92 protein-coding genes, 2 tRNA genes and 1 pseudogene (1 of these 95 running past the window's edge) are annotated in these 115,343 nt (G+C 55.2%); 68 read left to right on the top strand and 27 right to left on the bottom strand.

The annotated features are described in order from the left end of the window. On the top strand, nt 1–447 hold the 3' portion of the coding sequence (locus HMPREF2958_RS00475) for a bifunctional methylenetetrahydrofolate dehydrogenase/methenyltetrahydrofolate cyclohydrolase (RefSeq protein WP_004006051.1). It extends 438 nt beyond the left edge of the window; only the last 447 of its 885 coding nucleotides appear in the window; its start codon lies beyond the left edge, outside the window; it ends in the stop codon at nt 445–447. Between the two features lie 160 nt (nt 448–607). Here HMPREF2958_RS00475 and HMPREF2958_RS00470 read toward each other — a convergent pair whose 3' ends face one another. Continuing rightward, the gene (locus tag HMPREF2958_RS00470; protein WP_239662000.1) at nt 608–1,444 is read right to left on the bottom strand and encodes a GntR family transcriptional regulator; all 837 of its coding nucleotides are present in this window, start codon (nt 1,442–1,444) and stop codon (nt 608–610) included. A 106-nt stretch (nt 1,445–1,550) separates the two neighbouring features. Here HMPREF2958_RS00470 and HMPREF2958_RS00465 point away from each other — a divergent pair, with 106 nt between their 5' ends. From HMPREF2958_RS00465 to HMPREF2958_RS00450, 4 genes are all read left to right on the top strand, one after another. Continuing rightward, nucleotides 1,551–1,985 carry a hypothetical protein gene (locus HMPREF2958_RS00465; RefSeq protein ID WP_246827961.1) on the top strand — a complete coding sequence of 145 codons (435 nt, stop codon included), beginning with the start codon at nt 1,551–1,553 and terminating at the stop codon, nt 1,983–1,985. After that, on the top strand, nt 1,982–2,830 hold the full coding sequence (locus HMPREF2958_RS00460; protein WP_048754443.1) for an exodeoxyribonuclease III: 849 nt from the start codon (nt 1,982–1,984) through the stop codon (nt 2,828–2,830). Before HMPREF2958_RS00465 ends, HMPREF2958_RS00460 begins: the two co-directional genes overlap by 4 nt. An 80-nt stretch (nt 2,831–2,910) precedes the next feature. Further along, on the top strand, nt 2,911–3,975 hold the full coding sequence (gene trpS / locus HMPREF2958_RS00455; RefSeq protein WP_070695804.1) for a tryptophan--tRNA ligase: 1,065 nt from the start codon (nt 2,911–2,913) through the stop codon (nt 3,973–3,975). Between the two features lie 17 nt (nt 3,976–3,992). Next, entirely contained in the window at nt 3,993–4,577 is a 585-nt protein-coding gene (locus tag HMPREF2958_RS00450; RefSeq protein WP_070695803.1) for a 2'-5' RNA ligase family protein, read from the top strand. 88 nt (nt 4,578–4,665) lie between these two features. Here HMPREF2958_RS00450 and HMPREF2958_RS00445 read toward each other — a convergent pair whose 3' ends face one another. Together HMPREF2958_RS00445 and HMPREF2958_RS00440 are read right to left on the bottom strand one after the other, a co-directional pair. Beyond that, a complete protein-coding gene (locus HMPREF2958_RS00445) occupies nt 4,666–5,982 on the bottom strand; it encodes a hypothetical protein (RefSeq protein WP_070695802.1) in 1,317 nt (438 codons plus the stop codon). 185 nt (nt 5,983–6,167) lie between these two features. Continuing rightward, nucleotides 6,168–7,277 carry a mannose-1-phosphate guanylyltransferase gene (locus tag HMPREF2958_RS00440; RefSeq protein ID WP_070695801.1) on the bottom strand — a complete coding sequence of 370 codons (1,110 nt, stop codon included), beginning with the start codon at nt 7,275–7,277 and terminating at the stop codon, nt 6,168–6,170. Between the two features lie 333 nt (nt 7,278–7,610). Here HMPREF2958_RS00440 and sdhC point away from each other — a divergent pair, with 333 nt between their 5' ends. The 14 genes from sdhC (at nt 7,611) to HMPREF2958_RS00370 (ending at nt 26,675) form a co-directional block, all read left to right on the top strand. Next, entirely contained in the window at nt 7,611–8,069 is a 459-nt protein-coding gene (gene sdhC, locus HMPREF2958_RS00435; RefSeq protein ID WP_037231971.1) for a succinate dehydrogenase, cytochrome b556 subunit, read from the top strand. A 3-nt stretch (nt 8,070–8,072) separates the two neighbouring features. Continuing rightward, nucleotides 8,073–8,558 carry a succinate dehydrogenase hydrophobic membrane anchor subunit gene (locus HMPREF2958_RS00430; protein WP_013398562.1) on the top strand — a complete coding sequence of 162 codons (486 nt, stop codon included), beginning with the start codon at nt 8,073–8,075 and terminating at the stop codon, nt 8,556–8,558. Nucleotides 8,559–8,600: 42 nt separating this feature from the next. Further along, nucleotides 8,601–10,364: a succinate dehydrogenase flavoprotein subunit gene (gene sdhA / locus HMPREF2958_RS00425; RefSeq protein ID WP_013398563.1), complete on the top strand. Its 1,764-nt coding sequence runs from the start codon at nt 8,601–8,603 to the stop codon at nt 10,362–10,364. A 1-nt stretch (nt 10,365) separates the two neighbouring features. After that, nucleotides 10,366–11,154: a succinate dehydrogenase iron-sulfur subunit gene (locus HMPREF2958_RS00420; RefSeq protein ID WP_013398564.1), complete on the top strand. Its 789-nt coding sequence runs from the start codon at nt 10,366–10,368 to the stop codon at nt 11,152–11,154. Nucleotides 11,155–11,438: 284 nt separating this feature from the next. Beyond that, a complete protein-coding gene (locus tag HMPREF2958_RS00415) occupies nt 11,439–12,689 on the top strand; it encodes an amidohydrolase (RefSeq protein WP_041321697.1) in 1,251 nt (416 codons plus the stop codon). A 313-nt stretch (nt 12,690–13,002) separates the two neighbouring features. Beyond that, complete coding sequence (locus HMPREF2958_RS00410; protein WP_070695800.1) at nt 13,003–16,578, top strand: hypothetical protein; 3,576 nt, start codon at nt 13,003–13,005, stop codon at nt 16,576–16,578. Nucleotides 16,579–16,591: 13 nt separating this feature from the next. Then, a complete protein-coding gene (locus HMPREF2958_RS00405; RefSeq protein ID WP_070450782.1) occupies nt 16,592–17,296 on the top strand; it encodes a nucleoside triphosphate pyrophosphohydrolase in 705 nt (234 codons plus the stop codon). A gap of 463 nt (nt 17,297–17,759) precedes the next feature. Then, nucleotides 17,760–19,043, top strand: coding sequence for a phosphopyruvate hydratase (eno, locus tag HMPREF2958_RS00400; RefSeq protein ID WP_070695799.1), 1,284 nt, complete (start codon nt 17,760–17,762; stop codon nt 19,041–19,043). 325 nt (nt 19,044–19,368) lie between these two features. Further along, nucleotides 19,369–20,295, top strand: coding sequence for an FtsB family cell division protein (locus tag HMPREF2958_RS11090; RefSeq protein ID WP_246827960.1), 927 nt, complete (start codon nt 19,369–19,371; stop codon nt 20,293–20,295). Between the two features lie 72 nt (nt 20,296–20,367). Then, nucleotides 20,368–20,955 (top strand): DUF501 domain-containing protein, encoded by a 588-nt coding sequence (locus HMPREF2958_RS00390; RefSeq protein ID WP_070695798.1) that lies wholly within the window; start codon nt 20,368–20,370, stop codon nt 20,953–20,955. A gap of 142 nt (nt 20,956–21,097) precedes the next feature. Then, nucleotides 21,098–22,054 carry a Ppx/GppA phosphatase family protein gene (locus HMPREF2958_RS00385; RefSeq protein ID WP_070695797.1) on the top strand — a complete coding sequence of 319 codons (957 nt, stop codon included), beginning with the start codon at nt 21,098–21,100 and terminating at the stop codon, nt 22,052–22,054. A gap of 40 nt (nt 22,055–22,094) precedes the next feature. Beyond that, nucleotides 22,095–24,695, top strand: coding sequence for a S8 family serine peptidase (locus HMPREF2958_RS00380; RefSeq protein ID WP_070695796.1), 2,601 nt, complete (start codon nt 22,095–22,097; stop codon nt 24,693–24,695). Between the two features lie 453 nt (nt 24,696–25,148). Further along, nucleotides 25,149–26,531, top strand: a complete 1,383-nt coding sequence (locus HMPREF2958_RS00375; protein WP_048751316.1) for an NAD(P)/FAD-dependent oxidoreductase — start codon at nt 25,149–25,151, stop codon at nt 26,529–26,531. Nucleotides 26,532–26,601: 70 nt separating this feature from the next. After that, nucleotides 26,602–26,675 (top strand) — tRNA-Leu (locus tag HMPREF2958_RS00370). A gap of 213 nt (nt 26,676–26,888) precedes the next feature. Here HMPREF2958_RS00370 and HMPREF2958_RS00365 read toward each other — a convergent pair. Together HMPREF2958_RS00365 and HMPREF2958_RS00360 are read right to left on the bottom strand one after the other, a co-directional pair. Beyond that, nucleotides 26,889–27,311 carry a DoxX family protein gene (locus tag HMPREF2958_RS00365; RefSeq protein WP_070695857.1) on the bottom strand — a complete coding sequence of 141 codons (423 nt, stop codon included), beginning with the start codon at nt 27,309–27,311 and terminating at the stop codon, nt 26,889–26,891. A gap of 233 nt (nt 27,312–27,544) precedes the next feature. Further along, a complete protein-coding gene (locus tag HMPREF2958_RS00360; protein WP_371441423.1) occupies nt 27,545–28,681 on the bottom strand; it encodes a GmrSD restriction endonuclease domain-containing protein in 1,137 nt (378 codons plus the stop codon). Between the two features lie 299 nt (nt 28,682–28,980). On the opposite strand from HMPREF2958_RS00360, the gene HMPREF2958_RS00355 reads away from it, so the two are divergent. Then, nucleotides 28,981–29,883: a Cof-type HAD-IIB family hydrolase gene (locus tag HMPREF2958_RS00355; RefSeq protein ID WP_070695795.1), complete on the top strand. Its 903-nt coding sequence runs from the start codon at nt 28,981–28,983 to the stop codon at nt 29,881–29,883. Between the two features lie 22 nt (nt 29,884–29,905). Here HMPREF2958_RS00355 and HMPREF2958_RS00350 read toward each other — a convergent pair whose 3' ends face one another. Then, on the bottom strand, nt 29,906–30,514 hold the full coding sequence (locus HMPREF2958_RS00350) for a TetR/AcrR family transcriptional regulator (protein ID WP_070695794.1): 609 nt from the start codon (nt 30,512–30,514) through the stop codon (nt 29,906–29,908). A 101-nt stretch (nt 30,515–30,615) separates the two neighbouring features. Between HMPREF2958_RS00350 and HMPREF2958_RS00345 the strand changes: the two genes are divergently transcribed. The 4 genes from HMPREF2958_RS00345 (at nt 30,616) to ilvA (ending at nt 35,872) form a co-directional block, all read left to right on the top strand. Then, nucleotides 30,616–31,833 (top strand): MFS transporter, encoded by a 1,218-nt coding sequence (locus HMPREF2958_RS00345; protein ID WP_070695793.1) that lies wholly within the window; start codon nt 30,616–30,618, stop codon nt 31,831–31,833. A 193-nt stretch (nt 31,834–32,026) separates the two neighbouring features. Further along, nucleotides 32,027–32,995 (top strand): Bax inhibitor-1/YccA family protein, encoded by a 969-nt coding sequence (locus HMPREF2958_RS00340; protein ID WP_070695792.1) that lies wholly within the window; start codon nt 32,027–32,029, stop codon nt 32,993–32,995. 148 nt (nt 32,996–33,143) lie between these two features. Next, the gene (locus tag HMPREF2958_RS00335; protein ID WP_070695791.1) at nt 33,144–34,490 is read left to right on the top strand and encodes an AI-2E family transporter; all 1,347 of its coding nucleotides are present in this window, start codon (nt 33,144–33,146) and stop codon (nt 34,488–34,490) included. A gap of 128 nt (nt 34,491–34,618) precedes the next feature. Then, nucleotides 34,619–35,872 (top strand): threonine ammonia-lyase, encoded by a 1,254-nt coding sequence (gene ilvA, locus HMPREF2958_RS00330; RefSeq protein ID WP_013398582.1) that lies wholly within the window; start codon nt 34,619–34,621, stop codon nt 35,870–35,872. 94 nt (nt 35,873–35,966) lie between these two features. On the opposite strand, the gene greA is transcribed toward ilvA, so the two are convergent. Both greA and HMPREF2958_RS00320 read right to left on the bottom strand, forming a co-directional pair. Further along, nucleotides 35,967–36,464: a transcription elongation factor GreA gene (gene greA, locus HMPREF2958_RS00325; RefSeq protein ID WP_004006080.1), complete on the bottom strand. Its 498-nt coding sequence runs from the start codon at nt 36,462–36,464 to the stop codon at nt 35,967–35,969. A 169-nt stretch (nt 36,465–36,633) separates the two neighbouring features. Beyond that, nucleotides 36,634–37,095: a DUF4307 domain-containing protein gene (locus HMPREF2958_RS00320; RefSeq protein ID WP_070695790.1), complete on the bottom strand. Its 462-nt coding sequence runs from the start codon at nt 37,093–37,095 to the stop codon at nt 36,634–36,636. 197 nt (nt 37,096–37,292) lie between these two features. Between HMPREF2958_RS00320 and mca the strand changes: the two genes are divergently transcribed. The 6 genes from mca to HMPREF2958_RS00290 all read left to right on the top strand — a co-directional run bounded on the left by mca (nt 37,293) and on the right by HMPREF2958_RS00290 (nt 43,217). Further along, complete coding sequence (mca, locus tag HMPREF2958_RS00315) at nt 37,293–38,255, top strand: mycothiol conjugate amidase Mca (protein ID WP_037231844.1); 963 nt, start codon at nt 37,293–37,295, stop codon at nt 38,253–38,255. Between the two features lie 216 nt (nt 38,256–38,471). Further along, on the top strand, nt 38,472–38,777 hold the full coding sequence (locus HMPREF2958_RS00310; RefSeq protein ID WP_246827959.1) for a hypothetical protein: 306 nt from the start codon (nt 38,472–38,474) through the stop codon (nt 38,775–38,777). Then, nucleotides 38,764–39,582 (top strand): polyprenyl diphosphate synthase, encoded by an 819-nt coding sequence (uppS, locus tag HMPREF2958_RS00305; RefSeq protein ID WP_070695788.1) that lies wholly within the window; start codon nt 38,764–38,766, stop codon nt 39,580–39,582. The genes HMPREF2958_RS00310 and uppS overlap by 14 nt, the downstream gene beginning before the upstream one ends. A gap of 6 nt (nt 39,583–39,588) precedes the next feature. Beyond that, on the top strand, nt 39,589–40,122 hold the full coding sequence (locus HMPREF2958_RS00300; RefSeq protein WP_048778521.1) for a prepilin peptidase: 534 nt from the start codon (nt 39,589–39,591) through the stop codon (nt 40,120–40,122). Between the two features lie 41 nt (nt 40,123–40,163). After that, complete coding sequence (locus HMPREF2958_RS00295) at nt 40,164–40,685, top strand: NUDIX hydrolase (RefSeq protein ID WP_070695787.1); 522 nt, start codon at nt 40,164–40,166, stop codon at nt 40,683–40,685. A 552-nt stretch (nt 40,686–41,237) separates the two neighbouring features. Continuing rightward, the gene (locus HMPREF2958_RS00290; RefSeq protein WP_070695786.1) at nt 41,238–43,217 is read left to right on the top strand and encodes an S-layer homology domain-containing protein; all 1,980 of its coding nucleotides are present in this window, start codon (nt 41,238–41,240) and stop codon (nt 43,215–43,217) included. Between the two features lie 145 nt (nt 43,218–43,362). On the opposite strand, the gene HMPREF2958_RS00285 is transcribed toward HMPREF2958_RS00290, so the two are convergent. The 3 genes from HMPREF2958_RS00285 to HMPREF2958_RS00275 all read right to left on the bottom strand — a co-directional run bounded on the left by HMPREF2958_RS00285 (nt 43,363) and on the right by HMPREF2958_RS00275 (nt 46,444). Next, complete coding sequence (locus HMPREF2958_RS00285) at nt 43,363–44,769, bottom strand: class II fumarate hydratase (RefSeq protein WP_070695785.1); 1,407 nt, start codon at nt 44,767–44,769, stop codon at nt 43,363–43,365. A gap of 232 nt (nt 44,770–45,001) precedes the next feature. Beyond that, complete coding sequence (locus tag HMPREF2958_RS00280) at nt 45,002–45,640, bottom strand: carbonic anhydrase (protein WP_070695784.1); 639 nt, start codon at nt 45,638–45,640, stop codon at nt 45,002–45,004. Between the two features lie 75 nt (nt 45,641–45,715). Next, complete coding sequence (locus tag HMPREF2958_RS00275) at nt 45,716–46,444, bottom strand: DUF4245 domain-containing protein (protein ID WP_070695783.1); 729 nt, start codon at nt 46,442–46,444, stop codon at nt 45,716–45,718. A gap of 206 nt (nt 46,445–46,650) precedes the next feature. Here HMPREF2958_RS00275 and glpX point away from each other — a divergent pair, with 206 nt between their 5' ends. Then, complete coding sequence (gene glpX, locus HMPREF2958_RS00270; protein ID WP_004006091.1) at nt 46,651–47,643, top strand: class II fructose-bisphosphatase; 993 nt, start codon at nt 46,651–46,653, stop codon at nt 47,641–47,643. A gap of 105 nt (nt 47,644–47,748) precedes the next feature. Here glpX and HMPREF2958_RS00265 read toward each other — a convergent pair whose 3' ends face one another. The 3 genes from HMPREF2958_RS00265 to HMPREF2958_RS00255 form a co-directional block, all read right to left on the bottom strand. Next, nucleotides 47,749–48,771 (bottom strand): lipid II:glycine glycyltransferase FemX, encoded by a 1,023-nt coding sequence (locus HMPREF2958_RS00265; RefSeq protein ID WP_070695782.1) that lies wholly within the window; start codon nt 48,769–48,771, stop codon nt 47,749–47,751. Between the two features lie 121 nt (nt 48,772–48,892). Next, nucleotides 48,893–49,537 carry a 5-(carboxyamino)imidazole ribonucleotide mutase gene (purE, locus tag HMPREF2958_RS00260; protein ID WP_070695781.1) on the bottom strand — a complete coding sequence of 215 codons (645 nt, stop codon included), beginning with the start codon at nt 49,535–49,537 and terminating at the stop codon, nt 48,893–48,895. A 59-nt stretch (nt 49,538–49,596) separates the two neighbouring features. Beyond that, nucleotides 49,597–50,787 carry a 5-(carboxyamino)imidazole ribonucleotide synthase gene (locus HMPREF2958_RS00255; protein ID WP_070695855.1) on the bottom strand — a complete coding sequence of 397 codons (1,191 nt, stop codon included), beginning with the start codon at nt 50,785–50,787 and terminating at the stop codon, nt 49,597–49,599. 198 nt (nt 50,788–50,985) lie between these two features. Here HMPREF2958_RS00255 and HMPREF2958_RS00250 point away from each other — a divergent pair, with 198 nt between their 5' ends. After that, nucleotides 50,986–51,621 (top strand): GtrA family protein, encoded by a 636-nt coding sequence (locus tag HMPREF2958_RS00250; protein ID WP_048751380.1) that lies wholly within the window; start codon nt 50,986–50,988, stop codon nt 51,619–51,621. 87 nt (nt 51,622–51,708) lie between these two features. On the opposite strand, the gene HMPREF2958_RS00245 is transcribed toward HMPREF2958_RS00250, so the two are convergent. After that, nucleotides 51,709–52,518, bottom strand: a complete 810-nt coding sequence (locus HMPREF2958_RS00245; RefSeq protein WP_070695780.1) for a TIGR03089 family protein — start codon at nt 52,516–52,518, stop codon at nt 51,709–51,711. Nucleotides 52,519–53,173: 655 nt separating this feature from the next. On the opposite strand from HMPREF2958_RS00245, the gene HMPREF2958_RS11085 reads away from it, so the two are divergent. From HMPREF2958_RS11085 to HMPREF2958_RS00235, 3 genes are all read left to right on the top strand, one after another. Then, nucleotides 53,174–53,659, top strand: coding sequence for a WhiB family transcriptional regulator (locus HMPREF2958_RS11085; RefSeq protein ID WP_013398598.1), 486 nt, complete (start codon nt 53,174–53,176; stop codon nt 53,657–53,659). A gap of 26 nt (nt 53,660–53,685) precedes the next feature. Then, a complete protein-coding gene (locus HMPREF2958_RS10615; protein ID WP_080513867.1) occupies nt 53,686–53,904 on the top strand; it encodes a DUF3499 family protein in 219 nt (72 codons plus the stop codon). Between the two features lie 118 nt (nt 53,905–54,022). Beyond that, entirely contained in the window at nt 54,023–55,396 is a 1,374-nt protein-coding gene (locus HMPREF2958_RS00235; RefSeq protein WP_070695779.1) for a TIGR01906 family membrane protein, read from the top strand. A 138-nt stretch (nt 55,397–55,534) separates the two neighbouring features. Here the strand turns inward: HMPREF2958_RS00235 and HMPREF2958_RS00230 are convergent, their stop codons facing one another. Next, nucleotides 55,535–57,139, bottom strand: coding sequence for a dolichyl-phosphate-mannose--protein mannosyltransferase (locus HMPREF2958_RS00230; protein ID WP_070695778.1), 1,605 nt, complete (start codon nt 57,137–57,139; stop codon nt 55,535–55,537). A gap of 239 nt (nt 57,140–57,378) precedes the next feature. On the opposite strand from HMPREF2958_RS00230, the gene rsmI reads away from it, so the two are divergent. The 6 genes from rsmI (at nt 57,379) to HMPREF2958_RS00200 (ending at nt 63,368) form a co-directional block, all read left to right on the top strand. Continuing rightward, nucleotides 57,379–58,251: a 16S rRNA (cytidine(1402)-2'-O)-methyltransferase gene (gene rsmI / locus HMPREF2958_RS00225; RefSeq protein ID WP_070695854.1), complete on the top strand. Its 873-nt coding sequence runs from the start codon at nt 57,379–57,381 to the stop codon at nt 58,249–58,251. A 110-nt stretch (nt 58,252–58,361) separates the two neighbouring features. Continuing rightward, the gene (locus HMPREF2958_RS00220) at nt 58,362–59,390 is read left to right on the top strand and encodes a TatD family hydrolase (RefSeq protein ID WP_371441424.1); all 1,029 of its coding nucleotides are present in this window, start codon (nt 58,362–58,364) and stop codon (nt 59,388–59,390) included. Between the two features lie 236 nt (nt 59,391–59,626). Further along, nucleotides 59,627–60,529 (top strand): capsular polysaccharide synthesis protein, encoded by a 903-nt coding sequence (locus HMPREF2958_RS00215; RefSeq protein ID WP_048754412.1) that lies wholly within the window; start codon nt 59,627–59,629, stop codon nt 60,527–60,529. A gap of 31 nt (nt 60,530–60,560) precedes the next feature. Further along, on the top strand, nt 60,561–61,385 hold the full coding sequence (locus HMPREF2958_RS00210; protein ID WP_004006103.1) for a glycosyltransferase family 25 protein: 825 nt from the start codon (nt 60,561–60,563) through the stop codon (nt 61,383–61,385). A 63-nt stretch (nt 61,386–61,448) separates the two neighbouring features. Next, nucleotides 61,449–62,336, top strand: a complete 888-nt coding sequence (gene rsmA / locus HMPREF2958_RS00205) for a 16S rRNA (adenine(1518)-N(6)/adenine(1519)-N(6))-dimethyltransferase RsmA (RefSeq protein WP_239661929.1) — start codon at nt 61,449–61,451, stop codon at nt 62,334–62,336. Between the two features lie 27 nt (nt 62,337–62,363). Further along, nucleotides 62,364–63,368 carry a GHMP family kinase ATP-binding protein gene (locus tag HMPREF2958_RS00200; protein WP_048751343.1) on the top strand — a complete coding sequence of 335 codons (1,005 nt, stop codon included), beginning with the start codon at nt 62,364–62,366 and terminating at the stop codon, nt 63,366–63,368. 4 nt (nt 63,369–63,372) lie between these two features. Here HMPREF2958_RS00200 and HMPREF2958_RS00195 read toward each other — a convergent pair whose 3' ends face one another. Both HMPREF2958_RS00195 and HMPREF2958_RS00190 read right to left on the bottom strand, forming a co-directional pair. Then, the gene (locus tag HMPREF2958_RS00195; protein ID WP_070695776.1) at nt 63,373–64,344 is read right to left on the bottom strand and encodes a glycosyltransferase family 2 protein; all 972 of its coding nucleotides are present in this window, start codon (nt 64,342–64,344) and stop codon (nt 63,373–63,375) included. Then, nucleotides 64,341–64,871, bottom strand: coding sequence for an acyltransferase (locus tag HMPREF2958_RS00190; protein WP_070695775.1), 531 nt, complete (start codon nt 64,869–64,871; stop codon nt 64,341–64,343). Before HMPREF2958_RS00190 ends, HMPREF2958_RS00195 begins: the two co-directional genes overlap by 4 nt. Nucleotides 64,872–65,266: 395 nt before the next feature. Between HMPREF2958_RS00190 and HMPREF2958_RS00185 the strand changes: the two genes are divergently transcribed. Further along, the gene (locus tag HMPREF2958_RS00185) at nt 65,267–66,304 is read left to right on the top strand and encodes a glycosyltransferase (RefSeq protein ID WP_070695774.1); all 1,038 of its coding nucleotides are present in this window, start codon (nt 65,267–65,269) and stop codon (nt 66,302–66,304) included. Nucleotides 66,305–66,380: 76 nt separating this feature from the next. Here the strand turns inward: HMPREF2958_RS00185 and HMPREF2958_RS00180 are convergent, their stop codons facing one another. Then, nucleotides 66,381–68,249 carry an ABC-F family ATP-binding cassette domain-containing protein gene (locus HMPREF2958_RS00180; protein ID WP_070695773.1) on the bottom strand — a complete coding sequence of 623 codons (1,869 nt, stop codon included), beginning with the start codon at nt 68,247–68,249 and terminating at the stop codon, nt 66,381–66,383. Nucleotides 68,250–68,586: 337 nt separating this feature from the next. Here HMPREF2958_RS00180 and HMPREF2958_RS00175 point away from each other — a divergent pair, with 337 nt between their 5' ends. The 4 genes from HMPREF2958_RS00175 (at nt 68,587) to HMPREF2958_RS00160 (ending at nt 72,604) form a co-directional block, all read left to right on the top strand. Continuing rightward, on the top strand, nt 68,587–69,864 hold the full coding sequence (locus HMPREF2958_RS00175) for an MFS transporter (protein ID WP_070695772.1): 1,278 nt from the start codon (nt 68,587–68,589) through the stop codon (nt 69,862–69,864). 142 nt (nt 69,865–70,006) lie between these two features. Beyond that, nucleotides 70,007–70,077: transfer RNA gene (locus HMPREF2958_RS00170), tRNA-Gln, on the top strand. A gap of 58 nt (nt 70,078–70,135) precedes the next feature. Next, nucleotides 70,136–71,578 carry a bifunctional UDP-N-acetylglucosamine diphosphorylase/glucosamine-1-phosphate N-acetyltransferase GlmU gene (gene glmU / locus HMPREF2958_RS00165; RefSeq protein ID WP_070695771.1) on the top strand — a complete coding sequence of 481 codons (1,443 nt, stop codon included), beginning with the start codon at nt 70,136–70,138 and terminating at the stop codon, nt 71,576–71,578. 39 nt (nt 71,579–71,617) lie between these two features. Beyond that, nucleotides 71,618–72,604, top strand: a complete 987-nt coding sequence (locus tag HMPREF2958_RS00160) for a ribose-phosphate diphosphokinase (RefSeq protein WP_048778555.1) — start codon at nt 71,618–71,620, stop codon at nt 72,602–72,604. Between the two features lie 156 nt (nt 72,605–72,760). Here HMPREF2958_RS00160 and HMPREF2958_RS00155 read toward each other — a convergent pair whose 3' ends face one another. Further along, nucleotides 72,761–75,508 carry an arsenate reductase/protein-tyrosine-phosphatase family protein gene (locus tag HMPREF2958_RS00155; protein ID WP_070695770.1) on the bottom strand — a complete coding sequence of 916 codons (2,748 nt, stop codon included), beginning with the start codon at nt 75,506–75,508 and terminating at the stop codon, nt 72,761–72,763. Between the two features lie 344 nt (nt 75,509–75,852). Between HMPREF2958_RS00155 and HMPREF2958_RS11040 the strand changes: the two genes are divergently transcribed. Continuing rightward, nucleotides 75,853–76,356, top strand: coding sequence for a hypothetical protein (locus tag HMPREF2958_RS11040; RefSeq protein WP_048754404.1), 504 nt, complete (start codon nt 75,853–75,855; stop codon nt 76,354–76,356). A 7-nt stretch (nt 76,357–76,363) separates the two neighbouring features. Next, nucleotides 76,364–78,181 (top strand): ABC transporter ATP-binding protein, encoded by a 1,818-nt coding sequence (locus tag HMPREF2958_RS00145; protein ID WP_048751351.1) that lies wholly within the window; start codon nt 76,364–76,366, stop codon nt 78,179–78,181. A gap of 81 nt (nt 78,182–78,262) precedes the next feature. Here HMPREF2958_RS00145 and HMPREF2958_RS00140 read toward each other — a convergent pair whose 3' ends face one another. Beyond that, nucleotides 78,263–79,342, bottom strand: coding sequence for a glycosyltransferase family 2 protein (locus HMPREF2958_RS00140; RefSeq protein ID WP_070695769.1), 1,080 nt, complete (start codon nt 79,340–79,342; stop codon nt 78,263–78,265). A 56-nt stretch (nt 79,343–79,398) separates the two neighbouring features. Further along, the gene (locus tag HMPREF2958_RS00135; protein ID WP_070695768.1) at nt 79,399–80,379 is read right to left on the bottom strand and encodes an alpha-1,2-fucosyltransferase; all 981 of its coding nucleotides are present in this window, start codon (nt 80,377–80,379) and stop codon (nt 79,399–79,401) included. A gap of 236 nt (nt 80,380–80,615) precedes the next feature. Here HMPREF2958_RS00135 and HMPREF2958_RS00130 point away from each other — a divergent pair, with 236 nt between their 5' ends. From HMPREF2958_RS00130 to HMPREF2958_RS00080, 11 genes are all read left to right on the top strand, one after another. Beyond that, a complete protein-coding gene (locus HMPREF2958_RS00130; protein WP_070695767.1) occupies nt 80,616–81,539 on the top strand; it encodes a glycosyltransferase family 2 protein in 924 nt (307 codons plus the stop codon). 77 nt (nt 81,540–81,616) lie between these two features. Continuing rightward, the gene (locus HMPREF2958_RS00125) at nt 81,617–82,615 is read left to right on the top strand and encodes a CgeB family protein (protein ID WP_070695766.1); all 999 of its coding nucleotides are present in this window, start codon (nt 81,617–81,619) and stop codon (nt 82,613–82,615) included. Continuing rightward, nucleotides 82,606–83,694, top strand: coding sequence for an RNA-binding protein (locus HMPREF2958_RS00120; RefSeq protein WP_070695765.1), 1,089 nt, complete (start codon nt 82,606–82,608; stop codon nt 83,692–83,694). Before HMPREF2958_RS00125 ends, HMPREF2958_RS00120 begins: the two co-directional genes overlap by 10 nt. Then, entirely contained in the window at nt 83,694–84,434 is a 741-nt protein-coding gene (locus tag HMPREF2958_RS00115) for an acylneuraminate cytidylyltransferase family protein (protein ID WP_070695764.1), read from the top strand. The genes HMPREF2958_RS00120 and HMPREF2958_RS00115 overlap by 1 nt, the downstream gene beginning before the upstream one ends. A gap of 71 nt (nt 84,435–84,505) precedes the next feature. Then, the gene (locus HMPREF2958_RS00110; RefSeq protein ID WP_070695763.1) at nt 84,506–86,749 is read left to right on the top strand and encodes an N-acetylneuraminate synthase family protein; all 2,244 of its coding nucleotides are present in this window, start codon (nt 84,506–84,508) and stop codon (nt 86,747–86,749) included. A gap of 9 nt (nt 86,750–86,758) precedes the next feature. Further along, the gene (locus HMPREF2958_RS00105) at nt 86,759–87,850 is read left to right on the top strand and encodes an acyltransferase family protein (RefSeq protein ID WP_070695762.1); all 1,092 of its coding nucleotides are present in this window, start codon (nt 86,759–86,761) and stop codon (nt 87,848–87,850) included. Beyond that, nucleotides 87,847–88,980 (top strand): glycosyltransferase, encoded by a 1,134-nt coding sequence (locus HMPREF2958_RS00100; protein WP_070695761.1) that lies wholly within the window; start codon nt 87,847–87,849, stop codon nt 88,978–88,980. Before HMPREF2958_RS00105 ends, HMPREF2958_RS00100 begins: the two co-directional genes overlap by 4 nt. Then, nucleotides 88,977–90,302: an O-antigen ligase family protein gene (locus tag HMPREF2958_RS00095; RefSeq protein WP_070695760.1), complete on the top strand. Its 1,326-nt coding sequence runs from the start codon at nt 88,977–88,979 to the stop codon at nt 90,300–90,302. Before HMPREF2958_RS00100 ends, HMPREF2958_RS00095 begins: the two co-directional genes overlap by 4 nt. Before the next feature lie 78 nt (nt 90,303–90,380). Then, on the top strand, nt 90,381–91,424 hold the full coding sequence (locus HMPREF2958_RS00090; RefSeq protein WP_070695759.1) for a glycosyltransferase family 4 protein: 1,044 nt from the start codon (nt 90,381–90,383) through the stop codon (nt 91,422–91,424). A 63-nt stretch (nt 91,425–91,487) separates the two neighbouring features. Then, entirely contained in the window at nt 91,488–92,426 is a 939-nt protein-coding gene (locus HMPREF2958_RS00085) for a glycosyltransferase family 2 protein (RefSeq protein WP_070695758.1), read from the top strand. Next, nucleotides 92,426–93,673: a glycosyltransferase gene (locus HMPREF2958_RS00080; RefSeq protein WP_070695757.1), complete on the top strand. Its 1,248-nt coding sequence runs from the start codon at nt 92,426–92,428 to the stop codon at nt 93,671–93,673. The genes HMPREF2958_RS00085 and HMPREF2958_RS00080 overlap by 1 nt, the downstream gene beginning before the upstream one ends. 86 nt (nt 93,674–93,759) lie before the next feature. On the opposite strand, the gene HMPREF2958_RS00075 is transcribed toward HMPREF2958_RS00080, so the two are convergent. From HMPREF2958_RS00075 to rfbA, 4 genes are all read right to left on the bottom strand, one after another. Beyond that, nucleotides 93,760–94,062, bottom strand: a complete 303-nt coding sequence (locus tag HMPREF2958_RS00075; protein ID WP_070695756.1) for a PqqD family protein — start codon at nt 94,060–94,062, stop codon at nt 93,760–93,762. Continuing rightward, nucleotides 94,059–94,904 (bottom strand): nucleotidyltransferase family protein, encoded by an 846-nt coding sequence (locus tag HMPREF2958_RS00070; protein ID WP_246827957.1) that lies wholly within the window; start codon nt 94,902–94,904, stop codon nt 94,059–94,061. Before HMPREF2958_RS00070 ends, HMPREF2958_RS00075 begins: the two co-directional genes overlap by 4 nt. 101 nt (nt 94,905–95,005) lie before the next feature. Then, nucleotides 95,006–96,514 carry a tyrosine-protein kinase domain-containing protein gene (locus HMPREF2958_RS00065; RefSeq protein WP_004006130.1) on the bottom strand — a complete coding sequence of 503 codons (1,509 nt, stop codon included), beginning with the start codon at nt 96,512–96,514 and terminating at the stop codon, nt 95,006–95,008. A 68-nt stretch (nt 96,515–96,582) separates the two neighbouring features. Then, a complete protein-coding gene (rfbA, locus tag HMPREF2958_RS00060; protein ID WP_070695755.1) occupies nt 96,583–97,443 on the bottom strand; it encodes a glucose-1-phosphate thymidylyltransferase RfbA in 861 nt (286 codons plus the stop codon). A gap of 73 nt (nt 97,444–97,516) precedes the next feature. On the opposite strand from rfbA, the gene rfbB reads away from it, so the two are divergent. The 4 genes and pseudogenes from rfbB to HMPREF2958_RS11225 all read left to right on the top strand — a co-directional run. Beyond that, nucleotides 97,517–98,515, top strand: a complete 999-nt coding sequence (gene rfbB / locus HMPREF2958_RS00055) for a dTDP-glucose 4,6-dehydratase (RefSeq protein WP_070695754.1) — start codon at nt 97,517–97,519, stop codon at nt 98,513–98,515. Further along, nucleotides 98,516–99,952, top strand: coding sequence for a dTDP-4-dehydrorhamnose reductase (gene rfbD / locus HMPREF2958_RS00050; protein ID WP_070695753.1), 1,437 nt, complete (start codon nt 98,516–98,518; stop codon nt 99,950–99,952). Next, a complete protein-coding gene (locus HMPREF2958_RS00045; protein WP_070695752.1) occupies nt 99,942–102,095 on the top strand; it encodes a Tat (twin-arginine translocation) pathway signal sequence in 2,154 nt (717 codons plus the stop codon). Before rfbD ends, HMPREF2958_RS00045 begins: the two co-directional genes overlap by 11 nt. A 19-nt stretch (nt 102,096–102,114) precedes the next feature. Continuing rightward, nucleotides 102,115–102,285, top strand: a pseudogene (locus HMPREF2958_RS11225) (DDE-type integrase/transposase/recombinase); the annotation flags it as partial. 229 nt (nt 102,286–102,514) lie between these two features. On the opposite strand, the gene HMPREF2958_RS00040 reads toward HMPREF2958_RS11225, so the two are convergent. Further along, on the bottom strand, nt 102,515–103,990 hold the full coding sequence (locus HMPREF2958_RS00040; RefSeq protein ID WP_070695751.1) for an aldehyde dehydrogenase family protein: 1,476 nt from the start codon (nt 103,988–103,990) through the stop codon (nt 102,515–102,517). Between the two features lie 488 nt (nt 103,991–104,478). Between HMPREF2958_RS00040 and HMPREF2958_RS00030 the strand changes: the two genes are divergently transcribed. From HMPREF2958_RS00030 to HMPREF2958_RS00010, 5 genes are all read left to right on the top strand, one after another. Further along, the gene (locus HMPREF2958_RS00030; protein WP_041321708.1) at nt 104,479–104,763 is read left to right on the top strand and encodes a 50S ribosomal protein L25; all 285 of its coding nucleotides are present in this window, start codon (nt 104,479–104,481) and stop codon (nt 104,761–104,763) included. Nucleotides 104,764–105,050: 287 nt separating this feature from the next. Then, on the top strand, nt 105,051–105,635 hold the full coding sequence (pth, locus tag HMPREF2958_RS00025) for an aminoacyl-tRNA hydrolase (protein ID WP_070695749.1): 585 nt from the start codon (nt 105,051–105,053) through the stop codon (nt 105,633–105,635). Between the two features lie 300 nt (nt 105,636–105,935). Further along, nucleotides 105,936–107,234, top strand: a complete 1,299-nt coding sequence (locus tag HMPREF2958_RS00020; RefSeq protein WP_070695748.1) for an aminotransferase class V-fold PLP-dependent enzyme — start codon at nt 105,936–105,938, stop codon at nt 107,232–107,234. 37 nt (nt 107,235–107,271) lie between these two features. Beyond that, nucleotides 107,272–107,739 carry a Fe-S cluster assembly sulfur transfer protein SufU gene (gene sufU / locus HMPREF2958_RS00015; protein WP_048754381.1) on the top strand — a complete coding sequence of 156 codons (468 nt, stop codon included), beginning with the start codon at nt 107,272–107,274 and terminating at the stop codon, nt 107,737–107,739. 930 nt (nt 107,740–108,669) lie between these two features. Continuing rightward, a partial coding sequence (locus tag HMPREF2958_RS00010) for a DUF6531 domain-containing protein (RefSeq protein ID WP_210400866.1) occupies nt 108,670–115,343 on the top strand: 6,674 nt, incomplete at its 3' end.

Raw genomic sequence — 115,343 nt, 5'->3', positions numbered from 1 at the left:
GGCGTGATTGAGCTGGTGAAACGCCACGGTATCGACTGGAACGGTAAGAATGTGGTGGTGCTCGGTCGCGGTATTACCGTGGGTCGTCCTCTGGGGCTGCTGCTGACCCGCCGTGAGATCAATGCAACCGCGACCTTGGCGCATACCGGTACCCAGAACCTTGACGAGGTTCTGCGCCAGGCGGATGTTATTGTCGCCGCCGTGGGTGTGCCGCATGTGCTCAAAGCGGATCAGGTGAAGGACGGCGCAATTCTGCTGGATGTGGGTGTCTCCCGTGCCGAAGACCCTGAAACCGGTAAGAAGAAACTCTTCGGCGATGTTTCCCCCGAGGCGGCCGCGAAGGCATCTTGGGTGTCGCCGAACCCCGGCGGTGTGGGCCCCATGACCCGCGCGGAGCTGCTGGTGAATGTCGTAGAGACTGCAGAACGTCAGGCAGCGAAGAACTAGCCTGGCCGTCAGCTCAACATTCCATGCCGCAGCACGTGAGAGGGCTCTGAGGATAACCGCGCGCCATTGTGAAACACGCTAGGTACGACAATGCCCGGGTGCATACTGTTGTCGCACTCGGGCACTGTTATCGCACGTCTTATGCCTGCTGTGGAGTTTTTTACAGCAGCATCTCGTAAAAATAGGCATCCCCTTTATAGAGCGTCACGCTGTGCTCAACGGGTGAACCCTGCGAGGTATAGCTGGTGGTGGTCACCTTGAACGCGGCGGCGCCCACGGTTGGCAGATGATTGAAGGCTTCCGCATCCGCCTCGGTCATCAGGGTTGCTTCCATGCGCATCATGCCGTGTTCGATTGTGTACTCGCAATGGTCGTGAGGATCTTTGCGTGAACCGCCGGAAGCCATCGTTTCAAGCAGGCATGTTGCAACCTCAGGCGCCAAATAGGCGAGCTCAAAACCGATAGGCTCACCCTCAGCCAAGCGCAGACGCTTAACCAAAAGCACCGAAGAATCTATGGTGACACTCAAATAACGTGAAATTTCTTCTGTCACCTCAACCCACTGGGTCGAAAGCATTCTGGTCGAAGCCTGCAGCCCGCGCCGCTCCATATCTTCAGCGAACGAACATACCCGCGGAATATAGCTTCCCTGAGAACGATCGGCAACGTACGTTCCAGAACCCTGAACGTTATAGATAAGACCGCGCTCCAGCAGAGCCTTGATAGCGTTGCGCACCGTCTGACGGCTTACCTTGAACTTCTCCTGAATAGCGCGCTCAGTCGGGAGTTTATCGCCGGGAGAACCCGGAATCACGTATTTTTGTTCCAGGTAGCGAATAACCTGCTCATATTTAGGGCCAGGAACCGGCGGAAGCATGGTGGGATCGTCGTGAAGGTCCTCAGCGTTCTCCATCATAGAACCACGTGCAGAAGCCTCGGGTGCCTCGTGGGAACCCGAGTTAGAGACAGAACCTGAAAAGTTGAGTGAATGAGTCATCACAGATAGTTTACGCCTATCCGGCCCTAAAAGCGTTGCACCACGTGTATGTCGAGGCATTTATCCTGGCATAATTGATGTTATGCACACACGCGAGCAAAATTCTGTGACCACCGCCGAGCCCGGTAAAGCCCCTGTGCGTAAAGCCATTATTGGGTCCTGCATCGGCGTTGGGCTCCTAGTACTTCTTCTCGTTCTGGCAATTTTCAACGCCAACAGCGTGCTCGGTTGGATCTTGGCCGGGCTTATTCTCGGATGGTTGGCGCTCGCCGTCTACTTAGTGCGTATCGTGCTGGTATCCATCAAACAGGATCGTGCCGAATTTAGCCGCATCCACCGCGAAGAATTGGATGCGATGCTCGCCGATAAACTTGCCCATAGCTTTCAGATCGTGCTTGTGCAGTCCCGCGAAATCGCCAACTACCTCACGGACGACAGCGAAGAATCTCGCGCCATGATCGAGCGGGCTTTAGATACTATTAACACCACAGCGTCCAATGGGATGGGAATGGTCAACGACGAAATGAGGGGTGAAGAATGAGCCGCGCCGCTAAAACTCTGCGCGTCGCCAGCGTGAACGTCAACGGTATTCGTGCCGCCTACAGGAAAGATATGGCCACGTGGCTCGCTGGCCGCGACGTTGATATTCTCTGTCTGCAGGAGGTTCGTGCCCCCGATAAGATCGTGCGCGAACTTCTCAACGAAGACGACTGGAATATTCTGCACGCCGAAGCCGCCGCCAAAGGACGCGCCGGGGTATTGGTGGCAACCCGCAAGCACCCCAATGTGAACGGTGAGCTTCTGAAAAACCAGCCTGTCGCCACCCGCTCCACGATCGGCGAAGACTATTTCGCGGACGCTGGCCGCTGGGTTGAGGCGGACTACACCCTGCCCACCGGCGAAACCCTGACCGTCGTAAGCGCCTACGTGCACTCCGGGGAGGTTGGTACGCCCCGCCAGGATGACAAGTACCGCTTTCTCGACCGCATGCTCGTGCGCCTGCCCGAACTCGCTCAGCACTCAGATCACGTGCTCATTGTGGGAGACCTCAACGTGGGGCACACCGAGCTCGACATTAAAAACTGGAAGGCAAACCAGAAACGCGCCGGTTTCCTGCCTGAAGAACGCGCATACTTCGATAAATTCTTTGGCGAAATCGGCTATGAAGACGTGGCGCGTAAACTCGCGGGTGAGGTGCCCGGGCCCTATACCTGGTGGTCCTACCGCGGCAAAGCTTTCGATAACGACGCTGGGTGGCGCATCGACTACCATATGGCTACCCCAGCGCTCGCCGCGAAAGCCGTGGAAGCAACGGTCGATCGTGCCGCCTCCTATGATGAACGGTTCAGCGATCACGCGCCGCTTGTCGTCGATTACCAGTTCTAGAATTCACCCGCCGATAAGATGCCGGATGCGCTGGCTAACCGGCCGCCCGCATCGTGCGCCCCTTGAAGAAAGTATCTATCATGTCTGACGAAAAGAAACAGGATAAATCACTCATTCCCAATGCGTCTTTGGATCGTGTGCGTGTCTACTCCGGCGCGCAGCCTTCCGCGGATTCGATGCATTTGGGCAACTATATTGGCGCGGTGAACAACTGGGTTGCCCTGCAGGAAGACCCCGCCAACGAGTGCCTGTTCTTTATTCCCGATATGCACGCCATTACCGTGCCCCAAGACCCACAGTCCCTGCGCGAACGCACCCGCCTGACCGCCGCCCAGTATATTGCCGCTGGTATTGACCCCGCGCGCTCCCCGTTCTTCGTGCAGTCGCAGGTGCCTGAGCACGCGCAGCTTGCCTGGGTACTGAACTGCTTCACGGGTTTTGGTGAGGCATCACGCATGACCCAGTTCAAGGACAAATCGCAGAAGCAGGGTGCCGATAACGCCTCGGTGGGGTTATTCACCTACCCGGTGCTGATGGCAGCGGATATTCTGCTGTACCAGGTCGATGGCGTACCGGTGGGAGAGGATCAGCGCCAGCACCTAGAGCTTACCCGCAACTTGGCGCAACGGTTTAACTCGCGCTTTGGCGAAACCTTCGTGGTGCCCGAACCCATTATTTTGAAGGAAACCGCCAAGATTTATGATTTGCAGGACCCGACCTCGAAGATGTCGAAATCTGCCGCCTCCGATAAAGGCCTTATCAAACTTTTGGATGAGCCGAAGGCGACCGTGAAGAAGATTAAGTCTGCCGTGACCGACGACGGCTCCGTTATTGCTTATGATCGTGAGGCGAAACCTGGCGTCTCTAATCTGCTCTCGATCTATTCCGCGATGACTGGCGAGAGCATCGACTCTCTTGTCAAACGTTATGAGGGTAAAATGTACGGTCATCTTAAGGTTGATTTGGCGGATGTTGTGGTCGAGAAACTTTCGCCCCTGCGTGAGCGTACCCTAGAGCTTATGGCGGACCCCGCCGAGCTTGACCGCTTGCTGGCACTGGGCGCTCAGAAAGCTCGTGAAATAGCGACTGTTACTATCGAGAATGTCTACGATAAAGTGGGTTTTTTGCCCGCCCAGCGCGGCTAGACCGAAGGAGGTACGCTGTGACTGTTAAGAACACCTGCGAGAATCTATCACACACTGAGGAATCGCCCACTCTTCACCCCGGACAGCGTTATTTGAGTCTGATCGCCCACGTGAACGGACCGTTGGGGCAGCGTCTTGTGGACTGGAAGAAGAGAACCGGCATGACTCTTCCCACTGATTTGAGTAATCATGTGACTGTGTACGTTAGTGAGCTGACCGAGCAGAATGAGAACGATTGGCGTTCGGATGCACTGGCGCATTCACTCGCCGCAATTGGTACGGTGCAGGCTTGTGCTGGGGGAGTGTGCACCTTCCGCCCAAACTCTGAGATCGAGTATCTGGACGTTATCTTAGGCGCCGATACTTTTGCCGAACTTCATGGTGCGTGCGTGCAGGAGTTAGGGCAGTGGGCATCGCCTTTCCCTTACGTTCCGCATATCACCTTGGGGCGTTCTTTGATGCCGGATCAGGTGCGGCAGGCGCATCGGATTTTCGACGATTTACCAGAACAAGAACGTTCGTTCACGGTAGATACTCTGCACGTATATGCCTATGATGGCGCGGATTGGGAACCTCTGGGAGCACTATCTCTTCAGTCTTAGCTGCGCCCCACAATCTTAAATATATATACCTACAGAGCAAGCCCCGATACCTAAACCGGTATCGGGGCTTGCGCTCTCTAACTTCTTCCTAGTGGGAGTCCGCAGTTACGGGTGCCGCATTCGCTGAAGAGACACCGCTGAGTTCATTAGGAACCTGCGGCAGATCGATGCTCATGAGGGTCTTTGGATGAGAAGCATCCGAGAGTGATACCGCGTGAAGCTTCTTCGTCTCAGGGTCGGTCACATAGGCGGTTTTACCGTCTACCCACAATGCCGGGCGAGGATCCTGCCAAGTTTCTGACTCGGTCCACGTATTCATTAGTTGTACAGACCCAAGTTCGGTGCCGTTTGCCGGGTCGTAGATACGCAGCTTACCGTCCGTGGTCAGCAGCAGAGCCTCGCCGTTAGGCCCGCGGCCCATGGAACGGAAGGTGTAGCTGACTCCTTTGGGGAGCGAGTATACCTCTCGCGTGCGGTTGACCGTATCAATGATGGCAAACTTCTCAGGGCGCTCAAGTTTGGCATCCTTATCCGTCTTATAATCCGCCAGAACATAAGGGGAATCCGCCGTTCCTGCCTGGTTGCCCGAGCGTGAGTAGGGATCTTGAGGGTTTGTCACCTTCGTGAAAGTGCCGTCCCGGTAGATGAGTACGCCGTCGGTGCATCCGATCGTGAAGGTATTATCCCGCGCGATAGCTTCGCCGTGTACACCGGGGCATTCCTTGTTCTCCGTTATGGTCTTACCGTTAGCGTCTACCACGGCTGCGCCCGTGCGGGTTTTGGAATCCCCGACTGCTACGAGGTACTGGTCATTCGGCAGGGGGATAGCGAATCCGTGGTGAGGATTGGGGAGCTTAACCTGCTTGGTTTCAAGGTTAGTTGCCGTGCGTTTATTGGATACCAGGTTTGCGGGGTCGTATACGTCGAAGGTGCCGGTACCGTCTGCGAATGCCGCAACCTTACCGTTATCGGCAATAACATGCCCGGTGTGGTCGGCCTGAAGCGACAGTGTCGAGAGGCTGGGAGCGGTGGTGTAGTAGTGTGAGTGGTCACCATGTGCTACCGACCATACGCCGGTGTCGAGGAAGGCGTAGCTGGATCCGTCGGCTACGATCAGATGGCGGTTATCACCCGCATCGTTCAGGCGCAGGAAACCATCTTTGTGAATATCCTGCAGAAGCTTCATATCTTTACCGTCGTACACCATCACGCCGCCGTCATAAGTGATGGCTAGGCGGGTTGACGCGCCTTTGGCTTCAACGATGGGAGACTGCGAGGCGCTTGCGTTTGAATCCCCTGAGGATGCTCCTGCAGAAGGCTCTGAGGAGCCTGCAGAGGATGTGCCGCCCGCGCATCCTGCAAGGAGTAGGGAGGATACGAGACCGAGCGAACTTAGTGACGTCAAAAATGATTTTCGTGTGTTGAACATACACAGAGACTATCACACATGAGAATCATTATTGAATAAGTAAGAGCCGGGATATAAATAATGGGTGGATCAGCACGAATATCATGCCGATCCACCCGATGAGTGAGTGTTGAGAATGTTATAAACGCCATACGGCGTGGTTATTTAAGCGATGGCCGCTTTTAGAGAAGATCAGCCAAGCCGCGATCTTTGAGCTCGGCAACTGTGTCTTTCACGGCCTGAGCCTGCTCACGCGGTGCGACGAGGAGCGCATCGGGGGTATCAACCACCACGATATCTTCAAGGCCAATCACCGAGATCTTGCGGTTGCTGTTCGCGACAACAATACCGCTGCAGCCTTGATTGATCACATTGTCTTCGTCACCGAGAATTGTGAGGCCTTCACCATGCTTCTCTTGGTTAAGACGGGCGACGGCATCAAAGTCTCCCACGTCGTCCCAGCTGAAGGAGCCGGGGACCATCGCAACATCGCCAGCAGCAGCGGCAGGCTCAGCAACGGCGTAGTCGATTGCGGTCTTGGGGAGAGTGCCCCAAATCTGTTCCATAATGCTCTCACGCTCGGGAGTATCCCAAGCCTTGGCGATCTTCATAACCCCGGCGTAAAGCTCGGGCTCGTTCTTTTCAAGATGCTGCAGCATCAGGGATACGGGTGCCACAAACATACCTGCGTTCCAGGTGTAGTCCCCGGAATCTAGGTATTTTTGTGCGGTTTCGCTATCGGGTTTTTCAACAAAAGACTCGACCGCAAGGGCGTTCGGTGCGTGAGCAAGCCCCAGTGGAGTGCATGCTCTAATGTATCCGAACGCGCTCGACGGCTCGGTGGGGGTAATGCCGATAGTGACAATCTTGCCTGAAGCTGCCGTGATAACCGCCTCGGTCACCACGCGTTGAAATTCATCAACGGGGTTGATGACGTGATCAGCGGCAAAGGAGCCAATAATCGCATCCGGTTCACGCTCGTGAATAATAGCGCACGCTAAACCAATAGCGGCTGCAGAATCCTTCGGGGAGGGCTCCAAGACGAGGTCGGAGGCTCGTAATTCGGGAATCTGCTGGGTTACAGCGTTGGCATGAGAAGTGCCGGTCACGACCATGACGGAGCCGTTGCTCAAATCAATGAGACGATCGTAAGTATCACGCAAGAGCGATTTACCTGAGTCTGTGAGGTCGAGAAGGAACTTCGGCGCCTGAGCACGCGAAAGCGGCCACAAACGCGAACCAACACCGCCAGCTGGAATAAGCGGGCGGAAACGGGTTAATGCAGTATTCATCAGTTCCAGAATACCGGGGGCTTTTGTAATATGCCGAATTCTTAGAGTGATTTCCAGGAAAGTCTCAGATAAAAAATATCAAGAGATGCATCACATTAGGTAAAGGTTAGTTCCGCATGAACTCAGCTCACGGAGGGGTATCGCAAAATAACTATTTCGTAATTAACCTTGTAGTTTCTTGTGAAATAAGGAGACGAGGTGTCAATAAGCCTGTGAATTACCTGGTATCTTGAAACTAACAATATGAAATCACAGGAGTTGCTGAGCGCGCTTCCCGCCGAGGTTAAACACACAGACCCCGACGTCGTCTCAGCGGCGACAGGAGGTTATTCAGTGCTGAATAGTTCAAAGGGGACCCTGTACCGCGGCCGATGGGGCATGTGGTCTTGGGTCGCTCATCGTGTGACAGGTATCGCTATATTCTTCTTCCTACTGGTTCACGTACTTGATACCGCCGTTGTCCGTATCTCTCCCGAGGCATACAACAGCGTTCTCGGTCTCTACAAAAACCCCGTGATGGGTCTGGGAGAGACTGCGCTTGTGGCAGCCATCGTGTACCATGCCTTCAACGGTATTCGCATTATTCTTATCGACTTTTGGGGAACAGCTACTAACGCCAAAGTCGAGCATGTGATGAGCAAAGGCAAAGACGGTTCCCCCGAGATCAATCAAAAGGCTACCTACCCGCACATTAAGATTCTGTGGGTTGTTCTGTTCCTGTGGGCAATTACCGTTGCAGGATTCGCGGCTCGCCACCTGCCGATCGTCTTCTCACACCTTGGAGGTCACTAAGCTATGTCTACTCCACTCAAATCACGCGTTTCGGTTCCTCGCCTGCGCGATAACAAGATTGATGGTGTGAAATACAACCGCTCTTCCAGCAAGCGCAACAACTTTGAAATGTTCGCCTGGCTGGGGATGCGTTTGTCTGGCGTCGTGTTGGTGGTCCTGATTTTCGGGCACCTCTTCGTGAACCTCATGGTGGGGGACGGCATTCACGCGATCGACTTCGGTTTCGTGGGCGGTAAATGGGCAAACCCCTTCTGGCAAATCTGGGATCTGCTGCTGCTGTGGCTGGCTATGCTCCACGGCACCAACGGCATCCGCGTGGTCATTGACGATTACGCCGAAAAGGATCGTGTGCGTGTGTGGCTGAAGATTATTCTCTTCGCAGCATCCGCTTTTGTGCTGCTGGTTGGAACCCTCACGATCTTTGCTTTTGATCCCTGCCCCTCGGGCGCGGCGGCTAATCTGCTGCCTAGCTTCTGCCCGGCCCACTAAGGGTAAAACACTAAAGATTTTTGACATACGAGAGAGAGCATCATGCAGGTACATAAGTACGATGTAGTGATTGTTGGCGCTGGCGGCGCAGGTATGCGTGCCGCTATTGAGGCGGGGCAGCGCGTACGAACCGCGGTGCTGACGAAGCTATACCCCACCCGCTCGCACACCGGTGCGGCACAGGGCGGTATGTGCGCCGCTTTAGCTAACGTTGAGGAGGACAACTGGGAGTGGCATACCTTTGACACCGTCAAGGGCGGCGACTACCTTGTCGATCAGGATGCGGCAGAGATTATGGCGAAAGAAGCCATTGACGCCGTGCTCGACCTTGAAAAAATGGGTCTTCCCTTCAACCGTACCCCCGAGGGGCGCATCGATCAGCGTCGTTTTGGCGGGCATACCCGCGATCACGGTAAAGCCGCCGTGCGTCGCGCATGCTACGCTGCCGACCGCACGGGCCACATGATCCTGCAGACCCTCTACCAGAACTGCGTGCGTCACAACGTCGAGTTCTACAACGAGTTCTACGTGCTCGACCTCATTATGTCAGAAGACGAAAACGGCAACCCCCGACCTGCAGGTGTTGTCTCCTACGACCTGGCAACCGGCGAAGTACACGTTTTCCAATCGAAATCCGTGATTTTCGCATCTGGCGGATGCGGCAAGATCTTCAAGACCACCTCAAACGCGCACACCCTCACCGGCGATGGCATGGCAATCGCCCTGCGCGCAGGTCTTCCCCTAGAGGATATGGAATTTGTACAGTTCCACCCGACCGGCCTTGCGGGCCTGGGTATTCTTGTGACCGAGGGTGCTCGCGGTGAAGGCGGTATTCTGCGTAACTCCGAGGGTGAGCGTTTCATGGAACGATACGCACCGACCATTAAGGACCTAGCTCCCCGCGATATCGTGGCTCGTGCAATGGCGAACGAGGTGCGTGAAGGTCGCGGCTGTGGACCGCATAAAGACTATGTGCTTCTAGACCTCACTCACCTAGAACCAGCGCATATCGACGAGAAACTGCCGGATATTACCGAATTCGCGCGTACCTATCTGGCAGTTGAGCCGCACCACCAGCCTATTCCGGTGTTCCCCACTGCGCACTATGCGATGGGCGGTATTCCAACGAACAACGATACCGAGGTGTACCGCAACAGCGAAGAGACTATTCCAGGACTATACGCAGCCGGTGAGGTTGCCTGCGTGTCGGTGCACGGTGCAAACCGTTTAGGAACCAACTCGCTGCTGGATATTAACGTGTTCGGTAAGCGTGCTGGCCGCCGCGCCGCAGAATACGCCGCATCCGCAGAATTCGTGCCCGTTCCGGACGATGCTGCCGATCGCACTCTCGCGATGCTCAACGGTATTCGTGACGGGCAGGGCACTGAAAAGGTTGGCGCTATCCGCACCGAGCTGCAGCGTGTGATGGAAGCCGATATGCAGGTTTTCCGTACCGAAGAAACCATTCGTAAGGCACTCGCCGCCATTGACGAACTCGAAAAGCGCTACGCAAATATCTCGATTCAGGATAAAGGCAAGCGCTTCAACCTTGACCTGTTGGAGGCCGTTGAGCTCGGCTTCCTGCTACAGCTCGCCAAGGTGATGTCGGTGGGCGCACTGCACCGCCAGGAATCCCGAGGCGGTCACTACCGTGAGGACTTCCCGAAGCGCGACGACGTGAACTTCATGAAGCACTCGATGGTTTATCTAGATCCCGAGTCTGAGTTTGAGGGTGTGCAGGGTCTGCGTTTTGATACCAAGCCCGTTGTCTACACTCGTTACGAGCCCAAGGAGCGTAAGTACTAAAATGGCTGAACACGAAACTCCCGAACCGGAATCGGTCAAGCTCTTTGAAGGTATGTCCGGTTCAGACTCCGGGAACATCCCCACCTATGACGTGACGATTCGCGTGCGCCGTTACAACCCTGAAGTATCGGATAAAGCATACTGGGATGACTTCAATCTGACCATGTACCGCACCGACCGCGTGCTGGATGCATTGCACAAGATCAAGTGGGAACTCGACGGCTCGGTCTCATTCCGTCGTTCCTGCGCGCACGGTATTTGCGGGTCGGATGCGATGCGCATCAACGGACGTAACCGCCTAGCGTGCAAGACCCTGCTCAAGGATTTGGACATTACCAAGCCCATTATCGTTGAGCCGATTAAGGGTCTTCCCTGCGAAAAGGACCTGATTGTCGATATGGAGCCTTTCTTCCAGGCGTACCGCGAGATCATGCCCTTCTTCATCAATGACTCGAATGAACCGGAACGTGAGCGTCTGCAGTCTGCGGAAGAACGCGCCCGATTCGACGACACCACAAAGTGTATTCTGTGCGCGGCTTGTACCTCCTCTTGCCCCGTTTTCTGGACGGACGGTCAGTACTTCGGTCCTTCTGCCATCGTGAATGCGCATCGTTTTATCTTCGATTCGCGTGATGACGCTGGGGATCTGCGCTTGGAAATCCTCAACGATAAAGAGGGTGTGTGGCGCTGCCGCACAACCTTCAACTGCACCGAGGCTTGCCCGCGTGGCATTCAGATCACTAAGGCTATTGCCGAGGTCAAGCAGGCTATTTTGGCGCGAGCCCTCTAAGCCTGGCGGTTGGAGAACTCGTAGAGACACAAAATATGCGGTGTGGGTGCAAGGTTGGTGACGCCCACACCGCATTTTTGTTTGCGATATTAGTGCGAACTGGTACCCGCTAGTTAATTTCCGCGTCTGTAGGCAGCGGTTTCAGCCTCGTAACAATCAGTCACAATGTCATAAACCGGCCACACAACGCGATGATTCGTCACGTCGCGTACAAAAACTTCAACGAACGTAAGAGGGCAGCCGGAATGTGTGTACTGGCTGCGGATTCGCGCTATTCTCGAACTATGGTTTTTGCAAACTCACGTTACGATCTTTCGACCCCTGTCTTCGACGACTGGGTGGCTCGCATGATGCCTACCCTTGTGGAATTCCGCCGCGAGGTGCACCGTACCCCGGAGCTCTCATTCCGCGAGGTGAAAACGACTGAACGCATTATGACGACGCTGCGTGAGGCAGGGCTGAACCCTATCGCCTGCGAAGGCACCGGCTGCTACGTCGATATCGGAAACGGACCGTTTGCTTTAGCTCTTCGCGCCGATATTGATGCGCTTCCCATCGTCGAACAGACGGATCTGCCTTATTCATCGACCATACCCGGGGTGATGCACGCCTGCGGGCACGATATTCACCAGACCGTCATGCTTGGGGTTGCTCTGGCGCTTCACGAGCTGAACGAAAAGACTCCGCTGGGGCGCAGCGTGCGCATCCTGTTCCAGCCCGCCGAGGAACAGTTGCCGGGCGGGGCTGTGCAGATGATTGAGCAAGGTCTTTTACGCAATATCCCACGTGCTTTTGCCCTGCATTGCGATCCGAAGGTTGAACTGGGGAAAATTGGCACGCGCATCGGGGCGATTACGAGTGCTTCAGACACGATTAAGATTCACCTGAGTGGTCACGGTGGTCATACCTCTCGACCGCATCTGACTGAGGACCTTATCTACGCGATGAGTCAGATTGCCGTGCAGGTTCCTTCCGTGCTCACACGCCGTACCGATGTGCGTTCCGGCGTGCTGGTCGCGTGGGGGCAGGTGAGCGCCGGGGTTGCCCCGAACGCTATTCCCGCTGAAGGCTATTTGGCGGGCACCATGAGATGTCTGGATGTTGAGGTGTGGCGTCAGGCGGGCAACCTGCTGGACGAGGTAATCGAGCAGGTCGCGGTTCCCTTCGGTGTACAGGCAAGGGTCGAACATATCCGCGGCGTGCCCCCGGTCGTCAATACCGACGCGGAAACCACCATGTTGGAAAACGCGGCGCGCGCCGAATTAGGCGAAGAGTCCATCGTGTTGGTTGAGCAATCAATGGGTGGAGAAGACTTCGCGTGGATTCTGCAGGAGGTTCCAGGTTCGATGTTCCGTCTAGGAACTCGCGCCCCGGAAGATCCTGTCTATGACTTACATCAGGGGGACTACGCTCCTAATGAGCAGGCGATTGGTGTGGGTGTGCGCGTGATGGCGGCGACCGCGTTGCGTGCCGTGCGTTTTGAGCTCGCGAAGGCTGCGAAGGCCGCGAACCCGGTGCGGGATGAGGCGCGTTAATATTACGGACAACCTGTAATAGAGGATATTCCAGGCACTGGCGCCGAAGCACGCAGCACCGAGAAATATTTATGGGGCTCTCCGCCAAATCTTTACGAAAACTTTATGAAAGAACGGGTTTCGTCGCAGGAGGAATACGGCAAGTGCGGGTGCATCGCCGAAATAGCGGGCATCTGCCGGGGGAGTGGGATTGCGCCTGAAAAACCAAAATAGTGATGTCTACCCTAGAAAAAACGGTGTTAAGCCGCGCATGAACGTCAAAACCTGCGTCATACCCACTCATGAATAACATTTGCAGGATAAACTATAGGGGATGACCGAACCGCGCCGCGTCATTGCGGGGCGCCGAACAGCTGACGAGTGGGAGAACTCTGTGGGATTCTTTGGAATCGGTAAGAAGAAGTGGGAAGAGCAGGCGAAAGCCGCCCAGGCTGAGGCAGAAGCACAGGCTGACGACGTAAAATCCGCCCTCCCTAACTCCGATGCAGAGGCATCGGATCGTACCCTCGCGGAACGTGTGAATGAACAGCAGCGTTGGGAGAATTCCCTGCGCCGGTTTGTGCAGGCTGAGAGCACTCGCATGCAACAGGAAGAGCAGAAGAGCAAAGATACTTCTGACCTTAACGTCGATGCTTTGAAACAGTCCGCGCAGCACAGCGGCTCTTCTGCTGAGCCTTCGGCATCCACAGCAGGCGAAGCTAGGACTTCCGGGTCAGCAGAAAGCAAGAAAACCGTGGGTGCCTCCTTACAGGCTGCGAACGCAGATGCCGCTCAGACGGGTTATTTCACACAGGAAGCAGCCCATACATCCGACGCTTCTGCCCCGAAACGTGCACCCCAGATTTCTGAGTACCGCGCAACAAGTATGCCTGCGGACGCCTTTGAGACTAACTCTTCCGCCACTGCGGTTCCCTCATCGAACGCAGCGTCGGTTTCGGGTACCGCGTCGGCACAGACCGAAGAGGGCTCCCAGAAGCAAAACGTGCAGGACGCACTTAAAGAATTTAACGAGACGAAATACAGCACCGAGCACGAGGGGAATACCTCCTCAGTATCCTCACACGCCGATGCGGCTGCCTCCCCGTCTTCTTCTGCAGAGAAAGAATCTGCGGACATCAAGACCCCGAACGTTGAGGATCGTGAGCGGGAGAAACTTGCCGCAGGAGTCGTGTCTACCGATGCCGAAGAGAAGCCTGCTTTCGTTCCCGCGCCCGGTGTTGAGTCTAAGAACTCAAACGATAAGAAGACAGCGAACGCCGACTCGAAGTCTACGCTTGAGTCCACACCCCAAGAATCCGAATCTGCTTCGGATGTAAAAGCCTCTGCACACGAGAAAAAGTCACCTAGCCCTGAGGCTCAGGCGACGAGCGGGTTGGAGTCTTCGGGCACCCCGTCAGCCTCGAAGAAGTCCGACAAGATCGAGTTTGTCGGCTCGGGAGCCACGGGTTCTGCCAAACATCTTGATGACCGTAACGACCCTGAAACCTTGGCTCCCGGGAAGAATCGCAGCGTCGAAACTTCGGCTGAGAAGACCTCTGCCGAGAAGATGGCTGTACAGCACGAGAAGACCGTGGCAGATGAGGTCTCAGCCCACTCTTCCACAGATAAAGACTCCAAGAAACAGGACGTTGAAAAAACTGCGCGCGATGAAAAAGCCTCTCAGAACGGCGCCGCAGTCGCATCATCACATGCAGCAGCATCCGTTGAAGGGAACGAAAAGGCGGAGGTTCTCACCCCCGAGAATCCGCTGCACGACCTCGTAACTGCGATGCGCGGATACGGCTCCGGGAAGGTGTCATACGAACTGCGTCAGCTGGGCGACGATATGCACTACCGGATTTTCCATCGCGGCAGCGAAGTCGAACAGGGTGTTGTGGTTCCGACCGATGCGTGGTTCTCGTCGATTGCCTCGCTCTACGTGCGAGCCCAGGACGCGGGCAGGGTGTGGAACCGTGCCCTCGTGGTAGCAAACCCCAGCGAGAACGGGCTAGTAGCGGTACAGGCTTCGTACACGAACACCGCCGATGCATCGAGCTACACCACGGATTACGTTCTCGAAACGAGCGAGAAAGAGTCGGCTTCACAGAAAGACTCATCAGCGAAAAGCGCAGAGTCGGTGAAGGCCTCCGCCGACCAGAGCACCGCATCCACCGATGCTGCAGATCAGAAAACGTCGACCGCGAAGACCTCAGCGCTGGCTGATTCCTCCGATGATACCTCTTCGCAGAAGGAATCTGAGGCAAAGCTCGCTCAGGATAAGAGCGATGAACAGGCTAATGCTGCTGAGCCTCAGAAGGCGAAAGATTTTGAAAACCACACCCAGGACGTCAAGTCTGCTGATGCCGACAAAGCCAATACTCAAGATTCACAGAAGTCTGAGAAATCCGAACATACCGTAGATTCCGAGAAGAAGTCCTCTGGCGCTCACGAAAAGGAGCAGGAAGTTTCTGCGAAGGCTAAAGCAGATACTGCAAAGTCTGATTCTGCTACAGCAGAATCGACCAAGAGCGGTTCGAGTACACTCGCTGCAGGTACCCTTGGCACCGCAGGCGTGACAGCCGCCGGGATCGCGTCATCGTCGAAGAGTGACCGCGAGGATTCGCGCTACGAATACGATTACGATGCGGATCCGCAGAATGTCACCGGTCGTCACGATGCTCAAGCTGCTGAGCAGAGCAAGACCGAGACTGACAGTGCTAAAGCCGGTGCTGTCTCCGAGAAATCCGAGAAATCGGCGGTGTCTGGCGTATCCGCAGCCAAGGACTCTTCCGGCCTCTCCACCCCCGAAGCTGAGGTAGAGAAAACCAAGGTTGAGAAATCTTCTGAAGACGAAGAAGAACTCAACAGCATGCAGGCGGCTTTGGCGACTATCGTGGCATCCTCCGAAGCAAAGAAGACTGCATCGAACGCGAAGGAAGACGTTGCGGATACTTCCGCTGCGGTGAAGACCTCGGGTACCGGCTCGAAGTCCGCTACTGATAAGACGAGCGAGGACTCACAGAAGGCGGCTGGCTCCGAAAGCACCGTCAAGGCTGAGAGTGATGCCAAGACTGCTGAGGGTTACACCTCGGAGAATCAGAGCGCGAATGTAACTCAGGCTGCGGTGAAGGAATCCCAGGCTGGCACCACCAGTACCGACAGTTCCTCTGCACTGCCCAAGCATGTGGATGACCTCGCTCTCGTCCCCGAAGTCGAGAAGGACTCGCTGACAGGCTCGACCGACACGAAGCCTCAGGAATCGGCGTCGAATAAGCAGGATGCGCCTGCCGCGCAGACCGCATACGCTGTTGCTGCTCAGTCCGGAGAATCAACTGCAAACGGTAAGACCGCGCAGCATGAATCCGCAGATCTGCCTCCTGCAGAAGCCGAGCCGGATACCCCCGCGCATCAGGCACATTCCTCCGTGCTCGCTGGCGATGCGCTTGCCGAGGGTAACCTAGTACTTACCGACGCCAAGGTGATCGAGCATCTAGCACCGGTGACCGAAGCTCTCTTCGGCGAGAATGGCAGCGCCAAGGATGCAACGACCGTGTTGATCCGGGTGCGCTCGGTGGGCTCTTACTACGATGTGCTCACCCATGTGCGCCGCAACGGATTCTGGGAGCAAGTACGAACCTTCGAGTTAGTTTCGGAAGAAGATTTGGGTATTCCCACGCTCAAGGCCGATTCCTACAGCGAAGGTGAAGGGTCGCCACTCGCCATGAGCCTGACATTCACCCCGGGCGTGCCCGTGCAGTCTGCATTCGATTACTCGAATGAGCAGGCTTTCGTACGGTACCCCCGCCAGCTTGAGGCCGATCGCTACGTAGAGGAACTGCGCATGTTCCCGCGTCTGGGGGCTAAGATTCCGGCGCATATGGCGAATGCTCTGACTCACTGGAGCATGTAGGAGAAGCCCGCCCGTGAATGAAGATAGAGTTTCTGAGAAAACGGTAGCTGAGGTTGCCGCACGCGCTGGGAAAGCCTTTGAGCGTCTGGTGCAGACGATGGCAACCCTGCGCGCCCCCGGCGGGTGCCCCTGGGATGCCGAACAGACTCATCAGTCCCTCATTCGATACCTCATTGAGGAATCCTATGAGGTCGTGGAAGCTGTCGAGGCACCCGAGGGTACAAACCTGCAGCTTCTACGCGAAGAGTTGGGCGATGTTCTGCTTCAGGTTCTCTTCCACGCCGATATTGCGGCGGCAGAACCGGGCGGCTTTACGATCGAGCAGGTGATCGAGGGTCTGGACGCAAAGCTTCACGATCGGCACCCGAATGTTTTCAGTGATTCTTCGGACGAGTCTCGGATGACCGCCGCCGAACAGCAGGTTTTCTGGGATGAGCTTAAGAAGACGGAGAAATCCGATCGAGGTCCGCTTGACGGCATTCCGCCTCATCTTCCTGCACTGGCCCTAGCGGAGAAGACGATTGCTAAGGCTCGCAAGGCCGACATTGTGCTTCCGCCGGAGCCTACCTCCTTGGATGATGATCTTCCTTTTACCTATAGTGAGGAAGAATTCGGTGAGCTACTTTTTTCGCTTGTGTGCCGCGCGCGTCAGAATGGGCTGGATGCGGAACGTGCCCTGCGTACTTACACCCGTAAGTTTATTGAGTACAACCAATAGCCTCGTGGCCGCGTAGGCTGAAGAGTATTTATCAGGCACCTTTAGATGCGACAGTCTTTTTGCATCTAAAGGTGCCTGTTTTATGCCCTGAAGTAGAGCTCCACTGGTTACATTCGTGGGTGGGGCATAAAGCACTACACATCTATCTGTGTTGCGCGATGTAGAAACTGGCTCTAAAGATGTTCAATCGTTTTAGTAGAGTGTGATAAGGAACTTTGTCGTTATCGGTTGGGGTTCGAATTGGTGCCTGCGGTGCGAGGATATGCCGCGCCCACAGGGGGAATGATTTTTGAGAGGCGAGTTTACAAGGGACTAAAGGTGTTGGATACCCTCAGGAATCGCAAAAAATCCCGTGGTAACTAGTGTGTTTGTGTGGGAGTTTTGGTAAAATTTAGGGCAACGGGACTCGCCCAACATCACAGGAGCGAGCCGTCATATCCTGTACTCTCTAAGGAGCAATTTCATGGCTGTTATTACCGCAGTTCACGCCCGTCAGATTTTGGATTCCCGCGGCAACCCGACCGTTGAGGTTGAGGTTCTGCTCGAAGATGGTGCTTTCGCACGTGCCGCTGTGCCTTCGGGCGCATCCACCGGCGAGTGGGAGGCAGTCGAGCGTCGCGATGGCGACAAGTCCGTATACCTAGGCAAAGGCGTTCTGGGCGCCGTCAAATCTGTTATTGAAGAGATTTCGGAAGAAATTATCGGTATCGACGCCGCTGATCAGCGTACTGTTGATGCAACCATGATTGCTCTGGACGGCACCAACAACAAGGGTAAACTCGGCGCTAACGCAATTCTGGGTGTTTCTCTCGCCGTTGCTAAGGCTGCCGCAGAGTCCGCAGACCTTCCCCTCTACAAGTATCTGGGTGGTCCCAACGCCCACGTGCTTCCCGTTCCCATGATGAACATCCTCAACGGTGGTTCTCACGCAGACTCCAACGTTGATATTCAGGAGTTCATGATTGCTCCCATCGGTTTCGAGAACTACTCGGATGCTCTGCGCGCTGGTGTTGAGGTTTACCACTCGCTCAAGTCCGTGCTGCACGACCGTGGCCTTTCCACCGGTCTGGGCGATGAGGGCGGCTTCGCACCGAACCTTGAATCCAACGCTGCGGCTCTCGACCTCATTATTGAGGCAATCGAGAAGGCTGGTTACAAGCCCGGCGAGCAGGTTGCTCTCGCACTGGATGTGGCATCATCCGAGTTCTATAACGACGGTGCCTACGACTTCGAGGGTCAGAAGAAGTCCGCCGAAGAGATGAGCGCATACTACGCTGATCTTGTGGCGAAGTACCCGCTGGTTTCCATTGAGGATCCGCTAGACGAGAACGACTGGGCAGGCTACAAGACCCTGACCGAGCAGATTGGTGACAAGGTTCAGATTGTCGGTGACGACCTATTCGTGACCAACCCCGATCGCCTTGAGAAGGGCATTAACGAGGGTGCGGCAAACGCTCTGTTGGTGAAGGTCAACCAGATCGGTTCGCTCACCGAGACCCTGGATGCTATGGAACTGGCACAGCGCAACGAATACCGCTGCATGGTTTCTCACCGTTCCGGCGAAACCGAGGACGTCACCATTGCCGACCTCGCTGTGGCGACTAACGCGGGTCAGATCAAGACCGGTGCACCCGCACGTTCCGAGCGCGTGGCAAAGTACAACCAGCTGCTGCGCATTGAGGAAGAACTGGGCGATGCCGCTGTTTACGCCGGCAAGTCAGCATTCCCCCGCTTCAAGAAGGCGTAACGCGGTAGTATACGGACAGCTAGAACCGTATACATCATAATCTGGTGCTCTCGACTGGTACATGACCTGCGAGAGCACCAGATTTTTTTATCTCCTACTTTTCTTCGTAGACTCTCTCTATAAGGGTGCATACGACGATGGCGCGCTTTATGGTTCTTGAACATGTATCCCTCCGAATCTAACAGCTCAGTTTTCCCTGGGGGTTAGGGGAATGCACCCGCAAGAGTTCGGGTATATCACTTTTTCGGGGGATAACTCCGTCTGAACGTTTACGGTAGCTTAGAATGGTAACCAGAGATTTAGGGGCAGGGAAGGAAAGCACTACATGATGGCTCAGCGCGACGGACGTGAACGACGCAAAAGCCCGGCGGGGCAGGAACTACGTCGAGGTCGCACATCACGTGGCAGCCAGTCCGCCGCCGCGCGCGAAAGTCTTTCCGATGTTCCAGCATCCGCCCGTAAATCCCGTGCCCGCAAGCAGAAGGCGCATAAACCCGGTTCATCCCGCACGACCAACACCGCGGATAAGCAGGCTCAGCAGAAGCCAACTGCGCGGCGCTCGAAGGCCACCCTGCCGCCCCCGCAGCCAGCGCATCGTGAATCGCACAATCAACAGGTTAAGTCCGCGAGCGTCAAATCTTCTGCATCTGCGGCGAAGGAACCCCACATCACCGCAACCCATCGAACCGTTGAAGACCGCTCGTATTTGCAGCGCCCCGCCTGGATGCGCGCCGCTAACAGCTTCTTCGGTGCCCGTACCCGGGCACATCGCACCGATAGGGAACGCGATGCACGTGAACGCCGCATCCACCGCGAACACGACGACGATGAGAATTATGAGACTCCCGTCGCGGCGCATCGCTTTAGCGGAAAATTTTTGGGAATTCTTATTATGATAGCGGTGCTCCTGCTGGGTACCGCATACCCGCTGACTAACTATGTTGATCAGCAGCGGGAAATTAACACTACCCGCGCCCGCATTGCTGAGCTCAAACAGGAAAACGTGCAGCTTCAAGCCGAGAAAACCTGGTGGCAAGACGACGACTATGTGCGCCAGCAGGCGCGCAGCCGTCTATTCTATGTGGCGCCAGGCGATACCCCGTATACAGTCACCGGTATAGATTCGGATGACGGCCGGGCTGACAGCACCTCTGCCTCCGGGAAAAATGCTCCCGAAGATTCGTGGACGAACAAACTTTGGGGGTCCCTGAACGATGGTAAGACTCCTTCGCCTAAACCTGCTGATAAGTAACGCCGGTACGGCTGTACACGTGAACTGTGCTGTACGATAAAACCTGACGTACCGATTCTTCAAGAAAGATCTATGAGCACTGTAGAAGACCTCAAAAACCGCACCCCGCAGGGTTTCGGCGTTACCGTAGAAACCTTGACGCCCACCGACCAAGATATCCGAGTGCTCTCAGCACAGTTGGGCCGTACCGTGCGGGATGTTATTGAGATTCCCGCACGCTGCGTATGCGGTAACCCGCTCGTTGCCGCTACAGCGCCGAGGCTATCGAACGGGAGTCCGTTCCCAACCGTGTTTTACCTGGCGCATCCGGCGATTACTGCGGCCGCATCCCGCCTGGAAGCGGGGGGCCTCATGTACGAGATGACCGATGCGCTCGCGGACGATACCGAACTTGCGAGCCGGTACACTCTAGCACATGAGAATTACCTAGCCGAGCGTGAGCGTATTCGTCTGATCAGCGGAACCGATGAGGTGCCCGAAATTGAGAATATTTCGGCGGGCGGGATGCCCACGCGCGTCAAATGCCTGCATGCCGTGATTGGTCACACCCTGGCGGTGGGCCGCGGCATTAACCCTATGGGGGATTGGGGTCTGGATGAGATCGCCGATTGGTGGACCCCGCAGGTTTGCGCATGTGCACCGTCATGGCGGGATGCCTAATTTCAGCCATTTTTAAGAACTTTGCCCGTGCCGTTCCCTGTAACCGGTACGGGCACCTAATATGTAAGTAGCTCGACGCATTAATCTGCGGCAGGCTAGATAACCTTAAGAACCTCACGCCTTGCGTGGATTGGAGCCCATTATGCGTGTTGGCGCAATTGACTGCGGTACCAACTCTATCCGTCTTCTGATCGCTGACGCCAGCACCGACACCGTTAACGGTCGCACGGTAACCCGTCTCAACGACGTGGTGCGGCAGATGCGTATCGTCCGCCTGGGGCAGGGGGTTGATGCCACTGGATGGCTTGCTCAAGAGGCCTTGGACCGCACTTTTGAGGCAACGCGGGAATACGCAAAACTTTTGCGTAAACACAAGGTCAAGAAGCTTCGTTTCGTGGCGACGAGTGCCACCCGCGATGCCGGAAACCGTCAGGTTTTTATGGATGGTATTCGTGACATTCTGGGCATTGAGCCCGAGGTGATTACCGGCGACGAAGAGGCGGAACTGTCGTTTGCGGGCGCGGTTCTGGCGGTCGGTGCTGATGAGTCTAAGACTGTAGTTTTTGACCTGGGCGGTGGGTCTACCGAATTCGTGCTTGGGACCGAAGACGGTGTGCAGGCGGCAAGAAGCGTGAATATTGGATGTGTGCGCCTGACCGAACGGCATATGGCATCTGCTCCCGCAACCTCGGATCAGATTCAACGTGTTGAAGCTGACACCGATGCGGCAATCGACACCGTATTGCAGAGCGTTCCCCTTGAAAAGGCTACCCGAGCCGTTGCCGTTGCCGGTACTGCAACCACGATCGCCGCCGCTGCATTGGGGCTAAAGACCTATGATTCCGAGGCTATTAACGGTTCTTCCATCTCTGTAGATACGGTGCAGAAAACGGCAGAGATGCTGCGCTCTATGACCCGCGAGGAGCGCGCCGCACTGGGGTATATGCACCCCGGTCGAGTTGATGTTATTGGCGCCGGCGCTACCATTTACGCCCGTATCATGACTCGTCTGCGTGAGATCACCGAAGGAAACATCGATTCTGTGACGGTGAGCGAACATGACATTCTGGACGGCATAGCACTATCCCAGGTACGTTAAGCATGTACAACTAACACCCAACGACGGTAGGTACACAGGTATGACGCGTTCCAACCACATCGCCATGATGACGCGCACAAGCATACGTCGGGTCGTAGCGCTTCTCGGATGCGGGGCGCTTGCGACTGGCTTAGCCCTGTCCGGAGCTCCTGCATCTGCCGCTCCGACGGCCTCACCAACCCCTATAACGCTCACTCCCGCTGAAGCTGCCGTTCTAGGTAAGGACGACGTTCGTCAGCACGAATATTGGCTTACCGACTACAGGATTGTGGATGCGTGGAAACAATCGACGGGATCGGGCGTGACGGTTGCCGTCATTGACACCGGCGTCGACGGCACCCACCCGGATCTTGTAGATAACGTGCTGGAGGGTTATGACGCTTCTGGCGAGGGATCTCCTAACGGCTGGCAGGGCTTGGGTGTAGAACCCATGCACGGCACCGAAGTAGCATCCCTGATTGCCGGTCACGGTCATAATGTTTCCGGTATTCCTAAGATTGCCGGTCAGCCCGGTAAACCTGCGGGCGTTATCGGTGTGGCACCGGATGCCAAGATCCTGCCTATTTCTCTTAATATGGTTTCGAATGCTGAGAAAAGTATTGATGAGCAGATTCCCGCCGCCGTGCGTTATGCGGTAGATCATGGCGCGCAGGTCATCAATCTTTCTATTGGCTCGAATAAGACGACCTGGCCCAAGAGCTGGGACGATGCTTTTGCCTACGCCGAAGAGAAGGGCGTGGTCGTCGTAGCATCCGCCGGTAACCGTGGCAGCGGTATTACCCAGGTGGGTGCCCCGGCGACTATTCCGGGGGTTCTGACGGTTGGCGGCGTGGACCGTCAGCGTGAGGCTTCCAAGGGCTCTTCGACTCAGGGCATTTCTATTGGTGTGACGGCACCGAGCAACGATATGATTGCTGCCGCGCCGGGGAATAAGTACATGATATGGTCGGGGTCTTCGGCATCTGCTCCGTTGGTTTCTGGCCTTGCGGCGTTGATTAAGTCTAAGTACCCCAATCTGAGTGCGGCTCAGATTATTCAGCGTATTACTGAAAGCGCCGACGACACCGGTGCTGCCGGGCGTGACCCGGTGTACGGGTTTGGCATCATAAATCCGCTGATGGCCTTGGATTCTTCGACTCCGCAGGATGCTACGGAGAATCCGCTAGGGTCACTGAAGGCATGGATTGCAGTGCACCGCCGTCAAGAGGTGCCTGCGCCAACTCCTGCCGATGCTTCGGCCACTCCGGTGCATGAAGAAGGCGAGACTATCGTTAAGGCGAAGATTCCAGAGCCCAGCCGCCCGGTTGAGGATCGCGGATTTTTGCCGTTTATCATTGTGGGGGCTCTCTTTGTCATTTTGGGGCTGCTCACGGTACGCAGCGTTCGTCGTCTGCATCGCCTGCACGTTAATGTGCGCGATGTAGTGCCGCATCCTCATCTGCACGGGCACGGTGAGCGAGAGCAAGCTTCACATTCCAAGCCTTCTGCGGCTTCGGTTGCTGTTCCGGATGCTCCTGCTCCGGTCGCTCCTGCCATTCAGCCGCCCGTTGCCAGCGCGCCCCAGAGCCCCGAACCTGAGACTGCTGTGCCTGATGCGCAGGCACAAACACAGGTTGCACCTGCCTCTGTTCCCTCCCCGGCACCAGATGCCGCAGCCGCAGTGCCGTCAGCACCCTCCGCTTCCGGTCTCCAACCTGGGGCGGATCAGAACTTAGACAAACAGCAGGATGCGGCTGCAACCCAGAAGAGCGCAGCTGCAGCGGGTACCGAGCAGAGCGCCGTGCCCACGCAGCCTCCTGCCATCGTGCAGAACGTTGGCACAACGGAGCACAATGTTGACTCGGCACAGAACGTCGGCGCAGTACAACCTGCGGCATCAGCATCAAGCGTGGCTGAACAGTCAACGGTGGCTACAGGACAGCCATTACCTCAGACGCAGAAACCTGCAGAGTCTCAGCAGACCGACCAGCACAATACGATAACGCAGGTTCCTGCTGTCCCCATGAAGGCGAAGCAACCGACAGATCAGGGGAGTACACCCGAACAAAAACCCGTCGTATCTGAACCTCAGGAATCAGAAGAACCTGCTTTGACTCAGACTGTAGCTCAGAGCGAGGGCGTATCTCGCACCCCGCAGAGTCCCGCCGCCGAGCCGGTTAAGGACTCGACCGTAGGGCAGGAATCCTCCGATCCTGAAGCGTTACAGGTATCGGCAGATACGATCGGGAAAGCTTCGTACCGGCCCGCTCAGAAGAACGGTATGGCAAAGTATCGAACCCATCACTTCGGCAGGGGCTCGTTACCCCCGCATCGGAAACCTCGTCTGCCTCATATTTCCGGGATTAAGCGCCAAGTTCCGGAAACAGGTGTTCCAGATGTTCCTGACGAGGCAGCGAGTTCAGCATCCGTACAGAAGCCTACGGGTCAGGGCGGTCGCCCGGCCTCAGCACCGCGAAAGGTCGCTTCTGCCCAGAAGAAACATAATACTCGCACGCCGCGCAAGAAGACGGCTAACTCGTCGCGCCTTCGTCCGCAGGGTGCCGCTTCGGGGCGTTCCTCAATACCCGCCGCGCCGGAATCTGGTATTCCAGAGCCTTCATCGGCTCACGAACCTGAGCCACGGAATCCTAGCTCCTCCTAGTGATGGTGAAAAGCACGCAGTTAATAAACATTTCCAATAAAAATGTGGAAGAAAACTTCGTGACTCCTAACACCCGGTCTGTGGGTAGAGCAAAGGTTTAAAACACCCTAAGGACGCGCTACATGATGCGGAACGCAACCCTACTGGCGGGGCAAAACCTCGGCGTATAAACGCGAAACGTTATCATCCAAGGGCGGTTTTCCTTACTTCGTATGCCTACATAAATGTGTTTTCTTCGGGATAAACGCGTAAAATAGTGGTATACAACATGCAGGAAAAATAGTGTTTTCGCGTTTGCGGCACCGAACATCGGGGCTTACGGAGAAAGCTTAAGAGTTTCTGTTCGTTCACATGTCCATGTATCCTGCACCCTGGGAAGCGCATGTGGACGTATCATTGAGTGCTCGCGCGCTAAAGCGCAGCGGGTAAACAAAATCTAGGAAGTAGCAATATATGTCGTTTCATAAGGCACAGGATCGTCCCCGTATTCTTATTGTCGGTGGTGGCTACGTAGGCTTTACCGTCGCCAAGAAAATTCAGAAGGCTATCAAACAGACCGGTGGCGTGGTAACCATCGTAGAGCCCAACCCCTATATGACTTACCAGCCGTTCCTGCCCGAAGTCGCTGCGGGTTCGATGGAAGGCCGTAACGCTACCGTTCCGCTCCGCCAGCACCTGCGCGATACCGAGTTGATTCCTGGGCATGTTGTCTCCGTTAACCATGCAGAGCGTACCGCTACGGTTGAACCCATCGACAATGGTGAACCCTTCGAGCTGAAATATGATGAGATCATTCTCGGTGCTGGTGCCGTGACCCGTGCGTTCCCAATCCCCGGTCTTGCCGAAGTTGCTATCGGCATGAAGACTGTCGAAGAAGCCGTCTCCGTGCGTAACTGGGTGCTGGAACGTATTGAGGTTGCATCCGTACTGGATGACCCTGATGCTCGCCGTCGCGCTCTGACCGTCGTCGTCGTAGGCGGCGGTTTCGCCGGTGTTGAGACCATCTCCGAACTGGAAGACATGGCTCGCGAAGCTGTTAATCGTAACGACCGTTTGAGCGTATCCGACCTGCGCTTCGTGATGATCGAAGCTGCACCGCGCATCATGCCGGAGGTTCCAGAAGACCGTGCAGAGAAGGTTGTGGCTGAGCTTCGCGCTCGCGGCATTGAGGTTCTGCTCAATACCTCCCTCTCGGACGCTACCGACGGTCACCTGCAGCTCATCAACATGACAGATAAGTCGCCTGCCGGTGAGATGGATACCGATACTCTCATCTGGACTGCTGGTGTTGCTGCATCGCCGATGCTCAAGAACACTGACTTCCCGATCGACGAGCGCGGTCGCGTTCGCGTGAACGCAGATTTGCGTGTGGCTGGCGATAATGGTGTGGTCGAGGGCGCTTGGGCGGCTGGCGATAATGCTGCCGTTCCCGATCTTTCCGGAGGTGGCGTGGGCGGCTTCTGCGTACCAAACGCACAGCACGCATCTCGCCAGGCTTTGGTTCTCGCCAAGAACATTCTGGCATCACGCCGCGGCGAGCCTCTGACCGACTACTACCACGAAACCATCGGTGTGGTTGCCGGCCTAGGTCTGTGGAAGGGCGTTGCAAACTTCAAGGGCAAGACCCTTGCAGGTCCGCTCGCATGGATTATGCACCGCGGCTACCACGGTTCTGCAATCCCCACGACCGAGCGTACCGTGCGCGTTATGACGACCTGGGCGCTCAACCAGCTCTTTGGCCGTGACACCACGACAATTCGCCACCAACGTTCCCCGCGTCTTGCTTTCCAAGAGGCTACCGGAACAGCACCGGCGAAGACCAAAGCAAAGCTCTAAGCGAGCCTAATAGCGTCGAAACCCGCAAACTAATGCTATTCTTAGTAGTGGTCTTGCGGGTTTAGACTTTGCCCCTATAGCCCAATTGGCAGAGGCAGCGGACTTAAAATCCGTCCAGTGTGGGTTCGAGTCCCACTGGGGGCACACTACACTAGCCCGTCGCATCCAATGTGTATTCGATGCGACGGGCTATTTGTATGCCTTGGGAGACGAATGTGTCTCTATCATGAGAAGCATAGGATTGCCGGGTAGGGGAGAGGCCACAGCATATAAAGAAGGCACCGCCGGCGATGACGGTGCCTTCCGGGTGGGTAGATGAATGAGTGATAGATACGTTCTGGAAGAACGCTCAGGCGGTTAAGCCTTATTGCGACTGAAGAACGAATCTAGTGAGTACTTGCCTCCACCGGTCAGAATGAACATGATGGCTGCCATGCCCAAGACGAAAACGTACTCGAAGCCTGCGCCGGTCTTCTGATTGGTGATGAAGGGATCGTTGATGTGAACAAAAATAAAAGCACCTGCCATAGCGATTGCGATGGCGGCGGCCGCAAAACGGGTTCCTAAACCAAGGATTAAGAGAGCTCCGCCAATAAGCTCGGCGCCAATGGTAAAGTACGCCGAAAGCTCGGGCGCAGGAATACCCATTTTGGCGAACGCTGCACCTTCTGCTGCGGGACCGATCAGGAATGCCTTCTGGAAACCGTGCATGACAAAGGTGAAGCCTAGCGCTACGCGGAAAATTAGGGTGCCAACAGATTTAGTTATTTCATTCTTCATGACTACAAGGTTGTCAGGTAAAGTTTTATCAAGCAAAGGTAAACATCTATAAATCTTTTTTACATAGGTTCTACACAGCTTAAACACAGGTTCGGCGTGATGCTGCACTCTTAAAGAGTCTATATGGGCCTCAAGATGAAGAATTGTGACAGTAAACCCCCGCCCTTACTGCTTGTCAGGGCGGGGGTATGTTTATCTGTAGGGGAGTGCAGACGGAGGTAAGGCTCAGAGACTTAGCGTGACTCGCATGCTATACCGTCACCGTCACGATCAAGATGCTCGGAATATCCCGGTGCACCGCGGTGCATATTACGATACCCCGCAGCACGGGCATCAGCGCAGGTTTGAAATGCCAAAGCCGGGGCGGGGTTCTGTGCGGGAGGTGCATCCACCTGGGGCACAGGAGCGGGGGTATCAGGCGCAGGCTTCGGAGCTGGTGGTGCTTCTGCGGCTCCTGCGCAGGGTGTAAGAACGTTGATCATAGCCTCTTTTTCGGCTGGTTTGACCCACAGGTGGTACTTAGCTTTCACCCGAATCTGACGTGCCACATAAGAGCAGCGGAATGATGCGTTTGCTGGCAGCCAGGTGGCGGCATCCGAATCGCTTTTCTGCTGATTCGCAGGACCATCAACTGCCAGAAGGTTTTCGGGATCATTGGCGAGTTGTAAGCGTTCTTGAGCTGAAATCTCCTGAGCACCCGACTGCCAGGCGTCGGAAAGCGCCACAACGTGGTCGATCTGAACCTGCTCCGAGGTATCTTTCCCACGCATGAAATTAATGACCTTCCCGGTGTAAGGATCGTTAAGAATGCCCGAGATCACCACGCATCCGCGAGAGTTTTTATGCTGTTTTGCAGTGAGATCCCGGTTGAGAATGTCATTGCGGGTATCGCATCCGTTATGGTCGATATCGCTCCAGGCATCTCCGAACTGGGCACGGGAGTACCCGGTCTTAGGGGCGCGGCCTTTAACGGGAAGGGTATTGAGGATGCGCAGGGCCTCACTAGCCTCGTCAGATCCTATAGGCGCCGTTCCTTGAGGCTCAACGGAGCTGGTATCAGGATTGACGATAGTGACGGTTCCGGGGCGAATTTGGGAACCCGGATGAGCCGTCGAAGTATCGGCATTATTCTCTTCGGGTGATTCACCTACCTCGGTCACGGTGGGTGTTTGTTCCGAATCCTGCGCGGAAACCGTGGGTTGCTGTGAGGCCTCCGTGCTTTGTGAAGAAGTAGAAGAGTGTTCGTTCGCTGAGGGGGTGCTGGACGCAGAGACGGTAGACTCAGAAATTGTGATAGTTTCAGAGGAGCATCCGCTCAGCGCAAGTCCTAGGGCTAGAAAAGCGGCGGAAAATCTTGTGCCGAGTTTCAAGGAACGCCCTTGATCTGATGCAGATGACCAAAAAACATGCGCGTCAGAGCGCGATGGCAGTGTTTTTAACATCAATGATTCCTAGAGATTGTATGTGTGCATAGAGTGAATGCTTTTCACAGTATAGAAAGAAAACGCCCGTAAAGGGGGAATTTTGGTGATGTCACACGATTTGTGTATATAAAGAAACTAAAATTAATGGAGAAATGTGCGGAGCAGAACGATATTCTCTCCCGCGTACAGTCAGCTTGTGTTTATAAACGTAGCCTTTGTACATGCCGATTATTAGAGGAACCCCGATGCCCACACAGCAGGAAAACCGCAGCAACAAGCCCGTGCGTATGGTTGCCGTAGACATGGATGGTACTTTCCTGAATGATGATAAGACGTTCGATGTTGAGCGTTTTGAGAGAATCCTAACCCGCTTGTCTCGGCATGGAATTTATTTTGTGGTGGCAAGCGGAAATACCTACACGAAATTATGCCAGTATATGCATGGTTTTGAACATCGAGACATTATTTATATCGCAGAAAATGGTGCCTATGTAGCGGATGATTCCGGGGAACTTGCGGTGCATCATTTTGCTGCCGAGGATCTGCCGCGTGTGTACGAGATACTGAACGGTATGCCTCAGCTTGGGATTGTTGTGTGTACGGCAGAGAGCAGCTTTATACTGGAAAACCGCGAAAAAACGGTTATGAACATTATCCGGGACTATTTTGAGGTGCAGGGTAAGCCATTGCCGCAGAATATCGATCCCTTTGCTTTTGCCAGTATGTTTTATCCCGGAACCGAGCGTATTAACTCCTACGAGCAGGTGCGTGGTGTTCCCATCAAATTTTCTCTGCAAATAACGCATCGGGATCTGCCGGATGCTGCAGCACAGTTACGGCGCACCCTGCCGAAGACGGTAACCCCGCTCGTTAGTGGTTTTGGTGCCATCGACCTGGTGCGTGCTGGTGTGAATAAGGCAACGGGGCTGAAAGATCTGTGTGAGCGTTTGCGGATAACCCCTGCTCAGATAGTGGCCTTCGGTGATAGCGATAACGACCTTGAGATGCTCTCTCTAGCCGGTACTGGTGTGGCAATGGCCCACGCTTCAGACGAGCTCAAGACCGTGTCTCAGCGGGTGATTGGCTCGAATAATGACGGTGCGGTGCTCGACTATTTAGAGAGCATGCTTGACGAATTAGACGGGTAAGCCCCCATACCAATAAAGGAGTTTAGCTCTTATCTGACTTGCAATGTGGGTGCCCTAGCCTCCGTGCTGCCTCCACCACGGCGGCGCGACGTTTGCGGTGCTCCTCTTCGGTGGGCTCGCCGCAGAGCATGCGAGATACCTGCGGCATGGCCGACCACCACCCCACGATAGCGAGAATAAAAAGTACAAGATAGGTGGCGTCTATATCGTCCGTGACGGAACCTGCCTCTTGCCCAGCGCGCACCGCATCCGCTTTGAAGGTGTAGTGGTCGCGCCGGTATTCCTCGTGGGGAACTTCGCCGTCAATCGTAAGGGATTCCCAGCGCAGCAGACGCAATAGATCGGGATGGTCTCGGTGATAGTCGTACATGCGTCCAGCGTAATCGCCAATGTCTTCGGTGGCAAGCGACGTAAGACCGACGACTTCGGCAACTTGGTCTAGTTCTTCGTGCAAAATAGCCTTGAAGAGTTCTTGTTTGTTCCCAAAATAGTTGTAGATACGCTCCTTATTGACCTTTGCCCTCTTAGCGATGCGCTCAACGGTCGTCCCATCGGGGCCGTACGCGGTAAATTCGGTCAGAGCAGCCCCTTTGATCTTTTGTTTCGTACTTTCGGTATCCCAGGCCATCATCTGTAATACTCGCTTTCGACACTTCCAACGTTATGGTTGCAATTTACGTCTTAATGGTACTAGGGTTAATTCCAACGCTTTCGTTGGATTGGAGTTTACTCATGTATCACCATGCAGAGAACACGACAACAAGCACCACTACATCGGCCTCTTCAACCTCCGAAGAATATCCTGCTACACGAACTGCAGTGGTAATTCTGGTATCCACTGCACTGTTCGTCTTAGCACAGTTATACGCTTCCATACCGCTGCTCGCCCCGGTCTCGTCTGCCTTTCGAGCTAACGCAACGTTCGCCCTGTCGCTGTGCTTCAGCCTTGCTTACGCCGTGGGATTTCTTATATGGGGACCGGTTTCGGATCGTTACGGACGAAAAAAGGTTGTGGTTCTCTCCCTGAGCGTGCTTACCCTCACTACCCTTGGATGCGCCTTCGCTCCTACGCTCGGCGTGCTCGCTATTCTTCGGACTTGCCAAGGTATGACTGCCGCTGGATTCGCACCTGTCGCCCTGGCGTATCTCACGGAATCTGTACTGCCTGCCGGGCGAGCACGAGCTATCGGTGCAATGTCCACTGCGTTCTTGGCGGCTGGAATTTTTGGGCAAGTATTCGCCTCTATTATTGCCCTGAGCCTTGGCTGGCGATGGTTCTTCGGGTTGTGCGGTCTTATCTTTATCGGAACCGTTTCTCTGGTTCTGTGTACGATGCTTGAGCGCCCCGGCACTGGACAAACGACATCGTTGTGGAAACAATATGTGACTCTCGGTTCCCTCTGTATCAAGCCTATTTTCCTCTTGTACGGTCTTGCCCACATTACCCTTCTTCTCGTCTTCGTAGCCTTGTATACGGGGCTGGGGCGGCATCTTGAGACCCTAGGCGTTGCGGCATCCGGCATTGTTTGGGTGCGTCTTGCTGCCTTTCCGGCAATGCTGATAAGCCTTTATGCGGGTTCTTATGCGAAAAAATATGGGGTTCTTCGCGTGGCGCAGCTTGGATACGTTTTATCTATTCTTGGGCTGCTGGGTGGGGTACTGTGCGCGCAGGTACTTGCTGGCATCGTCATATGCAGCCTCATCTATGTTGCGGGTGTTGCTTTAGCGATCCCCTCGATGATTACTCTCTACGGCGATGCGGCGGCACCGCATCGTGCCAGCGGCATGGCGCTTAACGGCTTTGTTCTGTTTGTGGGAGCAAGCCTGGGGCCTGTTATCGGCGCGTTACCCTTAGCGTTCACCACTCTCATACTTTTGCTGGTGGGCTTCCTAATTCTGGCTCTGCTTTCACTCGCGGCCGCTTCGCGAATAAACAACCGGCTAGTTTGAGTGAGGTCCGTAATTTTGAGCGCCTGCAGAAGTCTTAAACTGTGGGGGAGTACAGCTTAGGGTGAAAAAGACATGATGGCACCTCAAAATTACCCTGGAATATGAGCTTTTATGGAGGAATAATCCCCGGAATTTCTCAGAATTCGATAGAATATTGAGAAACTCTTTGTAAATCTCACCGAAGGAGAGAATGATGGCGGGTAACCCGTTTATTAATTCAATCGCCAAGCAAAATAGGCAAGGCGATCCCCGTTTCGGGCGTTTTGGTGCGGGTGGTTCCTCGTCGCAGGGTCAGTATCAGGCACAGCCGAACTACTCCAGTGAACCGCAGCAGTACGGTCAGCAGACCTACGGGTATGGTCAGCCGCAGCCGAACCAGTATGCTCAGTACGAGCAGCCTTATGCTCAGCCGCAGCAAGTGAACTATGACCAGTACCAGCAGGCGCAGTACGATCCGTATGCACAGCCCGGCTATGCTCCCGTTGCCGAGGGCGACCGCCTCACCATGAACGATGTGATCATGAAGACCGGTCTGAACCTGGCTCTTGTGGTGCTCGGTGCCGCAGTTTCCTGGTATCTGCCCTACCTCATGTTCGTGGGACTTATCGCAGGTCTGATCCTGGGTATCGTTAACGCCGTCAAACGTAAGGTTTCTCCGGCTCTGGTTATGCTGTACTCCGTGTCCGAAGGCCTGCTTTTGGGCGGTATATCCGGTCTGCTCAATAAGAGCTACCCGGGCATCGCTATTCAGGCTTTGCTGGCAAGCGTGATTGTCGCCGGTCTTACCTTGGCTCTCTTTGCAAACGGTAAGATCCGTGCCACCCCGAAGATGACCAAGATCTTCATGATCGGTATGTTTGCTTACCTGATCTACGGCATTGTTTCCTGGCTTGGTGCGGGTCTGTTTGGTTCGCCCCTGGGCAGCCTGAGCATCCCTGGTACCAGCATTCCGCTGGGTCTGATTGTGGGGCTATTCACCGTTGCTATGGCAACCTACTCACTTCTGCTGGATTTCACCAACACCGCCGAGGCGGTAGAGGCAGGTCTTCCCGAGCGCGAGTCATGGCGTTTGGCATTCGGCCTGACCGCATCGCTGGTCTGGCTATACATTGAGATTCTGCGTATTCTCATGTACATCAACGAAATGGTCAACAGGGACTAACAGCATTGAGGATACGGCGGTACTCACAACCGGTGGGTGCCGCCGATTCTTTGTTTTGAGCCTGCTAGACTTGCGGAATAACTATATGCCGCAGCAACGGCATGGGCGAGAGACGATTTCTATAGCACCGACTTTTCAGGAGATTTGAGTGAGCGAATCCGTAGCCGGACAGAACACCGGCAGTACGCATCAAAACCTAACGGCAGGGGAGAGTGAACAGGATACGCGGGCACAGAAATTGGCCCGTACCGGCGTACCCTACGCTCTTAATACTGCGGCGGCCTGGTCGTGGCGTCTGATCGTAGTGGTCGGTGCCGTGTGGCTTGTATGGCAGGGGCTTTCAAAGGTATCTCTGCTGATTATTTCGGCGATGGTGGCTGCGCTTTTGGCTGCGCTTCTAAGCCCCGCCGTGTACGCTATGCGTAAGCACGGTATTCGTGCTGGTGGCGCGACCGCTATTGCCGAACTCGGCATGATTTTAGGAATTGCCGCTTTACTGGCCCTTACCGGGCAGCAGCTTGTGCGGGGGTTTGTCTCGCTTACCAACAACGCCATTCAAGGGTATCAGCAGCTCGTGGACTGGCTTAAGGGCATGGGGTATGAGCTGGGCGCTGATCAGCTTAACCAGATTCTTAATCAGATAGAACAGGCGGTGAGCAATAACCCCTCAACCGTTTTGCGGAGCGTATCAGAGGTTGGTTCTACCGCTGCAGAGTTTGCCACCGGCGTGCTTATTACTCTTTTTACCCTCGTCTTCTTCCTGATGGAGGGAGAGCGCATCTGGCTGTTTATCGTCAAGCTCTTCCCGAAGCAGGCACGTGATGCGGTGAACGGTGCTGGTCGTGCAGGGTGGAAGTCCTTGGGCGCTTATGTGCGGGTACAGATCTTGGTAGCCGCTATTGACGCTGTGGGCATTGGTGTTGGCGCCGCCATTTTGGGGGTTCCGCTGGCGATTCCGCTGGGCGTTCTGGTTTTCTTAGGGTCTTTTATCCCGGTTATTGGCGCCCTTATTTCTGGGGCGGTCGCTGTCCTGCTGGCACTGGTAGCTTTGGGGCCGGTTCAGGCGCTCATTATGATCGGCATTGTGCTGTTGGTACAGCAGCTCGAATCGCATATTCTGCAGCCGCTCATCATGGGTAAAGCGGTCTCGCTGCATCCGCTCGCCGTGATTTTTGCGGTGGCAGGCGGATCCATGATTTTCGGTGCAGCGGGTGCACTATTTGCGGTTCCCGTGCTCGCCGTCGTGAACTCGGTTGTGCGCTACTTGGCTGCACGGCAGTGGGAGGATGATCCGGAGCTGCGCCGTGAAGAGTTCCTCTTCCCGCATGAGGTTGAGCGCCGTAAGAAATCAAAAAAGCGTGAAGAAAAAGCACAGAAGGTTGTTGCGCAGGCGCGGGAAGCGATTCGTGGTGAAGACGATTCCGAAGGCACCGCACCTGAGCCTAGCTCTGCACAGGCGACTAAAACCGTCTCGCCTTCCAAGGACGATACGTAATTGTGCAGTTCCCCTCCAGAAAAGCCCGCGTGAGATGAACAACGTGGGCTTTTCTGTTCTGTATTAGGCTTCTTCATCGCCTAAAATAGAGGGCAGAAGCTGATGAGAGCGTACAGAACGGATCCGATGTGAACGCACCCCTAACCGATCTACCCGTAACCCTGGAGAATATCGAGACAGCAGCGTCGCTCCTCGACGGGGTTATCGAGCGAACCCCTGTGGCGCATTCTCGTGCCCTGAGCCTCAAACTGGGGTCGGAAGTTTTCTTCAAATGTGAGAATTTGCAGCGTGCGGGCTCCTTCAAAGTGCGTGGCGCCTATGTGCGCATGGCAAAACTCAGCGATGCAGAAAAGAAGCGCGGCGTGGTGGCCGCATCTGCGGGTAACCATGCACAGGGGGTTGCTCTCGCAGCGGCGAAACTGGGTATCAAGGCGCGTATTTACATGCCCCTAGGTGCAGCCCTTCCGAAGGTGACCGCAACCCGCGACCACGGCGCCGAGGTCGAACTGCACGGTACGACCGTGGACGAGGCGCTGGCTGAAGCAAAACGCTATGCCGAAGAGACCGGCGCGGTGTTTGTGCATCCCTTCGATAACGAAGATATTATTGCGGGTCAGGGAACGATCGGATTAGAAATCCTGGAACAGGTGCCTGAGGTCGATACCATCATTGTGGGCGTTGGCGGAGGTGGCCTGCTTGCTGGTCTTTCGGCGGCGGTCCGTGCGAAGGAAGAACAGCTGGGTAAAAAGATCCGCATCATTGGTGTGCAGGCTGAGCATGCGGCGGCATATCCGCTTTCCTTGGCTGCGGATGCGCTTGTCCCGTTGAAGAAGGTCTCGACGATTGCAGATGGCATTGCGGTGGGACGCCCCGGTCAGCTGCCGTTTTCCATTATCAAGAAGCTTGTCGACGATGTAGCGACGGTGAGTGAAGACGATATCGCCAGGGCCCTTATCTTCTTGATGGAACGCAATAAGCTGGTGGTTGAACCCGCCGGATCGGTTCCGGTGGCGGCGCTCATGAACGGCAAACTCAAGGAAACATACGGCGATCTGGGAACTGTCGTATGTGTGCTCTCGGGCGGCAATATTGACCCGATGCTCATGCTGAAGGTGATTCAGCGTGGTCTTTCGGCAGCGGGTCGGTATATGACGATTAAGATGATGCTCTCAGACCGTCCGGGTGAGCTGGCGACGATCTCGCGCATCATTTCGGAGAATGACGCGAATGTTACCGGCGTGGATCACACGCGCGTAGGCGGTTCCCTGTCGATGGGCGATGTCTCCATTACGATTGATATGGAAACCAAAGGCGTGGAACACTGCCGTCAGGTTATCTCGGCCTTGGAGGAAGAAGGCTTCAAACCCATCGTGGTGTACTAATTTTTGAGAGGTCATCTGGCATAAAACCACAGGATATAAAGGTGGGGTTCGGTCATATAACCGAACCCCACCGTGCGTTTAAAGCTTCGTGATTCTAGCCTTGGAAAGGCTTGACTGAAACAATCTTCGCGGTCAATTCCTTGCCGTTGGGAGCAAGATAGGTGACTTCATCGCCTTCTTTGGCCCCCAGAATCGCCGCACCCATCGGAGACTTTTCCGAGAAGACCTTCAAATCAGAGTTGGCGGGCAGAGTCTCCTCAATTTCGCGAGAGCCCAGCAGGAACTTCATGGAACGGGAAGCTACTTCGGCCTCAATAACCATGCCGAGGGCAACCACACCGTCATCGCTGGGGGCGTCTCCGACCTGGGCGTTTTCCAGAAGATGCTTGAGCTGGTTGATGCGAGCTTCGTTTTTACCCTGCTCATCGCGTGCCGCATGGTATCCGCCGTTCTCACGCAAGTCTCCCTCGTCGCGAGCGGCGGCGATGCGGTCAACGATTTCTTGACGATACGGACCTGAGAGATATTCAAGCTCCTGAGTCAGCCGATCGTATGCGTCCTGAGTGAGCCATGCGCCGTTGCTTTCAGCCATGCTTCTCCTTTGGTTATGCTCCGGTATAAAACCGGCGCGTTGGTCTGGGGGTTCTCCCCTGGAAAGTATCACCCTATTCTAGGGCAGAAAGTACACATGCCCTAAATATCTGAGTGTTAGGGCGTGTATCATTTCGCTGAGCGCTCACCGAATCGTGGGTGTGATACGGCTATTTAAGCCGACAGGAATCCACGGTAACCGTGGTTGCCTCCGAAAGTATGCGCAGGTTCGCGCTGTGTTGTGTGACTCGGGTGTTGCCCTGCTCTGCGCTGTTAGGACCAATTTCGACGTCGGCCCATCCCACCGCAACACGGGAAGAATTAAGCGCCTTAAGCGAACAAACCGCGGTGTCTTGTGGGTTTTTAGAGAGTTCGAAACGTCCCTGCGCCTCGTCATTGCTGATGAGGGTAAACCCGGTATCGCGTGCACTCGGGCGGGATTGAGAATCCATCTGTATCCACACCACAAAAGCGCCCGCCACAACCGTAACACAGGCAGCAAGAAGCACCCACATTCGCGTGGAGAGGGCACGCTGCCGAACAGGTTTAGCGCCGTAGCGCTGCGCTAGGGTATCGGCATGAGAACCGGTAGCTGCCGTTTCGCTCGCCTGTGCGTGTGAAGGATCTGTCATAGTTCTCTTCTCATGGTGTCTAGTGGACGATGCGGTACAGAAGATGGTCTGCACCACGATACTTTACACCGTCATAATGCTTCATTTAGGGTGGTTTTCTTGCGCTATTTCTGTATGATTACACTTTTAGGAGATGGTCTTAATCTCTACCATTTTAAACCCCACAGTATAAGCCCTTTGTCATCATAAGGATTAACGTGAGCGACGCGCTAGAAAAAATCAAAGCAATTCTGCCTGAACATCCCGCAGTGCAGGATCTTAAACCTCTTGATGAGGAATACGCAGGGCTGCGTATCCTAGCCGTTCACGCTCACCCGGACGACGAATCCTCTAAAGGTTCCGCGACCGCTGCCGCTTATACCTCCCGCGGCGCCCGCTATATGGTTGCCACCATGACAGGCGGTGAACGCGGGGACATCCTTAACGAAGAAATTCGTAACGCTCCCAGAGCACACCGTGACCTGCCCGGATTACGCCGCACCGAAATGGCCCGTGCTGCTGAGATTTTAGGCATCGAACATCGGTGGATAGGGTTCATGGACTCCGGTCTGCCCGAAGGCGACCCTCTTCCCCCACTTTCTTTCGGCAGCTTCGGTACACTGCCTCTCGAACAGGCCGCCGCACCGTTGGTAAGACTCGTACGCGAGTACAGGCCTCATATTATTCTCAGCTATGACGAGGTGGGAGGATACCCGCACCCCGACCACATCATGACTCATAAGGTTGCCGTCGAGGCCTACGAAAAGGCTGGTGACCCTGAAGCATACGTGGGGGAAGGCGAGCCCTGGAAACCCCTAAAGCTTTACTATGATCGTGCCTTCAACCCCGAACGCACCGTCGCCCTGCACGAGTACCTGCTCGATCAGCGGGGCGAGAGCGTCTTTGAAGGTTTCATCGAACATATGGCGCACCGTTTCAATGATGCCCAAGACGGCACCAGGCACGAAACCACCACGCGAATTCTCTGCAGTGACTACTTCATCCATCGCGATCAGGCGCTTTTATCGCACTCCTCACAGGTGGATCCGCAAGGTATTTTCTTTGCGATCTCTACCGATGAGCAGAAGCATATTTGGCCTTGGGAAGACTATACACTTATCGACTCGCGGGTGCCGGTAACCCTGCCGGAACATTCCCTAAGTGACGGTATATTTTTCTAGCCTATAGCCTCCGTAAGCGATCATGCGGTGCCCCTTGGCGATGCAGAGGCTTGTGGGCCTTGAGTACTGTGAACATAGCTAAACTCTTGGCGCATTCCCAGCTGAAACATGAACCTCAGGCGGGAATATACAAGATGTCACGCGGTAGAATGAAGACTTAGACAATCACACATGACCGGCTTACCGCTAGAAACCGGAATGTTCAGAAGGATAGTCATGAGCCACCTCATTCTTGATACGCTCGCCACAGTCCCCGACCTTGTGGCATTTGCCGCTCACGGTGTTGCGCTCGCAGCAGATAACACCCCAGCCGCCAACCCCGATGGGTCTGTTGCAGGTTCGCCCGGTATTGGCGGTTTCTTTGCAACTGCGGCGCTATCCCTCCTCGTCATTATTCTTGGCATCGACATGACCCGGCGTACTCGCCGTCTGCGGTACCGTGCACAATATGCAGCCGCTCAAGAGGCCGAGCAAGCCCAGCAGGATACAGAGTCCGAGGACGATCAGCATGACGCCCGCTGATACTCTGGCGCTGCCCGTTATTACCGTGCATGGGGTTCCCTCTGAACCGGGAACCTCCCCGGAGCCGAGCGTCTATGAACGCTCTATGGCAACTTCTTTAACCCCGCAGATGCTTCCTACACACATCGGTGTGCTGGTGGACGGCAACCGGCGTTGGGCCGCACAGCGGGGGCTGAGCACCCGTGAGGGGCACGCGGCAGGAGCCGAGCGCATCATTGACTTTCTGGGCTGGTGCGCCGATTTGGGCATACCTCAGGTCACGTTATATATGCTCTCAACCGAAAATCTCAAGCGACCCGCCGATGAACTTACCGGGCTTATTGCCGTTATCGACGAATTTCTGCAGCGGCTGCATACCGCGCAACAGGGGCCCGTGCACGCGGTTGGTAATGTTTCCCTTATTCCCCACGAGCTTCGCAACACCCTGGAGCGGGTTATAGCAGAGACCGCGCCCCTGCCGGGGGTGCGCGTGAATATCGCGGTTGGCTATGGCGGACGCCAAGAAATTGTGGATGCGGTGCGTGAACTTATTCTTGACGCCGAGGTTCAGGGCCGCTCGATGCGTGATTTGGCAGATACCCTGAACATCGAGGATATTTCGCGTCGCTTGTACACCCGCGATATGCCCGATCCTGACTTGCTGATTCGTACCTCTGGTGAGCAGCGCCTTTCGGGTTTTCTGACCTGGCAAAGCGCCTACTCGGAATTCTATTTCTGCCAGGCTCTCTGGCCTGATTTTACGCGGGTAGATTTCTTGCGTGCCCTGCGGGATTATGCGGGTCGCACCCGCCGCTTTGGATCTTAGCCACTCATGCTTCAAGAACTCTCGAAACTCTTTACACAGGGAGTATCCGGCTGGATCGCCGGTATTCTGCTGATTCTTTACCTGCTGTACGCAGCCGGGTGCACGGTAAAACTGTGGGGCTGGGATCTGCGGAAACACAGGCTACCGAACCGCATCGTATTCCCCTTCGTGTTTGCCACCCACACCGCTTTGCCGGTCGTTGCTGCTCTGAGCGGACAGTGGGGAACTATCCTGCGTGTATGGGGGAGTGGTCTTGTACTTTGGGCCTTCTACGTCCTGATGAGAATGCTCTCCTTCGGGGCGCTGGGCCGAGGGGACGTGAAACTTGCTCTCGCGCTGGGTGGACTCATCGGCTACTTCTCGTGGGCTAACCTGTTATGGGCGACGTTGGTGACCTTTGTTGTGGGCGGATTATGCGCCGTGGTTTTGGTACTGAGCAGGTCCGTTACACGGCGCACCCGCATAGCCTTCGGACCGTTTATGCTGATAGGAATGATGGCGGCGGTTCTGGTGCCAAGCTACTCATTCCTATCGTTCTAAGGGTCTCTGACCAAAACCACTGATCGACGAAAGGAGCTTTGATGCCTACCCCCGAGTACATCGTGAATTTACGCAAGAAAATTGGTCACGAGTATTTATGGCTTTCAGGCGCTACCGCAGTGATCCGTCGCGATGAGGATGGCAAGGTACTGCTGGTTAAACGCAGCGATAACGGTCGGTGGACTCCCGTGACGGGTATTGTCGATCCTGGCGAGAACCCGGCGCTTACCTGCATACGTGAAGCCTATGAGGAGGCTGGCGTGCGTATTGAGGTTCTAGAGCTTGCTCAGGTCAAGGCTGACCCCGCGATGCGCTTTAGCAATGGGGACCGTTGCCAGTTTTTAGATCACACGTTTTTGTGCCGGTGGATATCCGGGCAGGCACGGGTGAATGACGAAGAATCTTCACAGGTGCGATGGGTGGATGTGACGGATCCTCAGGAGCGTTCTATGCTCTCTGAGCGAATGTTCGACCGCATTGATGCGGCGCTGAACTATGACGGACATTGCCGTTTTGACTATGTATTTCACGCTCCCAAAGATGGACCTGAATCCTCTCGGTAACCCTCAATACTCCCTCTAATACACCCTTAAGCCGATAGCCGCGCGCCCGCATAATATCTGTTTGCTATGCGTTGGAGACCGTTTGTACTCCCAAGATCGTATCTGAGTATTTTTCTCGTACTTACCGTTGTTCATATCTGAGAAAAATAAAAATGGGGGTTTTGTGCATTAATTTCGGATTCTTGTAAAAATCTAAAATCTGTAAATTATAGAAGATTACCACCGAAAATATCTATGTATTTTTCAGATGTAACACACCGTTAAAAAATAAACCTGTGCATAATATTGTGACAATAAACATGTGGCGTATTTATGAAAAGTATATGTTGCTTCATGGGTATTTAGCGTTGATATATCAGCGAAGTAGATTGTGTGAGGGGGTAATATTTATAGCGTATACATTGCTGGGATAAGAATTAAATTATGTTCCAAAAGAAATTTTTAAATGGGAAAACCCTGTATTTTGAGTTAAAGGTTTGATAAGGTGAATATGAGTGTTGAGAGATTTAACTCGCTCACTCCCAACCACATCTATACAAATGGAGAATAATAATGTCTCTTATCTACCCTACAAACAATTCACCTAACGAATCGCCCGGAAGAGCCAGAAATGCTCTCGGACGTAGCGCCTGTGCCCTCGTGGTGGCAGGCGCTTTAGTGCTTCCGCTGACCCCAGCGGGAGCTGTCACCGATCCTGGTGCTTCAACCCCTGCATCCACCGCTACGGTGACCCCGCAGGTTGTGGCCGATCAGGAACCTCAAGCAACTCCGCAGCTCGTGGTCGAAACCCCCGATGAAGTCAACCCCTACTACGGGAAGACGCTCAAAATCAAAGGAACCGGTTTCTACGGTGTGGCGGCAGATCAGCAGGTCAGCCTCAAAGTTACCCCTTCAGATACACCAGCTAATTCCCCATATTTCACTACGGAATACGGCGTATACAACCTGGGGTATGTGAATGTTCCCGCATCGCAGATTCATGACGGAACCTTTGAGGTCTATTTGAATACCCAGCCGCTGCCGCTGAATGATTTCCATCCGGAACTCGATTATGTCGTCACCAGTACCCTGACCTCGACAACGCAGCAGGCGCAAGGATATGAAATCTTGCCCACCACAGCATACAACACCCAGGCACCGGTGCTGGTCGCACGCCAGAACACCAATCTGGAAGTCGAGGGTAAGCCTAACTCGTTGGTGGAAGACTCCGTGAAGGTGCGCGGTACCGGCTATGACCCAAAGTTTATTCCTCAAGGCGGATACTTGCAGGTTTCTCTTATTGAGGGTGATTGGCCCAGAGGTCAGGTTGTTACTCAGGAAAGAACCGTGTCATCGGTGAAAGTTTCTGCCGAGCAGCTCTCGCAGAGCGGCCTCTTTGAAACTGCGCTTCCCTATCCGGCGGGTCTGGATGCACGCCGTAGCTACCGCATCGGAACCCAGGTCATTAATCCCGACGGAACGTTGGCAAACAACGCTTTGACTGAATACCTGGATGTTGAGTTTTCCTCGGAGAGTAAAGCACCGCAGCTGAACGTGAGCGTTCCCGCTGTGAACCCGACCGCCGATACCGAGATTACTGTGACCGGTACTGGATATTATGGCTCTGGGAACGCCGAGATACAGGGGCAAAGTATGAATCTCGTTATTAACGAGATAGACCCGAAGACCGGCAAATCGACGGGCGCGGTTCTCACTCATCCAGTGGATTATACCTACCGGGTGGAAGAGAAAGACCTCTACGATGGCTTTACCGACGGTACCTTCCAGACAACCTTCACCATTCCCGCGAATACCCTCAAAACCGGGCACGTATATGAGCTTAGTACGGGGGTATATCCAAAGGATCCGAAGGACGATGTTATCTTCGAAGCCCACCAAAAGCTCCCGTTAACGACTGCGGATCAACCGGTTCCAAATCCCAAACCGGCAGAGCCCCAGCCGGGCCCCGAACCCGCGCCAAACCCCAAGCCCGCACCCGGTGAGAAACCTACACCCGAATCGGATTTCAAGGATGTGCGCGATCGTACCGCACACCGCGATGCGATTCTTTGGGCTTCGCAGCGACAGCTCGTCGATAGCGCGGACGGCTATTACCGCCCCTACGATGCTATAACCCGCGAACAGGCAGTTGTGACCCTCTACCGCCTGGCAGGAAGCCCTCAGGTTACTCTTCCGCAGGAGTCTCCCTATGTGGATGTTACCCCAGACCACCCACACTACCGGGAGATTATTTGGGCACGCGAACGTGGTATTAGCTTCGGTTGGAGTGATGGTCATTTCCACCCCGAGGCGGCTGCATCTCACGCCAGTATGGCCGCGTTTTTGTACCGTTACGCTGGGGAACCTGGCGTGAACCTACCGGAACAATCCCTATATGCCGATATGACGGCTGACTCTCCGTTCTACCGAGAGAGTACCTGGCTGAAGAAGAAGGGGCTTGTTTTCTGGTCTGAAAGCTGGTTCCAGCCCGATGGTGCCGTTACTCGCGCCGACTTTGCGGAACTCATCTATCAGTACGAACAAGGCAAATAGACCGAGCAAAATTCTGAGATAGAGATTTATCTATCCGCCCGCACCGCGGGTCTTAGCTCAAACGTTGAGGGGCTTCTACATATCGTGTAGAGGCCCCTCAACTATGTTCTAGGAGTGTTTGTTCGTGTGAAAACGTATGCTCGGACTAGAAGTTTCCCAGCATTTTGGTGACGTCTAGGGCTTCATCGAGCTGAGCCTCAGTGACTTCGCCGCGTTCAACGTAGCCTAAAGCCACAACGGCGTCGCGCACGGTGACCTTGTTTGCCACGGAATACTTGGCGATCTTCGCGGCGGCTTCGTATCCGATGAGCTTATTCAGCGGGGTTACGGTCGAGGGCGATGCCTCCGCCAGGAAGCGGCAACGCTCTACGTTGGCGTTCAGGCCGTCGATCATCTTCTCTGCCGCCACACGAGAAACGTTGGCGAGCAGACGGATGGACTGGAGCAGGTTAGCCGCCATCACCGGAATGCCTACGTTCAGCTCGAAGGCTCCGTTGGTGGAGGAAAGCGCGATGGTCGCATCATTACCAATTACCTGTGCCGCAACCTGAATAGTAGCCTCACAAATCACCGGGTTTACCTTGCCGGGCATGATGGACGAGCCAGGCTGCAGATCGGGGATGTGCAGCTCGCCTAAACCGGTGTTCGGGCCTGAACCCATCCAACGGATATCGTTGCTGATCTTCATCAGACCGTATGCGAGGGTGCGCAGCTGACCGGAAACCTCAACCAGACCGTCGCGGTTTGCCTGCGCCTCGAAGTGGTTACGTGCCTCAGTCAGGGGCAGACCGGTTTCTTCGGCAAGCAGTTCGATCACACGTGCCGAAAAGCCTGCCGGGGTATTGATACCGGTACCCACAGCGGTGCCGCCCAGGGGAACTTCAGCCACGCGGGGCAGGGAAGCGTTCACACGTTCGATGCCGTAACGCACGGTAGCGGCGTAGCCAGAGAATTCTTGGCCTAAGGTAATGGGGGTTGCATCCATCAGGTGGGTGCGTCCGGACTTGACGACGTCCTTGAACTCTGCGGACTTCTTTTCCAACGATGCAGCGAGAACCTCAAGGGAAGGGATCAGCTCTTTGACCAGTGCCTCGGTCACGGCAACGTGCACGGAGGTGGGAAAAACATCGTTGGAAGATTGGGAGGCGTTCACATGGTCATTGGGGTGAACTTCAATGCCCCGTGATTCCAGGGAACGGGTTGCCAGCGTTGCCAGAACCTCGTTGGTGTTCATATTCGACGAGGTGCCCGAACCGGTCTGGAAGACGTCAATGGGGAAATGCTCGTCGTACTCACCGGTTGCTACCAGATCCGCCGCCTCGCGGATAGCCTGGGCGCGCTCAGCATCGAGCACCTGAAGTTCCTCATTGGCGGTCGCGGCTGCCTTCTTAACGAGGGCAAGAGCGCGAATATGGGCTGATTCGAGGGTCTGCCCCGAAATCGGGAAGTTATCGACCGCGCGCTGAGTCTGTGCACGGTAGAGTGCGTTGGCGGGCACGCGAACTTCGCCCATGGTGTCATGTTCAATGCGGTATTCAATATTTTCAGCCATAACTCTAGTTTAGGGCTCAAAATGGCGGGTTTTCATACCCTTCGTGTAAAAATCGGAACATTTGGAAAATACCGTGCATGATGATACTCACCACGCTGTGGGGTTGTGTGGCGGTACCGTATGAACTCAAGTAAAGCCTGTTGGAGCTTCTGGGGTTATGTTGGTTTTCTCGGGTGGATAACACGAAAGAGGCGGTGGCTACCGCCTCCTTCGTATATAAAACGCGTGGGAACTACTTCACCTCGCGCGAGTCAAAGACAATATCGACCGCGCCGGAATCCAAATGGTAGAAGCAACCCACCACAATGGTCTCGCCGCGAGCAACTGCATCGGCAATAATGCGCGATTCCTGAAGCAGACGGGAAGCCGTCGCAGACGTATGAGCCCGTACCATCTCGTTCACATACTGGCTTGGCTTCTCGCCGTGGGGAAGTTCTTGGGCCAGCACCGTAGGCTGAATAGTCTCAACTATTCGCGTAATAAATCCGCCCGGAAGCTGCCCCGATTCCACCGACGAGCAGGTAGCCTGAACAGCCCCGCAAGATTGATGTCCCATAATGATCAGCACCGGCGCCTTGAACTGGGTGATGGAATATTCCAACGAACCAAGGGCACCGTCATCAAGAACCTGCCCCGCGGTGCGTACCACAAAAGCATCGCCAAGACCCAGGTCAAAGATATGTTCCGGTGGTGTACGCGAATCCGCACACCCAAAAATCGTAATAAAAGGAAACTGTCCGCCCGTGAGTTCGTCGCGACGTGCTACATCCTGGTGCGGATGCGAAAGCTCGCCCCGTACAAAGCGTGCGTTACCCTCCTGCAGGCGTTCCAAAACGTACTCAGCGGTGGGTTGAACCGGACGAGAACCCATGAGCAGGCTCCTTAAAGTGAGAGGTATCTTCCCTCTATTTTACCGAAAACAGACCGTACATTTTGCTAGAGAAAATCACGAAATATTAGAAGTATTGGATGCACTGGGGGAGGTCGTCATCGTCGGCGCTTTCATATAGGCGACCGTCGCATCCGCCAGCTGAGCAAACTCCGCCGGGTCTGCCGTGCCGGTGAGAATCACAGTTGTCGTCTTGCCGTCACCGTAAGGCACCTGCGCCACGTAAGAGTACACTTTTTCACTGTTCTTCTTCGAGGTGGCTGAACGTACTTCCCAGTCCACGCCGCCGATAGATTCGGTGCCCTGTTTCGCGGCGTTATCGACCTGTTGAGCTACCCAGGTAGGGTTTGTATCCTTCGCTTGGATCAACTCAATAAAATGATTTTTACTGGTCACCTGTCCGCTCTTAAAGTACGGGATATTATCGGGAGTATTACCCGTCCACCGCGCGTAGTTATAGTGCCAACCCTCAAGCTGCGGTACCGCCACCGGAAAACCCGCCTGCTGGGTAGATTCAGCCGCTACTTGTGATAAATTCACCTGCGGGCGGTACGGATTCTTATCCGGCTGCGGCATGAGCCAGAGCACCGGAATGAGGATAGCCACCATCGCCAGCATCGAAATAATCATATTGCGCGCCGGAGCATTAATGCGTTTCGCCTGTTTTTGTGTAATTTGTGGCACAACAGATGAATCGGTAGAAGCATCTGCGTGAGCCTTCGGCGCATGAGCGTTCTGACCATCGCTCTCAGCCGGTGTATGCGCGTGATTCTGAGAGTTTTCCACTCACACATTCTCTCATACGCTCTAAGACATACCGTTTCCCACACCCACCTGGGCGGATGTTCACCACGGTACATGCGCCCACGCAAACCCGTTCAATACACGCGAACATTCCGCCGGGCGCGTTATGCTAGTAAACAGGAGGTGCCGGTTCAAAGCGCTGGAACGAACCAGCCAACCGGCCATGACAACGACCTCGAAGGTGAGCAATGACTGAAAACAATAACCACGCCGACCGCAACCTAGCTATGGAATTGGTGCGCGCCACCGAAGCCGCAGCCATCGCATCCGGTCCCTGGGTGGGCGCAGGCGATAAGAACCGCGCGGACGGTGCCGCCGTGGACGCGATGCGCTACCGTCTCTCGACCGTGCACTTCAACGGAACCGTTGTGATCGGCGAGGGCGAAAAAGATAAGGCTCCCATGCTATTCAACGGCGAAGTTGTTGGCGATGGTATCGGCCCTAACCTCGATATTGCGGTAGATCCCATCGACGGAACTCGTCTGACCGCATTGGGCATGGACAACGCACTCTCCGTCATCGCGGTAGCAGACGGAGGTTCTATGTTCGACCCCTCCGCCGTGTTCTACATGGAAAAACTGGTGACTGGGCCCGAAGCCGCAGAGTTCGTAGATCTTCGCCTGCCCGTCAAACAGAACCTTCACTTGGTCGCTAAGGCACAGGGTAAGAACGTAAGCGAACTGACCGTGTGCGTTCTGGATCGTCCGCGTCACGCTAAGCTCATTGAAGAGATTCGTAATGCCGGTGCACGTACCCGCATTATCCTTGACGGCGATGTTGCGGGAGCTATTGCGGCCTGCCGTGAAGGAACCGGTGTTGACGTGATGCTCGGTACCGGCGGAACCCCCGAAGGCATCGTCGCCGCGTGCGCTATCAAGGCCACCGGAGGCGTAATTCAGGGCCGCTTAGCACCCACCGACGATGCTGAGCGTGAAAAGGCGCTCGCTGCGGGGCACGATCTTGACCGCATCCTCACAACTGACGATCTGGTCACCAGCGATAACTGCTTCTTCGCCGCAACCGGTATTACCGACGGCAAGCTGCTGCGCGGGGTGCGCTACGGCAAGAATATTGTGACCACCCAGTCGCTCGTCATGCGTTCCTCCTCGGGAACCGTGCGCATTGTGGAGGCTGAGCATCGCCTTTCTCGCCTGCGCGAGATTCTGTCGCATACAAAGTAACGTTTTGATATAAAGCCTGTGCCGCACTCTCAATCATAGAGAGTGCGGCACAAGCTTTATTGTATGAGCGTGGTCTGCCTGGGAACCTAGGCTGCCGAAGTAGCGTTATTTTTTCAGGCGTGCGCGAACCTTAGCTACTGTAGATTTCGCGGTTTCCTGAGCGGTTCCCAGTGCTTTCTTGAGGGCGGGACGCGCGCGGTATGCGTAGCCGTAGGCGCGGTAGCCTAGCGTGTTCACCGGAACGTCCCAGGTGCCGGGGTACTCAACCGAACGCCCTCCGAAAGACTTCTTAAATTTGGTGAACCCCGCCCATTCGTGCTCAGGCTGATCTTCGGGTGCGATGCCGAAAAGATCCACATATTTCAGTCCCTTTGCTTTAGCGTCCAAGATGAAATTGGTCACTACCGGAATGCCTGCCGAGAGCTTACGATGCGCAAAAGAGGCCGCCGCGTGGGCGTAGGTGCGCGTATCGTCTGAATCGTAGACAAATGCCGCCGCGATAGGCTCCTTGGAACCATCCTCGCCGGTCAGCTGAGCAATATAGAGGGATGCGGCATCAGCAGGCATGAGGGTCTTTGCCACCTGCATCAGATAGTCGTCCTGCTGACGGTTGAACCCGTTGCGGTCGGCGGTCTCAGAGAGGAACGTGAAGAGCACCTTCATATCCTCGGGGTTCTGAGACACCTCAATGCTGACACCTTTTTTGTGGATATTACGGTGCAGATTGCGGTTATTGGACTTCATATCCTTCAAAATTGCGGCTTCGTCGCCGGAAAGATCAATAATCTGCGTGTGTGAAGGCTGAACCTGGCGCGGTGCCAACGCAGCGCCGCGTGCCTTCAGGAAATCTGCCGCATCCTGGGAACCCCAGATAGCGGAGTCAATTGGTTCGATGCGCACAAATAGGCACCCGTGAGCCTTTGCTTCTTCTTTCAGCGAGTCGAGTGCGGCATCGAAAGCCTGCGCACTCTGTGCCACCGGGCCGTAGGGGCTGTAAAGGTACTTGCCGGTGCGCCCGCCCTCAACGGTAGCGAGATAGGACCAGCCTTCGCCTTCGTGGCGAATGACGGTGTGACCAAGAGACTGCTGAAAACGTGCCCAAATATCGGACTGAAGAATATTGCTCATTCAACTATTTTAGCCTCAACCGCAGGTTACGCTGAGCGAAGGCGACCTTGGGAGCAGATAAAATACGAGCCGTTCCGTGAAGATACGGAACGGCTCGATAACACCGAGAAACGACCATACATTAGGGCACGTAAGCCTGCGGTTCGTCCCCTTCGTCACGTGTGGGGTCGGCAGTTGGGGCAGGCTTGGGAACCGCTGGTGCCTGTACTTTTTCTTCTTCGGCAACCTGGGCGCGATGCTCGGCGAGCTTAGCGCGCAGAGCCGTTCCCTTATCTACCGCGCTCTGGCGCAGATCCTTCGAGAAATCGAGAAGATCGGAGTGCACCTGCTGCGCGAAATCGTCGGTGGCGCATCCTAGGATGCGCAACGCCAGAAGTCCCGCATTACGTGCGCCGTTGATAGACACGGTTGCCACCGGAACCCCCGCGGGCATCTGCACGATAGAAAGCAGGGAATCCATGCCTTCGAGATTCTTCAGCCGCACCGGGACGCCAATAACGGGCAACGCGGTAACCGAGGCGAGCATGCCGGGAAGGTGCGCTGCCCCGCCGGCACCGGCGATGATTACGCGAATACCGCGCTGATGAGCCTGCTGGCCGTAGGCGATCATATCTTCAGGCATGCGGTGTGCTGAGACGACATCCGCTTCATAGGGGATACCGAATTCTTCAAGAACCGTAGCGGCTTCTTCCATGATGGACCAGTCGGAATCTGACCCCATCACAACGCCAACAACGGGCTTATCTGAATCGTACGGGGAGCTCATGAACAATCCTTCCTGTGAGCTAATAAGACACTACGGACACGAAATATACCGGCAAACTCTTAGAGCGGGCGACCGTCGCGCAAAATAGATGCCACATTCGCGGCGGCATCGCGTAGCGCCCGAGTCTCAGCTGCCCGACCGGTAATATTCACATGACCAATTTTACGTCCTGGGCGGGTTTCTTTACCGTAAAAATGAATTTTGGCGCGTGGCTCGGCGCTGAGCGCAAGCGGGTACACACCGAAAATATCTTCATTCTCGCCGCCTAGGTAATTCTTCATAATGGCAACTTCGTCGCGCATAGTAGTTGCGCCCAGCGGCATATCGAGTACCGCACGCAGATGCTGCTCAAACTGACTGGTTACTGAACCTTCCTGGGTCCAGTGTCCGGTATTGTGCGGGCGCATCGCGAGTTCATTAATGTAGAAGCCTGCTGAAGAGCCCGGAACCTCGAAGAGTTCCGCCGCCATTACGCCGGTAACCCCAAGTTCGGTGGCTAGGGTAACGGCTGCATCGGATGCCGCCTGGGCAATTGCGGGGGAGAGGTTCGGTGCGGGTGCAATCACTTCATCACAGACCGAATTCACCTGAATTGTCTCTACGACAGGCCAGGGGAGAACCTGCCCACTCTCCCGGCGTGCCACGAGAGCGGAAAGCTCGCGGGTGAACGGAACCTTTTCCTCTGCCAAAAGCGCCGAAAAATCGGTGCGGTGAGGAAGCTCATCAAACCAGGCAGCGGCCTGCTCACGGGCGTGCTGAGGAGAATCCAGCACCATCACGCCCTTGCCGTCATAGCCGCCGCGCGGGGTCTTCAAAACCACGGGCCAGCCGATCTCATCGCCAAAGGCGAGAAGCTCATCCAAAGTTTCAACGCGTGCCCAGCGCGGGTTCGGTAGTCCAAGATCTTCTACAGCCTTGCGCATCATGAGCTTATCCTGGGCATATTGCAGCGCATCCGGATGCGGCTGTACATTTACCCCCTCAGCAATAAGCGTGTGCAAAAATTCGGTGGGAACATGCTCGTGATCGAAGGTAATAACATCTTTGCCACGAGCGAACTCCCGCAAAGTCTCTAAATCCTTATAATCTCCCACGGGCGCGCTGCGCACCGCTGCCACGGCGCCCACCGTAGGGCTTTCAGCGAGAATATGAAGGTCAAATCCAAGGTTCGTTGCTGCGGGCGCCATCATGCGTGCCAGCTGGCCGCCTCCGATAACACCAAGTACAGGTCCAGTTACAGGGTAAGTCACATCACTCAAGTGTACTCTTATGCCCCCAAATACCGGTAGTATTCCGCGCCGCAGACTTGAAAATAACCTGGGAAGTGCATGATAAAACTCAATAAAATAAGGTAAAACGGGATCGGCTGTACTAGTATTTTAGGGATGCTATCAAAATTTAACTCACAGACGCCCAGGTCATCTTAACGGGCAGAAAAGATGGAGAATATGGCTTCAGACTCTCGCTCTACACTGGGTGATCGTCTTAAATCACTGTGGAATACCTACGGTCTAGAGGTACTTAAATTCGGTACCGTTGGCGGTGCCGCATTCTTGGTAAACGCTGCCGTGGTGTGGGCGCTGATGCTTGGTCCTTTCGAGAACGCACATACCAAGGCAAAAGTAATTGCCAGCGTTGTGGCTACCATCTTTGCATGGATTATGAACCGCCTGTGGACCTTCCGCGAAGACCGATCCGAGAACTGGAAACGTGAGGGCATCGAATTTGCCTTTGTGAATATTCTTGGCATTTTGGTTGAGGCCGGATGCGTGTTCTTCACTAACTACGTATTGGGGCTGCGTTCGCCGGAAGCATCGTTTATCTCCGGTACGATCATCGGCACCGCGCTGGGAACAATTCTGCGGTACTTCCTCTACCGTTTCTGGGTTTACGGCAAGCACCGTAAACAGGTGGATGAAGGGGACGCTACCGAGCACGAAGAATTGGGGTACATTCTGAACCAGGCGACGGGTGTGCTGACCGGCTCGGTTCCCGTGGTAGACCCTGCGGCACAGGCCCAGCGTTCGCAACAGAATGTTGAAATTACCGATGTTGATAAGCCCTCTACCGGTAAACGTTCATAAATAAATAGACTGTATACAGCGGCGGATTCTTTTTATGAGAATCCGCCGCAGTGTTTTTACCCTCTGAGCGAACTACGCTGCCGTTTTCTAGGAGTGGCTCAAGGTTAGATCTAGAGCTCGCTCAGAACGCAGGAGCGGGTCTAACTCGGTAGCGGTAAAATCAGCCAGCGGATCGGGTAGGAATACGGCATAACCCGCGATGAGGCAGGCAAGCGCCTCTGTCACGATCGTGAGGGCTGAGGGTGCCCAGTCGAACTCTGAGGGAAGGTGAAGACGAAGCGCTAATGCTCGTTCCCCTGAAGGAAGACGGTAATCGTGACCAGCATGTTCATGTGCCCGAGAGAGCACTCGTGCCGTTAGCTCTGCCGATGTTAAGTTATTGCCCACGGGCGCTGAGGTCGAAGCTGGCAAGCCGATGAACTGGTCAGCCTCGCTGCGCACGAGCGCGCAGAAGTCGAGAACTTCGGCATCAGTCATTGAGTCGACCTCGTGAAGGTCTCCAAGGTAGCGCATCGAGAGAGGCCCGCGATCAACAAGAAGAAGATAGTCGGGGTTATTGAGGTTCTGAGCATGATCGGTGGTATCTGAGGCGCCTACAAGCGGTTCTTCATCGTCGAAGTAGCCGCCAGCGTAGAGAGTCGCGCAGGCGAGAACCAGAAAACGCCAGTGCAGGGGACCCGTAATCTGCACCCCAGATTCCTCGGTAACTTCGCACTCATTCACCAGAAGATTTGCGCTCTTTGCTACCCAATTCATGAAGACGCGACCGGAGAGCTCGATGCGTTCACCCCCGCGAGCATGCCAGATAAGGGCGGGAGTCTGCACACGCGCGAGAGCATCGAAAATACGCGTGAATGAGCGGGCATTTGCCACGGTCGAGAGTAAATTTTCAGCCATAGAATAACTTTACCGTGTGTAAACTCCCAAAAATTTCGATGCATGATATTACTTTCGGCAGTACACGCGACCACATCATGAGATATTTTTCCTGACGTCATAACAGTTGAAGAAGAAAGTATTTGTAGTCATAAATTTGCGTATGATGCAAATATACTCTTAAGGACGTTGAAGTTATATTACGGGTGCATTACGGGTGTGAAGTTCATAAAATATCTTGCAGACGGGTTATTAAAATGTAATAAGTGACACGATTAGGTTTTGAATAGGATATAAAAAACCTGTTTTGACTAGGTGCTTAGGAGTTTGAAAGAGCTTCGTTCGAGGCGTAATCTCGGGGGTTTTGGAGGGGGTGTGGAGGAACATATATATACAGAAGATAACGCCCAAAACTTTCATGATGAAGTAATTATTTTGTGGTCTAACACCGTATAAACATTGAAATATTTGACGTTGATCTGCACATACACGGATAAAAGTTGTAAGTCCAGTTTGACGAATGGGCGTGTCGCCCTTCTAATAGTTATGTAGGTTTATTTGCAGAAACATCTTTCATGCCCAAAAACTATAAATCTACAGAGCCAAAAAGATTCGTTTGCACACCAACGAATCACCGCAGACTCATCTAGCCAATGAGAACACGGAAGGAAAAACTATGGGTTCATACACCTGTGCTGGGTATTCACGCCTGAGCACCGGTATTGCCGGTGAACGCACAGGCGGAACCCGCCAACATACTATGCAAACCGCGCAATCCCTAGAAGAACAAGCAAATATGTTCCTGAGCGTTGCTGACGCAACCACTGAGGAAGGCAGCTTTGCGGCTTCCACAGTTGAGGTAGGCAACATGTTTACCTGCGTCGAAGGCCTCGATATGTGGGCCGCCGCTGCAGGCATGTACGGAACTGAAGGTGATGACGGAGAGCTCGCCTGGCAAACTGATGCGCTGTGTGCCCAAACCGACCCAGAAGCCTTTTTCCCTGAAAAAGGAGGGTCTACTCGTGACGCTAAACGCGTCTGCGAATCGTGCCCCGTTCGTGAAGAGTGTCTAAAATATGCAATGGACAATGATGAGCGCTTCGGAATATGGGGCGGTCTCTCAGAACGCGAGCGTCGCCGGCTACGTAAGCAGGCAAGCTAAGGCGCTAGGAAGGCACAACAGTACCCATGCAGAAAGTTAGACACTGCTCCCGGCAGACCTGTCAACATGAAGCCACGGTGACCCTCAGCTACTCATACGCTGACTCTACGGCGACGATTGGCCCGCTGTCCGAGTACCGCGAGCCACACGCTTACGATCTTTGCGATTACCATGCGGCACGATTAACCGCACCGCAAGGATGGCGAGTCGTCTACACGGTGGAGCTTAAAGCTGAACGATCCTGAGGTACTGCCAGCCTCTCACAACCTTCATAGGAACCTTCCGCCGCTCAGCGGAAGGTTCTTCTCCTATGAAAATAGGACAAACACCCTATCTATACCACTCTATTCAGAAAAGACACCTATGGCACAGGAAAGTCACAGCGGTACCGCATCCTCAGGGCAGAGAGCCTGGGATGCGCTACGCTCCGCGATCGGCACCGAAACCGTTGAAGAAGCGGCGGCGCGTGCTTCCGCCCCCGCAACACAAAGAACACCCGAATCACTGCTGGGAGCATCGGCACAGATGTACACCGAAGCTCCGGATTTTGCAGACAACCCCGATATTCCCAGCGATCGAGCATCCGGCGCACATGACACGAGTCAGCAGGAAGGGGAAAGCGTAGGGCAGCGGGTACGTACCTATACCAGCGTCTCAACCGGGTTTGTTCCTCTTATCCGTGAGGCAAAGGGATCTCCGAAACACCCCACGCTCAGTACTTTAGTGCAGAAGTTTGACGAGAAAAAGAACGAAGAAGCGGCTCCGGCTGAAAAGGCAGCTGCGCCGGATACACCCGCCTCAGAACCCAGTCAAGATGCCGATAACAAACCCCAAAAATCCACCCTAGTGACCGTGGAGAAGGGAACAAAAATCTCAACCGGCTCGCTGAGTTCACGCCCTAAATACCGCACGCAAACAACTCGTACCGTTGAAACCTCAAATACGTGGGAAGAAGATGCGGCACAAGAAGCCGCCGCCGAACGCCCACGCCTGCTCAAGCTCCGTGCCGCCCTCATCACGGCAGCGGTACCGCTCCTCTCGTTTATGATCGCTATTCGGGCTGTCGCATCCGCACCATTCCTCTGGCTGGAATACCGCAGGCCCGGATTCCCCGAAGACAGCTACGGATTCGACCTCGCCGAACGTATGCGGTTAGGCTCCTACGGGCTGGACTACGTGACTAACCTAGCCCCCGAAGACTACCTGGCAAAAGCCACCACCGGACCGGCAAACACCCCGGCATTCCTCCAGAGTGAAATTCAGCATATGCACGACGTCAAACGAGTCTTGCTCTTCGCAACCATCGCCGTGGCGGTATTCTGCGTGCTGGCCTTAATTGGCAGTATTTCGCTGAAGGAACGCGCCCCCGGCACTATTCGCCGCAGCCTGTACACTGGCGCTTGGGCTACCGTTATTATGCTCGTGGTGCTAGGTATCATAGGCGCCACCAGCTGGGAATGGCTCTTTACCGCCTTCCACACGACCTTCTTCCCGCAGGGCAACTGGCAGTTCCGCATGAGTGATACGCTCATTCGCCTATACCCGCCGCAATTCTGGATCGATGCGGCGCTCGCCATCGTGGTGATAACCCTGCTGATAATCGGTGTGCTGCTGGCGTTCACCTGGCCCACGCGCTACCGCCTCGTGAAGGAAAATCGGTACTACAAGGAGCGCTACCAGATTCGCCAGAAAATTAAGGCGATGCGCGCCGAACGTGACGGCGACATCCAGGCTTAGCGGGTACCCGGCGCACGTCCCTCCGGCATAAAAAGGCTCTTGAGGTGAACAAAATCGTTGTTTCTAACGCCTGTTCACCTCAAGAGCCTTTTTCGTACGGCATCCTGATTGGATCCGGGTTATTGGGGAATGGCGCCGCTAAATCCAGGTTGGAATCCACATATGCCCGTACCACTGTTCATACGGGATAACCTGCCCGGTCCACAGAGGCCAGAAGTATGCGCTCACCAGTAGAACCGCCGTCAGGTATACACCTACGCACAAAACGCCCACGCGCACGCGTCTGACGGAACTGGTACGGTTCCCCAAAAGCACGCCAAAACAACCCGCCAAGAGGATGAGGAGGAAAGGCTCAAAGGAGAGAGCGTAGAAGAAGAACATGGTGCGGTTAGGGTAGAGGAACCACGGCAGATAGCCTGCTGCGAAAACCAGCAAAAGAGCCCCAAAACGCCAGTCGCGCTTCAGGATAAAAATGACTAGGGCGAGAATTATCGCCGGAATAAACACCCACCAGATCAGAGGGTTACCAATATTGAGGATCGCTTGCGAACAGTTGAGTGCCGTGCATCCTTTCTCCCCAAACTTGGGCGCCTCATAGTAGTACGATGTCGGGTGCCCCAGAATAAGCCACTGCCAAGCCTGCGACGCGTAGCGATGCTCACTGCTGAGCCCCGAATGGAACTTAAACGCGGACGTATGATACTCCCAGAGTAGGCGCAAATCCTCGGGAAGCCACTTCACAGCACCCGAATCGGGGAACTGATTACTCCAGTGGCGGTAGAAAGCGTTTGAAGACTTAAACCAACCAATCCAGGTGGTCAGATAGACGATAAGACCCACGCCAATCATCTGAATAAACGCAGGAATACCCTCTCGAATCAGAGCGACAATACCCCAATTTTTCAACCCTAGGATGCGCCGCGCATTCATATCCCAAAACACCGTCAGCACACCCATCGCGGCAATAAAGAACAGAGAGTTCCACTTCACCGCTACGGCGGCACCGGCACAAATACCGGCGGCAAGACGCCACAGATGCAAACCCGAGCCGGGGCCGAAAACAACCTTCTGCAAGCCCGACTCGCCGTGCGCATCCACAATCTTCATAACATTCGCCGCGAGCCTTCTACGCGCTGTCTGTCGGTCAAGAAGCAGACAGACAAAAGTCGCTAAAATCCAGAACATCTGGAAAATATCGAGAAGCGCCAGACGGGATTCCACAAACATCAAACCATCAACGGCGCCCAACAGCGCAGCGATAGAGGCCACAGTGACCGAACGGAACATGAGCCACCCGGCAACCGCCAAAAGCGCCACCGCGAGCGTACCAATAATCGCGGCACTCACGCGCCAACCGAAGGCGTTCTCGCCGAAAATCGCCATTCCCCAGGCAATCATCCACTTACCTAGGGGAGGATGCACCACATACTCGGGGCTGTTCGGTAAGATACCGCTAAAATCCCCCGAAGCGAATGCGTGATCCACACCGCTCGACCACGAAACTTCATATCCGTAGTGCAGGTACGAATAGGCATCCTTGGCATAGTAGGTTTCGTCAAAGACAATCGCATTCGGGTGTGCCAGGTTATAAAAACGCAGCACACCCGCTAAGAGTATAATCAGGGTCGGTGCAAGCCATCCCCAACGGGGCAGCGAAACACGGGCGACGCCCAGAGCCTCGAAAAGATTCGACAGAGAGTACTGCACTCTGGACTTCGTAAAAGAAAGACTAGCGGTTAACATCACCTATCAATCCTATAGGGTGTAAGCCTCCACGTCTTCTTGAAAATACCTGAAACCACAAAAATCTGGCTCACACCATATATAAAATCTATAAAACTACCCCGACATCATGAGGAACTGAGTGCTATAGCGGCACAGCGCATCTCCGAGATGAAAAGCACACACGATACACTGGGGGAGTGAGCGAAAACGAAATGTATGAGCGCGATACACAAAGTACCACCTCCGCCGATACAACAATGCAGCCCCTAGCGTCTGATGAGCGTGAGGAAGGTATTCTCATTCTCGGCGGAACCCCTATCGGCAACCTCTCAGATGCCAGCGACCGGTTACGGCAGGCGCTCGCTACCGCTGATGTGATCGCCGTCGAAGATACTCGCAAGCTCCGCACCCTTGCCTCCGGGCTGGGAGTGCACACTACGGGACGAATTATCGTAAATCACGACCATAACGAGGCGGAACGCAGTGCCCAGCTCGTGCAGGCGGTCAGCGACGGGAACACAGTTCTGCTGCTCTCAGACGCCGGTATGCCAACCATCTCAGACCCCGGCTATGTTGCTGCATCCGCCGTTGCCGACGCCGACCTGCCGGTGACCGTGATCCCCGGTCCCTCGGCGGCATTGACTGCGCTCGCGCTCTCGGGACTGCCCACCGGACGATTCACTTTTGAGGGGTTCTTGGCGCGTAAAGGCTCAGAACGTACAAGAAGGCTGAACTCCCTGGCGGCGGAAGAGCGCACCATGATTTTCTATGAATCGCCGCATCGTGTAGCCGCCACGCTCACAGATTTTGCCCGGGTCTTCGGGGGCGAACGGCGTGCCGTCGTATGCCGCGAACTCACCAAATTGCACGAAGAAACCCTGCGCGGCACCCTGAACGAACTCGCTGACTGGGCGCACAAAACCCAGGTACGCGGCGAAATCGTGACTGTGGTTGCTGGTGCCGAGCCTCCCGAAACTCCGCAGGCGCAAGATATCGTGAGCCTCGTCCTCGAACGGGTGGATGCGGGGGAACGCCTCAAAAATGCGTGCGCCGCAGTCGCCGCCGAAACGGGTGCCTCCAAACGAGAACTCTATGAAGCCGCCCTCGCCGCTCGAAATGCAAACGTATAAACACACCTCAACACAGCCTACAGGAGAATACCGTGTGCCATAGCCACTCCGAGCAAGCCGAACTCACTCAGGAATATTTAGACTCTCTTGCAGCCCTGGCACACTATAAGATGCCGAGCGAAGAAGAACTGACGGCGAGCGCGCTTCCGCATGGCTGGCAGATCGAAGAAGGGCAAACTCCCGCGCCCTACCGCGCCGAGCTTTATCGTGACGAGACCGGGGGAGGCATAGCACAGGAACCTTCGGGCGAAGGCACCCGCCGCCGCTCCACGAAGGGCGACGACGGACGATCCCGCAACCTTGTGTTCCCGCCTGCACCCGAGCCTCTGCCGTACGCCATCGTCGATAACCACACTCATATGGACCTGCTTGATGGCGAAGTAGAAATTACTGCCCGGGATGCCCTCGATACCGGAGAAAAACTCGGCATAGGTGCCATTGTGCAGGTTGGCTGCGATATTCCCTCCTCGCTGTATGCGGTTGCCGCCGCCCGCGCCGACCGGCGGGTTTTGGCGGCGGTTGCCGTTCACCCCAACACCGCTCCCGAACTGGATTCCGCCGGTATCCTCGATGAGGCTCTGGAGACCTTGGATGCGCTTGCCGCCGAACCGCGCGTGCGAGCTATCGGAGAGACCGGACTCGACTACTTCCGCACCGGGGAGGAAGGTGTTGAAGCTCAGCAACGCAGCTTTCGCGAGCATATTCGCCTAGCGAAGAAGCACGATCTGGCGCTTCAGATTCATGACCGGCAGGCGCACGATGATGTGGTGCGCATACTCCTTGAGGAGGGCGCCCCCGAGCGTACTGTATTTCACTGCTACTCGGGCGGGGCTGAGCTGGCGCGCATCTGTAATAAGCAGGGCTGGTACATGAGCTTCGCCGGAACCGTGACCTTCAAAAACTCGAAGGATATTCAGGAGTCGTTGCGTATGGCACGCCCTGAGCTGATTCTTGCCGAGACGGATGCGCCTTTTTTGACCCCGCACCCGTTTAGGGGCCGCCCGAATGCCTCGTACATGACGAACTATACGGTGCGGTTCATGGCGGCGCACCGCGAGCAGAACCTAGAGGACCTGTGCCGAATTATCCGCGCGAACTCGATGCGTGTGTACGGTAGCTGGGGAATTGAGGGGTTCTAGACGATGGTAACGATCAGTGCATAAGGTATAAGTATTTTTTGTGCCACCTTTGTCGAAGCCTGCATGAACTATCACGCGTATATGCTATTATGATAGATACTATATTTCACCTTAAGGCTTTACTTCATAATTTCTGGAGTAAATTTTGTCTTTGTGCGATGTGGTATCCCGATAAATAGCTTTCTATCCCGTAACGTATCAATAGCATGTTAATGTGAGAGAACTAGGGTAAAGCTGTGTCAATCATTTCTTTTTCAAAAAGAATAAAACATTATATATGGATTAATTATGTCAAAGATGGCGCGGGGATAGATAAGATGCGCAGTTGGTACTCGCAGAAAAACCCATATTCTTATGACCTTGAGAAATACACTCATCGTATTGGTGATGTTGTTGTGCCAAACTCTAGTACCTTCTCTGTTAATCACTTATTCTACGATTCCCAACTTCCTAAAGATAATCTTCGAGATGCCCCTAACCAGATATTTGTAGTGTGGACAGGAGATAACGAAATAACGCCTGCCCGTCGGAAATCACTTAATCTTATTCGCTCCACTAACCCTGAGAGTAAAGTTATTCTGGTGACTCCAGATAATCTGGATGACTATATAGTTCCTGGGTATCCTTTACACCCTTCATACGTGAAGTTGAGCTACATTCAGCGTTCCGACTATATGCGTGCCTACCTGATGCACCATCACGGTGGTGTCTATATGGATATAAAACCTATGGATAAGCCCTGGTTACCTCTTCTTGAGGAGCTTAATGCTACCCCAGATATGTGGGTGATCGCGCCGCATGAAAAAAATTCCCGGAATTCGTCACCAGCAAGTGGGGTATTGGGGAAAGACCAGCGTAACTATTATAAATCGATTGTGAATATGTCTGCTTTTGGGTGTAAACCATATAGCAGGTTTACTGATGAATGGCTTACCGAATTAAACCGTAGGATGGACTATTTTTCATCCTTGTTGGAGAGCTACGGAGATCCTCAAGCTTTTGGGTATATGCCGGAGTATCCTATTCCCTGGCTTGAGTTGGCGGGAAGGATCACGAGCCCCCTAAGCCTTAAATATATTGACCGTATAAAAATTGTTAAAGATATGAAATTTGGAACGTACCCTGGTGGGTACCGGTAAATTGCTGCCGTTTCAAATATAAAGAGGAAAAATGAAAAAATATGTTGTTGCTCTTAAGGACGAAAATCGCCTTGAGCATTTCTTCAATGCCCCGGGGAGCGCAGGTTTCGATATATTTTGGGGAATAGATGGGCGTGCTTTACCTGCTCCTGGGGAAAGCCCTGAATTTGATGCTGTCTATTTTGAGAAGAGAGCAGGCCGTCTAGCCCGTCCCGGGGAAGTAGGATGCGCCTTGAGTCATACTTATGTGTGGCGTGATTTTCTAGAAAGCGGGGAAGAATGGGCGCTTGTTGCTGAGGACGATGCATTGATACACGCCTCCATTGATGAAATTGTCTCTCGGGTTATTGAAAAATCCCGCAGCATTGGTGTGGTGAATTTTGCGGATGGCTGGTCCACCCAGATGGGTCGTATGAACCCCCGCACTCCTTATCCCCGGTTGTCGTTGTTTTCTCCGTTTATTTGGGGCCGTCATCGTTTAGGGTACTGCGCTAGTGATTGGACTGCCTGTACAGGGCTGTACCTGATCTCTCGGTCGGCGGCGCAGAAAATTATTGAGCAGATTGATGCGCGCGGCTCACAATACTGGCTGGCGGATGATTGGCCCCTTTTCGCCGCTGATTTTGGGGTGGATATTAAGGTTGTGCAGCCAGGACTGTGCGGTTGGACAGGAAATAGTCTTATCGAGGAAGACGGGACGCATTTTGTGTACCATAAAGCAAACCAGACAAAAAAACAGCCGCTCCTTAACAAGCTGCGGATTTACGCCGCCCCCAAAGCTCGCTTGAAGAACGCCCAAAACATCGTCAAATCTACTCTCTGGCAGATACGGAAGAAACGCAGAGTTCTCAAGTAACTACCCGCACCAGTGAGCAGCGTCCTTCGACCTAGACCTGCAACCTTCCGTAGAATAGATAGGGTGAGAGAAAATCTGAGCGATAAACCCCTGCTGGGTCCCCAAGAAATCCGCGACCTTGCCGCGCAGCTGGGCATTCGCCCTACAAAGACCCTGGGGCAGAACTTCGTGATTGACCCGAATACTATTCGCCGCATCGTTACCGCAGCGGATATTACCGACGACGAAACCGTGCTCGAAATCGGTCCCGGACTAGGCTCTCTCACCCTGGGGTTGGCAGATGCCGCGCGCCAGGTTGTAGCGGTTGAAATCGATCCGCCATTGGCGCAGCAGCTACCGCATACTATCGCCAAATTCCGCCCCGATAAGGCACAAAACGTTAATGTGGTGCTTATGGACGCTCTCAAGGTGACTGAGCTTCCCCACACGCCGGATGCGCTGGTCGCTAACCTGCCCTATAACGTGGCGGTTCCGGTGCTTCTGCACCTTTTCGCGCAATTTCCGAGCATTTGCCACGCCTTGGTGATGGTGCAGGATGAGGTTGCCGATCGTCTGGCGGCGAAACCCGGATCCAAGATTTACGGGGTTCCTTCGGTGAAGGCAAGCTGGTATGCTGAGGTCTTTAAAGCGGGGGTTATTGGTAAAAACGTATTCTGGCCCGCCCCGAAGATTAACTCCGGGCTTGTGGGTTTCAGGATGCGCCCGCAGCCGCTCGCCGATATTGACCGCGACGAAGTCTTTACCGTGATTGACGCTGCTTTCGCCCAACGGCGGAAGACCCTGCGGGCCGCGCTTGCTTCGTGGGCTGGTTCCGGTGCTCGTGCCGAAGTGATCCTGACCGAGGCGGGCATTACTCCTACTGAGCGTGGCGAAAAGTTAGATATTCACGGGTATATTCGGATTGCCCAGGCGGCGCATCGGGTGCCAGCTTTAGTGGCGGATGAAAGTTAAGACCGGGAAACCGGAGATGGATAAAGAATGCATGTTCTAGAAACTCGGGCAAAAGCGCCCGGCAAAGTAAATCTCTATCTTGCCGTGGGTAACCCCCGCGAAGACGGCTACCATCCGCTCGCCACGCTCTTTTCTTCGGTCAATATCTACGAAACCGTAACCGCACGTGATGGTCAGAAGCCGGGAATTACCCTGAGCCTGGATATTGTGTCCGAATCCCTGGTCGATCAGCAGCACCGTGCCGGAGAATTTGATCTAGCCGAGGTGCCGTTGGACGAGTCGAACCTGGCGCATCGTGCAGCCGTCTCTATGGTGCAGGCGCACGGGCTCACCGTGAACGATCTGAACCTGCACCTGCATATCGATAAGGCCGTTCCCGTGGCCGGGGGCATGGCGGGTGGCTCGGCAGATGCCGCCGCCGCGCTTCTTGCCGTCGATCAGTATCTCTATGAGAAGCGGCTTACCGAACGTACCCTCGGACTCGAAGAGCTGCTTGCCCTAGCTGCGCCTTTGGGTGCTGACGTGCCTTTTGTGGTGCGTGCCGCGTTCCCGCTGGGCGGATTAGCCGTGGGGGAGGGCACCGGAACCGAGCTGCGCATCGTGGAGCTGCCTGAAGACATGATTCCGCTCGATATTGTACTGGTCGCCGCCTCGGAGGGACTCTCGACCCCGCAGGTATTTAGCGAGCTCGATGAGGGACGCGCCGCCGGACGTTACCCCGAAGCTGGCGAGCTGCAGGTTCCTTCGGGGCTGCTGCACGCGCTAACCCAGACGGAGGCGCCGATTGCGCGCATCCACGAAATTGGCAGGCAGCTTCGCAACGATTTGCAGAGCCCAGCCGTGACCCTAACACCCGATCTTGAAACTATTTTAACCATGGATAATGAGAGCATGGTTGAGGCGTTTGTCTCTGGGTCAGGGCCTACCGTGGCTATTCTTGCGGAGGGCGCGACCGCAGCTGATGAACTCGCCGCAGCACTTCGCCGCCGAGGCCGTCACGCGATCGCCACCCAAACCCCCGCGATGCTCTAATTCCTTAGGAATAGTCCCTTAATCCTCTAATAGGCGCAGTATCCAGCCGCAGCGGCTTCGGAATACGCTTGAGAATGCGGTACTGAAGAATACCCTCCAGCGCCCCAAGGTTACCGCCCGCCAGATACGCCGCCCGAAAACGGGTTGCAGGGTTTATAAGCTTAGGGGCCTGCCGCAGAACCTCCAGGATAGACGCCTTCGTACTGGGACCGCGCATTCCATGCCGTCGATAGTGTACCCACAGCAGTACCTTGTATTTTTGGTAGGCGCGCTGCTGATGAAAAATGCGTTTAGGTTTATCCCGCAGAATATAGTGCAGAAGCGGCCCGTGCGTGAGCGCCGCCGGAACGCCTGCAAGCTGCACTCGCCAGGCAAAATCGGTCTCTTCGGAACTCTTATACGAAGAATCCATACCCCCGGCCTCAAGATATACGCGGCGAGGAATCGAAAAATTACCCCCGGCAACCGTCGGCAGAAAACCAGCATAGGGGGTGAGCTCATCGTCGTAGAAAATCCTGGTGCGTGTGCTCAGAGTCTTCTGATCATCGCCGGGTTCAAGACCGTAAGCCCGCAGAACTTCGGGAGTATTAACCCGGTCATGAAGCAGAGACCCGCTTGCTATGACGGGGGAATATAGGTTTTGCACGTGCAGATGTGAAGCCACCCAGTCGGGTTCTACAAGATCATCGCCATCGCAGAAGATAAGGACATCACCCGTGGCTTGTACCGCCCCCATATTGCGGGCGTGGCTGGCTCCGGCACACTGGGATGCATCTACTACCCGCAGGGGATAGGGGGCATTGTAGCTTTCGACCACAGCGCGAGTGCCGTCGGTACTGCCGTTATCGCAAATGAGCACCTCAAAACTGGGGTTACTGGTTTGGGCTGCGAGGGCATCAAGCTGCTGCGTAATATAGTTGGCGCCGTTATACACCGGAATAATGACGGATGCCGCTACGGGCTCGGGGCGAGTCACGACCGGTCTCCTTTCACCTGCTCGGCTACTGGGTACGAGTTCCCTTCGGCATCAAGGTCACGGATGCGCCGCGCCGGAACGCCCGCATACACACCATGAGGCGCACAATCGTGCACCACCACGGCACCGGCGGCAATCACGCATCCTTCGCCGATCGTAACCCCGGCGGTAATGACAGCGTTTTGCCCCACCCACGTGCCGTTTTTGATGTGTACGGGACGAGTAATATTTGCTCCCGCGCGCTGAGCGGCGGAACCAATTTCATGGGTGTCGGCAAAAATGGTGACGCGCGGACCCAGAAAAACATTATTTCCCAGAGTTGTATGCGCGCCCACCAAAGTTTCTTTATTGACAAAACAATTCGTGCCCATTACGACCTTAGGCATAATAGTGGAACTAGGATCGCAATATGTTCCGGCACCAAAAACAATGCCATTTTTGGTGAGTTCACGTCGTTTTTGCGCATTCGTGCGTTCTCGCCGCATAAGATGCAGGCGGTATTTCAAATCTTTGAGTTTCTGAATCATGAGAATTCGTGTGAGTGAGTGTGACCTATGCGGCTCTACCACCGTGGCAAGCCTGTCTGAAGATATTGTAGCCTACCTGCAGGCTGCGGTCAGCGGAGTTTTTTGGTAGGGAGTAATGCGAGAGTGTTTTCTTTATACGGGATCAGTTTATGCGCATCCATATGAAGAAAACACTCCTGGAATTTATGATGCACTGAGTATTGCCTCCGTGTCTCTCAATAGTCTGTGATATAAAACCCACTCCGTCATGGTGATTACCAAGTATCCCGGACGATACCTAAAAACGTATATACTAAGTGGTATATCGCGCGGTGTGATGACGCACATTTTGCATAGTTCAGGTCAAAATTACGCGCGACCTATTCCCGCTCGAACTCGCACGAAATGAATACCCCATGCCCCACGACGTAGATATTGTAGATATTATCGTAGGCGTTCCCGAAGGCGCCGGGTGGGCGCCCATCCATGAGATGGCGCGCCTGATGGCATCGTACTTGGACGCGCGCATCGTCACCCCTGACCCGAGCGCATCGCTCAAACCCGCTACCAAAATTCTGGGGCGCCTGCCGCGTATTCCCGGCGGAAGACGTACCGCCCTTGTTATCGCCAGTGACCCCGGACAGCTTTACGCTATCGCGCAGCCGCGCCTCGCCGCACGACGCTATGCTGGGGTTTACGGGTGGGTTATCGATAGTTTCTGGGATGACCGCATTCCCACCATCGCCACCAACGGAACCTATAACACCGTTTTTGTCGCGGACCGCGACGACGTGCACGATTGGCGCAGCGCCGGGGTTAAAAACGTGCGGGTGCTTCCCTGGGGTGCAGACGTGTGGAGTAAATTCGATGAGCATCTGGAGCATCCGAAAACCACCGATGTACTTCGCGTGGGGCGCCAACCCTCCGCCTATGACGACGATGAACACACTGCAGAACTTGCCCAGCAAGTGGGAATAACCTTCGCGGGGCGCCCGCCGTTCGGCGTAACCGATCAAGAATCCATCGAGTCTTTGCAGAGAGCACTCGCGGACGCCAAATTTGTACTGGCTTTTAGTACTTTGGTGAGCCCCGCATCGTACACGCACCCAAACAAGGAGTACATTACCGGGCGTTGGACGGACGCGCTCGCCCACGGGGTGACCGTGGTGGGGCAGGTGCCTAAAACCGAAAGTACGCGCGAGATATTGTGGGATGGAGCGACCGTCGATATTGACCCGCAGGATGCTCGCGCCGGGCTGAATGCGGTGGCGCAGCTTGTGAGCGAATGGACACCTGAGCAGAGCCGAAACCAGGTGCGTATGGCGCTGCAAAGACTGGATTGGCGGCACCGTTTCGCCGAGCTATTTCAGGCTGCGGGTTTGCGCAGCCCCCGGCTGGATGCGGACCTAAAGGCTATGGCGGCGGCACTTGCGGACGCTTCCCCGAGTTTATAAAAAGATCCTTGATGCGAATGCAACGTTGAGAAACCCGTTTTATTCGCTATCAAGACTCTTTTAGTAGGGGAGCGGGCTATCCGAGGAGTTCCGAGAGCTCCAGCCAGCGCATCTCTAGCTCGTCGATCTCATCCTGAAGCGCCTGCTGTTTTTGCCCCAGATCGGCAAGCCCGGCGTAATCGGCGGGGTCGTGTATGCTCATCTGCTCGGAGAGCTTGCTCTGTTCCTCGCCCAATTTTCCGAGGCGACGCTCAATCGCGGCGGATTCCTTCTGTGCCGCGCGTGCCTGTGCCCCCGATACTTTCGGCGTGCTCTTAGGGCCAGAGTCCGTTGGTTCAGCTTGGCCACCAGAAACCGAAGAATCGTTCTTTTTCGTTGGGGCGGATGCACCGCCCGTAACACCAGCGGCAGAACCGCCCCGACCCGCTGCGGAAAGTGCCAAATATTCGTCCACCCCACCGGGCAGATGCCGGAAGGAACCGTCAATCACCGCATACTGCTGATCGGTCACACGCTCCATGAGGTAACGGTCGTGAGAAACCACCAGCAGGGTGCCGGGCCAGGTATCGAGCAGATCCTCCATTGCCGCCAGCATATCGGTATCCAGGTCGTTTGAAGGCTCGTCCAGAATCAGCACATTCGGCTCGTCCAAGAGAATGAGCATGAGCTGCAGTCGTCGCTTCTGCCCACCCGAAAGATCTTTCACCGGGGTAGAAAGCTGTGCGCTCGTAAAACCTAGCCGTTCCAACATCTGCGAGGGCGACATCTCTTTACCGTCGGCAATATAGCTGCGCTTCTTGCGGCCGATCACATCAGACACGCGGTCGTTCTCAACCTCTTTCAGCTCATCCAGCTGCTGGGTGAGGGTGGCAACCTTGACGGTCTTACCGCGTTTCACACGCCCCTCAGTTGGTTCCAAAGAGCCGGTGACCAAGGCAAGCAGGGTTGATTTTCCGGCACCATTCACGCCTAAAATACCGGTGCGCTCACCCGGTGCAATCCGCCAAGTTACGCGACGCAGCACCTCACGTTTGCCGTCGGGCAGCGAAGAATCCTCAAAGGTGACCGAGACGTTCTCAAGATCCACCACATCCTTACCCAAACGGGAAACCGCCATTTGCTTGAGTTCCACGGTATTACGTACCGGCGGCACATCGGCAATCAGCGCATTCGCCGCATCAATACGGAACTTCGGCTTTGAGGTGCGCGCCGGGGCACCACGACGCAGCCATGCCAACTCTTTGCGCATCAGGTTCTGGCGCTTTGCCTCCGCGGCGGCCGCCTGCCGATCGCGCTCCACACGCTGCAGAACGTAAGCCGCATACCCGCCCTCAAATGGTTCCACGATATTATCGTGAACTTCCCAGGTGTCGGTACTGACTTCATCAAGAAACCAGCGGTCGTGAGTGACCACTAGTAAGCCGCCCGCGTTCTTGCTCCAGCGGTTTTTCAGATGATGCGCAAGCCATGTAATTGCTTGCACATCCAGGTGGTTAGTGGGCTCATCCAGCATGAGCACATCCCATTCCTGTATCAGCAGAGCAGCCAGCGCCACGCGGCGACGCTGCCCACCCGAGAGTGAAGAAACCGGCGCATCCCAGGGCAGATCAGACACTAAACCGGCAATAACATCACGAATACGCGGCTGCGAGGCCCACTCATACTCTGGAGTATCACCCACCAGAGCATAACCGACCGTATGAGAATCGTTGAGAACATCGGACTGATCAAGGTACCCGATGCGCGTGCCACCACGCGCCGTCACGCGCCCGGAGTCCGGCTCAAGGCGCCCCGCCAGAATCTTCATGAGTGTGGATTTACCGTCGCCGTTGCGACCCACAATGCCGATGCGGTCGCCCTCATTAATGCCGACGGTCACCCCCTCGAAAATAGTGCGGGTAGGGAACTGAAGGTGCAGCGCTTCGCCGCCAAGTAAATGTGCCACATATCCAGGGTAACGCCTGACTCCCACACGCCTGGAAGTCTTCGTATAAATCCGGCGAAAACCGTGCAGGCAGTTGGACGTAAGATTGTTTGGGGAAGTGCAGGCAGCCGACCGTCAATAATTCCTATAGCTTTTTGAAGGCAAATATCCGATGAAAAATGAGACAGGAGTACTAGGGCAATCAACGTAATATGTATTACATTTTTTTACCGAGGGCTCTGTTAGGCTAGTGCCGTACGACACTCTGTAAGGCTTTTTGCAGGTTGTTCGTTACGCACCACATTCCACAAGCTAACTCCCTCGGCACCCTCAAACATTTTTAAATTTAAAAACACACATGGCACAAAAACTCTCCCGCGTAACCCGCGATATTTGGGCGCTCTCACTCGCCACGTTCATTAACCGCGCAACCGGTTTCCTCGGACTTTTCGCCGCCGTCTTCTTCAACGAAATCAAACTCGACGCCCAAGCCGTCGTTCTCGCCCTGCTCATCGTGGGTATTGCGGGTGTGAGCGGGTCGCTTGTTGGCGGGCATCTTGCCGATAGAATCGGTAAGCTCCCCGTCCTGTTGGGAAGCACCCTCATCAATATCGTTATTTTTACTGCTCTCGCTCTCGCAGATTACACGCTCGGGTGGTGGACGGTCACTCTTGCTGCGCTTAACGTCTTTGTCTCTCAATCCTTCGTGGGACCGGCATCCGCGCTGGTCGCCGCCTCTGCTGCTGGGCGTGAGCGAGTTAGCAGGTTCGCGTTCTACCGCATCTTTATCAATGTGGGAAGTATTGTCGCCCCGGCACTCGTGGGTATTATCGGGCGCGAACATTTTAATCTGCTGTTCTGGTTTTCGGTCGCGGGTTCGGCTCTTGTTCCCTTCATCCTGTACTGGGGGATACGCGGTGCAACCACTGGTGGAGGCAACACTTCGGGCACCTCAGAACTATCCGAACCCCGCGAAAGTTCGCCCGCCGCAGATAATCCCCGGAACAAGCCTAGCGCCTATCTCTCAAGTATGTGGGATACGCTCGCTCTGCCCTTCGTCTATATAGCTATGGCGTTCACGATGGTGGTGTATGCGCAGCATCAAAGCGCAGTTCCGCTACGGCTTGATAGCGAGCCAAACGGAGTACAGCTTTACTCGTTCTTACTGATCATCAACCCCGTAATCGTGATCTTTTTCGAGTACCCGCTCAGCCATCTCACTAAACGGCTACCTTCATACCTCGCCCTGTGCTTTGGGATATTCGTTATGGGGTTCGGGGTTGCACTCGCCGGTATCTGTGCACAGCTGCCCGCCGTCGTCATTGTCGGATGGGTGTTGTTTTCCGTAGGGGAGTGCCTCTTTGCACCCATGTCGCACACCTATGTGGCAGAACTATCTTCTGAAGCCGCGCAGTCTCGTTCCCAAAGCTACCTGGCGACCGTGCAGTCTATTGGTTATGCGCTGGGCCCGGGCATCGGAAGCTGGATGCTCCTCGTGCTCGCCGCCGGAGCCTGGGGCGGCTTTATGATCTTGACTCTGGCTGCTGTTGGGCTGGTTCTCTGCGCTCGTCTGGGTGAACCGCGTGAATCTGGTGCAAATCATGCCAATGAGAGAGATAAATCCCAGGGTATCTGAGGCGCCACAGGCACCGTGGTAATGCAAAAATTAGGGCTTCCCAAGGGCACAGAGCGGCGTGTGTGAGAACGCTGCTATTTTTGCTACACTATGGAGTATCCGTTTCTTTGTCCGTCAACCCGACGGGTGTTCATGCGGATAATCCGCCATGGTGTAATGGCAGCACAGCGGCCTTTGAAGCCGTTTGTCTAGGTTCGAATCCTGGTGGCGGAGCGAATAGTTCGGGGGTAGACTTCCGGCTATATCCCACACCTAACAAGGAGACATCTAGGTGAACGCAGAAAATCGGAAGGCACCTTCGGCTGTTATTGTTTTGGCTGCGGGAGCTGGCACTCGTATGAAATCTGCTACCCCCAAAGTTATGCACGCGATAGGTGGTCGTTCCATGGTGGAACACGCCGTAGCTGCCGCCCGAGACCTAGACCCCCAGCGTCTAGCCGTTGTAGTGCGACACCAGCGTGATAAGGTAGCCCAGCATATTCTTGACTTTGATGCTCAGGTCACCATCGTCGATCAGGACGACATTCCCGGCACCGGTCGCGCTGTCGAAGTAGGTCTTAACGCACTCGATACCTCCAACCTTGTTGATGGTACCGTGTTGGTCACCTACGGCGACGTACCCCTGCTTCGCGCCGAAACCCTGCGCGAACTGATGGACTTTCACGAAGAGGGACGCAACGCCGTTACCGTGCTCACCACTAATATCGAAGAGCCCGGTGCCTACGGGCGCATCGTGCGCGATCAAGCAGGCGAAGTTACCGCCATTGTGGAGGCCAAAGACGCAACCCCCCAAGAGCTGGCGATTACCGAAATCAACTCGGGTATCTACGCTTTCGACGCCAAGGTTCTGCGCGAAGCCCTATTAGAGGTCACGACCGACAACGCACAGGGCGAAAAATACATTACCGATGTACTCGCTATAGCCCGCGATAAAGGGCACCGCACCGCCGCCCTCGCTATTGAGGATCGCTGGGAGGTTGAAGGCGCGAACGACCGCGTGCAGCTCGCGCAGCTTGGGCGTAAACTCAACGAACGCATCCTGGAAAAACATATGCGTAATGGTGTAACTATTGTGGATCCGCACAATACCTGGATCGACGTAACCGTTACCCTTGAAAACGATACAACTCTGCTGCCCGGCGTGCAGCTGCACGGGACAACATCGGTCGCCACCGGTGCAACTATTGGCCCGGACACAACCCTGACCGATATGACGATCGAAACCGGCGCAACCGTTATCCGCAGCCACGGTTTCGGTGCAACCATCGCCGAAAACGCCACCGTAGGCCCCTTCTCATACCTGCGCCCCGGTACCGTTTTGGGCGCGAATTCAAAACTCGGGGCCTTCTGCGAAGCCAAGAACTCACAGATCGGACAGGACGCCAAGGTACCCCACCTCACCTACGTAGGGGATGCCGAAATCGGCGAAGGCGCCAATATTGGTGCGGGATCCATTTTTGCCAACTATAACGGGGTTACTAAGAACCGAACCGTTATCGGCGCGCATACCCGCATGGGCTCGGGCGGCATCTACGTGGCACCTGTCACCGTTGGAGACGGCGCATATTCCGGTGCGGGAGCCCTGATCCGCAAGGATGTTCCGGCGGGCGCGCTCGCTATTTCTGAGACTTCCCAGCGCAATATTGATGACTGGGTTCTAAAAAATCGTGAAGGAACCGAGTCTGCACAGGCTGCTAAGGCCGCGCAGGAGTAGTTTTCACACACCGAGTTCACAAGGAAAGCGAACACAATCATGTCTAGCGAGATTACCAATCCTGGGATGCGTAAAATGGCAGTGGTGTCCGGGCGGGCGCATCCGGAACTAGCCGAAGAAATCGCTGCTGAACTGGGGCATGACCTGCTGCCGACCTCTGCGTATACCTTCGCCAACGGTGAGACCTATGTGCGCTTCGAGGAATCTGTGCGCGGCGCCGATGCTTTCGTGATTCAGTCGCACCCGGCGCCCATCAACGAATGGCTGATGGAACAGATCATTATGATTGATGCGCTCAAACGTGCCTCCGCCCGCTCGATTACCGTAGTTTCGCCTTTCTACCCTTATGCCCGCCAGGATAAGAAGCATAAGGGACGTGAGCCTATTTCGGCTCGTCTGATTGCCGATCTGTACAAGACCGCTGGCGCGGACCGCCTGATGTGCGTCGATCTGCATACTTCGCAGATTCAGGGTTTCTTTGATGGTCCGCTCGACCACCTCTTCGCTATTCCAGTTCTAGCGAATTATATTCGCGGGCGCGTTGAGAACCCCGAGAACGTGACCGTCGTTTCCCCGGATACCGGTCGTGTACGCGTGGCTGAGCATTGGGCTGCCCTGCTCGGTGGTGCCCCTTTGGCCTTCGTGCATAAGACACGCGATATTAACGTGCCGAATCATGCTGTCTCGAAAACCGTTGTGGGCGACGTTGAAGGGCGCTCCTGCGTACTGATCGACGATATGATCGATACCGGTGGAACCATTGCTGGCGCGGTTAAGGTTCTGAAGGATAAGGGCGCGAAAGAAGTCATTATCGCGGCAACCCACCCCGTATTTTCTGGTGCAGCCGTCGATATTCTTTCCGGATGCGGTGCCTCCGAAGTGGTTGTCACTAACACTCTGCCCGTGCCTGCCGAGAAGTCTTTCGATAATCTGACGGTTCTGTCGATTGCTCCGCTGATTGCACGTGCTATCCGTGAGGTTTTCGACGAAGGGTCCGTGACCAACATCTTCAACGATCACGCCTAAATCGTATATATCGCATTCACCCCGTGGCCGAGCTTCGACAGTTCCGGCGCGGGGTGATGTTATTGGACCGAGAAAAATATCCCCGTCTGAAAACGCTAGCGCTCTCAGACAGGGATATTAACTACTAGAGGCTATGCCCCTCATAATCTGCTTGTTTTAGTTCTGCACCTGTGCCTGCGAGAGCCACGGCAGAATCTCGAAGAGCGAGTTTTCAATCTCGTCGACCGCGATGCGTGCCGCCTCTTTACCCTGACGGTACGGATCACCAATGTTATCGCTTGTGCGGGGCGCCTGATTATGGCTGTACAGGTATGAGATCGGTTCTGCCTCGGAACCGATTTCTTGCTTCAGGTTAGCTACCTGCTTGATGAGATGAACCTTGTGGTGGTACTGCGGCCATTCGCGGATAATCCAATCGGCATGCTCCGCCTCCGCCACCAGGATCAGGGTAGCGCGTTCCACCATGTCTTCGGTGAGCTGCTTGGCGCGGTACCCGGAAATATCGTAGCCGCGCTCGTCAAGCTGTTTACCCACGTGACGGTATACGCGCGAGCCCGAAAGTGCCGAAGTTCCGGCGCTGGTGAAAATCCAGTCGTCGGTCAGACCGTATTCTTCGGAGAGCTGGCTTGCAATAATCTCTGCCGCCGCACTGCGCGCTACGTTCCCTGTGCACACGAAGACCGCTTCCATAGGCCCTTGGAGCCTGGGAGCGAGCCTGCGCCTGCGCACCACGCCCGAGCGAACTTCGCCCGGCGCGAGCTTAAACGGAGAGGCATGGGATGCTGCGCGTTTTACGGGACGGACGGAAGCTGTCGGATGCACAGATGCCTGGGCAGGAGCCGAACGGAAACCCGTCGGCTGAGCTGCTGGCTGGGTACTCTGCGTATCCGTATCCTGCGCATCCTGGGCGGAAGTGGAGAGCGTGTTGTTTGCGCCATCACGCACTTTCAAGGTCTGGTGAGCGGGCCGCGAGGGCTCTGTGCGGGTGTTCTCGTTAGACGTGGGACGAGCAGCACTATCACGCTGAGCAAGTTTTCGCGCCAGCTGAGCCTGATTCTGCTCGCGCTGCTCTCGTTCAGACTGAGTCTGCTCGTTCTGCTGTCCGGCATTGGATTCTTCAGCGCGCGTGCGCTGAGCCTGTTCCTCTCGGCGACGGCGAGCCTCTAGACGTTGACGGTGAACTTCCGCGCGTTCACGTTCGCGCCGGGCCGCTTCATCTTCCTGGCGCTGCGTTTCCTCTGTCTGAGACTGCTGATTTTCTCCACTGTGAAGATTCAGTTCTTCCTGCGCGCGGCGAATGGCGATTGCCTCTTTACGGGTCTGCGGCTTATACCCAGGCTGCAGAAGCTTCTCCATATCGAAGCCCGCGAACTCGGGCTTGTTCGCAAGTTTCTCGCTGATAGAGGGTTCGCTCTGCTTTTGCCTCGTTGGAATATCCTCCGGGGTCTGCTTGGATGTTGCCGGAAGGCTATTCCACGGATTAGCGGCAGCAGACTTTTTCTGGGGTGTGGGAATGCTGTTCCACGGGTTATGGGTTGCTGCTGTAGATGCCGTTGCCGTGCTCTGTTGTTGAGTCTGTTGCTGGGGAGTTTCAGGCTTTTTATGAGTCTGAGCATCTTGGCGTGCGCGAGCCTGTGCCGCGGCAACAATTTTGGCGGGGGAGTAGCCAGGGTCGGACTGCGCAAGATGCGACTGAACCGGCTTAGACTGCACAGAGGAACGCGAAGCTACTTCAGCGGGCCTTGGCTGTTGGTGGGTCCTTTGCTGCGGTTGATGTGCCTGGGCGCGCTGCTGGGTGGGCTGGCTCTGGTTCTGCTGCGCCGATGAAGGACTCTGCTGGCGCTGCGCCATTTGCTCATTTGCTTGACGCGCAAGGTTGGTGCGCACCGTATTCTTCAAGGCAGCATTCCGAGCTGCAGGGTTCTTGGCAATCGAATTCTTGGGGCGTACCTTTTTTGCGCCGGTTGTTTTTGCGGATGCGGTGCGCGCCTGAGCTGACCTCTGCGGCGCTGTGCCAGACTTGGGGCGCTTGTTCTGCGCCGCAGCTGCGCCGGGTGCTTGTGAACGGGACGAGGTGGAACGCTGGGTTATGGGTATCCGCGCGGTCTTCGGGCGCGGAGAATTTGTACGCGCAGCAGTATTTTCCACGCGAGGAGTCTGCTGCTGAGATTTATGCTGTTTTGCGTAACGCTGTGCCGCAGCCTGCACATCGTTGGTATCCATGAGAACCGTTTGATCCAGCTCTGCGCTGTTCGTCGTCGGCTTGGTAATCTGCTGCTCTGGCTTCTTTTTACGCTTTGAAATCTTGCCGTGGAATTCGCCGATGTTAATCGACCTGGTTTTCCGAACCATCGGGCTTGACTGCGTCTGCGGTGCCGCCTGAGAATTTTTACGGTTGCCGCCCACGGAACGCTGTGCCCCCGTAGCGGAAGAAAGTATGCTTGCGGCACGGCGGCGAGCATCGGCTGCCTGCTGCGCCCGCCTCTCTGCGGCCTGTTTTTCAGCGGCAGCACGTTCTGCAGCACGCCGTTCTTCTGCTTCGGCGACCGCAATATCGCGTGCCGCGCGTATGTTAATGCTAGACGTTACCGGCCCAGTGTGATGCAAACCCTGGGAGCGGGATTCGTCCTCTCGCGCTTTCCTCTTTTGAGCAGCGAGCGAGCGTACTTCTTGTGGAAGATCCTGTGACCTACGGGAGGTGCTGCGTGCGGAACGTTGGGGCAGGTCGTGTCGCGCGCTCAAACGTGCGACCCCGTCCTGAAGGGAAGACCTTGAGGAGCCTCCTGCTCGGCGGCGTCCGGAAGCGGTATCGGCGGAGGGGGACTCACGGTTATCCTGCCCGGCAGGTACACCAGAGTCAGACAGATATTTGTCCCTGAGGGACTGAATATTAAAAATTCCCATGGATACCTTTCAGAGTCTCGGACGCTCCAGAAGCGCATTGCATTGCCTCCAGGGCAGGGCTACTCACCTATTATTTTACCTGTAGAACACAATTTGTCAGTCTTTGGAGGGTTCCTAGCGTGTATCTCGATGTTGTGTTAGGCACGAGCAGAGTACACGACGGTAGTGTTTACGCGAATAAATTTTCGCGAAAAAACTATGTATCATAATACGTCTTATACGCCGCAAAGATTAAGTAGAAATATGCATAGTCTGAAAATAATTCTGATCTGCATGCTAAAATCTACATACGTATTTTACGTGTATTTTTTATCGGCACCAGCCGTTTTACGAAAGCACAATTCATGAAATTCCTCACCGCACTGCGGACTGAACTGGGGCAGCTAAGCTATTCACTCAAAGCTCGTAAAACCCCTCAACAATGGCGAGATCAATACGTCGCAATTCGTGGTATCCGCATTTTTAACACGCCATCTGTACACTATCGAGGTCCCCGTACAGAAGTATGGGGTATTGCGATGGTTAAAGATGAAATAGATATTTTGCCTTATATACAGCGCGCGCAATCGCATCATCAGGTTGGTGAGCCGGTACCGGGGAATTGGATACGCCGCTCTCTCGTGTATTTCGGTGAGGTGAGTTTTGCCTTCTATCTGGTCCATGAAATTGTTATTTTCCGATTCATCAAGACCTCTTTAGGGCGCGATATGGTTCGCATGGATGCACGGGGAATCTTGATGATGCTCATAATCTTGGTGATTTCTATACTTGCAGCGATTATTGCACATCATGCGATCGAACGTCCCGCTCGTATTATGATTCTCAAGGCATCCACGCGCACTCTGTGAGGTTTTTATGAAAAATATTTATCGTAAACTCAGAATCTTCTTTCCCGGACGAAAATTTTATATTTTAATCCTCAATATCCTGGGGCTTTTCGTGGTGTCTCTTTTCGAGATGTTGGGCGTGGCGGCTATTCTACCTATCGTTAACCTGGCGATGGGCGCCCCTATTACCGGGTATTTACGAACTGTCGCGGAACTTTTCGGCAACTCCGACCGCACGCAGCTTATCGTGATTTTTGGCGTCGCGCTGGTGCTCGCCTTTGTCATAAAGGGTGTACTGTCGTTGGTTATTAAGCGCTGGAGTCTGGGGTTTATTGCTACCCAGCAGAGCATTACCTCGGTGAATCTGCTCAACTGCTATATGCGTGAGCCTTATCTGGTTCACCGTAAGCGCGGTGCAGCGGCGGTGCTTAACTCGGTTAATGACATTGTGGGGCAGGCGTACAGCGCTTTCGTAAATGGTGTAATGAGCTTTATCGGGGATTTACTCTCCATCGTGGTGCTCATGGTGATGCTGCTGGTTCTTATGCCGCTTCCCGCGCTTTTCGCTTTTGCCTACTTCGGCGTGGCTGCCTTTGCGCTTCAATACGTTTTGCGAAGGAAAAATAAGGAGCAGGGCGAGATTATCCTGGAAGCTACGCGCGGCTCGATGAATGCAGCGCTTGATGCTGTGGTTGGGTTCCGCGAGATTCGTATGCACGGTGTGACCGAACGGTACCTGCACCGGTACCAGAGCAAGCGCATGGACTCGGTGAATGCGAATATGCGGAACGTTTTCCTTCAAGAACTTCCAAAGTATACCCTTGAAATTATTTTTATTCTCGGAATCGCCGCACTTCTAGCGATCATGAGCATGACTCAGGGTGTCGATAGCGCACCCTATCTGCTCCTTTTCGCCGGTGCCTGCATCCGTATTCTGCCGAACTACACGCGCATTGTGGCGTCCCTAGGTAATATTCGTTCCGGTGAGAAACCCAGCGATGAGCTTGTCCGCGAAATTGGGATGCTTGATGAACAGGGGAAGAAGCTCGACCTTCCGCCTGCTCCCGACTCTGATATTCAGGCAGAGTACGTAAACCGTGAGATTGAGCCCATCACTATTACGGTGGAGAACCTTTCCTTTACCTACCCCGACGGTGATCAGCCGGTGCTGAAGAACATTAACCTGCAGATTCCTATGGGTACATCGATCGCCTTCGTGGGCGGCTCTGGGTCGGGAAAGACCACCCTGGTTGATTTAATTTTGGGGCTTTTCAGCACCGAGCAGGGGCGTGTGTTGTGCAATGGAGTGCCGATCGAGCAGGATCTGCCCGCGTGGTTTCAGCGCATCGGGTATGTGCCTCAAGACGTCTTCATCGCCGATTCTACGGTGCTGGAGGCGGTTGCTTTCGGGCTTGAACCGCATGAGATTGATGAGGCGCGGGTGCGTGAATGCTTGGCTGTCGCTGAGCTTACCGAGGTTGTGGACTCCCTGGAGAACGGGCTGATGACGATGATCGGGCACAATGCTGTTCGGCTTTCGGGCGGTCAGCGCCAGCGTCTAGGCATTGCCCGTGCACTCTACCGCAACCCCAGCGTGCTCATTATGGACGAGGCTACCAGCGCCCTGGATAACGAGACCGAGCATAAGATTACCCAGGCGATCGAGCGTATCTCGCGGGATATTACAGTGATTATCGTGGCGCATCGCCTCTCGACGGTGCGCAATGTGGATCAGCTGATTTACCTTTCGCAGGGCGAAATCGCCGCGCAGGGAACCTTCACGCAGGTGCAGCAGCAGAACGAAGAGTTCGCCAATCTGGTGCGTTTAGGGCAGCTTCCCGAGTAGTCGGGCGAATCGACCTGAAAACAGTAGGACTGTGCCCGCCTCCCAATCTTGGGGAAGGCGGGCACAGGTCTATTGCTAGTTTTAGGCAGTCTTCGGCCGGGCTTCAAGGAAGGGTTTAAGGCTGTGCGCATCCTGCGGTATATCGCTGCCTAGGGGGTAGAGGCTTCCGCGCGGCTGCCACGCAAGATTTACGGGAATGGGCCTGCCCGCGATAAGATCCAACCAAATATCGGCAAGTTGTTTCTCGCTCAGCTCGCCATTTTTACGCCAGTGATACCCCAAATCTTCCGGCAAATCGGTGAGCTCAAGCGCCTTTGCCCCCTGCATGAGCTTGCGCTGCAGCTGCTGCCGTGAACGCCAAGGCAGATGTAAGATAACCACCCGATCGGTGCCCTGTGCCCCAGGCCGAAGCACCCGATGATTACCCATAGTGACGACCGATGACCGCCAGGATTTAAAGCACACCTTAGGGTCAAAATGCGCGGTTGTATCGAGCACCAGGTCTCCCGAGGCCGTAGGAAACAGGTTGTAGAGCTGCGAGATTTCCACGGTATTTTTGCTGGTGGACAGAACCTCGGCAAGCGTACCTTCAACGCCGAACCAGAACTCGTCCGCATCGAAAGGCACTACCCAGGTGGCACCGGCTCGCTGGGCCCGATGGGCCAGATAGGTCATTTTCTCGGACTGATAATAGGCGGGCTCACGATCACGCCCAACACTCAGCGGAAGCTCGCGGCTAAGCCGTTGAAGAAGCTCAAAAGTACCGTCATCTGAACCGTTATCGACCACCAGGATGCGTGCCACCCCCTGGGCATGCAGGTGCCGTAGGGAACGTTCGAGCACATCCGCCTCATTCTTGACCATCGCGACCGCCCACACGCCCTTGGTCGTGGGCAGGGGAGGGATCTCGAAGGTCTTTTCTAGCGCCCGGTAGCGGTTTTTGAAATCTCCTGTGTTCAGCAGGGCACGTGCCTCACGCCGGGTAAGCAGATCGCGCTGCGCCAGAAAAAGCCGATGTTTTCCAGTGCGAAGGCCGCGAACCGCCGGGTCTATAAAACGGGGTTTAAAGCGCGAGTTTTCAAGGCGTCCAGAGAAAAAACTATGGGAGTTAGATACGATTCGCTGCGAAAATTTAAACGGCGCGAGAAATTTGATGTTCATGGGTTATCTTCCGTGCTTGAGTATGAGTGAGTTGTGAAAGAGTGAATTATAGAGGTTTACGCGGTATCGCCTTCTTCAGGCAGAAGCCAGGTACCCCCATGCGGCGGCTTAACCGCATGCCAACGGGAGAAATGCGGATGCGGACGCACAGTTCCGGGCACCACGATAGGCTGGCGGGTTTTCGCATCGTACTCGTGGGCATTCGGTACGTACACCTCAACGGGGTGATCCGCCTGCGCCATATAAGCACCCCAGTACCCGAACGTAGTGTTCGTAAGAATAAGCCAGCGCGCCTTCGCAAGAACCGCTAAATCCGCGAACATACCCTCGCCAGTCTTATCGTAGATTACCGGGGCAATATCTTCGAGGAAACTCAGGTTTTCACGGCACCACTGCGGATCATCACTTGTGACCACAAAATTACTGGGACTCATACGTTTAAGCACCTGATCCAGGGCCTCACGTACATAGGCCACAGTATTAATACCGTAACGCTGCCGAATTGCGGGAACAGAATAATAATCACCGCGCCGAATACTGAGCACCACCGTATTACTTCCTACAATATTGCCTACTGTAAGAATGCGCTGCCTAAAATTCTCAGAAGAAAGTAATCGTTCACGGGCAAAAATTTCAAGAGAACCGGGCGCAAAACTATCTTCTACATTGGTATCAAGACCAGAATAACGCCGGTGCAAAAACTTAAAATCTTTCGGATCCATCATGAGTTCCTGCAAAGCAGGAAATTCTGTAAGCCAAGGTTCTAAACCGGCAGTATCGAGCATATATGAAAAATCCCCGGCATCGGCGCGACGGTCAGCATCAACGGCCGCCAACAGATAAAGCCAATTACCGCCGCGAGAAAAAGGAGGCGCAATATACACTTTCTCGCGAGAGTGGCGAACTGTATCCAAAACCCGTGCAATACCGGGGCGTAGAAACCCCATCACGCGAAAATAAGCTTCAACATGCGGCGGGCGCATACCCTCAAGTTCTGTTAACCGGGTTTTATCTTCAGACTCAGAACGACGATTCACACATAACTCCCTGGGATTTACACACGCAATACCTTTATTATGAGGCAAAATACGCTGTATAGTCACCTGATATGTCGATACTATATTAGAATTATAAAGTAACACTCACTCACGAGGATATGACGGCAATAACTATGCACAGTATGCCGAGAGTTTCCTCACGAATAAACACATACGTTTACAGACAATGTTTGATGACCGGAACATAGATGTAAACCGCAACAGAAAGCATTTTTGTGACTTCGTCAGCAGAAACTATCTCCGCCATTATTCCCTTTTATGGCGAACCTGCTCCCGTACTGAATTTAATTGCCAGCCTGCGCGCGCAGCGGGGAATAACCCCCGAAAATCTTGAGATTATCGTTTCTGACGACCGCTCACCCATACCCTTCCCCGACACCGAAGGCGTGAGCATCGTGCGCCGCGAGCGCAACGGTGGATTTGGCAGCGCCGTAAACTCCGGGGCTGCACGCGCACGTGGAGACTGGCTGATAATCCTCAACAGCGACCTTGAACTCGGCGAAAACTTCATCAGCTCAATGCTCACGGCGCTCGCCGTCTATCCGCAGGTGCTCGCCAGCCCCCAAGTAATCGGCCACGACGGAAACCACCAGTGGGTAGCCCGCAAATTCCCCACCGTGGGGCATATCGCATGGGAATGGTTCACACCCCTGGCACGCTTCAAACCCACGCGCCTGTGGCATCGCGGGGCAGGGCACGATATAAGTGCCTGCACTGCCTTGAGGCCCCACGGAACAGACTGGGTTATGGGCGCCTGCATGATGGTGTCCCGCACGGTATACGAACGGGTACAAGGCATGGACGAACGCTTCTACATGAACAGTGAAGAAGTAGACTTTCAGCGTCGTCTTGCCGAGATTGGGGTGCCGCGCATCCTGGTGCCCGAGGTAACGGTCACCCACGAAGGAGGCGCATCCAGCCCCTCAGCCCGGCGCCGCCAATGGCTTACCACCGCACGGTTTATCTACGCCGAAAAATGGGGGTTCGAGAAGAACCTGCGCCGCGCCCTAACCCTCACTAGCTACGCCAACTACGGCTTCAACCTGGTGCGGTCCCTGCGAAATCACCGAGTGAACCCGCGCGAGATTCTGAACCACGAACTAGAGCTGATCCGGCGGGGAACGCGGCACGAAAACTAGTCGGGTAACCGCGCCGAGGCGGCTTTCCCGCACGAAGGATCACAGGACAGAGAAGGACCACAAAGGATACACACGAGATGAGAGCCCCCACGATTCTGCTGGTTTCGCCAGCGTTCCACGGGTATTGGAAGGCTATTGAGGCTTCACTAAACGTTGCCGGGTACGAGGTTCGCACCCATATTTACGATGCTCCCGGCACAGTTGTCGACCGTATCCGCAATAAACTCGCGCATGAACTGCCCGAAAAATATCGGCCCGCATCCGCCGCGGTCCAGGCGACCGCTCGTGCTATCGCCGCGTTTGATGAGTATCGCCCCGATATTGTGCTCGTCATCAAAGGGGACCTGCTGGGGGATACCTGGTGGCAAAAACTTGAAGAATCCGGGGTGCGCTACGGAACCTGGCTCTACGACGAGCTGCGTCGCATGTCATACACCCTGGAAGATTTACCGCGCCTTGGAGCGCTCGCAAGCTATAGCCCGCAGGATGCCGAATACCTGCGCTCCCTAGGGTACGCCGTCTTGGATATGCCCAACGCCTACGATTCGCACTGCACGATCGCGCCGGTTACCGAAGACGCCATCAGTTTCGTTGGGGCGAATTACCCCAACCGTGAGCATACGCTGCGTGCCCTACACGAGGCGGGGATACCCGTGCGCGCCTACGGGCGAGACTGGTCGCGCCACCCCTGGGATATAGCCCGAACCCGCAGATTCAAGGGCACTGGAATTCCCGCACACCGCGATATCGACCGATCCGCCGCCTACGGGGTCATGGCATCATCACCGGCGACCCTGAATATCCACCACAACCAAGACGGCTTCACGATGCGCACCTTTGAAGCCCCCGGAGTGGGAGCACTTCACCTGATCGACCGGGCCGATGTGGCGCGCTACTACGAACCCGGGCGCGAAGTACTGGTCTACGAGAGTACCGAAGAACTTATTGACCTGTGCGCCCGCATCTTCCGTGAACCCCGCTGGGCGCATACAATCCGTGAGGCCGGGCAGCGACGCACCCTCGCCGAGCATACCTTCGATGATCGCGTCAAAATTTTGGAGAAACTATGGGCCTAAACTACCCCGTCGATCTCGAAGCCTGGCATGCTTGGCAGCAGCGCCAAAACACCCTGCGCTGGGTGAAAGGACACGCCCAAAACATGGTGCACGCCCGCAGAGGTGACCAACAGGACATGGTCTCCGGCATACTCTATACGCGTGGGGCAATACCGCGGGTACTGATCGTGCTCGACTCGTTCTCACCCACAAGTCGCAACGCCCTACTGGAACCGCTCAAACACCTCGAAGGGGTGGGGGTCGCGCTCTGGTGCCCGAGCGACGCTTCAGAATATCTCAACGGACAATACGCCAGCACACGCTATAGCCGCAAAGACTGGACCGCAACCCCGATACGCGCCGATGAGCTCGCCGAAAAACTGCCCGGCGTGCGCCTCGTACTGTCTTTAGGGCACTACCTGCCGCGCGGTCACGCGGCCTACCGATTCGCCCGCGAACGCGGCATAGCCTACTGGGTAGTACAGCACGGGCTACTGGTTCCGCACGCCCCGCCGCTGCCCATCGGTTCAACTCTGCTCGCCTTCAGTGACGAGGACGCCCAATTTTGGGCTTCCGGACGTCGCGACGTGCAGACGCATACCGTCGGCTCACAGCTGCTCTACCGCGCTATCCAAAATACGCACGGCGAAACCACCAAATCCCTGGGCAAAATCCTATTTCTGGGGCAGATGCATGGTGCGGAATTACCGCGCGCATCCTTCGCCCGCGCCGCGCACAGCTTTTTGAAACGCCACGACGGCATCTACCGGCCGCATCCGAGCGAAACCGATAAACTCTCCTGCGCCACCCACGCGCTCTGGGAGATAGAAGGCATCGCCATAGATCGCTCTTCCACGCCCCTGAACGAGGTGCCGAACCCGGTAGTCTCAGTCTTTTCAACCGGCGTGCTTGAGGCCGCAATCCGCGGTATTCCGGCATGGGTATACCACCCGAACCCGCCCGCTTGGCTCGAAGAATTCTGGGCACGCTACGGCATGAACCGCTGGGGCGAAGAACCCACGCCAGCGCCCGAACAACCCGCAGTCGAGCCCGCCCACACTATCGCTCAGCTCATCATCGACTACCTGGAGGCATACTAATGCGAGTTCTCTGCGTTATTCCCGTGCGCGGCGGATCCAAAGGCATACCGCGTAAAAACCTGCGCGAGATCGCAGGAAAACCCCTGGTGGCGTGGACTATTTTGCAGGCGCTCGCCGCCCGCGACGAACTGGCGGGGGAGCACGAGGTGCGGGTTGCGGTCTCAACCGAAGACCAAGAACTCGCCGCTATCGCCCGCCACTACGGAGCCGAGGTTCCGTTCATGCGTCCCGCGCATCTTGCCGAAGATACCACAGCCACCGAACCGGTGATCGAGCACGCCATCGACTTCTACACGGGCGAAGGCTGGGCGCCGGATGCGGTCATGCTGCTGCAAGCCACCAGCCCGGTACGCCTGCCCGGCACCTTGGCCCGCGCGGTGCGTCAATTTGCCGAGAACGGCAAAGATTCATTGGTTGGGGTTATCCCGATTGGCCCGTTTATTTGGCGGTGGCATCCGGATGCCGAACCTACTGCAGAGTTCGAGATTATGGCGCGCCCGCGCCGCCAGGAACTCACACGAGAAACCTTCCGGTACCGGGAGAACGGTTCGCTCTATATCACCAAAACTCACGTGTACACCGAGCACCACAACCGTTTGGCGGGGTATCCTGGAGGAACCATTGATCTTTTCACGCTTCATGAGGTCGAGGGCGTCGATATTGATGCTCCTATTGATTTTGCGGTTGCCGAGCATCAGCTCAAGCAGATTCTTGAGGGTCAACCCGGCGTAAGAAACTAAGCCTCAGCGTCAAAAGATCCAACACTCACTCTCACTAAACACAAGTTTTCTTGAAGAAAGCATCATAAACCGTGATTATCGAACGTAATATCGCGCCCTATGTGGTCTTCGCTGAAGACCCGATTCTGACTGCGCTTCACAAAATTTCTGCCAACGGTCAGCGCATCATCTTTTTAGTCAATGAATCCGGCATTTTGCGCGGTTCGCTCTCGGATGGGGACTTCAGACGCTGGCTGATCGCCAACCCCACCGCATCCCTAGAGACCAGCGCACTGGCGGCGGCGAATACGAACCCGCAGACCGCTCCCGCCGATAGCGACCCCGAATCTTTGCGCGGCTATTTCGCGCGCGGTATCGAGCATATTCCGCTTATTGACGAACGCGGCCATCTGGTGGCGTTGGCGATGGACGAACAGAACGTGCTGCGCATCGGAAAACACACCATCAGCGAGGATGCGCCCGCCTTCATCATCGCCGAGATCGGCAATAACCACCAGGGGAGCGTAGACTTCGCGAAAGAGCTGGTGGACCTCGCGGTGGAATCCGGTGCGGACGCCGTGAAATTCCAGCTGCGCGATCTGGATGCGCTCTACCGCCAGCGCGGCGGCTCCACCGCGGGCGAAGATTTGGGCGTGCAGTACACCCTGGATCTGCTCTCCCGGTTCTCGTTGAGCGTTGAGCAAATGTACGAGGTATTCGACCACGTTAAGGAGCATGGCCTGGATATTTTGTGCACCCCCTGGGATGCGCCTTCCGTGCAGGCGCTCGTCGATTACGGTATTGCGGGCATGAAGATCGCTTCCGCAGACCTGACGAACCACGAACTGCTGCGCGATGTTGCATCGCGCGGGCTGCCCATGCTGGTATCCACCGGTATGAGCCGCGAAGAAGAAATCCTGGACTCGGTGAACCTGCTGCGCAAGGCGGGCGCATCCTACGCCTTGCTGCAATGCCAATCCACCTACCCGGCACCCTTCAAAGACGTGAACCTGGCGTATATGGACCGTCTCGCCGAGATCGGCCAATGCCTGGTTGGCTATTCCGGGCATGAACGCGGCTACCATGTGCCCGTGGCCGCTGTTGCGCGCGGTGCGAAGATTATCGAGAAGCATTTCACGAACGATAAAACCCTGGAAGGCAACGATCACACCGTATCGCTGCTGCCCGAAGAGTTCGCGGCGATGGTGCGGCAGATTCGTGACATTGAGGAATCCATCGGCACGGCCGCGCCCCGCGAGGTTTCCACCGGTGAACTGATGAACCGCGTGAACCTGGCCAAATCACTGGTTGCGACCCGCAGCATTGCCAAAGGTGAGGTAATCACCGAGGCGGATGTGACCGTCAAGTCACCCGGCCGCGGCCTGCAGCCAAACTACCTGCCGCAGCTGCTCGGGCGTACTATCCAACGCGACGTTGAAGAAGGGTCGTTCTTTTTTGAGGGCGATCTGAAGGATGACCTCGTAACCCGCCGCGACTTCACCTTTGAACGCCCCTGGGGTCTGCCGGTACGGTACCACGACTACAAACCTCTGATTGAAGAGGCAACACCGGATTTCCTCGAATTTCACTTCTCCTACAAAGACCTTGATATCAACATTGACGAGGTCTTTGAGAAGAAACTGCCCATGAGCTTCACGACCCACCTGCCTGACCTCTTCGCCGGGGACTTCCTGGTCGATCTGGCTTCCCGCGACCCCGAAGTCTGGGAACGCTCCATCGCCGAGGTGCAGCGCACCATCGACATTACCCGCGATTTGACCCGCTACTTTACGGTGGACGAAGACCCCGTTATGGTCGTCACGATGGGCGGCTTCACCAAAGATAAGCACATCCCGGCGAGCGCCCGTGCCGCAAAGTACGAGCGCATCGGCGAAGCCCTGGGACGGCTGGATACCGCCGGAGTGCGCCTAGCGGCACAGACTCTGCCGCCCTACCCCTGGCTGATGGGCGGGCAGCAGTACCACAACCTCTTCCTTGACCCGCAGGATACCGCCGAATTCGCGCGCGCCTACGACAGTGCGCTCTGCCTGGACATTTCACACACCATGCTCGCATGCAACTTCCTCAAAATTCCGCTGTCGGAAGCGGTAGCACAGCTGGCACCGCACTCCATTCACCTGCACCTCGTCGATGGTATCGGCGTAGATGGCGAAGGCGTGCAGGTAGGCGAAGGCGATGTCGATTGGGCTGCACTGGGCAAGCAGCTGCGCGAGCTGGCGCCGAAAGCATCGTTCATCCCCGAAATCTGGCAGGGGCATATCAACAACGGCGAAGGCTTCTTCACCGCCCTAGACCGCCTCGAAAAGTGGCTGTAGGTCGGTTTCGTGACACCACCAAGGACCGTTCAACACACCCGAAAACCCGGAGAAGTACTCGATAACAGCTTCATCACCCCCGGACGATTTAGCGAACTCGACGGGCTGCGCGGAATAGCGGCACTGGCCGTTGTGGCCTACCATTTCGGGTACCCCGCCGTGCAGAACTACCCGCGCACCGCCCCCGAACCGTACTCTATTCCGCTCGGAGAACTAGGGGTGCAGCTTTTCTTCATCATCTCGGGGTACGTGATTTTGTTGAGCGCTATCAAAAGCGGTTCCGCCCTAAAATTTGGTATTTCGCGTTTCGCCCGTCTGTACCCAACCTACTGGTTAGCGCTTGCGGTTGCTGCGGCTGTGTATTTTCTCTACGGTAATCCCGGCAGGGATATTACGGTGGCGCAAACCCTGGTTAACGCGACAATGATGCAGCGTTTTATGCTGGTCGATAATGTCGATCAAGTGTATTGGACGCTCGCCATCGAGTTACAGTTCTACCTGCTCATGGGGCTTTACCTGGCTGTGCGGCGCGGAAAAATATATCGCCGCGAGATCACGATCGGTATTTTTTGTTGGACAACCTTAGGGCTGCTCATCTGCTGCATATTTCACCCGGAGGCGTCCCTGACGGGTGCCCCCAAAATGCTGGTGTGGGGCGTAGTTGCCGAGCATGCGGCTTTGTTTAGTCTGGGCATGGTGTTCTTTATGTACAGCCACGACCGCAGGTTTACCTGGCTGATGCCGTATTGCGCCGCGGCGGCCTCCATTAATGCCTTCCTCATGCACGATAGCGCCCACGGGGTGGGAGTCGCCATCATATGTGCGGTGTTTTTCGCCGTTATCTATGTGCGCCACGTGCCGTTTTTGGCGCGCGGACCCTTGCACGCGCTCGGCACAATATCGTACCCCCTGTATCTGGGGCACGCGATGCTTGGCTATATGCTGATCGATATGTTCTACCCCTGGGCGGGGGCGTGGGGCGCGCGCATATTGGCTCTCGCGCTGGTTCTACTCTGGGCGTGGTGCGTGCATAGTACGGTTGAGACACGAGTTTCTGCCGCTCTGCGTAACGTTCTGATACGAAAGCTGGTGAGGGCATGAGTACAGCCACGACTTTGACCGCGCTCTGGGTCGTTCCGGTTCCCGACTTCGGGGGAGTGGCGCGACATGTTCTTGACGTCGCCCGAACCGGTATTCCCGGGTATCGCCTGGTTGTCTGCGCGCCCGAGGGAAAACTCACCGAGCGTCTTCGCGAGCTTAATATTCCCGTTCACGCCGTACCCTTCGGACCGAGCCGCGGTTTTAGAACCTCGTTCGCCTCGCTCGCACACGTGATTGAACGAGAGAAGCCCGCTATCGTGCACAGTCACCTTGCCTATGCGGATGTTATCGCCGCCGCCGTCGTCAACTCCCTCAAGATGCGGCGGCTTGCCAGCCGGTCACTGACCGTTCCCACGCTCATCACTACCGAGCACGGAATCGCGGGGGATGATGCCGTCTATCACGGCACCTCCTGGCGTTCTAAGCTCATGGAACAGGTGCACCGGGTGCGTCTGTGGGGCACCAATGCGGCTATTGCCGTCTCGCGCTCTACCGCCGAGCAGATGCGCCGTAAATGGGGCGCTCGCAGAGTGAGCATCATCTATAACGGGGTGGATGCACCCCGGCTGCGCGCCGCCGTACATAAGCATCGCGTGCCGACCGAACCGGATGCGCCGCGCATCCTCTCGCTCTCACGGCTCTCGCCCGAAAAAGGTATTGACGTGCTGATAGAAGCATTCGCCCAGCTGCGCACCGTGTACCCCAAGGCGCACCTTGAAATCGCGGGGGAAGGTGACCTCGCCGATACCCTGGCGCAGCAGGTGCGGGAGCTGCATATCAGCGATGCCGTAACCTTCAGCGGGTTCGTCGATCCCCTAGAAGCGATGGGCCGCAGCGATATGGTGGTTCAGCTATCCCTCTGGGAGAACTGTTCTTATACGCTCTTGGACGCTAAAGCCGCCGGATTAAAAACCGTGGCAACCAACGTGGGCGGAAACCCCGAAATTCTTGCCCCCAACGAGCTTGTTAACCGCCGCCAGAACGCATTCTGTGATAGCGTTTTAGAAGCTCTTATGCGGAACTGTGAAGCCTCGGCCCCTTCAGCATGGACGTGGGTAACCAACGCCGAGATGACGGCGCAGATCGCAGAACTCTACACTCAAACACAAAAGCATCAAGGACTAGCATGAGCACTCACCTAGGAACATCGCTATCGCCTAGCTCGCAGCACCGGAACGATAGCGCAAACCTTTCTGCGCGCGTTAGTCACGGGCTCAAAAAGAGCGGTGACTATGTGCGGGACAACAGCAATCAGCTGCGCATACCCGAATTCGTAATTTTCGGTGCCATGGTGTTCGCTACCGTGCTGCCGGTCATTAACCAGCCCCTCAGCCAGATTGCCGTGGTTATCGGCGCACTCTATGGGCTTACCAAGCCTGCACAGTACGAACTTGGCAGGTTTAAATCTCTGAAAACTATTATGTGGCTGGGCTTGGTCTACATGATGTTCGTATCGCTTATGCATACCGCCAGTGCTGATGCTTTCGACTGGCGACAACGCTTAGTTCGCATGATCTTCACCACCATTTTGATGTGGAATCTTGCCGAGGGGCGGTTGCATTTTAGGTCCGCCATAGCCGGATACCTCACGGCGCTTTTGATCAACGTTCCCGCCTTCTATCTGGGAATTACCGAGCGCTCGGACGGCAACGTTCTAGTGGGTTTCCTTCACGATAAAAACTATGCGGGCCTGGCGTACGCTATCTTCGGTGTACTCGCTTTCGCTATTATGCGCACTATGCCCGAGCGTATTTTCGCCTTCGTGCTCGGAACTTCGGTGGTGTGGCTAACGAACTCGCGTACCTCCATTACGGCGTACCTGGTAGGCGTGCTGTGGGTACTGCTCGCTTCCCGATTCAACTTTATGGTGAGGATGTTCCTGTTGGGTGGGGTCTGGGCGCTTGTGCAGACGCTCGCCACAGACTATGCCCAGGTAGGGCAGTTTGCCTCGCGTGTGGGTTCCGATATGCTTCGTGAACGTATTGATGCGGTGGCACAGGAGAAAGCCGAAACTGCGGGGTTCTTTGGAAGCGGACTCGGAGAAGCCTACGCGCCCCTGCAGGATAGGAACTGGGTGTATCACAACTCCTATCTAGTGCTTCGTACCGAGGGTGGCTGGGTTTGGACAGTTTTCGTCATCGCTATCACGATTATCGTGGGGATGCGCATCTTCGTCTCAAAAACCTCCTGGACCGTCGAAGAAAGAGTGGGACAGGGCGCAGCGATAGCTCTGCTCGTCTGTGGTTTGAGCCTGGGCGAGGTCTTCTACACCTTTACCTGGGCAATTGTCATGGCCTATGCGGTTCGCGCGGGCGCCATCGCCCGGAACAGAGAACTTGGCATGCCGGGGTATGAGGCGGAAAACTTCGTGGGGGTAGACCGGCGTATCGAAATGCCAAAATCACCCGAAAAAATCACCGCCTATATTACGAACCGGATCAAAAACTCCTAGAACCATCGCCAAATGTTTGACTATTCACTTATGATAATTGGCATATCGGTACCGAAAACCTAGAAAGATACACCCGAGATGAGTAAAGAACTCTACCTAGCCACCAATAACGGCGATATAGGTGGGGGCGAAGTCATGCTCCTGAATATCGCGCGGGCGGCGCGAGGGCTGGGGTACCAGGTTGTCATCATCGGTCCGGCAAACCCGCCGGATCTCATTGAAGCGGCCGCCGACGAAGGGTTCACACGCATCGTACTGCCCGCTAAAACGCGCATGCAGTATATGGTTCAGCTGCGGCTCTGGCACCGGGCGCATCGGGATGCGCTCCTGTGGTGTAACGGGCTGGTTCCTGCCGCCGCTACCGGGGGACGGGCAGGGCGCATCGTGCACCTACATCAGCTGCCGACGGGTACCAACGCTAAATTAGTACCGTTCGCTCGTAAAAAGGCCCTTCAAACCCTCGTTCCCAGCGAGTATGTTGCGGCATCCGTACCCGGTGCGACCGTCTTCCCCAATTGGGCGCAGGAAGTCCCCCTCTCGCTGGCGAAGTCCACTGTCCCCGGGGTGGTACGCATTGGCTACCTCGGCAGACTCACACCTTCCAAAGGGGTTGGCGTCCTCTGCCAGGCGATCGAGCGCCTCAACAGTACTGTTACCGTCCCCGAATACCGCCTCGTGGTTGCCGGAGCGCCCGTCTTTGCCTCTGCAGAGGAAGAGCGTGAAGTATCCCGTGCCCTTGAAAACATTGAGCGCTACACCGACCGTCTCGGTTGGAGCACCCCGCAAAAGCTCTTCGACACGGTCGATATGCTGGTAGTGCCCTCGCAAGCCCCAGAATCCTTTGGGCTGGTCGCTGCGGAAGCGATGAGTGCCCGCGTGCCGGTGATCGTCAGCGATGCGGGTGCCCTTCCCGAAGTCGTGGGGGAGGACTACCCGTATATTTACCCTGCCCAGGATCCCTCGGCCCTCGTTGAAAAGATTCGACATTTAACTCAGGCTTTCTATCAAGAATCTGATATTCTTAATGACATTGTTTCTGCGGCATTTTGGCGCTGGCAGGAACTATATTCACCCGACTCAGGCAGAGAACGAGTTCGCCACCTTTTAGAGAAATATCTCTAGTGCATTCGCTATGCCCACGCTTGTTCCCGCCAAATACTCACTCTCACAACTACAGGACAGTTTATGGCTCACTATCAAGCAGCCGTCATCATCCCGTCGCGGGGTGGAGCAGGGGTTTTACACTATCCCTTAGACGCGCTTTCTGCTCAGACGGAACGAGACTTTCAAGTTATCGTTGTCCTCGATGGTGACATCGACCAGAGCGAAAAAGTTGTTGACGACTATATCGCCCGCGGAACCTTGAACCTCACGAAGATTGTGTTCCCCGAAAATCTTGGGCGTGTGGCGGCTCTCAACGCCGGGCATAATGCGGCGGATGCAGATATTTTGATTCGCTGCGACGACGACCTGGAACCCGGTCCCGACTATGTGGCGAACCACCTTCGCTTACACCGCGACTATGACGGGGTGATCGGCACCCTGAACAATATTTTCCCCAAGACCGCTTACTCTCAGGTGTACGGAACCTACCGCGATGCAAAGTTTAAGGAAGCGGCTTTGCGCACACCCGAATCCGAGCGTTGGCACTATTGGAATGGAAACTCGTCCGTCTCGGCAGAGCTGTACCGAACTATCGGCGGCTTCGATCCCGCCTATCGTCTTTACGGCTGGGAAGACGTCGATCTGGGTAAGATGATCGCTGATGCCAGCGGGAAAATCATAATTTCCGATGTGGTTGAAACGAAGCATTATGCTGAGGCGACCACGACCGCCGTGCGAGCCCTTCGTGCCCTGCACGCGGGCAGTGCGCGCACCATTTTCGTGCGTAAACACGGCGAAGATGCGCATGCGGCTCCCAACCCTGCCGGGCTCTGGGGCGCCGCGGTGAAGGCTCTCGCGGCGGTCAGTACCGAGGCAAATATCCGGCGGATAGGCAATACTCTCGATGCGGTACTGCTAAAATTTCCCGCGAAGATCGCCGAAAAGTTGGTGGCGCTGCAGGTGGAGGCTGCATCCTACGCTGGCGTGAAGTACCCGCAGCGTGCACGGAAGGTGTTCTAATGCTGAATCGAGTAGCACAATCCTGGCGCGGCGCATCCGCTCACATTCGTTCTTTGGCCTCGAAAAAAATCCCGACATCGGCGGAATCTCGGTCTGCAGGCTCGGTAGATACGGGTTCTGTCACCGCCCCTCGGCTCGCTATCGCTCACGACTATCTGACGCAGCGCGGTGGGGCGGAGCGGGTTGTTCTGGCCCTACACCGGGCGTTCCCTGAGGCCCCTATCTACACGACCCTCTACAATCCTGAAGGTACTTTCCCCGAATTTGAGGATGCGACTATCATCACCAGTCCGCTCAATCGGGTGGGATTGCTGCGGCGCTACCACCGGCTGGCGCTGCCGCTGCTGCCGCTGACCGCATCCTGCCTGAAAGTTCCGGCGCACGTTGCGGTGGTTTCGACCACGGGATGGGCGCACGGGTTCAAATTCACCGGCGAGAAACTGGTGTACTGCCATTCCCCGGCGCGTTGGCTGTACCTGCGCGACCAATACCTGGGCGACGAGAAAAAGAACAGTGTGATTGGGGTGGGGTTACGGGTGATAAACCCGCTGCTGCGGTTCTGGGATCAGCGCGCGGCGGCACGGTCGGAACATTACGTGGCGAACTCGACCGCCATTCAGGAACGTATTTCGCGGGTGTACGGCAAAGACGTACCCATTATTTTCCCGCCTTACTCCGGGGGTGCAACCCGCGTGGAAGAACCGATCGCGGGTCTGCAGGAATTCACAGCTGCGGGAGACTACTTTCTGCTGGTGTCGCGCCTGATGTCCTATAAGAACGTGGATGAGGCGATTAAGGCGTGCAATCGAGCGGGTAAGAAGCTGTTGATTATCGGGCATGGACCCGAAAAAGATAAGCTTCTCAAACTCTCGGGGCCCAATGTGCGCATTATTTCCGGGATTTCCGATGAGCAGCTGTGCTCTGCCTACCGGCATTGTCTGGCACTTCTCGCGGTATCTCATGAAGACTTCGGGATTACTCCGCTGGAGGCTGGTGCCAGTGGAAAACCGGTGATCGCATACCGCGCGGGCGGGTACCTCGATACCATCCGCGAAGGCCTCAACGGCGTGTTTATTGAGCAGCCGACCTCGGAACAGATTGAGGCGGCGATACGGAAGTTCAACCCCGAAGAGTGGGATAAGCAGGCGATTAAGAACTACATCGCGCGTTTTAGCGAGGAACGTTTTATCGACGAAATCCGCCAGGCGGTTGATGAGCTTACTGCATCCTCGTCCTCAGGCGCGTAGACTCGGTTCGCCGGGGGCTATACGAAGAGCCTTGAGAGTAAATTATCTTTACTCTCAAGGCTCTTCGTATAGTGGGGTAGGGCGGGTTAGACGGCTTCCAGCAGTTCGTCTTCGACTAGCTGATGCACAAAATCCTCAACCTCCCCGCGAATATCCTCGGGGTTCTGCTCGGTAAGCTCGGCGATCAGCTCAAGGGCCTCGGGCAGGGAAAACGGCTCCTCAAAAATACCCCAAATAATAGATGCTGACCCCTCCAACACCGAAACCTGCGCGGTCCGTGTGTCGGCAAGATACGTCGTGACAGAAGCGTATTCGGAGATCTCCTCAGCGTGTACGAAAGCAACGTACTCCGGGATGCGGTACCTCACCGGTGCGGTATTAGGGCTCATCGGGAACCGCCTCCCAACCCGAAACGCTCAAAGAACCTAGTGCGAATCTCAGCGCGTGTTGGTTTATGCCCCAGTTCCATCGCCAAATGATCCTGATTGACCATAAAAATATTCTTGAGCGTGCGTATTTTCTCGGCGAATCCACGCGCCGACCGCAGCCTGCCCATCCATTGAATATAGCTTGGCACCTGCGTGGAAACCGACTTCCACAGCAGGTAGTCACGTTCGTGACGGTATGCCTCTAAGCCACCCATTGCGGCGGAGTAGGCGAGAGAAGAATCCAATTCGGCAGCACGTTCGCGCAGTTTAGCCCAGTCGTAGGAGTCGAGAATATCGCGCAGATACTCAAGATCCGGGTTATAGGCGGAACTAGCCCTAGCGCGGTGCAGTACCACAATCAGCCGGGAATCGAGTACTGAAGGCACGGCACAGGAGCGGTGCGCTATCTCGCGCTGCATGTGTGCCGCCCAGAGCTGCTGAAAAACACGTTCGGGATCTTTTCCGAGCCCCGGAAAGAAACGGTGAATATCGGTGAGACCCCAGGATTCGTGATAAAGCGTCATTGCATGTTCAAAAACGGATCCAGTGTCAAAATGCGCCTGAATACTCCAGCCATCAGCTAAAAGTATGTGAACAAAAGTATCGACATGAGAAGGCCGTACTAAAAGGTCTGCATCGGTGCTATGTCTATCAGGTTTAAAAATTTCGGAATTAAACGCATATCCTTTGATATGTAAAATATCTATTCCGTGAAGATCCGCGAGCCTTTGAAAGTAGGCGTGCGCCAGCATAATACGCGCCTTGAGCGGCGTACCAGGTTTGTGCTGTGGTGTAGTGTGCACGATATCCTTTCACACAACGAAAACCTTTGAGTATAAGGGCGGGAAAAATAGTCCACCTATTTTCCCGCCCTTATACTCAAGAATCTGATTCAGAAATTTTTTTAAGCTCCGTGCGCGCCGGAAGAAACTTTCTTTTTACCATCCTTGGAATAACCGTAGTAGCTGGCATAACCTACATAACTATTGGCGTAACCAAATCCATAGTAGGAATTGCCCAAGCCCTTACGCGGAGCCTTATTGAGTACCACGCCGAAGAGGTGTGAATTCACACGCTCCAGCACGGCAACAGCCTCGGTCATCTGCTCGCGGTGGCTCTTGCCCACGGTACCGACCATAATCACGCCATCCACGGCGTGGGAGAGCAGCGATGCGTCGGTCACCGGCAGCAGCGGGGGAGCATCCACGATCACCAGGAATTCCTTGGAGAGCTCTTCGATAAGCTGGCGCATCTTGTCGGAACCCAACAATTCGGAAGGGTTCGGGGGAATACGCCCGGCGGGAAGCACAAAGAGCTTGGAATCCTCTACCTGGTGCACGGCCTCAGCAATATCAACCTGACCGGCAAGAACCTGCGTCAAACCAATTTTGGCGTTAATGTGCAGTTTCTTCGCGACGGTGGGACGGCGCAGGTCGGCGTCGATCAGAATGACCGGCTGCCCCGAGCTTGCCATAGAGCGCGCCACCGCCAGCGAGACCGTAGACTTACCCTCGCCAGGAACTGCGGAGGTCACAATGAAGGAGCTCGGCGGGTTATCGATATTCACAAAGCGCAGGTTCGTGCGCAGCTGACGGATAGATTCGTGGGCAATATGGTCATCGTTGCTGGCGTGCACGATATTTTCTTCCGCCAGGTCATCGCTGACGGGCAGCACACCCAGAATATTGCTGTTTGTCGCCTTAATGGCATCGTCACGAGTGCGGATGCGCTGGTCCACGGAACGGCGCAGGAAGATCGCCAGGTACACGAGCACCAGCCCGGCACCGGCACCGATGAGGCCGTTCTGCATGTAGTTGGGCGATACGAGAGGCGGGTTCACGCTGGCGTTATCCAGCGGGATCACACGAATCAGGGTATTGGTGGTATCGGACGGGTTGGTTGAAGAAACCTTGTTCTGAGCGCTTTCTTGGTTTTCCTCCCCAGCAGGCGTGGGGGTAGCGGTACTGTTGTTCCCCGAACCATTCTTCTCAATATTTTCGATGTACTGAGCGGTGGCGTGAAGCGCCGAATTCGCCAAAACCCGTGCCTGCTCAGGGCTGGAAGCGGTCGCCCGCACCTTAATGAGTGAGCTGTTTTCTTCGGTAGTTGCGCTCAGGCTGCCGCGAATCGTCCCGATGCTCAGGTCAGAGTTCTGTTCCTGAATGATCTTGGCGACGGCTTCTGATGAAACGATTGCCGAGTATGAGCGGGCACGTTCTTTTGCGGCGTTTGAGCCGGATAGTACGTCAATAGTGCCACTCTGACCGACGGTCACGTACCCGGAGGCGCTGGCGGCATAAACTTTAGGCTGTAGCAGGGAATAGCCGAGCCCTGCGATGGCACCGATTACGATGCCAGCAATGAGCAACAAGAGATTGGCTCTTGTGGTGCGCACAAAATCTAAAATTGTCATTTCTGAAATTGCTCCAGAGTGTTGAGTTTGAGTGGTGAACCCCGTGCGGGGCAGTGAGTTTTTTGTGACTATTTGAGCAGGTGCATCAGATAGTCCCCATAACCGCTTTTGGCGAATTTGGTGGCGATACTGTGAAGATCATCATTGCTTAACCAACCTGCGCGCCATGCAATTTCTTCAGGGCATCCGATAGAAAGTCCCTGACGTTTTTGGACGGTGCGAATAAAGTTGCTGGCATCTGCGAGTGAATCGAAGGTGCCGGTATCAAGCCATGCTGTACCTCGTGGCAGTACCTCAACCTTTAGTTTACCCTGTTTTAGATATACACGATTGAGGTCGGTAATTTCTAGTTCACCACGCTGAGAAGGTTTAATGTTTTGCGCATATTCCACAACATGTTTGTCATAGAAATATAGTCCCGGAATAGCGTAATCGCTTTTAGGTACCTGCGGTTTTTCTTCAATGGAGACGGCGTGAAAATTTTCGTCGAACTCCACCACCCCGTAGGCGCGCGGGTCTGCAACTTGGTAAGCAAAAACGGTTGCACCGTCTTTTTGCTCATATTTTCCAAGCTGGGTTCCTAAACCGGGACCATAGAAAATATTATCACCTAGAACGAGTGCAACGGGATTATCGCCTATGAAATCTGCACCTAAAATAAATGCTTGGGCTAAACCATCAGGTGAAGGTTGCACTTTATATTCAAAATGTACACCAAAACGAGTTCCATCCCCTAAAAGACGTCTAAATTGTTCTTGATCTTCGGGGGTTGTGATAATAAGAATGTCACGAATTCCCGCCAGCATAAGAGTGGAAAGCGGATAATAAATCATTGGTTTATCGTAAACCGGAGTGAGTTGTTTACTAATACCCTGAGTGATGGGGTGTAAACGACTGCCGGTACCACCGGCAAGAATAATTCCCTTCATAATATCTATTGTGTCATGTTTCTCTCGTAACCCGTGTATAAATTACTCGGTTTTGACCGCTAAAATCTAAAGTATGTCTCACTTACTCGTTACCGGCGGTGCCGGATTCATTGGCTCTAACTTTGTTCATTATCTATTGGATAATACTGAACACACTGTTACAGTACTCGATAAAATGACCTATGCCGCCAATAAAGCCTCGCTTGGTGGTCTTGACGGCACCAGATTTAACCTTATGGTTGGCGATATTGCAGACCGTGAACTCACTGACGAGCTCGTAGCGCAGGCGGATGCAGTCATCCATTACGCCGCAGAATCCCATAACGATAACTCCCTGGCGAACCCAGAACCTTTTATTCACACCAACCTGGTCGGCACGTTTACCCTGCTGGAGGCGGTACGCAGGCACGGAACCCGCTATCACCACATCTCGACCGATGAAGTCTTCGGTGATTTGGCGCTAGATGATCCCGCAAAGTTCACCGAAACTACGCCCTATAACCCGTCATCCCCGTACTCTTCCACCAAGGCGGGGTCGGATCTGCTGGTGCGCGCCTGGGTGCGTTCTTTCGGGATTGAGGCGACCATCTCGAACTGCTCGAATAACTACGGGCCGTATCAGCACATCGAAAAATTTATTCCCCGGCAGATTACGAATATCCTCTCGGGGCTGACCCCTAAGCTCTACGGCGAGGGTCTGAACGTGCGCGACTGGATTCACGCATCCGATCATTCTTCGGCGGTGTTGCGCATCCTTGAATCCGGGAAAATTGGTGAGACCTACCTCATCGGTGCAGACGGTGAGGAGAATAATATTACCGTGCTACGTACTATTCTTCGCCTCATGGGTAAAGACGAGAACGACTTTGAACATGTGATAGACCGGCCCGGGCACGATATGCGGTATGCCATTGACGGCACCCGTCTGCGCGAAGAACTCGGGTGGGAACCGCAGTTCACCGACTTTGAGGTGGGTCTTGCCGATACCATCGCGTGGTATACCGATAACCGTTCCTGGTGGGAACCGCTCAAAGCAGAAGTTGAGGCTAAATACGCGAAGGCGGGGCAGTAAATGACGAAAGAATTGAACGTAAGGGCAACCGATATACCGGGGCTGCTCGTCATCGATCTGCCCGTGCACGGCGATAATCGCGGCTGGTTTAAGGAAAACTGGCAGCGTGAGAAAATGCGTGCCGCCGGTCTGCCCGATTTTGACCCGGTGCAGAATAATATTTCTTTTAACACCTCGGTAGGAACCACACGCGGTATTCACGCCGAACCCTGGGATAAATACGTTTCGGTGGCGAGCGGCCGAATTTTCGGTGCCTGGGTAGACTTGCGTGCGGGGGAGAGCTTCGGACGGGTCGTGACCGTCGAACTCGGCCCCGACACCGCTATCTTTGTTCCGCGAGGGGTTGGCAACGCTTTCCAAACCCTGGAGGAAAACACCGCCTACACCTACCTGGTGAACGACCATTGGTCGGCGGATGCTCTGACCGCCTACAGCTTCCTGAACCTCGCAGATGAAAGCGCCGCCATCGACTGGCCTATCGACCTGGCGCAGGCTGAGCTTTCCGAGAAAGATCGCAAACACCCGCGCTTACATGAGATCACCCCGCTTACCCCCGACCCTCTTCTGATTGTGGGTGCAAGCGGGCAGCTCGGGCGTGAACTCGTTCGCCAGCTGACCGCGCAGAATATCCCTTTCGAGGCGGTGGATCGTAACCGGCTCGACCTTGGAACCCCCGAAAAATGGCGAAACGCCTTCCGCTGGCGGTCATACCGTGCGATCATCAATGCCGCCGCCTACACCGCAGTAGATAACGCCGAAACCCCCGAGGGGCGCCGCGAAGCCTGGGCCTCCAACGCCCACGGAGTTGCCGCCCTAGCGAGTGTCTGCGAAGAAGCGAATCTTCCTCTCGTGCACGTTTCCACCGACTATGTCTTTGACGGAACTCTGCCGGTAGGGCAGGAATACTCGGTGGAGCATCCCATCGCCCCGCTGAGCGTTTATGGCGCCTCCAAGGCAGCGGGGGAGAGCGCCGCGACCGCGTGGCGCAAACACTACCTGCTGCGCACCAGCTGGGTGGTCGGCGAGGGCAAAAATTTTGTGGCGACTATGGCATTGCTGGCCGAACGCGGCGTGAATCCTGCCGTCGTGGCGGATCAGTGGGGGCGCCCCACCTTCACCCAAGACTTGGCGGGGGCGGCACTGCATCTGCTGTTTACCGGTGCACCCTACGGCACCTACCATGTGTCAAATAGCGGCGAGGTTATCACCTGGGCAGATCTTGCCCGAGCCGTCTACACCGGCACCGGTCACGATGCCGCCCGAGTAAGCAACACCACCACTGAGGAATACTTCGCCAACGCCCAGGTCTTCGCCCCGCGGCCCGCCAACTCTGCCCTGGATCTTTCAAAACTTATTGCTGCCGGGTTTACCCCGCGTGATCACCGCGATGCGCTCGCCGAGTATCTGCACCAGCTAGGCGGGGCACGTGAAGACTAAAATCCGTGACCTTCTCGCGCGTCAGGGCATACAGGTTGCACTCCTTGTAATCGCACTTGAGGTTATCACCTACTGGTCATACTTCATGCGTCTGACGGTGGTTAACGGCGATGCGAATGCCCACTACCTCTCAGATTCTTACTATTGGTGGAATAACGGCGGGATTTTCAACCCGCCCGACTGGGTTGCCTACACCTGGATGGGCCGCCCCGCCGGGAGCAATATTCAGGGTGGATCGTATGTGCTGCCGCAGGGCATCGCAAACGGTATTTCGCCGTGGAGCCCTACGGTATCGTCTATCACGTCGGCGGTGCTCGCGGGTCTTGGCGCGGTGGGCATGTACCTGTTGGTCCGTCAGCTGACCGGGCACCACCTTGTTTCGCTGATCGCCCTCGTGGGGCAATTCTTCGCCCCGGCAATCTTTGCAAACGCCCAATTCCTGGATTTTCACCGTGCCGCCGCCTACTGGCCCTGGGTCCTGCTCGTCATATCCCCGTTATGGGCGTGGCATAAACGCTACGGGATTCCGCTTGCGGTCTTAATCCTGTGGCAGAGTTTCGTTGGTATATATCCGGGGCAGCTTATCGCCGCCGCAGTGTGCATTGGTGGGTGGGGCATCGGGTGGATGATCGTCTCTCGAAGCCGCGCCTGGATATGGCGTGTCATCGTCAGCATCCTCATTGCGGTACCGTTGAGCGTCGTCAAATATGTTCCGGCGCTATTGTCGGGAACCGGGCAGCGCGACTGGAGCCCGCAGCGCATTCACCTGACTTTCCCGAACCTGGCCTCACTCATTTACCCGTACGACAACCCGGCCATGAGCTCGGATATTGCGATGCGCCCCTTCTTTATCGTGATTCCGCTTCTGCTCGCCCTCACCTTCGTGCAGTGGCGTTCACGGCGTAACCTGCCGCTCTATCTGCTGGGCGGGCTGTCAATTCTGCTGTTGGGGCTGGCGACCTTCGCCCCTAAGCTTCTGTGGAATATTCCGGGTATGAGCCTGAGCCGTTTCTGGATTAACGATTTCAAAAACTTCGTGCCGCTCACCATGATTATTTTGGGCAGCCTGGGGCTTAAACGGCTTTTTGAGGGCGACGTGTCGCACCGTCGCATCCTGGTGGGATGCTCGATCGTTGCTGCCGCCATCGTGATTTTCGGCCTATCGCTGTCGTGGAATCTAAGCGTTCCTCGCCTTGTGCTGATGCTCGTGCCGGTGGTACTTTTTGCCCTAACGGCGGTTGTTGTAACGAACTATACGCACGGTTTATGGCGGTTTGCACGGCAGAGCTCAGCCCGAACCTTGGGCATCCTGCTGCTTTGCTTGTCGGTAGCCTCCGGGCTGAATTTCGCCTACTCGGTGACAAGCACGTGGGCTTCGGCGCGTGAACGGCTTGAGGTCGGGCACTACGGGGCTGAGATTTCGCAGCTTATGCACCAAAACCAGGCGTGCGAGCAGAACTACACGCGGCGCCCTGAACGTCGTGTTTCTGATCAGCCCATCAAAGACTGGGACCACGATAATATTGCCTTGGGAGGCGCCTTCACCTGCACCGATTCCCTGAGCGGATACGCCAATGTTCAAGGAAGCTCGGCACTGCGCGAACAGCATAAGGCGTTCAAAGGTGAAAAGGGTAATGACTTTATTCGGTTCTATGCCGCTGCCGGTGCCGTGGTGCCGCTTTCGGGTGGGTCCTTCGCGGATCTTTCCGATGCATGTCTCAAGGAAGGTCGCTGCGCAGGGTTAGAGTACATCCCCCTCTCGTACAGCAGGTTCGGCAAGATATCGTACCGGGTTGAGGTTGAGCATCAAACCGAGGTCGCCCTGAACGAATCGTATTACACCGGCTGGACGGGTAAACTTTGCGACGCTGAAAACACCCAGAAATGTCACGCGATGGCGCTGTCTGCCGGACCGGGGCGATACATCAAGACTGTTTTGCCCGCAGGAACATATGAGGTGAATTTGACCTATGATGCACCCTATAAGAATCAGCTGCAGGTCATGTTCTGGGTTTGTGTGCTTTTGATGCTCGCCTCGGCGGCGCTGCCGGTAAAGCGGCGTGCAGACGCAGAGGGGCAAAAGCGAAATCCTTGGGATTCCTTGCGCACCCGCCTCAAATTTGGAAAATCTGTAAGAATGTAGCGTTGGTCAAAGCGACGGCAAACTGTATCTCTCACCGGTAGTGGACCTGTTCAACCGCGAAATCGTCGCCTACGTCGTGAGCCGCAGGGCCAACAGTGACATGGTGGAGAAAATGCTGCACAAAGCCTGCCGACAAAGGAACGATGCTGCACTCCGACCAAGTTGTACTATATCGTACGCCGGGGTATAGGAACTTACTTTCCGACCATTTCATGGTTCAAAGCATGTAGCGCAGGGGAACCGCGGGAGCGCCGCAGCTTGAAATTGAAAAAGCTGGGTTCTGTTGCGTACAGAACCCAGCTTATGCAGAGCGCCTGAAGAGGTTTTTATGAGTGTCCAAGATTGGAGGGGGCAGTTCAACCCGACTCCGGATTTTCAGACAGCCTTTTCTCTACATCAATCAACGTTCAGCAGACCAATTAATATAACCCTTCACGCTCTTCGCGGGTGGAAATGTAGATGTTTTTCACCTGCGTGTAGGCGGCGAGCATCATCTTGTGGGTTTCGCGGCCGATGCCTGAAGTTTTGTAGCCGCCGAACGGTGCGCCTGCGGGCAGACGGTTGTAGCAGTTCACCCAGACACGACCGGTCTCCAGTGCGTTGGAGACGCGCAGGCAGCGGTTGATGTCTTTGCTCCAAACTCCGCCGCCCAAGCCGTATTCGCTGTCGTTGGCCATTTTGATGACTTCTTCTTCGGTTTTGAATTTAATCACGGTAGCAACCGGACCGAAGATTTCTTCTTGGGCAACGCGGGCGTCGTTATTGTCAGCTTCAATCAAGGTCGGCTCGACAAATTCGCCTTTGCTCAACTCGCCCTCGATTTTTTTGCCGCCGGTGATGATGCGGCAGCCTTCCTGCTCACCGATTTTGACATATTTCAAAACGGTTTCAAGCTGACCAGCATTGACTTGCGAACCCATTTGGGTATCGTCTTCCCAAGGCAGTCCGACTTTGATCTTTTTGAACTCTTCCGCCAAGGCGCTGACGAATTTGTCGTAAATGCCTTCTTGTACGAAGATGCGCGAGCCGGCGCAGCACACTTGACCTTCGTTGAACAAAATGCCTTTTTGCGCGCCTTCGAGGGCTTTATCGAACGGCATGTCGTCAAAGAAGATGTTGGCGGATTTGCCGCCCAGCTCCAAGGTGGAGGGAATGAGCATTTCGGCGGCAGCGATGCCGATGCGGCGGCCGATTTCGGTCGAGCCAGTGAAGGCGAGTTTGTTGAAGCCTTTGTGGTGCAGCATGTATTCGCCGGATTTTGAACCGCGTCCGGTGATGATGTTCAGCACGCCTTTAGGCAGTAGGTGGTTAATTTTTTGGGCGAGCGACAACAGGCTCAGTGAAGTGCTGGAAGACGGGTGGATGACGATGGTACAGCCTGCGGCGAGTGCGGGGGCGATTTTCCAAGCCGCCATCAGGAAGGGGAAGTTCCACGGAATAATCTGACCGACGACACCGATAGGTTCGCGCAATACGATGGACAGGTCTTCGGAGTCAAGCTGGGTGGCGGTGCCTTCTTCGCCGCGGATGACGCTGGCGAAATAACGGAAATGGTCGGAAGCCAGCGGGATGTCGGCGGCACGGGTTTCACGGATGGGTTTGCCGTTGTCCAGCGTTTCCTGCAAGGCGAACAATTCCAAGTTTTCGTCGATCACATCGGCGATTTTGTTGAGTATGGCGGCGCGTTCGGTTGTGGTGGTCTTGCGCCATGTTTTGAACGCTTCCTGCGCGGCGGCGACGGCGGCATCGACATCGGCGTCGGACGCGTCGGTAAATTTCGCCAGTGCTTCGCCGTTGGCGGGATTGTAGGAATCCAAAAGCGTGCCGGGGCTCGTCCACGCGCCGTTAATCAAAAGGCCGTACTCTTTGTCGAACACATTCAGATCTTTTGCCATGATGCTGTCTCCTTAAGTTGTCTTTATTGGGTTTTAGTTGTTTTTATTGGGTTTTAAGTCGTTTATTCAACGTCATTTGAAAACAGGGTAGTATTTTTTCTCTTTCAGTTCAAACGCTAAAAATGAGAGTGTTCTCGAAATTCCAAATATGTAATTTTGCAAAACGGAAAACGCAGTCAAGTCACATCTTGATGATGTATGGGGGCGAGGGCGGTTTGTTAATACATTTTAATTTTTCAGACGGCCTTGCGATCACCGCGATGCGCTCGCCGAGCATCTGGGGACCCTCAGCAGTACTTGGTGCTGGGGCGCGGGTCTGGAACATAGGAAAAACTATCCTTGCTCGTATCTGGAAAATCTGTAAGAATATAGTGTTAGCCAAGGCGAGGGCAGATTCTGCCGTTATCGACGAGGTGGCGCATGGAATCCCATGATTTGCGCCATTATTCTCTTGGCGCATTACCCATGATCAAGGAATGGAGATTACCATGTCTGAAATTAAAATTACTGCTGAGCCCCGCACCGATTTCGGTAAGGGCTATGCACGCCGCATCCGCGCTGTTGGTGATATCCCCGCCGTTATCTACGGCAATGGTAAAGAGCCTAAGCACGTGATCCTCCCCGGCCACGCGACCACCATGGCTGTTCGTAACAAGGACGTCGTTCTGGTGATCGAGGTTGATGGTGAGCAGTTCAAGACTCGCGTGCAGGATATTCAGCGTCACCCAATCCGCCCCGAACTGCAGCACATCGACCTGCTGTTCGTCGACTAAGGTCAGGTAGACGAAGGAGCGCACGGCGCATCAACGTTTACGCCGGAACCTGTTTTAGAGGTTTTTCGGCAACGGTACGGCTCGTATCTGCTTCTGGCGGGTGCGAGCCGCTTCCATATTTCCCGCCAACTTACGGCGTACACCCATCTTTACCGTTTGGCTCAGATGCGAGATAGCCGACCAGTAACCGCCTAATCCGCCCATAGTTTTATCCGGTTTACCGAGTAATCTCTACCGAGCATTTTTTTATTTCTCACCCTATAACCCGCAGGAAGGTACACGAGAACATGTCTGATGCGTGGCTCATCGTAGGCCTGGGCAACCCCGGACCGCAATACGCGAAAACCCGCCATAACATCGGGCAGATGGTGCTCGATAAAATCGCCCGTGAAATGGGCAGCACCTTTAAGAAGCATTCCAAAGCATCCGCCGTAGTTGTCGAAGGCCGCTTAGGCATAGGCGGTCCCAAGGTCGTACTCATGAAATCCCTCGGATACATGAATACCTCGGGCGGGCCCGTATCTGCGGTCGCAAAATTCTATGGCATCGACCCCGACCACATAATCGTGGTGCACGACGAGCTTGATATTCCCTTCGACACCATCAAACTCAAAATCGGTGGGGGAGAAGGCGGTCACAACGGCCTGCGCGATATTACCAAGGCGCTGGGCACCAAAGATTATTACCGTGTGCGCGCTGGCATCGGTCGCCCACCCGGGCGCATGAACACCGCCGACTACGTGCTCAAACCCTTCACGGCAGCCGAAGTCAAAGACCTGCCGTTCCTGATCGACAACTCCGTTGATGCGGTCGCCATGCTTATCACCGACGGGTTGACGGCGGCGCAGCAGCGCTTTCACAGTGCATCCTAAATATGCGCAGGGCATGGGTACTCGACAAACCGCACAAATCGGTGCCTTTACATCTGTCGGATAAGCCCAGCAGCAAACATGACGTCCCGTTACGCCCGTAGCTATGGTTAGGCAGATTTCCTAGGCTATTGCACACACCTAACTAGGTTTTGCCCGCGCCAAGGAATAAGCTAGAAAAGCATGACGTTATAGCTCCACAGACACTAAGCTCGGGCGTACAGCCCCGACCTAACGTGCCAGCAGCAGGGGTCTCGACGCCATGCGGCGTGCCTGAAACCGGTCAAGAGAAAAGGAACAACCGTGGCAGAATACTCAGTCCCCGCCAACACGCCGCTCAACGATGACACCGTGCGAGCGTTGCGCGCAGACTTCCCTATTCTCAACACCGTCGTCAATGGCAACCCGCTCGTTTACCTCGATTCCGGCGCCACCAGCCAAAAACCACTCCAAGTTCTTGATGCTGAACGCAACTTCTACCTGCACGCCAACTCTGCGGTACACCGCGGCGCGCACACCCTTGCCGTCGAAGCCACCGAACTCTTCGAGCAAGCCCGCACCACCGTTGCCGCCTTCGTAGGAGCCCGCGACGAAAACATCGTCTGGACCTCCAACGCCACCGAAGCGCTCAACCTTGTCGCCTACTCAATAGGCAACGCCTCCCAAGGACTCGGCGGCGAAAAAGCCCAACGTTTTGCCCTGAAACCCGGCGACGAAATTCTCACCACAGAAATCGAACACCACGCCAACCTCATACCCTGGCAGATCCTCGCCCAACGCACCGGCGCAACCCTCAAACACATCCCCGCCACCGACGACGGACAGATCGACTACGAAGCCGCAGCCGAACTCGTCACCGAGAAAACCCGTATCCTCGCCTTCACCCACGTCTCCAATGTCACCGGTGCCATTGCGGATGTGCCGCGCTTCGTCTTACTCGCCCAAAAAGTCGGTGCCCTCACCGTCCTGGACGCCTGCCAATCCGTACCCCACATGCCGGTAGATTTCCCCGCACTCGGTGTCGATTTCGCTGCGTTCTCCGGGCACAAAATGCTCGCCCCCACCGGTATCGGCGCACTCTACGGTCGCGCCGAACTTCTAGACGCGCTGCCCCCATTCCTCACCGGCGGCTCTATGATCACCCGCGTCGAACTCCAAGACGCCGACTATATGCCCGCCCCCATCAAATTTGAAGCGGGAACCCAGCGCGTCTCCCAAGTCGTCGCCTATGCCGAGGCAGTACGCTACCTGCAGCACCTCGGCATGGACAACGTACACGCTTGGGAACAAGAACTCGGCGCGCGGCTCGTGACCGGAGTGCAGAACATTGAGGGCGTGCGCCTGCTAGGACCCACCGACCCGAACAAACGCGCCGGGCTCGTCTCCCTCGGCATCGACGGGGTACACCCGCACGACGCCGGGCAGCTGCTCGATACGAAAGGTATCGCCGTGCGCGTAGGTCACCACTGCGCCCAGCCGCTGCACCGCGGCGCCGGGCTGACGGCCTCGACCCGCGCCTCCGCATACCTCTACAACACCACCGAAGACATAGATGCATTCCTTGCTGCGCTCGCCGAGGTACGCCCCTACTTCGGGCTGTAAAGAAGCCTTTACTCATATACACAGGATTGGATAATTCATGTCCCTAGAATCGCTCTACCAAGACATCATTCTGGAACACTCAAAGCAGCGCACCGGCGAACACCTGGTGGAGGTACCCACCGGGCACGCCAGCGCCGACAACCACCAGTACAACCCCACCTGCGGAGATGAAATCAACCTGCGTCTCGTGCTTTCTGATGAGCAAAAAGACGGCGAAAAGGTTGTTGAATCGGTCTCGTGGGAAGGCGACGGCTGTTCCATTTCGATGGCGGCGGCATCAGTACTTTCTGAGATGGCACCGGGTATGACCGTGGGGGAGCTGCAGAACCATGTGGATGCGTTCCGCGAGATGTTGCGCTCGCGCGGTCAGATTACTCTGGATGAGGAAGAATACGGCGATATGGCGGCATTTTCTGGAGTCTCAAAGTTTATGGCCCGCGTTAAATGTGCGATGCTCTCGTGGGTGGCAGTCGAAGAGGCAGCCCGCGAGGCAAGCACGAAATAGACGCATCTATGGTTGGCTGCTGCGCTGACCCTAAAACATAGCTTCACCCATCGAGCGGCTCTCCGGTCACCATGACCGAAGGGCCGTTTTTCTATGTGCATGCACATATGGCACATAGGGTTTTGAGCTCCAGAGAAGGAGGACTTCAAGAATATGAAATCGTAGTACAAAAATTTTTGAACATTTTTATAACTCTCTACCGAAAGTACAGATTATTTTCAAGAACGCTTGTAAGATGAAGAGTAACTCTAGCTACACCTAACTTCCGGAGAGACCTACGAAGCCATGCCTTCTATCCTTTTTCACTCTAACACCCAGCCCATTGAGTACAGTTTTACTGATGCTGCCGCGCTTGCAAATACATTTGACAGCGCTGCCTCCAAACTTCAGGAGTACCACGGAAGAATTCGTTTAGAAGGTATACGGGCGGCCGAGGAATTTCGGGGGCGGTACGCAAACCTCTTCGTACAGAACTACAAACAGTGCATAGATGATGCGCATCGACTAGAGGATGCGTGCCGTCGAGCAGCTCATGCAGTGAGGCAGATTTCCCGGAATGCTGAAATAGAACAAGATAACCGTAGGAAAGCCCGAGAAGCAGAAGAAGAGTATAACAGAAAACTCAACGAAAATAATCTGTTTAATGTGTTATCTGGATTGTCTGTATCCAAGCAGATCAAAAGGAATTTTCTGAATGGTCCAGCATATGTTCCTTCTGAGGAACCTAACGTTAGAATCGATACTTATGACCTAGAACGGGGAATGTGCAAAGCGCCTGAAGGTGGTTCCTCCGAATTTGTTTCGTCTCTTTCTCGTTCTGATAGCGAGAAATATGCTGACAGCCTTGCCTCTTCTGGCGGTGTCTCGTCCGCTGTGCCTGAAGCTTTGGAGAGATATGCAAAGTTTCTCTCGCAAGTTGTCTATGAAGACATGACCTATTACTTCACCTCTATTAATACAGCGTATGAGCGGTATTTAAGCTCATGTAAGTGGGGTGTTCTTGATATTACCGGTCTTTTAAAAGCAACTGTTGAGTGGATTAATGATAATAACCACGATGCAGCCTGGATTGATGCTGTTGCTTATGCATTTCGGATTGCTGGTAGTAATGGGCAGTATGTTATTGCGGATGCGACGCTTACGGCTTTCTTAAACGATAATGGTCTTAACCCTGGGCGTAAAAACCTTGTAATTCCTGACGTTTCAATTTATGGAACTATGCCTACGAGTGGCTATGCGAATGATCCGGTGAATGTGGCGACGGGGAATTTCATTGAGGAAGAGCGGGATCTTTCTGTCGGGTCTGTGTCGTTGGTGCGGATGTATAACAGTATCGCTGCTGCTGGGGCGGCGTCTACGCATGAGGGGTATACGGCTCCGGTAGGCGCGTTTGGGCCTGGGTGGTCTTCTACAGTGGATACGCATTTGGGGTTTACGGCTTCTGGTGTGGTGTGGGCTGATGTTGATGGGCGGCAGGTCTTCTTTGCTCGTGCTGGGGCTGGGTTTACTCGGGCTGCTGGGGAGGCGTGGTGGCTGCATCGATATACGGTGAACCCAGCGGATTCGTCTGCGTCTCAGGCTTCTGACTCTGAGAATGGTGCTGCTCATGATGAGGCTAACGGTGATGTGCGTGCGCAGGCTGCGCGTGCTGGGTTTGCTGCTGTGATTTCTTTGGCCGCTGAGCATTCTGACCAAGTGGTCTCTGGCGGTGAGTTTTATGCGGTGTCGAATAATGCCGGGCAGTACCATTACTATACGCGGGGCGGTGCCTGGCTGGGCTCTTGGGGTTCGGAGCCTGGTTCTGAGGTTGCCGCTATCTATGAGGACGCTTCCAACGGTGGTTCTTCCTCTCGTGTGCGGGCTATGGTGGGTGCTTTCGGTAAGGCTATCCGCCTCTCGTATGATGATGTTTCTGGGCGTGCGGTGGCTGTTACTGGGGCTGGATCTCGGGTGGAGTATGCCTATAGTGAGACGGGGCATCTGGCAGAGGCGACAACCTACGCTCTAGCCTCGCAGACAACATCCGATCCCGTGGATGAGCCTGAGAGTGCTGTCAAGGGTGGTACTGCTGCGGCTTGCGGCGTTGTGGTTGCCTCGCGCGTGTATACGCATACCGAGGATGGTTTGGTGCAGACGGTCACGGGCACTGGTGGCGTGCGTGAGGTGACTAATGTGTATGGGGATCCGGATAATCCGGGGCGTGTTACCCAGCAGGTCAGTGAGCATGGCCGTGTGATTGACTATACGTATTTGCCGGGTGGGATTACTCAGATTACCACCGCTACTCATGAGAACACCCTGGAGATCGATTCTGAGGATTCTGGCACTGCGGATACTGCTGAGCGGGCGCTGCATCCGAATACGTGGGTGTCTGATAGTAAAGGGCGGTTAGTCTCGGTTACGTCGGCGGAAGGGTCTACGGTTCGGTTTATTTATGACGCGTTTGGGAACCGGATCCAGGTGACCGACCCTGAAGGGGCAAGGACAGTGCGGTCTGCGAATACTCGTGGGCTTGTGGTGAAGGAGCTTACTTCTACAGGTTCGATGAGTATTACCGAGTATGACGACTTGGACCGACCGGTTCACAAGCGGACATATGGCTCGAAGGACGCGTGGATTCGTAAAGATGCTCCGGTAAAGGTTATTTCATATGAGTATGCTGAGGAGGGTTTTTCGCGTCAGCCGGTTGCGGTGATAATTGATGGTGCCACCAGCCGGTATACCTATACATCGACGGGACAGATGTCGTCAGTGACAGATCCGACAGGGGTCGTCACGCGGCTTTCCTATGACGCTCGGGGGAATCTGACCGGAGTGCTTAATGCTGTGGGCGACATACTCAAGGTTGAGTATGATGCCCAGGATCGACCGGTGGCGGTAATCTCTCCATCGGGGGCAACTATGCGTGTGGAGTATGACGCTGCCTCGCGTCCTGTTCGGGTGATTGACCCGGTGGGGAACGCAACTGTGTATACATATACCCCTGCGGGTAAAGTCGCCAGTATCACGGATGCGGTTGGGGGTGTGCGCCGGTTTGAGTACAACGCCGCTGGGGAACTGGTTGCGCAGGTGGCACCTGATGGTGCCCGTACCGTGCGTGAGATCAACGAGCTGGGATACACGGTTGCTGAGACTGATCCGCTGGGGCATGTGACGAAATTTGTCCATGATGGTATGGGCAGGGTGACAGAAAAGATTGACCCAGCCGGAAATATCTGGCGTACTGCCTATAACGCTGCTGATACTTTGGTGGAGCATACCGATCCGACGGGTGTGCTCACACGGGTAAGTCGAGATGGTGCTGCCGGTGAGATCACGCATCAGGACGGTGTTGGGAACACCGCGACGGTGGGATTTGACGCGCTGGGCCGGGTGATGAGCAGTATTGACCCGTCTGGGGCAGTCACGTCGTGGGCGTATCAGTTTTTGACTAACACTACGACTGCCTCCTCGGGTGAAGGGGATCGGGGTGCCGCGCATCATCAGGGTACTTCAGAGCCTGTTCGCGTGCAGGATCCGACCGAGAATCTGGTGAGGGTCCCCGGTGCCCATGCGTTGCGGACGTGTACTGATGCTGCTGGTCAGGTTTCGGGTGAGGTGTGTGATGCTGCTGGGCGGTTACTCAGGCAGGTGAGTGCCTCGGGGGCTGTGACGGAGTATTCGTATGATGCGTGTGGTCGGGTTGCCTCAGTGACAGATGCTGATGGGGTGATGACTGAGTACCGGTATGATGCGGATTCGCGTTTGGTGGCGAAGACTCGTGCTGGCGTGGTAGTGGAGTCTTTTGTGTATGATCTGTGTGGGCGTGTGTTGGAGCGTCGTGCTGGGACTAAGCTGGTGGGCAGGTATGCCTATGATGCTGCCGGGCGTATGGTGCGGTGCGTGGATGCTGCTTGGGGCACCCGGTCGTTCTCCTATGATGCGTGTGGGCGTGTGGTTAAGGCTGTTTCCGGCGTAGGCGGAACATGCTTTTTTGATTATGACGGTGCGGGGCGTTTGCTAGCGCGTCGGGTAGCTACGTCTGAGGGCTTTGCGACAACCTCGTATACCTATGATGCGGTAGGGAATGTGATGTCGGTGACGGACCCATTCGGGGCGGTGACCAAGTATGCGTATGATGGCGCGCACCGGTGCACTGAAGTCATGAACCCAGATGGTTCGCGGGTGTCGTATGCATACGATGGTGCCGGCGAGGTGGCGAGTATGCATGTGGCTAAGCCAGGTGAGCGCTTGGGTCGGTTGGCGTGTGCGTGGGTGCGGGATCGAGCCGGTCGGTGCCTGACGGTGAAGGATTATCTGGCGGGGGAGAATCTGGCACGGCTGGGCGCTCAACGGTCTGCAGCTGCTACGGTCGCTACAGCAACAACCACCGTTGGTTCTGCTAACGCGAGTGCAACAACGGCTGCTGGTAGGTCTTCTATCGGTGTCTCGGATGGCGCGGAATCCGAAGCTGATGTGTATGTTCAGACGACCTATGTCTCAGATGCTTTGGGACGTTTGGTGAGGGTGGATTCTGCCCCGAAACTCGGGGATGAGGTTTCTGATATGGCGTTCTTTGCATCGGGTAATCGAGTATGTGCTGCCGGGGATGCTTCTGCGGCTGAGGTGTTTGCATCTACGGGTGCGTGGAGCCTAGCGTACTCCTATGATGCTGATGGGAATGTGGTTCAGCGTACTACTCCGTATGGTTCTACCGTATATGGGTATTCTCCGGGCGGGCGTATTAGGTCTACACAGCAGGTCCCTGCTGGTATCGGGGTAGAGGACTCATCGAGTGCTGGTGATAAGCCTGGGGTGGCTGAGTTTGCTTATGATGCGCTGGGGTATTTGGAACGTGTTCAGGTTGGGGAGTGTGTCTCTTCGTGGGTGCGTGATACGTCCGGAGCCGTTATGGGGTACACCGAGGAAGTTCTCGGTGAGGCCGACGAGCCTAGTGGTTCATCGTCGGGTATGGTGCAGGGTGTGCGGGTACGCCGGAATCCTGCGGGGAAGATTACTCGGGTGGAAGATACCGTTAAGGGTTCCTGGTGTGAGTACGCCTATGATGCTTCCGGCAGGTTGATTCGTGCGGTGAGCTCGGATGATGTGTCGGTGGCGTGGGTGTATGATCCGGTCGGATTGCTTATGAGGGAAGAAACCCATCAGGAGGGTGCCCTGGTGCGGGTGCGTGCGTTTTCCTACGAGGGGGAGCGGGTACAGACGGTACGCCTGTATGAGGCACTAGAGGATGGTGGTGGTTCTTCTGCTACACCTGTTGCGGGTGTGGTGGAGGATCTAACCGGGTTAGATACGTCATCTTTGGTGTGCACAGGGTCGATTCAGTATTCCTATGATGTGCGGGGTTTCCGTAACGAGGCGACTGATCATACTGGTGCTGCTGTGACGTGGGGCTGGGATGCTCTGGGCTCTTTAGAGCGGGTGGAGCGTATCAACCACAGCTCCGACTCCCTGTTAGGCAGTCATTTGTCCGCTGCCAGCGCGGGTAACTCGACGGTGTGGTTTGCGGCATCGTCGGTTTGGAATATGCCGGTAGCTGTTGGGAGTCAGCAGGATAGGCAGGATCCTGTTGTCTCGCCGCTGGTGTGGGATACGACGGTACCTGATGCTGCTTCGTTGGTGGGTGTTGGTGCTACCGAGGTGGTTTCGGCGGGGTCTGTGCTTGGCGGGCGCGATAGTATCCTCACCGGCACAGGTATGGGGGCATATGGTTTTGGCACGGATATCTTCGGTGCCGCGTCCCCAGTGACTTGGGGAAGCAACACCACTGCAGCTGCTGGTAATGGGTTGCCGGGTTTGCCTGCTGATGTGGGTTTGACGGATCAGGGTGCGTTAGCAACCGTTGGCGGTGAGTTGATGGGTGCGCGTTTGTATGATCCTGTGACGGCTGGGTTTTTGTCGCCGGATCCTGTGGAGCCTGTGGTTGGGTCGGGGTATATGGGTGCGTCGTATCTGTTTGCGTCGGGTGATCCGGTGAACCTGCACGACCCCACAGGTTTACAACCATTATCTATTGATGCTATCCGTCAGTATAGGGATTTCTTTGGGTTTGAGCTGACAGTTCAGGATAAATTTATCCGCTACTGGCTATCTGCTGCAGCGGATTTTGACAATTTTAATCGTGAGTTTTGGAATGATCCATCTGGATGGATAGCTTCGCATCCTGACGAGGTGGATGTTGTCCTTACTTATGGACTCGCTGGCCTTATTGCTCTAGTTGGAGGCCCCGCTGGATGGTTCATTGGTGGAGGCATGTTTCTTTCAATGAATACTTCCATAGTCGTTCAGCGCTGGGAGACAGGGCATGTTGATCCTCGTGAAGTAACGCGTGAGGGGCTCATCAGTCTTTTGCTTGATGTGGCCACATTGGGCTTGGGGAAGATTTTCAAAATTGCTGCTAAGCCTGCTGTTGATTATTTGCTCGCTCGCTGGGGCATTCGCTGGGGAAGTTATGAGGTCCGTCATCTTCCTGTAATGAGACCAAGTGCAGCTTCAGGCGATGCTGTAAGTGTTCGCGCTCAGACAGAGATGCTACGTAAAAATGCTATAACGATCAAATATCCTGTGCTTTTCCGCAAGAGTGCTCAAGGAGGCGCTGAAAAAGCGGCTTCTAAAGAAAGTTTAGAGGCAGTTTCTTATCAGGGGCGTTATGGCAATCTCTTCGACCGTTCGCACCTGAATACCACAGGATATGGTTTTGCTGCTCCGCGAGTTGCGGCTCCTGAAGCAGGAGCACACACCCCGCTGCCCTATAGTACCCGTGGGGTAGCCCAAGAGTCTTCAGTGCCGCTCAAGCCGGTGGAAGCTCCGCAGGTGGGCGAGGTTCCGCCTGCTTCGGGTGCTGGGTCTGGTGCTGCTGGTATGCAGGCTGTTAATCCTGGTGGTGTGGCCGATGATGCTGTGGTAGCTCGTGGTTCTGCTGGTGGTGTGCGTGAGCCTGAGGTGCAGCTGAAACCTGTTGAGGAACCAAAGATTGGGAACCTACCTCCGGCAAGGGGCGCTAGTGCCACTGAAGGGCCGACGGTTTCGATGCGTGATGTGCAGACTCGTCTGGATGAGAGGTTGGAGGGTGTTCGTCGCAAAGAATGGAGGGGGAAGGATAAGAAAGGACGCCCACGCACTGACTACTACGATCATGATGACTTCAAAGTAAAAGATAAAGAGTATAGTGAAGCACAGCTAAAATACAAAAAAGATCTCAAAGAATATAACGAACGTAAAAGACAAGCTGAGCTTGAGGGCAGAGAATTTACCGAGGCACCTCCAAAAGATCTGGGTCCTCGTCCTCAGCATGCGTTGTGGAAAGACGCCGAGGAGCGATTTGCGCCAGATTTGCAGACTGCAATGCAGCTTGATGAGGAGGGTTTGAAGCACCACCGTGTGGTGAAGAGCGAGGACTATCAGGGTCAGATTCCTCAAGATACTGCTGAACATCTTGGACAAGCTGTACAGAAGATTATGAAGGATGGCTCCCCTCCGCATTACCCTGGCGCTAATGAGGGTCGGGTCTTTAATAATGAACCTTGGAAGGGAGAAGGAGAAGGAAAAATCCTACCCACTACCGATGTTGAGGGGAATCCTATTACGTATACGGAAATGGATTTCAT

This window comes from Rothia sp. HMSC036D11, assembly GCF_001814205.1.
GTDB lineage: Bacteria > Actinomycetota > Actinomycetes > Actinomycetales > Micrococcaceae > Rothia > Rothia dentocariosa.
This window is presented reverse-complemented; position numbering and strand designations above follow the sequence as displayed.

Bases quoted from the DNA above. Each gene is read 5' to 3' on its own strand.
- HMPREF2958_RS00470 (WP_239662000.1), bottom strand. From the start codon at position 1,444: ATGACTCATTCACTCAACTTTTCAGGTTCTGTCTCTAACTCGGGTTCC.
- HMPREF2958_RS00460 (WP_048754443.1), top strand. From the start codon at position 1,982: ATGAGCCGCGCCGCTAAAACTCTGCGCGTCGCCAGCGTGAACGTCAAC.
- trpS (WP_070695804.1), top strand. From the start codon at position 2,911: ATGTCTGACGAAAAGAAACAGGATAAATCACTCATTCCCAATGCGTCT.
- HMPREF2958_RS00440 (WP_070695801.1), bottom strand. From the start codon at position 7,277: ATGAATACTGCATTAACCCGTTTCCGCCCGCTTATTCCAGCTGGCGGT.
- HMPREF2958_RS00430 (WP_013398562.1), top strand. From the start codon at position 8,073: ATGTCTACTCCACTCAAATCACGCGTTTCGGTTCCTCGCCTGCGCGAT.
- sdhA (WP_013398563.1), top strand. From the start codon at position 8,601: ATGCAGGTACATAAGTACGATGTAGTGATTGTTGGCGCTGGCGGCGCA.
- HMPREF2958_RS00420 (WP_013398564.1), top strand. From the start codon at position 10,366: ATGGCTGAACACGAAACTCCCGAACCGGAATCGGTCAAGCTCTTTGAA.
- HMPREF2958_RS00415 (WP_041321697.1), top strand. From the start codon at position 11,439: ATGGTTTTTGCAAACTCACGTTACGATCTTTCGACCCCTGTCTTCGAC.
- HMPREF2958_RS00410 (WP_070695800.1), top strand. From the start codon at position 13,003: ATGACCGAACCGCGCCGCGTCATTGCGGGGCGCCGAACAGCTGACGAG.
- eno (WP_070695799.1), top strand. From the start codon at position 17,760: ATGGCTGTTATTACCGCAGTTCACGCCCGTCAGATTTTGGATTCCCGC.
- HMPREF2958_RS11090 (WP_246827960.1), top strand. From the start codon at position 19,369: ATGATGGCTCAGCGCGACGGACGTGAACGACGCAAAAGCCCGGCGGGG.
- HMPREF2958_RS00390 (WP_070695798.1), top strand. From the start codon at position 20,368: ATGAGCACTGTAGAAGACCTCAAAAACCGCACCCCGCAGGGTTTCGGC.
- HMPREF2958_RS00385 (WP_070695797.1), top strand. From the start codon at position 21,098: ATGCGTGTTGGCGCAATTGACTGCGGTACCAACTCTATCCGTCTTCTG.
- HMPREF2958_RS00380 (WP_070695796.1), top strand. From the start codon at position 22,095: ATGACGCGTTCCAACCACATCGCCATGATGACGCGCACAAGCATACGT.
- HMPREF2958_RS00375 (WP_048751316.1), top strand. From the start codon at position 25,149: ATGTCGTTTCATAAGGCACAGGATCGTCCCCGTATTCTTATTGTCGGT.
- HMPREF2958_RS00365 (WP_070695857.1), bottom strand. From the start codon at position 27,311: ATGAAGAATGAAATAACTAAATCTGTTGGCACCCTAATTTTCCGCGTA.
- HMPREF2958_RS00355 (WP_070695795.1), top strand. From the start codon at position 28,981: ATGCCCACACAGCAGGAAAACCGCAGCAACAAGCCCGTGCGTATGGTT.
- HMPREF2958_RS00350 (WP_070695794.1), bottom strand. From the start codon at position 30,514: ATGATGGCCTGGGATACCGAAAGTACGAAACAAAAGATCAAAGGGGCT.
- HMPREF2958_RS00345 (WP_070695793.1), top strand. From the start codon at position 30,616: ATGTATCACCATGCAGAGAACACGACAACAAGCACCACTACATCGGCC.
- HMPREF2958_RS00340 (WP_070695792.1), top strand. From the start codon at position 32,027: ATGGCGGGTAACCCGTTTATTAATTCAATCGCCAAGCAAAATAGGCAA.
- greA (WP_004006080.1), bottom strand. From the start codon at position 36,464: ATGGCTGAAAGCAACGGCGCATGGCTCACTCAGGACGCATACGATCGG.
- HMPREF2958_RS00320 (WP_070695790.1), bottom strand. From the start codon at position 37,095: ATGACAGATCCTTCACACGCACAGGCGAGCGAAACGGCAGCTACCGGT.
- HMPREF2958_RS00310 (WP_246827959.1), top strand. From the start codon at position 38,472: ATGAGCCACCTCATTCTTGATACGCTCGCCACAGTCCCCGACCTTGTG.
- uppS (WP_070695788.1), top strand. From the start codon at position 38,764: ATGACGCCCGCTGATACTCTGGCGCTGCCCGTTATTACCGTGCATGGG.
- HMPREF2958_RS00300 (WP_048778521.1), top strand. From the start codon at position 39,589: ATGCTTCAAGAACTCTCGAAACTCTTTACACAGGGAGTATCCGGCTGG.
- HMPREF2958_RS00295 (WP_070695787.1), top strand. From the start codon at position 40,164: ATGCCTACCCCCGAGTACATCGTGAATTTACGCAAGAAAATTGGTCAC.
- HMPREF2958_RS00290 (WP_070695786.1), top strand. From the start codon at position 41,238: ATGTCTCTTATCTACCCTACAAACAATTCACCTAACGAATCGCCCGGA.
- HMPREF2958_RS00285 (WP_070695785.1), bottom strand. From the start codon at position 44,769: ATGGCTGAAAATATTGAATACCGCATTGAACATGACACCATGGGCGAA.
- HMPREF2958_RS00280 (WP_070695784.1), bottom strand. From the start codon at position 45,640: ATGGGTTCTCGTCCGGTTCAACCCACCGCTGAGTACGTTTTGGAACGC.
- glpX (WP_004006091.1), top strand. From the start codon at position 46,651: ATGACTGAAAACAATAACCACGCCGACCGCAACCTAGCTATGGAATTG.
- HMPREF2958_RS00265 (WP_070695782.1), bottom strand. From the start codon at position 48,771: ATGAGCAATATTCTTCAGTCCGATATTTGGGCACGTTTTCAGCAGTCT.
- purE (WP_070695781.1), bottom strand. From the start codon at position 49,537: ATGAGCTCCCCGTACGATTCAGATAAGCCCGTTGTTGGCGTTGTGATG.
- HMPREF2958_RS00250 (WP_048751380.1), top strand. From the start codon at position 50,986: ATGGCTTCAGACTCTCGCTCTACACTGGGTGATCGTCTTAAATCACTG.
- HMPREF2958_RS00245 (WP_070695780.1), bottom strand. From the start codon at position 52,518: ATGGCTGAAAATTTACTCTCGACCGTGGCAAATGCCCGCTCATTCACG.
- HMPREF2958_RS11085 (WP_013398598.1), top strand. From the start codon at position 53,174: ATGGGTTCATACACCTGTGCTGGGTATTCACGCCTGAGCACCGGTATT.
- HMPREF2958_RS10615 (WP_080513867.1), top strand. From the start codon at position 53,686: ATGCAGAAAGTTAGACACTGCTCCCGGCAGACCTGTCAACATGAAGCC.
- HMPREF2958_RS00235 (WP_070695779.1), top strand. From the start codon at position 54,023: ATGGCACAGGAAAGTCACAGCGGTACCGCATCCTCAGGGCAGAGAGCC.
- HMPREF2958_RS00230 (WP_070695778.1), bottom strand. From the start codon at position 57,139: ATGTTAACCGCTAGTCTTTCTTTTACGAAGTCCAGAGTGCAGTACTCT.
- rsmI (WP_070695854.1), top strand. From the start codon at position 57,379: ATGCAGCCCCTAGCGTCTGATGAGCGTGAGGAAGGTATTCTCATTCTC.
- HMPREF2958_RS00220 (WP_371441424.1), top strand. From the start codon at position 58,362: ATGCCGAGCGAAGAAGAACTGACGGCGAGCGCGCTTCCGCATGGCTGG.
- HMPREF2958_RS00210 (WP_004006103.1), top strand. From the start codon at position 60,561: ATGAAAAAATATGTTGTTGCTCTTAAGGACGAAAATCGCCTTGAGCAT.
- HMPREF2958_RS00200 (WP_048751343.1), top strand. From the start codon at position 62,364: ATGCATGTTCTAGAAACTCGGGCAAAAGCGCCCGGCAAAGTAAATCTC.
- HMPREF2958_RS00190 (WP_070695775.1), bottom strand. From the start codon at position 64,871: ATGATTCAGAAACTCAAAGATTTGAAATACCGCCTGCATCTTATGCGG.
- HMPREF2958_RS00185 (WP_070695774.1), top strand. From the start codon at position 65,267: ATGCCCCACGACGTAGATATTGTAGATATTATCGTAGGCGTTCCCGAA.
- HMPREF2958_RS00175 (WP_070695772.1), top strand. From the start codon at position 68,587: ATGGCACAAAAACTCTCCCGCGTAACCCGCGATATTTGGGCGCTCTCA.
- HMPREF2958_RS00160 (WP_048778555.1), top strand. From the start codon at position 71,618: ATGTCTAGCGAGATTACCAATCCTGGGATGCGTAAAATGGCAGTGGTG.
- HMPREF2958_RS00155 (WP_070695770.1), bottom strand. From the start codon at position 75,508: ATGGGAATTTTTAATATTCAGTCCCTCAGGGACAAATATCTGTCTGAC.
- HMPREF2958_RS11040 (WP_048754404.1), top strand. From the start codon at position 75,853: ATGAAATTCCTCACCGCACTGCGGACTGAACTGGGGCAGCTAAGCTAT.
- HMPREF2958_RS00145 (WP_048751351.1), top strand. From the start codon at position 76,364: ATGAAAAATATTTATCGTAAACTCAGAATCTTCTTTCCCGGACGAAAA.
- HMPREF2958_RS00140 (WP_070695769.1), bottom strand. From the start codon at position 79,342: ATGAACATCAAATTTCTCGCGCCGTTTAAATTTTCGCAGCGAATCGTA.
- HMPREF2958_RS00125 (WP_070695766.1), top strand. From the start codon at position 81,617: ATGAGAGCCCCCACGATTCTGCTGGTTTCGCCAGCGTTCCACGGGTAT.
- HMPREF2958_RS00120 (WP_070695765.1), top strand. From the start codon at position 82,606: ATGGGCCTAAACTACCCCGTCGATCTCGAAGCCTGGCATGCTTGGCAG.
- HMPREF2958_RS00115 (WP_070695764.1), top strand. From the start codon at position 83,694: ATGCGAGTTCTCTGCGTTATTCCCGTGCGCGGCGGATCCAAAGGCATA.
- HMPREF2958_RS00100 (WP_070695761.1), top strand. From the start codon at position 87,847: ATGAGTACAGCCACGACTTTGACCGCGCTCTGGGTCGTTCCGGTTCCC.
- HMPREF2958_RS00095 (WP_070695760.1), top strand. From the start codon at position 88,977: ATGAGCACTCACCTAGGAACATCGCTATCGCCTAGCTCGCAGCACCGG.
- HMPREF2958_RS00090 (WP_070695759.1), top strand. From the start codon at position 90,381: ATGAGTAAAGAACTCTACCTAGCCACCAATAACGGCGATATAGGTGGG.
- HMPREF2958_RS00085 (WP_070695758.1), top strand. From the start codon at position 91,488: ATGGCTCACTATCAAGCAGCCGTCATCATCCCGTCGCGGGGTGGAGCA.
- HMPREF2958_RS00080 (WP_070695757.1), top strand. From the start codon at position 92,426: ATGCTGAATCGAGTAGCACAATCCTGGCGCGGCGCATCCGCTCACATT.
- HMPREF2958_RS00075 (WP_070695756.1), bottom strand. From the start codon at position 94,062: ATGAGCCCTAATACCGCACCGGTGAGGTACCGCATCCCGGAGTACGTT.
- HMPREF2958_RS00065 (WP_004006130.1), bottom strand. From the start codon at position 96,514: ATGACAATTTTAGATTTTGTGCGCACCACAAGAGCCAATCTCTTGTTG.
- rfbA (WP_070695755.1), bottom strand. From the start codon at position 97,443: ATGAAGGGAATTATTCTTGCCGGTGGTACCGGCAGTCGTTTACACCCC.
- rfbB (WP_070695754.1), top strand. From the start codon at position 97,517: ATGTCTCACTTACTCGTTACCGGCGGTGCCGGATTCATTGGCTCTAAC.
- rfbD (WP_070695753.1), top strand. From the start codon at position 98,516: ATGACGAAAGAATTGAACGTAAGGGCAACCGATATACCGGGGCTGCTC.
- HMPREF2958_RS00040 (WP_070695751.1), bottom strand. From the start codon at position 103,990: ATGGCAAAAGATCTGAATGTGTTCGACAAAGAGTACGGCCTTTTGATT.
- HMPREF2958_RS00030 (WP_041321708.1), top strand. From the start codon at position 104,479: ATGTCTGAAATTAAAATTACTGCTGAGCCCCGCACCGATTTCGGTAAG.
- pth (WP_070695749.1), top strand. From the start codon at position 105,051: ATGTCTGATGCGTGGCTCATCGTAGGCCTGGGCAACCCCGGACCGCAA.
- sufU (WP_048754381.1), top strand. From the start codon at position 107,272: ATGTCCCTAGAATCGCTCTACCAAGACATCATTCTGGAACACTCAAAG.